The following is a 108,958-nucleotide window of genomic DNA, read 5'->3' as shown; positions in this document are numbered from 1 at the left end:
CCGTGGCCGGACTTTCACCGGCTAGAAGATACGTGCTTTCTGGGCACGCCGTACAGCAAGAAGGCCGGCGGTCCGAACCGCCGGCCTTCTCCGTTGTTCAACGCGTTTTCCGCAGCAGATCCGCAAGCTTAGCCAGCGCGCGGCCGCGATGGCTGATCGACTGCTTCTCTTCCGTCGTCAGCTGGGCCATCGTCCGGCCGAATGCCGGCACCCAGAACAGCGGGTCGTAGCCGAACCCGCCGCTGCCGAGCGGTCTGTCGATGATCCAGCCGTCCACCATGCCGTCCGCCTCCGCGAACGCGCCGGTCTCCGGATCGTAGAGCGCCAGCGCGCAGACGAAGCGCGCCCGGCTGAGCGCGCGCACACCCTCGGGCAGGCCGGACGGCTGTGGCACGTCCGCCGCCCGCTCCGCCAGCTCGCGCAGCAGCTTCGCGTTGTTGGCGGCATCGCCGGCGCCTTCGCCGGCATAGCGGGCGGAGAAGACGCCCGGCTCTCCGCCCAGCGCCTCCGTCTCGAGGCCGGAGTCGTCGGCGAGCACCGGCACGCCGAGCGCCTCGCCCGCGGTGCGCGCCTTCTTGCGCGCATTGTCGGCGAACGTCTCGCCGTCTTCGACGATCGCGGGCACCCGATCGTCGCCGGAGAGCGTCCGCACGGCGAGCCCCAGCGGCGCGAGGGCGTGCGCGAACTCGCGTGCCTTCCCTTCGTTCTTCGTGGCGATGACGATGACGCTTAAGTCCCGGCTCATGCCGATCCCGCTCCGATCCGCGCGCCCTTCTCGCCGAGCAGTTCGCGCTGCCGCTCGATCAGCTGCCGGATGCCGCCCTCGGCGAGTTCAAGCAGCCGGTACAGCTCTTCGCGGCTGAACGGCCGCTCTTCTCCCGTGCCCTGCAGCTCGACGAACTGGCCGGAGCCGGTCATGACCACGTTCATGTCGACCTTCGCGTTCGAATCTTCTTCGTAATTCAGATCGAGCAGCGGTTGTCCGTCCACGACGCCGACGCTGACCGAAGCGAGGAAGTCGGTGATCGGGTACTTCTCGAACGGCTGCTGCGCGTTCAGCTTGTCGACGGCGAGCGCCAGCGCGACGAACGCGCCGGTGATCGACGTCGTGCGCGTGCCGCCGTCGGCCAGGATGACGTCGCAATCGAGCGTAATCGTCCGCTCGCCGAGCGCTTCCAGATCGACGACCGACCGGAGCGCCCGGCCGATCAGCCGCTGGATTTCCATCGTCCGGCCGCTCAGCTTGCCCCGCGCCGCCTCGCGCTGGTTGCGCACCTGCGTCGCCCGCGGCAGCATGGAATATTCGGCCGTCACCCAGCCGCGCCCCTGCCCTTTCATGAAGGGCGGCACCTTGTCCTCGACGGTGGCGGTGCAGATCACCTTCGTGTTCCCCATCTCGATCCAGACCGATCCTTCGGCGTACGGATTCGGATTGAGTTGCATTACAAGAGGGCGGAGCTGGTCATCCGCCCGGTTGTCGTTGCGCATTCGGCTGCCTCCCGATGATATTCTTCCGCATAACGGGTATATTGTACCAAAGTTATCGGGGAAAAGCATCCGGAACGGGCTTTCGAGCCGTTTGTCTGCTGATTCCCGGATCGGAATCTCGCCTATACGATCAAAAAAATGCCGGCTTCCCCGGCGACGCTCCCAGCCCGGCCCGTGATATCAGGCAAGCGGGATGCGTCTTGCGGCAGCCGGCCTGTTGGCCATTTACGTTTTCAGCGCGTTGACGTGCTCGGGACGACTGACCGGCTCGGCGTAAGAACGATTGTCCGTATCGACGACGTTCGACGAACCGTTCACCCGGATCTGCACCTTCTCGGCACCCGTATTTTCACTGACGGACAATACGACCGCCTCCAACATTTCGGACGGAAGCGGCTGGCCCTCTTCGTAGGTGTCATCCTTCAGATCCACCACCGCCGTATCGCCGTCCACCGTGACCGACGCAGGCTCGACATCTTCCGTCATGACGCCGCTCAGCTCCGTGCCCCGCGCCGGGCCCGCGATCAATTCGCGAAGCGCGGCGACAGCCTGGTCTTCTTCGCGTTCCACCAGCCGGGTGACCGGAACGAAGTACGGATCGCCTACATCGGAGATCGACGAGAAAAAGACGGTCACCGGCATCGAATTGCCGTAGGAGGCTCCCGGTGCCACTTCGAGATTGATGCCCATTGCCCGCGTGAGCGGTCCGTCCAGCGGGTAGCCGTCGACCGGCATTTCGCCGAGTTCCTCCCCATCGTGGCGCAGCAGGACGCCTTCAACGTCCTCAAGTCCGGTCAGCGTCCACGTCACCGCTTCCAGGATGCGCCGCTCATCCTGCGGATTGTAATCGGTGAACGAACCGGCGAAGTCGACGATCGCCACCCGCTGCTCCCGATCGATCGTCAGCTTCTCGATCCGCGTGCCGGCCGGAAGCACCCCACGGAATCCTTCCGGCAACGCCCCGGCCTCGCTGCCCTCGATCATCCGCTCCAGCGCCCGGATGCCGGCTTCTTCGGCATTGCTTGCCGCCGCGTTCACCGTCACCGGCGCCAGATACCCGCTCCTGTCCTTCACATAGACGGTCAGCGGCGTCACCGTTTCCGCCGTTTCGTCCGCGGACGCCGAATCCGGGGACGGTTGTCCGTTCTGCGGCTGAACCGCGTCAAGGTCATCCGGTTCGACGTTCTGCGGCGGGTCAATCTGCCGGCTTGCCGGCTCGCCGAACAGGCTGCAGCCGGACAAGATGAGCGGTAAGGCCAGCAAGCCGGCGGCTGCGCTCCTGCGCAAGGAATGGAACCGATTCATCTGCTCTCGCGCCTCCCGTGCACCATTCAATAATTTGTGGGATTCAGAATTTTTGTAGTAGTATGTATACGAGTCTTGTCCAGCAATAGAACTGAATCCATCGAATGGGAGTGCAGACATATGCCGGAACCGAAACCCTACGTGCTGAACAGCAAAGAAGTTCAGCGCGCGACATTGGAGTGGCTGGAGAAACGCGGCGTGACGACGAAAGCCATCGCGGAACTCGTCCACTACCTGCAATCGCCCTATTATCCCGATCTGACGCTGGAAGAATGCGAACATCACGTTGTTGCGGTGCTGTCCAAGCGCGAGGTGCAGAACGCCGTGCTGACCGGCATCCAGCTGGACATGCTGGCGGAGGAAGGCAAGCTGCTGCCGCCGCTTCAGGATATGGTGAGACACGACGAAGCGCTGTACGGCATCGACGAGGTTTTGGCCTTGTCCATCGTGAATGTCTACGGAAGCATCGGATTTACGAACTTCGGCTACATCGACAAGCAGAAACCGGGCATCCTTAATAAACTGAACGACAAAACCGACGGAGAAATCCATACATTCCTCGATGACATCGTCGGCGCGATCGCCTCGTCCGCGGCGAGCCGGATGGCGCACCGCAAGCAGGAAGAGAAAGAAAACGGCCTGCCGTCTGACTGATGCCGGCAGGCCGGACCGGCACGCAGATGCCATCGATCCGTTGGCGGCCGCTCAGCAGAACCGCCAGCGGAGGATGCCGTCGGCGCCCCGCGCGGAGGCCGCACGCCCTTCCCCGGCGAGATGTTCGAGATGCGCCAGCGTCTCGGACATGGCAAAGCGCAGATTGTGCAGGCTGCCCTGCACCCGCTCGCCGAACAGGCGCATGCAGACTTCATAGCCGGTGAGCGGCTCAGCCAACATCTCCTCCATGGCCGCAAGCCGGCGGACGTGGTGCGCCCGTATCTCGCCGATCCGATCTCGCATGCAGCGGAACGGATCGCGGTGACCGGGGTACGCGAGAATGGTCTCGAACGTCTCCAGCTCCGCGAGACTGTGCAGGTACCTCGCCAGCACGCCGGGCTCCGCGCCCGGCACAAGACTGATGTTCGGCGTAATGCCGGGCAGCACCTGGTCGCCGCACAGCATGATCCGGCTCTCGCGCTGCCAGAAGCAGAGATGGCCGTCCGCATGGCCGGGCGTGTCGAGAATTTCCCATACCTGTCCGCCGATCCCGATGGTCCCGCCTCCCTGGATAAACACCGGCTCCGGCAAAGGAGACACCATGGCGACGAAGCTTTCCAGATGCTCCGCGAGGGCTTCTTCCATCCCGCGCGGCAATCCGTTCTCCCTGTACAGCGCCTGAAGCTCTGCCGTGAATGTCCTGCCGGGTCCCCACAGCCGCATCGCGTACGCATAGGCCCGTTCGGACATGTACACCGGCGCTCCCGACCGCTCCTGAAACCAGCCGGCCAGCCCGATATGGTCGGGATGTTGGTGCGTCAGCACGATCGCCCGGATATCGGCCGCATGAATCCCGCATCGCCTCAACACATCCAGCCACAGCCCTTCGGCATCCGGCGTCCGCAGCCCCGGATCGACCAGCGTCCAGCCGTCATCGTCCGGAATCAGATAGCTGTTAACATATCGAAGCGCAAACGGCAGCGGCACCTTGACCCGGAGCCAGCCGCCGTCCAGCCGTTCTTCTCCCTCACGCGTCATCCTGCCCATCTCCTTCGCGGCGCAAAAATGTCCCGCGGCCGCATCAAGCGCCGCGGGACGTGTGTTGCCGTCCTTTATCGTTCGATCCGCTTCCGATCTTCCATGAGCCGTTCCACCGTGTTCCAGTCCGGCGTGGCTTCCCAGTCGCCGCGTCCCTGCACGACGAGGGAGCCGCAGATGCTGGCGATCCGGACCGCCTCGACGATCGGGCGGCCTTTCAGCAGCCCTGCGAGCAGCCCCGCGCAGAATCCGTCGCCGGCCCCGACGGTATCGACGACTTTCTCCGCCTTGTAGAACGGCACGGCGGTGCGTTTCCCGCCTTCGACGATGACCGTCGTCTCTCCGACACCTTTCACGACCGAGACGGCGGACAGTTCCGAAAGCCGGGCGAAGATCGCTTCCTCGTCCGTCGTATCATAGAGCAGCTGCAGCTCGTCGTAGCCGGGAAGGAAATAGTCCGCCTGTTCCGCGATCGGAAGCAGCACTTCCCTCGCTTCTTCAATCGTCCACAGCTTGAGTCTGAGATTCGGGTCGAAGGATACTTTGACTCCGGCTTCCTTCGCGATCCGGACAGCTTCCCGTACCGTGTCGCGAGCGCTTTCACTGATCGCGCACGTAATGCCGGTCACATGCAGGATTTTGCTGCCGCGGATATAATCCGCATCCAGGTCGGACGGCTTCATCCGGCTGGCCGCGGAAAGTTTCCGGTAGTAGTAAACCGACAATTTGCCGCCGGGATTGTCCCGAAACATGACGCCGGTCTGTTCGCCCGGCACGAGCCGCGCGCGGGAGACGTCAACGCCTTCGCCGCGGATCGCCTTCAGAATCTTGAGTCCGAACGGATCGTCGCCGAGCGCGCCGAACCAGCCGCTGGAAACGCCGAGCCGCGCGGCTCCGATGGCCAGATTGCTCTCCGCGCCGCCGAACGTCAGCTCCAGCGAAGCGGCCTGGTCAAGCCCTTTGTAATCCGGCGCCATGCACAGCGCCATCGATTCCCCGAACGTGATCAGGTCCGGTGATTGTGCCGCCATAACGCAAACAATCCCTTCTCCATGAAGTCGTAGAATGAACCGCAATCAAATATTCGAATACTGCATGACGAAGATGATGGCCACATACAGCACGAGCAGCAAGATGCTGAACAAGCGGACGCGCGAAATGGCGCCTGCCGCGCTCTCGCCGGACTTCGCGGCAGCTACAATCGCTTTCAAAGGCTTCGTCATGATGCCGCCGAGCGCCCCGATGCCCAGGAACAGCACCAGCGTCAGCGTGGACCAAAGCACGGAGTAATCGGCCAGCGTCATCATGTATCCGCCGGTCAGCAACTGCAGAACGAGACAGAATTGCGCCACCCGGTTTGCGATCAGCACCCCGTCGGCAAAACCGGCCTGCCCTTCGCTGCTGAGCTGCGTAATGCGGCCGACCAGGAACGGAAGCACCAGATAGATGCCCATCCCGACAGCTCCGATCGCATGCAGGAAATAGAAAAACTGACCCATTCGGCACCTCCTATCTGAACTACTCCCAGTATAGCCGAACTTGTCCGCCGACACAAAGCCGCAGCCCGCTGAAACGCGCAAGACCCTGAACGCCTGTCAGGGTCTTGCAGCGGGCTCCGGAAATGGCCATTCAGCCGGCTGCGATGCGGATGACGCTGCGGACGGATTCGGCGGATTTGTCGAGCGCCGCCTTCTCCTCCGGCGTCAGTTCCAGCTCGAGCACCCGCTCGATGCCGCCGCCGCCCAGAATGACCGGAACTCCCATGAACAGATTGTCATAGCCGTACTCGCCTTCAAGCAGCGCGATGACCGGCAAAATGCGCTTCTTGTCTTTCAGAATCGCTTCCGCCATCTGCACGAGCGACGCGGCCGGCGCATAGTAGGCGCTGCCGCTGCCGAGCAGACCCACGATCTCTCCGCCGCCGACGCGGGTGCGCTGCACGATCGCCTCGATCCGTTCCTTCGGCAGCAGCTTCTCGATCGGAATGCCGCCGACGTTCGAGTACCGGACGAGCGGCACCATGTCGTCGCCGTGGCCGCCGAGCACGAATCCGCGCACGTCCTCGACCGAGACGTTCAGCTCCCGGGCGATGAACGTGCAGAAGCGCGCCGTGTCAAGCACGCCGGATTGGCCGATGACGCGGTTCTTCGGAAATCCGAGCGTCCGCCAGGCGACCCAGGTCATCGCGTCGACCGGATTGCTGAGGACGATGACGTACGCATCCGGGCAAGTCTGCCGCACCTGCTCGCACACCGAGTGGACGATGCCCGCGTTGGTCGTGACGAGATCGTCGCGGCTCATGCCCGGCTTGCGCGCCACGCCGGCCGTAATGATGACAATATCGGAGTCTGACGCGTCCTTGTAATCGGAAGTGCCCGTGATTCGGCTGTCGACACCCAGCACCGGCGTCGCCTCGAGCATGTCCAATGCCTTGCCCTTCGTCGGATTCTCCAGTTGCGGAATGTCGAGCAGCACGACGTCGCCCAGCTCCTTCTGCGCGAGCATGAGCGCCGTCGTCGAGCCTGTGAAACCTGCGCCGATTACCGTAATCTTCTTCCTCTTGATGGACACGTTCCCACGCCAACCTCCGTTTCAAACGGCATCAAGCCATATGTTTGATAACCTCGTCGGCGAACTCCGAACATTTGACTTCCTTCGCGCCTTCCATGAGGCGGGCGAAGTCGTACGTGACCGTCTTGTTGTTGATGGCCGTCTCCATCCCTTTGTAGATCAGGTCAGCCGCTTCCTGCCAGCCGAGATGCTCGAGCATCATGACGCCGGACAGGATGACGGAACCCGGGTTGACGACGTCCTTGTCGGCGTATTTCGGCGCCGTGCCGTGGGTCGCTTCGAAGATCGCGTGACCCGTAACGTAGTTGATGTTCGCGCCCGGCGCGATGCCGATGCCGCCGACCTGGGCAGCCAGCGCGTCGGACAGGTAGTCGCCGTTCAGGTTCAGCGTCGCGATGACGTCGAACTCCGCCGGACGCGTCAGCACTTGCTGCAGCGCGATGTCGGCGATGGCGTCCTTGATGATGATCTTGCCGGCGGCTTCCGCCTCGGCCTGCGCTTTGTTCGCCGCTTCGACGCCTTCGGCTTCCTTGATCCGGTCGTATTGGCCCCAGGTGAACGTCTTGTCCGGGAACTCCTGCTCCGCGACTTCGTAGCCCCAGTTCTTGAACGCGCCTTCCGTGAACTTCATGATGTTGCCCTTGTGCACGAGGGTCACCGATTTGCGGTTATGCCGGATCGCATATTCGATGGCCGCGCGCACGAGCCGCTTCGAACCTTCGGACGATACCGGCTTGATGCCGATGCCGCTCGTCTCGGGGAAGCGGATCTTTTTCACGCCCATTTCCTTCTGCAGGAACTCGATCACTTTCTTCACTTCGGGCGTGCCTTCCTGATATTCGATGCCGGCGTAGATGTCTTCCGTGTTCTCGCGGAAAATGACCATGTTGACGAGATCCGGACGCTTCACCGGCGACGGAACGCCTTGGAAATAGCGGACCGGACGGAGGCAGACGTACAGGTCCAGCTCCTGCCGCAGCGCGACGTTCAGGGAGCGGATGCCGCCGCCTACCGGTGTCGTCAGCGGACCCTTGATGGCCACGATATATTCGCGGATTGCGGTCAGCGTATCGTTCGGCAGCCATTCGCCGTATGTATTATACGCTTTCTCGCCGGCAAATACTTCGTACCACGCAATTTTCTTCTCGCCCTTGTAGGCTTTCTCTACTGCCGCGTCCAGCACGCGCTTCGATGCGCGCCAGATGTCGCGGCCCGTGCCGTCGCCTTCGATGAACGGCACGATCGGGTTGTTCGGCACCTGCAGCTTGCCGTCTTTAATCGTGATTTTCTCGCCTTCCGTCGGCGGTGCAAATTTCTCAAGTTGCAGCATGATGATGGTTCCTCCTTTACCTGAATCAAACAGTCAAGTTTGCTGCATGACAACTTCATTTCCCGAACGGACCTAGCTCGTCCCGTCCGGACGATCGCCTCAGCGCTGGTCGATCGGCACGTAGCGGACATTCGCCGGGCCGGTATATTCCGCCCGCGGACGGATCAGCCGGTTGTCGCTGTACTGTTCGAGGATGTGCGCCGTCCAGCCCGACACGCGGCTGATGGCGAAGAGCGGCGTGAACAGATCTCGCGGAATGCCCAGCGTCGTATAGACCGATGCCGAATAGAAGTCGACGTTCGGCTTCAACCCTTTCTGTCCGGTCACGAGTTCTTCGATCTTGACGGACATTTCGTACAGCTTCAGGTTGCCCGAACGTTCGCCCAGCTCGCGGGACATCTTCTGCAGATGCTTCGCGCGGGGGTCGCCGTTCTTGTAGACGCGGTGGCCGAAGCCCATAATTTTCTCCTTGTTGGCCAGCTTGTTCATGATGTAGGACTCGACATTCTCGATCGAACCGATCTCGTCGAGCATGATCATGACCGCTTCGTTGGCTCCGCCGTGCAGCGGCCCCTTGAGCGCGCCGATCGCGCTCGTGACACCCGAATAGATGTCCGAAAGCGTCGCCACCGTGACACGCGCCGCAAACGTCGAAGCGTTCAACTCGTGATCCGCGTGCAGCACGAGCGCTTTGTCCAACGCCTTGACGGCGACTTCATCCGGATCCTTGCCCGTCAGCATGTACAGGAAGTTGTGCGCGATGGATACACCGGATTTCGGCTGGATCGGTTCCTTGCCTTCGCGGATCCGCGCGAATGCGGCCACAATCGTCGGCAGCTTCGCCTGCAGCTTCACCGCCTTGCGCAGGTTGGCTTCCGGCGACATATCGTTCGCCTCTTCATCGTACAATGCCAATGCGGAGACAGCCGAACGAAGCGCAGCCATCGAGTTCGCTCCGGGCGGGTAAGTCCTCAGCTGCGTGAGCAGTTCATCGGGCAGCGCCGCGTTGGCGGCGAGCTCATCCATCAGACTCTTCAGCTCGGCCCTGTTCGGAAGTTTGCCGTGCCAGAGCAGATAGATGGTCTCTTCGAAGGTGGCATGTTCCGCCAGCTCGTCGATGTTGATCCCGCGGTAGGTCAATACGCCGTCGATGATCGAACTGATCTCCGAAGTCGTCGCGACGATGCCTTCAAGACCTTTCGTTGCTGTCATGTCTCTCTCTCCTTTTCCGCAATTTCCGGGGAAATATTTTGCCCCATATTGCCGCCTGCGGGCATACGGAAGCACTTCAGCCGAGTAACGTACCAGAATATCATAACTTTTTTTGACGGGCATGTGAACATTCATGTAATGTTTGTTGGAAATAAAAATGCTTTATCGCCGTCATAAAAGAAGTTTTTGCCCTCGGACCAACCATCGGCATATGCCGGTATATTGTGCGACTTCTTCCCGCTTTTCATCCGCCGCCGGCCAGCCGCCTGAGCAGCGCGTACAGTTCCGGGGCGGCCCTGTCGAGCCGCGTCGGCTTCCAGTCCCGATTCAGCCAGACGTGGCCGGTTCCGCCTGCCGCGAGCAGCCTGCCGGGCAGCTGCCCGTCCGCATCCGCCGTCGCCGGCGGCTGTTCATCCTCCCCGATCAGCCGGACCTGCGAGTCGAAGTTCAGCCTGAGCGGCGACACTTCCCGCAGCCGGGTGCAGATGACGATGCGGTCGTCATACCGGGCCGGCTGCTCGTACCGGACGTTCAGATCGACGACCGGCAGCAGCAGTCCCGCGTCTTCCACCTTTCGATACGGCCATCCCGCGTGCCGGATGAATTCGGTCCGCCCGATCTCGAACCATGTCACGTAATTCGCGTAGAACACGACGTCCATCCGGTCCGTCTCCTGATAGCGGACACGCAGCGGGAACAGGTGCCAGTGCGAAGCCATGTCACGCCTCCCCCGTTGAAACTCGCCTGCGAACCGAATCGCCGGCGCACGCAGACACGGGAGCGGCCGGACCGCTCGGCGGTCCGCCGCTCCCGACTCGGTGAGCTTCCGGCGGACGGCGCGCTTACAGCACGCGCGCCTGTCCCGTATAGATGACGCCGATCTCGGCGTAGACCGTCACTTCCATCCCGTCCGACATCCGTTTCGTCGCATCGGACACGCCGAGCACGACCGGGATGCCGAGGTTCAGGCCGACGACGGCCGCGTGGCTCGTAATGCCGCCCTGCTCCGTGATCAGCGCCGCCGCTTTCTCGATGGCCGGCATGTATTCGCGGTTCGTCGAAGGCGTAACGAGAATCATGCCTTCCTTCGCCTTGGCGATCGCTTCTTCCGGCGTGTTCGCGACGACGACCTTGCCGGTCGCGGACTGGCTGCCGATCCCCTGGCCCTTGGCGACGAGATCGCCGACCGTATGAATCTTGATGAGGTTCGTCGATCCGGAACGTCCGACCGGTACGCCGGCCGTGATGACGACCGTGTCGCCGAGCTTGACGAGACCGGATTCGACGGCGCCGTTCACGGCGATGTCGAACATTTCGTCCGTCGTCTTCGCCGGCTTGCCGAGCACCGGAATGACGCCCCAGACAAGCTGCAGGCTGCGCATGACGTGCTCGACCGGCGTGACGGCGATAATCGGCGCCTTCGGACGATATTTCGACACCATCCGCGCCGTATAGCCGCTCTCCGTCGAAGTGATGATCGCATCCGCATCCAGATCGAGCGCGGAGTTCGCGACCGCCTGGCTGATCGCTTCCGTCACGGTCGTCTGCTGGGCGCTCGCCTGGCGGAGGAAAATCTCCCGATATTCAAGCGCAGCTTCCGCCCGTTCCGCGATGCGCGCCATCGTCATGACCGATTCAACCGGATATTTGCCGGCCGCCGTCTCGCCCGACAGCATGATCGCGTCGGTGCCGTCGAAGATGGCGTTCGCGACGTCGCTCGCTTCCGCGCGGGTCGGCCGCGGGTTGCGCTGCATCGAATCGAGCATCTGCGTCGCCGTGATGACCGGTTTGCCGGCGCGGTTGCATTTCTCGATCATCATTTTCTGCACGAGCGGCACTTCTTCGACCGGAATTTCGACGCCGAGGTCGCCGCGCGCCACCATCAGGCCGTCCGCCACTTCCAGGATTTCGTCCAGATTGTCGACGCCCTGGCGGTTTTCAATCTTGGCAATGATCTGAATATGCGACGCATTGTGCCGTTCCAGCAGTTCACGGATTTCCAGCACGTCGCTTGCTCTCCGCACGAACGATGCCGCAATGAAGTCAATGCCCTGCTCGATCCCGAAAAGAATGTCGTTGGCGTCTTTCTCCGTGATGCCAGGCAGCGAAATGGCAACGCCCGGAACGTTGACGCCCTTCTTGCTCTTGATCGGGCCGCTGTTCTGAATCTCGCACTTGATCTCGGTGCCCTGGATCTCAACGACCTTGAGGCCGATCAGGCCGTCATCGAGCAGAATGGTATCCCCGGCCTTCACGTCCCGGGGAAGGTCGCTGTACGTCACCGGGATGCGGTGCCGGTCGCCGAGGATATTCTCCGTCGTCAGCGTCACGAATTCGCCCGCCACGAGCTCGATCGGCTCTTCGGCCAGATTGCCGAGGCGGATCTCCGGACCCTTGGTGTCGAGCAGGATGGCGACGGTCTTGCCCAGTTCACGGCAAGCCTGGCGGATGTTCTTGATCCGGTTGCCGTGTTCCTCGAAATCGCCGTGGGAGAAGTTCAGCCTCGCGACGTTCATGCCCGCCTGGATCAGTTTCTTCGTGTTCTCGAGCGATTCGCTTGCGGGACCGATGGTGCATACGATCTTCGTTTTGCGCATGTGCGGTTTCCTCCGTTAATTCAGGTCAAACCTTGGAATGTTCACGCAAGCAAAACGGTTCGCTCCGACCTTCGGGGCGGGCGAATCCGTCTTGCAGTGAAGGACAGTCTCCTTGCAAGCGGAAAAACTTGCAAAGTCGCATCCTTATATAAAAATACACGATACTTGCTCAACTGTACATGGGCCTGTCCGGATTCAGCGGGCGTTCGACTCGATCGCCGCGCTTGCGTCCGCGCTCTCGTCCGCCGCATTCCCGGCAGCGGACTCCGGCTCCGCGCGTTCTTCCTCCGCCTCCGGTTCCTTCGGTTTCCGCGGCGGATCCGGCGGCGCGTCCGAACCTCCCGATCCGATCACGCCGATGCTCCGGAACTTCCGGTACCGGTCTTCGACCAGCTCGTCCGGCGTCATTGCCATCAGTTCCTGCAGGTGGCGCCAGACGGCCTCTCTCACCAGCGCGGCCTGCCCTTCCGGATCGCGGTGGGCGCCGCCCTTCGGCTCCGGAATCACTTCCTCGACGATGCCGAACGCATGCAGATCCTGCGCCGTAATCTTCATCGCTTCCGCCGCTTCATCCGCCCGGGACGCGTCCTTCCACAGGATCGACGCGGCCCCGTTCGGCGAAATGACGGAGTAGATCGCGTTCTCGAGCATGAGCACGCGGTTCCCGACGCCGAGCGCCAGCGCGCCGCCGCTGCCGCCCTCGCCGATGACGACGCAGACGATCGGCACGCGCAGCGTCGACATGACGAGCAGATTGCGCGCGATCGCCTCCGACTGGCCCCGCTCTTCGGCGGTGTCGCCGGGATAGGCGCCCTTCGTGTCGATGAACGTGATGATCGGCCGCCTGAACTTGTCCGCCTGCCGCATCAGACGCAGCGCCTTGCGAAATCCTTCCGGATGCGGGCTGCCGAAGAATCGGGCGATGTTGTCCTTCGTGTCTTTGCCCCGCTGATGGCCGATGACCGTCACCGGAACGCCGTTCAGCTTGGCCAACCCGCCGACAATGGCCAGATCGTCCGCGAACAGCCGGTCGCCGTGCAGCTCGATGAAATCGGTGAAGATCGCCTGGATGAAGTCGAGCGTCGTCGGCCGCTGGTGGTGGCGCGCGATGTGCATTTTCTGCGCGGCGGTGAGGGCGCTGTACATCTCGGTTTCCAGCTGCCGGTACTGCGCTTCAAGCCTCGCGATTTCATCGGAGAAGTCGAACCCGCGCTCCTCCGCGAATTTGCGCAGTTCGTCGATCTTGTTTCGGAGCTCGAGCAGCGGTTTCTCGAATTCCAGTCCTCCGGCCATCATTCCGCCCTCCTCATGCTGTGCATGTCCAGCAGTTTCGCGAGCACCGTCCGCATATCCTTGCGGTGCACCACTTTGTCAAGCTGGCCGTGCTGCAGATTGAATTCCGCGGTCTGGAAGTTGTCCGGCAGCTTCTGCCGGATCGTCTGTTCGATGACGATCCGTCCGGCGAATCCGATGAGCGCTCCGGGCTCGGCCAGGTTGTAGTCGCCGAGGCTCGCGAAGCTGGCCGTCACGCCGCCGGTTGTCGGGTCCGTCATGACGGAGATGTAGAGCCCGCCTTCATCCGAGAACCGCGCGAGCGCCGCGCTCGTCTTCGCCATCTGCATCAGGCTGAAGATGCTCTCCTGCATCCGGGCGCCGCCGGATGTCGAGAAGAGAATGAGCGGCAGCCGTTTGTCACGCGCATACTCGATGGCGCGCGTGATCTTCTCCCCCACGACCGATCCCATGCTGCCCGTAAAAAAATGAAAGTCCATCACCCCGACGACGACCGGATGCCCGTCGATCGAACCGGTGCCGGTGACGACCGCCTCGTTCATGCCCGTCTTCGCTTTCTGCTGCTCGAGCTTGGCGGCGTAACCGGGAAAGCCGAGCGGGTCGCCGGACTGCATGTCCGCGTCGAATTCATGCAGGAGCCCGTCGTCCATCGTCATCGCGATCCGTTCCCGGGCGGTCAGCCTGAAATGGTATCCGCAGGACGTGCAAACTTTCAGATTCTTCTCCAATTCCTTGCTGTATTGGATGTTGCCGCACTTCGGACATTTATTCATCAAGCCTTCGGGTATGTCCCGCTTTACGGGCCGTTCGGCTGGAATGGTCGCGTATCGTTTTTTGTGAAAGAGATCCTTGAACATGAAGCCACCTCTCAGGGCACAAAATTATTGTGACGTGGCCGGCCGGCGCCCGCGTGTGGCGTCATCTGCTCCGTCAAAGGATGGCCGTACCCGTCACAACCGGAGGGTGCTGATCAAGCATTCAGTATTTCGTTCAAAACTTCCTGCACTTCGTCCAATTCTGCGGAAGGAACCAATATCTCGTACTGCTGTCTCGAGAGATTGACCGGCCTGACTTGCACGAGGAAACCTTCTTCGGTCAGACGCTGGCGGATTGTCTCGGAGATTTTGGCAGTCGGCGCGATATAGATTACCGTCCACATCGAAAGGTACCTCCCGAACCATTCGCAAGAAATAAGGCCGCATGTTGCCATAATGATAGCATATCCGCCCGATATGCCGCAACAAACGCAGCCGCAGCGGGCTTGTCCGCTCCGTGCGCTCGCGCGGTTGCGGGCGAGCCCGCGGCGGCCGATCCGGCCCCGGAAGGCCGTCCTTCATCCCTCTCCCGGCAGCCCGTATTTGCGCGCGTCCGGGTTCTGGTGCGCAATCCGCGCCGATGCCGCGGCCGCAAGCGCCGACACGAGATCGTCCAGAAAGACGTGGACGCCGCGTCCGTGACGATCGGTGCTGCCGCCGTTGGCTGCGCCGTTCAGCCTTCCGATCACGCCCGGTTTCATTTTGTCGAGATACCCGAAACTCGTCAGGCCGATCATGCCGTAAACGGAGACGATGCCGAGCGCCAGCGTCTCGTCAACCCCGTACAGCGATTCGTCTGCCTCCATGATCTGCTGCAGCGGTTCCGGCAGGAGGCCCCGGTCGGCCAGTTCATCCAGCGCGATGCCGGTCAGCAGCGTATATTGCACTTCCCGCTTCGCGAGCACCGCGCGCACGCTTTCCTCGCAATCGGCAATCGTCAACCGATCGTTGTATGGACGCTGCAGGGACAGGACGATGTCCGCCACATCCCTGACCGAAACGCCTCTGCGTTCGAGCCATCGTTCAATCGCCGCGGTCATCCGCATACCCCCAATCGGGGCCTTGCGCGCTGCCGGACTGCGCAGGCCCTTGTCTAACGATATGCATCCGATGCGGCGAACGTTCCTTGGGATTTTCCGATCGACTGTTGCAGGCCCTGTTATGGCACGGCGTGCCGTTATTCAGGCTTGCCGCTGCGAGCAGGCCAGCATTAACGGCACGGAATGCCGTTAATGGCTGCCATTGTTCATTCCCTGGGGCTCACGCTGCCTTTTAACGGCACGGCGTGCCGTTATTCAGGCTTGCCGCTGCGAGCAGGCCAGCATTAACGGCACGGAATGCCGTTAAGAGCCCTGTGCTGCAAGCTGGTGCCGCAGACAAAACAGCGGCAATCCCGTGAGCCGCTACTTCACGACGGCCGTGCCTTCACCGAGCAGCCGGCCGATCGCGGCGAACAGCTCGCGGGAAGGTTTGACGCGCACGCTGTCGCCCAGTTCGATCGTCCGCTGTTCCCGCTCGTAGTAAAGCACCGTGCGCAGCGGGCCCGGATGGCCGTCCAGCAGACGGCGGAGCTCCCGGAGCACGCCGGGCTGTTCCCGGTCCGCCGGTATGCGGACGAAAACCCGCTGCTCGCGGGAAGCGGTCCGCCGCGACGCCGAAGCCTGGGGCGGCACGGAGGCCGGCAAAGGCGCCTCCGCGCGCAGGGCAGCCGCATCGTCAGGCCGTTTCGGCCCGCCGCCCGGCAATGGCGCGGCAGCCGTCCCCGGCGCATGTGCAGATGCGGCCGCGGAAGCGTCGGGTCCGCCGTGTGCGCTCCGGCCCGCGCTGAAGCCCGCGCCGCTCATGCCGCTTGCGCCGGGCTCGCCGGCCGCCGGGCGCCGGGCGCGCGCGTTCGCGCGGCCGCGCATCCGCCGGACATGGGGAGCCGGATTCGGCCCGTCCAGCGGCACGATGTCGTCCACGATCAGCTTGAAATCTTCATCCTGCTGCTGCACGACCGCCTGCACCAGGGCGAGCTTGCCCTTCTCCAGCCAGAAGCTGCTTCGCTTCCATACGCTCTGGAAGACGACCGCTTCCACGCGCGCGATCCGGTCTTCCAGCTCCAGGAAGCCCATCTGCTGCCCCTTGCGGGTCGTGAACGGCTTCACCGAGACGATCAGCGCGGCCGTCACGACCGCGGCGCCGTCCGGCGCGTCGGCCAGCTCGTACAGCCGGTCGACGCCGAGCCGCTCCAGCTCCGCTTCCCGCTCGTCCAGCGGATGGCCCGACAGGTACAGGCCGAGCAGCTCGCGTTCGAATTCGAGCTGCTGCCCCCGGGTGTAGGGCCGCACGTCCGGCAGCTCGACGTCCCAGTTGTTCACTTCCTCGAAGCCGAACAGCTCGATCTGCAGCTCTTCCCGTTCCTTCCGCCACTTCGAGACCGATTCGATCGTCTCGTCGAGCGCCGCGAGCAGCTGGGCGCGGTGGCCGGGCAGCCCGTCGCACGCTCCCGACAAAATGAGCGATTCCAGCACCCGCTTGTTCACGACCCGGAGGTCGACGCGCCGGCACAGGTCGAGCAGGCTGTCGAACGGCCGCTCCTCCCGGGCCGCCTTGATCGCCTCGATCGCCTGCGTGCCGACGTTCTTCACGGCGCCGAGCCCGAAACGGATCGCGCCTTCCGTCGGCGTGAACGATTCCTCGCTCTCGCTGACGTCCGGCGGCAGCACCGGGATGCCCATCCGGCGGCATTCGTCGACGTATTCCGCCGTCTTCCGCTGGTTCCCGGTGACGGAGGCGAGCATCGACGCCATGAACGGGATCGGATAGTGCGCCTTCAGATAGGCGGTCTGGAACGCGAGCACCGCATAAGCGGCGGCATGCGCCCGGGGGAAGCCGTAGTCCGCGAACCGGACGATCATGTCGTACACCGCGTTCGCCTCCGCTTCGGTGTACCCCTGCTTCACGCTGCCCGCGACAAAATGCTCCCGCTCCTTGTCCAGCGTCTCGCGCTTCTTCTTCGACACCGCGCGCCGCAGCAGATCCGCTTCGCCGAGGGAGAAGCCGGCCATCTTCGAGGCGATCTGCATGATCTGCTCCTGATAGACGATGATGCCGTACGTGTCGGCGAGAATCGGCTCGAGCGACGGATGCGGATAGGTCACCTTCGCGCGTCCGTGCTTGCCGGCGATATATTGCGGAATGAACTCCATCGGCCCCGGACGGTACAGCGCGAGCACCGACACGAGATCCTCGAAGACCGTCGGTTTCAGATCGCGCAGCACGCGCCGCATGCCGGCCGATTCGAGCTGGAAAATGCCCGTCGTCTCGCCCCGGCTGAGCATCGCGTACGTCTTCGGGTCGTCGTCCGGCACCCGCCGGAAATCGACCGTCTTCCCGTACAGCTTGCGGATCCAGGCCAGCGTCCGCTCGAGGATGGAGAGCGTGCGGAGGCCCAGGAAGTCCATCTTGAGCAGTCCGACGGCTTCGAGCGCGTCCATCGGATATTGCGTGAGCGCGGTCCCTTCGCCGCCGGACTGCAGCGGCACATGGTCCGTCAGCGGATCCTTCGAGATGACGACGCCGGCCGCGTGGGTCGACGCGTGCCGCGGCATGCCCTCGACCTTGGCCGCCGTCTTGACCAGATGGTCGACACGCGGATTCTTCTCGCACAGGGCGCGCAGTTCCGGACTCGCTTCAAGCGCCTTCTCCAGCGTCATGCCGGGCTGGTTCGGAATGAGCTTCGCCGCCCGGTCGACTTCCGCGTACGGCACGGCGAGCGCCCGACCGACGTCGCGCACGGCCGCCCGCGCGGCCAGCGTCCCGAACGTGATGATCTGCGCCACGTGCTCTTCGCCGTATTTCGCGGTCACATAGGCGATCACTTCGTCGCGCCGCTCGTCGTCGAAGTCGATGTCGATATCCGGCATCGACACCCGCTCCGGATTGAGAAAACGCTCGAACAGCAGTTTGTACTTCAGCGGGTCGACGTCGGTAATGAACAGCACGTAAGCGGCGAGACTGCCGGCGGAAGAACCGCGGCCCGGTCCCGTCCGGATGCCCCGCTCGCGGGCGAACCGGATGAAATCCCAGACGATGAGAAAATAGTCGCTGTACCCCATCCGCTCGATGACGTCCAGCTCATACGCCAGCCTGCGCTCCGCTTCCGCGCGGAAGGCGGGATCGCTGCGCCACGCCGCCGTTCCGCCGTAGCGCGCGGCCAGCCCGTCCCGGCACAGCGCCCGCAAATATTCCGCGGAGGTCATCCCTTCCGGAACCGGTCGGAACACGGGAAGATGCGCCCGGCCGAACGTCAGCTCCAGATTGCAGGATTCGGCGATCCGCACCGTATTGCCCAGCGCCTCCGGCACATGCCGGAACCGCTCCGCCATCTCCTCCGCCGATTTCAGGTAGTTCTGGTCGGTCGTGATCTTCAGCCTGTCCTCGTCCTCGATCGTTTTGCCCGTCCCGATGCAGAGCAGCACTTCCTGCAGCGCCGCGTCCTCCGGCCGCAGGTAGTGGACATCGTTCGTCGCGGCGAGCGGGATGCCGGTCTCCTCCGACAGGCGGATAAGGCCGGCCGCCACTTTCTTCTGCTCCGGCATGCCGTGATCCTGAATCTCCAGGTAGAAATCGTCGCCGAACATGTCCCTGAGGCGCAGCGCAACCCGCTTCGCTTCCTCGTCCCGTCCGTGCAGCAGATGCTGCGGAATCTCGCCGTTCAGGCAGCCGCTCAGCACGATCAGCCCGTCCGCGTGGGCGGCGAGCGCTTCGTAGTCGATGCGCGGCTTGTAGTGGAAGCCTTCCAGATGGGCGATCGAGGTGAGCCGCATCAGATTGCGGTAGCCGTCGGCATTTTTCGCAAGCAGCGTCAGGTGGTGGATCGGATGGTCACGGCGCGAACCCTTTTCCAGCCGGGAGCCCGGCGTCAGGTAAACCTCGCAGCCGATGATCGGCTTGATTCCGCGGGCGACGCAGGCGTTGTAGAACGGAATCGCGCCGTACATGACCCCGTGGTCGGTGAGCGCGAGCGCCTTCATGCCGAGCTCGGCCGCCCGGTCCGCCAGGCCGCGGATGCGCGCCGCGCCGTCGAGCAGACTGTATTCGCTGTGCACATGAAGATGAACGAACGAATCCGGTCGCGTCATAAGCGTTTGTCCCTTCCGTACGCGTAATTACGCCATCATTTTATCATAAAAAAGCTTGGTCATCTCATAGACTGGTAGCGGGAAAGGCCTGTCCAATGCGGAACATGCGGGAGGTGCCGGCATGATCGTTTTTCTGTCGACGGCTGTTATCGATTTCTTCATCGCCTTCGGGGTCATCATCGGCGGATCGCTGCTCGCCGCAATCGGCGCGGTATTCGTCTCGTATCCGCCGGCTTCGACGATGCTCGACACGGCCATGCGGCTCAAGATATGGGCGATCGTCGTCGCGATCGGCGGCACGATCGACCCGGTGCGCGTCATCGAGGCGAACGTCACCGAAGGCCATCTGTCGCCGGCCGTTCAACAGATTCTGCTTATCGCCTGCGCGTTCCTCGGGGCGCATCTCGGGACCGAACTGATCCGCTGGATCGTCCGGGGGGGACTGTGACGATGCGGGTGCCGTCGTTCGACCGGTTCCGCAGGATGAGCACCGCGCTCGGCATTTTCGTGCTCGGCATGGTCGCGGGCGCCGCGGTGTACAACGGGCTGTTCGCCGCCAAGTTCGACGCGCTGGTCGAGCGGCTGCACGAGACGGAAGAGAAGCTCGGGGAATATGAGCTGGAGATCCGGAAGCTGACGAATTACCGGAACCAGCACGGCATCATCAAATCGGTCGTGCTCCACATCGAGACCGGCCGCGGTCCGGACGGCAGTCCGAAGCCGCTTGACACGGTGACCGAAACAAGGCTCAAGCAGCAGCTCCGGCGCGATCTCTCCGCTTTCCTCGGGCGCAGCGTCTACGACATCGACTCGGAAGCCCGCCTGGCGCGGCTTCTGCTGGACGGCAAAGTGTACAAGGGATTGAAGAACACCGATTACGTGGTCGAGATCCGCACCGTGCTGGTCGCCGACGGCACGATGACCGTCTGGGTAACGGCGCGGCCAAGGCTGCCGGGCTGAATGAAATATGACAAATCCCGGCCCGATTTGATACAATGGCGAAAGATTGGACGTTTGATCACCCGGACGATATCGGGGTGCTGATCAACCGTCTTTTTCAGCTTCGTGCGTGCTGAAGTCTCGCCGGACGGGCGCCTTGAAGCACTGTAACGTGGTATCCGCGTTACAAATTCGTCTGGTAGGCACCTTGAAGCGCCGTAGCGTGATATCCGCGTTACAGACCCGCCGGACAGGCGCCTTGAGGCGCCGTAGCGTGGTATCCGCGTTACAGACCCGCCGGACAGGCGCCTTGAGGCGCCGTAACGTGGTATCCGCGTTACAGACCCGCCGGACAGGCGCCTTGAGGCGCCGTAGCGTGGTATCCGCGTTACAGACCCGCAGAACAAGCTCCTTGAGGCACTTTAGCGTGGAATCCGCGTTACAGACTCTTGCGAGACTTCGAACGCCTCATTTACGCACTATACACGTTGCAACCGCACCATAAAAATGGGACCGCCCGCAATCACCATCTCAAATCCGTCTTGCGGACAGGCCCGTGAAATGCAAAGGAGCCGACCATACATCATGCCGATCGAAAATGCCGTTCTGCAATGGGTGCTCTCCATAGGCGTGATCGCCTCGCTTGCGGCGACCGTCTATTACAGCCTCCGGTACCGGCGAAGCGCCGATCCGAAGACGCGCGGCCTGCTGTCCGCGCGGATGAACATCGTCATGGGCATCATGCTGATCCTGCTTTCGCTGATCCAGATGCTGCTGTTCACCGGCTCGACCATCCGCGTCATCGTCGGCGCCGTTTTCCTGCTGCTCGGCCTGTTCAATCTGTTCGCCGGGCTGCGCAACCACAGCGTCTACCGTTCGCTGAAGTAATCCTTTACAGCGGATCGATCATCTGCGCCGCGGCGAGCGCCTTGACGGCCAGGCCGTGCTCGTCGTGCAGCTCCATCTCCACCTTGGCCGATTTGCGGCTCAGTTCGAGCAGACGCGGCATGAGCCGAACCTCCGCCTCAATCTGCACCGGGCGGACGAAATACGTCGTGATGCTCTCCACGACATGGCCGCGCCGGGAAACCTCGCGAATCGTCTGCTTCGCTGCCAATGTCAGAAGCGAGAGCAGCGTGCCCTCGGATACGGTGCCGGCCGGTCCGGACATCTGCGGCGTCATCTTGCCGACATAGACCGGCAGCGCGTCTTCCGTCCGCTTCTCCTCCGTGAACCCGCTCCAGATCAGATCATCGATCGTCTCGCCCGGCTGCTGCTTGCCGGCGAACTGCATCGCCCGCGTAATGTCCGACCGGCTGACGACCGCCAGCAGCCGCCGGTGCCGGTCGACGATCGGCAGGAGGTCGATGCCCTCGCTCGTCATCCGGTGGGCAGCCGCCGCGACAGGCATCGACGGATGTGCCGTAACCGGCGGGCGGGTCATCCGCTTCTCTATCGCCTCATCCGGTTCCGCGCCGTCGGCGTCGCGCGCCGTCATCATGCCGACGATCCGGCCCCGGTCGTCGACGACGGGAAAACGTGCGAATCCCGTCCGCTCCCGCAGCCGCAGGTAGTCGGCGACCGTCTCGCTCATCCGCAGCGTAAGCGGCGCGCTGTCCGTCGTGACGATGTCTTCGAGCAGCATGATCTTCCGCGTAATGAGCCGGTCGTACATCGCCCGGTTGATCATCGAGGCGACCGTGAACGTGTCGTGCTTCGACGAAATGACCGGCAGCCCGGTCTCGTCGGCCAGCCGGATGACGTCTTCGCCGGTGCCGAATCCGCCGGTGATCAGCACGCCAGCGTGCCGCTCAAGCGCCCGCCGGTGCGCGTTCTCCCGGTTGCCGACGATCAGCAGGCTGCCGGCGTCGATATAGCGGACCATCGCATCGAGCTCCATCGCGCCGATGACGAATTTGTGCAGCGGCTTGTCCAGTCCCGCCGCGCCGCCGAGCACCTGGCCCTCGACGATGCCCGCCACGTCGCCGAATGTCAGCCGTCCGTCCCGCTGTCCCTGCTTCTTCTCGATCCGCACCGTGCCGATGCGCTCCCGCGTGCTGACATAGCCGGCGCTCTCCGCTTCTTTCAAAGCCCGGTATGCCGTTCCTTCGCTGACATGCAGCTTGCGGGCGAGCGAGCGGACCGAGAGACGGGCGCCCACCTTGAGATCCTTGATATATTCCAAAATGCGTTCGTGCTTCGTCGCCGCCTCGTCGCGCGGAACTTCCGGCATAATCATCTTCCCTCCGCTCATGCGAAATGTTATTCTCATTTTACCAGAAAGCCGTTAAAGTAAGGATATGCCCCGGCTCCGTTTCACCAACATTCGACACCGGGGCCTAGCGCGAGGTGTGTATGGAGTTTCCGTTGCTGCTCAAGGTAGGAAGTCTTGTCACGTTTCCCGAGGCGCTGACCGCGTCCTGGTTCTGCTTTCGTTTCTTCGGGCTGCGCCCGCCCCGATTCTTCCCCAGGCTGATCTTGCTGGCGATTGCGGCGTCCGTGCTCATCGTCATCAGCCTGGCGCTGGCCGATCCGCTCATCCAGCCGTTCGCCGGCATGGTGTTGTATTTTGCCGTCTTGTCGCTCGTCTGTCCCGATCTGCCGTGGAAGGTCCGCGCCTTCCTCACGCTCGTCACGGGCTTGCTCTTCTTCCTGGTCGAGCTGTCATCCGTTGTCTATCTGGCATCCATCGGCGGCAGCCTGCCGACGGATCCCGGCGACTGGCCGCTGTATCGCTTCTTCCAGAAGTTTTGGCCCGCGCATGCGCTGCTCGGCTCCTCCGCCTTGTGGATGGAGATCACCGGACGCTCTCCCGGCCGGCGCGTGCTGCATTTTCTCATGAACGAGCGCAACCGGTACATTCAGCATTATGTCGTCCTCGCCTTCGTCCAGTGTTTTCTCCTGATCCTGCTGTTCATGACGCGGTATGTGCACGTGCGCGAATCCGGCATGCGCCTGCTGTTCTATGTCGGCATTTTCGCGGTCATCGTCATATCCTTCCTGACCGTGCGGCTGATCGCGAGAGCGCGCGACGAAGCGATCCGCGTGACGCAGGAGGCGTTCGTCGGCGACCTGATGCAGATGCTGACGACGATCCGCGGCCAGCGGCACGACTTCGTCAATCATGTGCAGACGATGTACGCGATGCTCACCATGAAGAAGCACGAACAGCTGAAACAATACATGGAAGAAGTGGTCGGGGAGATCCGGTCGGTAACCCGGCTGGCCGAAAAAATTCCGGCCACGGCGCTCGAATCGCTGCTGATGGCCAAGCAGGCGATTGCCCAGGTCAAGCAGATCCGGTTCGAGTACCGGCTGACGGAACTGCCGGAAGGCCTGTCCGCGGTGCGCAGCATCGATCTGGTGCGAATCGTGGGCAACCTGGTCGACAACGCCTTCGATGAAGTGATGAAGCAGAAGGAGAGTTCGCGGATCGTGACGCTGGACATCGACCAGGCGGAAGGCGAGCTGTGCATCAGCGTCGGCAACGCCGGCGATCCGCTGACGGAGGCGGAGCGGAAGCGCATCTTCACCCCCGGCTACAGCACGAAAAAGAAAGGCCACGAAGGGCTCGGACTGCCGATCGTCGTCGAACGCGTCCGGCATTACGGCGGCGATGTCGAAGTCGGCTTCCAGCCGGAGCGCGGCATCGTCTTCACCGCCCGCATTCCGATCAATCCGGAAGTGCGGCATGTCTGATACCTTGAGGCGCGGGGCGGCCTGATCACCGGACAAGCTGCAGGAACACGGACTGGATCAGTCCGATGATGCCGCCGAGCAGCGCGCCCAGCCAGGTGATCGCGCGGAATTCCCGTCCCGACAGGCTCAGAATGATCCGCTCGACCTGTTCGACCGGGAATTTCTCGACTTGCTTCTGCACAAGCTGCGGCAGTTCGAACGCGGCGACGACCGTCTCCAGCCGGCGGTCCAGCAGGTCGAACGCGGCGCCGACGATCGTCCGCAGCGCCTCTCCCCATACAGATTCATGGCGGATAAGCAGTTCGCCGACATTCGCCTTCTCGAGTTCGCCGATCCGCTCTTCCAGGCGAAGCAGCCGCAAGGCCTGCTCTTTCAGCCAGGGGAGCGGATTTTCTTCGCCCGACAGGCGCGCCGCCGCCTGCTCGAGCGTCCAGTCTCCCGCTTCCGCCAGCTTCTTCGCGATGAACGTCCGCATCATCTCGCGCAGCGCGCCGCTTTCAAGTTGCTCGACCAGCACCTCGGTCAATTTCGCCGCCGCCTTGTCCTCATCCACGAAAATGCCCGCGAGCACGCCGATCCATCCGCCCGTCCGGTCCAGCAGCCCGTCGATCATGTTGCGCAGCGTCCGCTGGCCGCGAATGGAAAGCAGCTCCTCCCGGAGCGAAGCGGTCAGCCAGTCCGACAGATCTTCCGCCCATCCGGCGGCCTTCTCTTCGGACCAGCCGGGCACCAGCTCCGCAAGCCGTTTGGACTTCCAGCCGCCTTCTTCCCACAGCCGCTCGACCCACCGCTCCGTCAGAACGTTTCCCCGGGCCGCCCATTTCATCCGCATCGCTTCCCATGATTCACGATCCGTGAACTTCAGGATCAGCCGTTCCGCCGTGAGGCCTTCTTCGGCGCGGGCCAGAAGCCAGCTTCGGATCTTCGCGGCCGCGGCTTCCTGCATCGCGCCGCCGCGCAGCCACTCCCGAATCCCGTCGGCCGTCACGAGATAGTCCGCGACGACATGGCCCAGCGCCGCGGCGATCTCGTCCTTGCGCTTCGGGATGAGGCCCGGCGTGAACGGAACCCGTCTGCCCAGGATGTACAGCGCGCGCCGCGGATGGAACAGCATTTTGATCGCGAAATGATTGGTCAACGCGCCGACGAAAGCGGCGACGCACACATTCACCGTGATGAATAGCCACAGCTGCATCTTTGGTCCGTCCTTTTGCGCGATCGGCCGGAGGGGCCAATCACCAGTGTATAGATGTCCTCATATAGTGGAGTAATCGTGATCATTGACCAGCTTGTGCCGTCGAGCGGCCCAGGGCGCCTGCGTGAGGGACGAAAGGAGATCGAGATGCAAAGTTCGAAGATCAGCGTTCAGATCGTCAGCCCCGGCATCCTGTCCGAAGATACGCTCATGCTTGGCGAATCGCACCTCAAAAAGTGGCAAATTCCGCAAGGTCAGACCGTTCAGCTCAAATTCGGCGCTTACCGCGACAACGTGAAAGTGATTCCCGTCCAGCGCTACGACGGCATGCGCATCAGTCAGGCCCTGGCCGGCCGGCTCGGTCTGCACGCGCCGTGCACCCTCCGCATGCGCTATCGCCGCGCATCGCGCCAGCTCGTGCTCGGACCGCTCATCGGCGTGCTGGTCAGCCGGGATTATCCGAATTCGCCTGATCGTCCGTTCGGATCCATCACCAGTTTCTGCAAGGAATTGGTGGATGCAGCGCGCATCCAGGGCGCTTCGGTCTATTTTCTGACGCCGGCGATGCTCGGCGGCAGCGTCTCCAGGCTGGACGTCTGGGTCTATGCCGACGGATGGCGCCGCGCGAAGGCGCCCGCGCCGGATGTCGTCAACAATCGGCTGACGACGCGCAAGCTGGAGAATAAAACCAGCGTACAACATTTCTTCAAGGAAGTAAAATCGCGCTTCGGCACGCAGGTGTTCAACGAAAAATTTCTCGACAAGTCGGAAGTGTTCAGCGCGCTCCGCAAACAGCCGTCGCTCGGCCGGTATTTGCCCGAATCCCACCTGCTGGGCGGCTTTCCGATGCTGAAATCGATGTGCTCCCGCTACAGTACGGTGTTCCTGAAGCCGGTCCGCGGCAGCCTCGGCAAGGGGATCATCAAGATTGTCCGCCTGCCGTCGGGAGGATACGCCGCGCATCATGCGACATCGCTCGGCACGCGCCGCCAGCAGTTTCCGACGCTGCTCAAGCTGTACGCCGCCATCTCGGGCAAGCTGCGCGCGGCCCGCTACCAGGTCCAGCAGGGACTGAACCTGATCGAGACCGGGGGCCGGCCGATCGATTTCCGCGCGCTGGTGCAGAAGAACGGTTCCGGCGAGTGGATCGTGACTTCGATCGTGGCGCGGATCGCGGGCGGCCAGCATTTCGTGTCGAATATCGCCAGAGGCGGCACGCTCAGCACGGTGAGGGAAGCGATCGCGAAATCGAACCTGGCGGCCGGCCGCCAGGATGCCTCCGCACGGCTCCGGACGGCCGCCCTGCAGATCGCGGCCGGCGTCGATGCGCAAATTCCGGCGCATTTCGGCGAACTCGGCATCGACCTCGCGCTCGACACGTCCGGGCGCGTCTGGCTGCTGGAAGTGAACAGCAAGCCGTCCAAGAACGACAATACCCCGCTCTCCGCCACGGGCATCCGGCCGTCCGTGCGGGTCATGCTGCTCTATGCGCGCCATCTGGCCGGACTGTGAGCGGCCCGCCCGCCGCGGCGGGCGGGGACGGTTCGGCGTGCTGATCAGCCGGGAGCCGACCGGCGGCCGGATGCCGGAAGACCGCCTGTGCCGGATGCTGGCGGCGGCCGGAAGCGACATGGGGCTTGACGTGATCGTGTTTGCGCCGGAAGGCGTCCGGGAGGAGCGCGGCCGCGGACTGGTGCGCGGCTGGACGCTCGCGGAGGGCGGCTGGATGCCGCTGCTTGCGCCCGTGCCGCCGGTCTGGTTCGACCGGCGGTTCCCGCGCTCTCCGGCAGAGCAGGCGGCAGGCGCGCGCGCCGTCCGCATCCTGCGGCGGCACGGCGCGGCGCCGCTCGGCTGCGCTCTGCCGGGCAAGGCGCAGGTGTATGCGGCGCTCAGGCGGTGCCGCGCGCTGGCCCCGCTGCTGCCGCCGACGGCGGCCTTCAGGCCGCGGCGGCTCGCCGGGCTGCTCAAGGCGCATCCGGCCGGCTTGTTCCTGAAGCCGGCCGCCGGCATGCAAGGCCGCGGCACGGCCGCCTTGCGCCCCGAGCCCGGCGGCGGCATCGTCCGCATTGCCGGGCGGACGATGCGGAACGAGGCGTTCGAGCTGCGCGTGCCCGAGGAGCGGCTCGCGCAGGCGGCCGAGGCGCTGACCCGCGGCCGCCCCTACCTCGTGCAGCCGCTGCTCGATTTGCGGACGGCGAAGGACGAACCGTTCGACCTCCGCCTGTTCGTGCAGAAGGACGGCTCCGGACGGTGGGGCGTGACCGGCGCCGCCGTCCGGATCGGCCGGCGGGGCACGGTGGCGAGCAATCTGCACGGCGGCGGCACGGCGCGCCCCGCATTGCCTTTCCTCGCGGCAATGCTGGGCGATCAAGCGGCCGCCCGGCTGCTGGGTGAGGCGAAGCGCGCCGCGCTGCTGGCCGCCCGCGAGGCCGAGCGCGCGTTCGGCCGGCTGGCGGAGATCGGCGCCGATTTCGGCATTGAACCGGATGGCCGGCTGTGGCTGCTCGAACTCAACGCGAAGCCCGGGCGCGCCATCTTCGCGGAGATCGGCGATGACGCGGGCGAACGGCTGGCCGCGGAACGGACGATTTCTTACGGCCTCCGTCTGATGGCGGCGGGCGCGCCGGCCCGGGGGGCCCCGGGCCCCGCGCTTCTTACGGACCGGCGCCGGAAGCGCTGCATGAACGGGACGACTGCTCACTCTACGGCTACCATGCAGGAGGTTCAATCATGAGTCTGACGAATTGCAACGTCCGCTTCTCGCAACAGGCCGACCGGGTCGTGTACGTTACCGGGGCGCTGCTGAAGCAGCTCAAGCTGACCGGCAAAAAGCGGATCCAGCTCAAGCTCGGCAGAGAGAAAGCGACGGCCGTCCTGCGCCCGCTGCGCAGGAACGGGAAGTACATCTACCTGTCGGCCGGCATCCGCAATCTGATGGGCGTGCCGAAGGCGGGAAGCGTCTATATCCAGAACGCGAACAACGAAGTGCAGATCGGCCCGCTCATCGGCGTGCTCACGGACTCCTCCGTCCGGACCGCCTCGATGCCGTTCGGCTCCCGCACGCCGTTCATCCGGCAGCTGCTGGCGATCGGCGGCAAGAAGGCGTACTTCTTCGCGTTCACGCCGCGCGACATCGACTGGCAGTCCGAGCAGGTGAACGGCTGGTTCCTGAACCCGAAGGGCGGGTGGATCCGCAAGAAGGTGCCGCTGCCCGACGTCGTCTACAACCGGCTGCCGAGCCGCCGGGCGGAGCTGACGTCGTCGATCACCGGACTCCGGGAAAGGTTCGTCCGCAAAAACATCCCCTTCTTCAACTGGAGCTTCTTCAACAAATCGGATGTCTACGACCTCCTGCAAGGTGATCCGGACGGCGAGAAACATTTGCCGGAATCGGTGTCCGGGCCGACGCCGGAGAAAATCAAAGAAATGATCGAGAAGCACCAGTTCGTCTATTTCAAACCGACGGCCGGCAGCCTCGGCGCCGGCATCTATCGGCTGACGTATCACCCGAAACGCGGTTACTTCGCCAGGTACCGGCGGAACGGCCGCAACGTGCTGCTCCGGTTCCCTTCATTCCGCTCCCTCATGCGCATGCTGCAGGCGCGGCACGGAAGCTCGCTGTCCCGCTACGTCATCCAGCAGGGGATCCGGCTCGTCGAAATCGACGGATGTCCGATCGACTTCCGCTTCCATATGCACAAGAACGGCAACAACGAGTGGGTCCCTGTCGGCATCGGCGCCAAGAAAGCCGGGCGCGGCAGCGTGACGACGCACATCAAGAACGGCGGCTCGCTCATGACGCCCGAGCAGGCGCTCAGCCGGACGTTCGGCGAACGCGCCGGCGAAGTGCTGGAGAACGCGAAGAAAGTCGCCGTCAAGCTGTCCGAGGCGATTGAGCGGAACTATCCGCATACGCTCGGCGAACTCGGGCTGGACATCGGCATTGACAAGAACGGCGGCGTCTGGATGTTCGAAGCGAACGCGAAGCCCGGCCGCTCGATCTTCAAGCATCCGGCGCTCAAATCCCAAGGCCGGGCGTCCATGGAATATATTCTGGAACATTGCCTGTATCTGGCCCGCTTCAGGAGGAGGGAGGCATAATGCAGCATCCTGCTGCGGAACAGCAGCCCGCCGTAGACGCCAAAGCGAAGCGCCCGGCGTTCGCGATTCTGACGATCGAGGACGACGTGCAGCTTTTCCGGGGCAACCGGAACAACTTCGCCGACCTGATCAAGACCGGCCGGGAGCTCGGCTTCACCACCTACGTCGTGACGGTGAGCCAGCTCAAGCTGTCGAAGCCGCGCGTGGCCGGCTACACGTTCTCGGAAGAGACGCAGACGTGGAAGAAAGGCTGGTTTCCTCTTCCGGACATCGTCTACAACCGGGTGCCGATGCGCGAAGACGAAATGCTCCCCGCGGTGCGGCGCAAAATCGCGGCCTGCCTGAAACATCCGAACATCCGGCTGTTCAACCCCGCGTTCTTCAACAAATGGAGCCTGTTCGAGTGGCTGAGCATGTCGAAGACGACCCGGCCGTACATTCCGGTAACGCGCCGGCTCATCAGCCGGGAAAGCCTCCGGAACATGCTCAAGCAGCATCCGTTCCTGTACCTCAAGCCGGTCAGCGGCAAGGCGGGCGTCGGCATCATGTCCGTGCGGCTGTTCAAGGAGAAACAGCTTCCCTACCGGCTGAAGCTGCAGCAGAAGAAGCGGAGCAAGACGTTCCGCTGCGGCACGTTCAGCGCGCTGTGGAACCGGATCAAGAAGCAGAGCCAGGGCGAGCGGTACATCGCGCAGCAGGGCATTGAACTCGCCGCTTACGGCGACCGGCAGTTCGATCTTCGGGTGCTCATCCAGAAAAATCAGCGCGGCCAGTGGGACATTACCGGCATCGGCGCGCGGCTCGCCGGGTCGGCGAGCATTACGACCCACGTGCCGCGCGGCGGCAGCATCGAGGAGCCGGAGAAGCTGCTGGTCGGCGCGTTCGGTCCCGAGCACGCGCGCAAGATTCTGACCAAGGTGAAGAGCGCCGCCCTGCTCATCGCCCGTCAGATCGAGCGGGCTTCCGGCCATGAGCTCGGCGAGATGTCGATGGATCTCGGCGTCGACAAGCAGGGCGGCATCTGGTTCTTCGAGGCGAACTCGAAGCCGATGAAGTTCGATGAGCCGCACATCCGGCAAAAGTCCCTCGAACGCATTTTCCAATACAGCCACTTCCTGCTCAAACAGAAGAAAAAGAAGAAAGCGAGCGGAGCCTGATGGAGACGAAAATCCGCTTCGTGACACCGGTCAAATGGATTCTGCACCGCCGGAGGCTGCTCGCGTTCGCGGCGGCGTTCGGCGACGGCGCGATCGGCGAAGACGCGCTGCGCCGGCTGGCCGAACTCGATCCGGTGCTGCTCGGCCGTCCGGATAGGACCGGCACGGCCTGCGTCGTCGCGAAAGCGGGCGGCTGGACGGCCGGCGTCGCGCTGGCGATAGGCCGGGGCCGGGAAGCGTTTGTTGTCGTCGTGCATCCCGCCGTGCGCGGCCGCGGCATCGGGACGACCCTGACCCGGGCGCTGCTGGCGCGGACCGGGTCGCTGGACTGCCGCGTGCCGGCCTCCGACAGCCGGGCCGTCGCCATGTGCAGGCGCGCCGGACTGGCGGAGGTCGACGCACCGGAAGATGCGGACGGCGGCTTCGTGCGGTTTGCGGGCGCGCTGACGGCGGGACCGGACCGCTGCGCCGAACGGGAGTGTGAACCCTGACATGGGAAAACCGGTGCTCGGCATCATGACGCTCTACCTGAATGACCGCGGCCTGCTGGAAGAACGGTCCGTATACAAGAAAATGACGCTGGCCGCCCGGAAACTCGGCCTCGATCTGATCGTATTCACGCCGGATGACGTCAACTACAAGACGAACCGGATCCACGCCCAGCGGTATTTGCCGGAGTCCGGCACATGGACGCGGGAGTGGACCGGATTCCCGCACATGATCTTCGACCGGTGCCGGATCCAGCGAAGCAAGCGCTTCGAACGGCTGAAATATTTTCGTTCCAGGTATGCGCATCATCTGTTTCTGAACAAACCGATCGGCAACAAGTGGTCGGTCTACCGGACACTCGCCCGCGACACCCGGTTCCGCGACCATCTGCCGCAAACGCGGATGTACGAGAGCAGCAGAGATTTGACCGAAATGCTCAAGCGGCATTCGCTGCTCTATCTGAAGCCGGCGGGCGGCACGGGCGGACGGGGCATTCTGCGCATTCAGCGCTCGGGCGCAAGCCTGCTCGTCCAGGGACGCGACCATTCCCGGCGGATCATCCGCCCGATGCGCATCCGGCCGTCCCTGCTTCCGGCGAAGCTCGCCGGCTGGGATCTGCGCGGACGAAAATATCTGGTGCAGCAAGGCATCCAGATCCGGCTTTCGAACGGCCGGGTGCACGATTACCGGCTGCTCGTGCAGAAGAACGGCCGCGGCGAATGGAGCGTGACGGGCTGCGCCGTGCGGATCGGTCCGCCGGGCAGCGTGACGAGCAACCTGCACGGCGGCGGCCAGGCGGCGCCGCTGTCCTCGGTGCTGCCCGGCTGGCTCGGCAGCGAGGCGAAGGCGAAGCAGGTGCAGGAAGAGATCGGGCAATTCGGCGTCGACGTCGCCCGGTATCTGGAAAACTGTTTCGGCCCGTTGTGCGAGCTGGCCTTGGATCTTGCGATCGACAAGGACGGCCGGTTCTGGCTGCTGGAAGTAAATCCGAAGCCGGCGCGCGACGTGTTCCGCCGGGCCGGCGAAAAGGAGGCGTACCGGCTGGCGCTCGTGCGGCCGCTGCAATACGCGCTGTGGCTGTACCGGAATCGTCTGCGCCGGCGGCGGACGGCCGGGAAAACGGCGGGACGGTCGTCGCAACGGACGACGGGCAAGACGGCGGGCGGGACGGCCGGCAGAACGACCGGCCGCACGACGGGCCGGACGGCGGGCGGCGCGGCGGCGCAGACATGGGGACGGCCTGCGAGCCGGACCGGCAAGCAGCCGGAAGCCGCCGTATCTTCGGTCGATGCGGCCGGCGAGCCGATGGCGTCCGAAACATGGCAGGCATGAACGATCACCCCGACACCGCTGCCGAGACGGCGGGTCGGGGTGTGATGCTGTTGCCGGCGCCAGCGGTCAGCCCGGACGGTGCGGCCTAACCGGCACGGCCAGCACGACATGCAACCGCTCGCCCATCTGATCCAGCTTCGTGATGTAGCCGTTCGTCTCCAACGCGTCCAGGAGCGCCGGAAGCGGCAGGCCGGTCTCGCTGCTGCCGCATGCGCCGCTCTCACCGATGGTCATCAGATCCGCGATGCAGATCCGGCCGTGGGGTTTCAGCACTCTCCGCATTTCCTGAACGGCGAGCAGAATCTGGCTGCCCGTCAGATGGCGCAGGGCAAAGCTGGAGACGACGAAGTCGAACCTCCCGTCCAGGTAAGGCAGCGCGAGGAAATTGCCCAGCCTCGTCTCCACCTCGGGAAACTTGCGACGGCACGCCTTCAGCATTTCCTTCGACTGGTCGACGGCCGCCATCGCCGCTCCCGCTTCAAGGCACAGGCCGGCCAGGTTCCCCGTGCCCGTCCCGATGTCCAGTCCCCGCTCGCCACGGACCGGGGCCGCGCGTTTCACGATCAGACGCAGCGCTTCATCGTAATCCGGATACTTCGTCTTGTCTTCCCGGACGAGCCGGTCGTGATCGCCGGCAAGCTCGTCGAACCCCCATCGGTCCTCCCAGGCCCGCTGCTCCCGGAGTATCCGCGAACTTTCCGCCAACTGATAAATGTCGTCGATCGGCAGCGTCCGGTTCTGCCGGAGCGTCTCGATCATGCGGTCGGCCGTCTCGATCATCTGCTTCATTTCGACCCATTTGGCGAACATGACGGACCGCTGCAGCTCAAGCAGCTCCATGAGCCTGCCCTCGTCTTTCGCGTCGATCTCGGCGAGCGCCGTCCGGATGTCGGCGATCGGCATGCCCGCTTCCCGCAGGGCGACGATCGTCTGCAGCCGCCAGATGTCCTCTTCGCCGAACTCCCGATACCCGTTGTGCTGCTGTCTGGACGGCGAGAGGAGGCCCTGTTTTTCATAGAACCGGATCGCCCGCTGCGAAATGCCGAGCCGTTCCGCGGCTTCTTTGATTTTCATGAGACGTCCTCGCCTCCCGCGCTTGACCTTCCACTTGCGTCAAGGTTTAGTATAGCGCTCGAAGGAGGAGGTTGTCACAATGAAATTGCTGATCAAAGGCGCCACGATTCTGACGATGCGGCACGATGCGCCGTTCACCGGGGACATCCTGATCGACGGCAGCCGGATCGCGGACATTCAGCCGGCCATCCGGGACGCCGGGGCCGATGAGGTCATTCATGCCGAAGGAATGGCGGCGATGCCGGGGCTGATCAACGCCCATCAGCACACCCCCATGAGCTTGCTGCGGGGCTTCTCCGACGATCTGAAGCTGATGGACTGGCTGGAGAAGAAGATGTTTCCCGCCGAAGCCCGGATGACACCCGAAGACATTTACTGGGGCGCGAAACTCGCGATGGCCGAAATGATCCGCTCGGGCACGACGGCATTCGCCGACATGTACATCCACATGAACGAAATCGCGGCGGCGGTGGAGGAAACCGGGATGCGCGCCTCGCTGACCCGCGGGCTTGTTTTCACGGAGGATGACGGCGGGCGGCGCATGGCGGAAGCGCTCGATCTCATCAAGCGGTGGAGCGGCAAGGCCGAAGGCCGGATCACGACGATGCTGGGTCCGCATTCGCCGTACACCGTTCCGCCGGAGCTCTGGCGCGAGGTGATCCGGCTGGCGGAGCAGGAGGACATCCCGATCCATACCCATCTCGCGGAGACGGTGGAAGAAGTTGCGTTGATCCGGGAGCGGTACAATCAGACGCCGACCGAATATTTGTACCATCTCGGGCTGTTCGAGAAGGCGCATGTCCTGCTCGCCCACAGCGTCCATCTGAACCGGCGGGACATCGGATATTTGAGGGGCATGCGGGGCGGCGCGGCGCACAATCCGATCAGCAATCTGAAACTGGGCTGCGGCATTGCGCCGGTGTCGGAGATGACGGAACAAGGCATCGCGGTCGGGATCGGCACGGACGGCGCGGGCAGCGCGGCTACGCTCGACATGTTCGAGGAGATCCGGGCCGCCGCCTGGCTGCAGAAGCTGGATTACGGCGACCCCGCGAAACTGCCGGCCATGGAGGCGCTGCGCATGGCGACGGCAGGGAGCGCTTCGGTGCTCGGAATTGCGGATGAGGTCGGCACGCTGGAAGCCGGCAAGAAAGCGGACCTCATTTTGATCGATCTGCGAAAACCGCACCTGCAGCCCGTCCACAATCTCCCTTCCCTGCTCGCGTACTGCGCGGTCGGCGCGGACGTGGACACGACGATCGTGAACGGCCGGGTGCTGATGCGGGGCCGGCGGCTGCTCACGATCGACGAGGACGAGCTGCTAGCTCAGGTGTCGAAGCGGGCGCGGCGGATCGTGGAAGGGATTTGAGACGCGTAACTTCCAATTGCTGTTTGAAGCTTCAAATGTGAAGATCGATGAAGTTTTCCATATGTCGTGATCTTCTTCGTTGAAGAAGACACCTTGTCCGTGACGACGCTGGTATTTCTTCTCCGACACACCCGTCCATTATGATCCGGATGTGACGCGGATTTATCAAGACGGCACGGCGGTCGACGGCTGGTATTGAACCGAACGCGCAGACCCCCCGCCCCTGAACGGAGGCGAGGGGTTATTTTTGTGCCTTTTCTTTGTAGTATCGTTCGACCGCTTCCCGGACGGGATCTTTGCCGGGCAGTTTGCTGTTGATGCGGATGAGCAGAATCAGGTTGAGGATGAGCAGGATCAGGATCAGATAGGTCATCACGGCACCCTCCATTGCGGTTTCTTGTTCGTTTGACACTCACCTTTACGTAAGTACCTGGCCCAAAAGTGCGTACTTCCTTCATTGCAGCAGACCCTTTATACTCGGGGACACATCCAGTTCTTGAAGGAGGCCTTCACTTTGAAAACTCTTGTCATCGTTGCGCACCCGAACATCGAAGCATCCGTCATCAACAAGCGATGGGTGGAAGAACTCCGAAAATACCCGGAGAAATATACGGTTCACGAATTGTACAAGGCTTATCCCGACGGAAAGATTGACGTCGGACAAGAACAAGCACGGGTGGAAGCGCATGGCAATCTGGTGCTCCAGTTCCCCGTTTATTGGTTCAACTGCCCGCCGCTCCTCAAAAAATGGCTGGACGACGTGCTCGAATACGGATGGGCTTACGGCTCAAAAGGGGATAAAATGAAAAATCGCAAAGTTGCTTTGGCGGTATCTGCGGGTATCCGGAGAGAGGATTACAGCGAAACAGGCAGATACCGGTACACGCTGGAACAAATTCTCGTTCCGTTCGAAACAACGTTCCGGTATTGCAGCGCAAATTATCGCTCGATCTTTGCGCATTACGGCACAGAAAAGGAGCCCGGCGGCAATGTGCCCGGCGCCGAGCATGAATCGTCCGCGGACGCGTTGGACCAAAGCGCGAAGGATTATTTGAGATTTATCGACAAGATGTAACCGGCGGCTTTACCGTACGCTCCCCCGTTCGGGCAAACGGTTGTTTTCTCCCCACTCGCACATCATGTTCAACAAAGGAACGAGGGAGCGTCCGCGCTCCGATAACGAGTATTCGACTTTTGGCGGGACCTGGGGGAATTCCTTTCGGATGATCAGGCCGTCGGCCTCCAGTTCCTTCAGCATGACGCTCAGCGTTTTGAAGGAAATCGTGCCGATGCTTCGTTTCAGCTCGTTGTGCCGCATGACCCCCTGTTCGGCCAGCTTGTACAAGATGATCATTTTGTATTTGCCGCCGATTAACGATAACGTGTAGCCAAAGCCGGTATTTTTCAGGTCTACGCCCGTCGGTACACAGGTTTCGCGTCGCACGGGTTGCTCTCTCCTTTGATGGCAGTACAAATGCAGGGCTTTCATTTTTCCTTGAAAGCAAACAGGATGGACAATACCGTTCCGAAAACCGTTGCTGCAGCAGCCAGGTACATAAAGAAAATTTCGCCTTGAAAATGCGACAGCATGAGCAGAAAAATGCCGGGCAGGGTGAGTTGAATGCCCAAAAGCAGAAACTTGTTGCTAAAGGATTTGGGATAACCGCGATAAATCCCCCAACAAACGATAAGGCAGAGGATGAGATCACCGATAAAGCCAAGCCAGGTTCCTCCTGCTGTGATCTCAATCCGATTTTACCAAAAACGGGATGTCCCAGCCACGGCAGGCTGATGACATCCCGCAAGCGAACGTTCGGCATCACACATCCGTCAAAACACCTTCTTCGTCTCCTGCTCCGCCTTCAGCAGCTCGACCGCCTCGCGGAACCGCAGCGAGTGGACGATCTCGCGCTCGCGGAGGAACTTCAGGCTGTCCTGGAGATCGACGTCGTCCGTCTGGTCGATGAGCCACTGGTAGGTCGCCCGCGCTTTTTCCTCCGCCGCAATGTCCTCATAGAGATCCGCGATCGGATCGCCCTTCGCCTGAATGTACGTCGCCGTCCACGGCACGCCGGCCGCGTTGTTGTAGAACAGCGCCCGGTCGTGGTTCGAGTAGTGGGGACCGAGTCCCGCCGCTTCCAGTTGCTCGACGGTCGCGTCTTTTGTCAGTTTATAGACCATCGTCGCGATCATCTCGAGATGGGCAAATTCTTCCGTGCCGATGTCCGTAAGTAATCCGATTACCTTGTCCGGGATCGTGTACCGCTGATTCAGGTAGCGGAGCGCCGCCGACAATTCGCCGTCCGCGCCGCCGTACTGCTCGATCAGATATTTGGCCATCCGCGGGTCGCATTTGCTGACGCGGACCGGGTATTGCAATTTTTTCTCATAAATCCACATCGCCTGAAGTCCCTCCTTGACCGGTTGTCGGCTCGCCGGCTGGCGCTACACTTGCCACGGCCACGGCGTGTTCGCCCAGTCCCACGGATAGCGGGAAAAGCTGTGGCCGAACTGCAGGAGCGGCCCGTACCGGCTCTCGTAAACTTGCGCGACTTGCTGCCGTCGCTGCGCGAACTGGTTGAACTGCTGCACCGCCTGCATGTCGTAAGGATGCGTGTCCAGATAAAGCGTCAGCTCCACGAGCACGAAATCGAGCTGCTGCAGCTCTGTCAGGAGCTGATAGTACGCTTCGTCCGGCTTATTCCCGGCGCTCATTGCGCTTCCGCCCTCCCTTCCAGCATGCGGGATTCATACGGACTGTAAAGCGCCGGCCACAGCGTGCCCCGTTTCAGCGCTTCCGCGGGCGAGAACTGCGGCCAGTTCGGCGGCTGGTACGGGATGAACAAGTTCGGCGGCACAAGATACGCCTTGACGGTGATCGGCGGACAAGGGTCGAACGGGCCGACGAACGGATGCCATTTCCGAACCTGATTCAGCTGGTCCAGGACGGTTCCCTCCTCACATCACAAGACTGCTCCAATTAATAGGTATGCAGCACGAAGCGGCGGCAGACGCAAAAAAACAAGGCCCTTGTCCGCGGGAATCATCCCGAATCGGACAAGGGCCTGTGCAATGGCAACGATCAGAGCCGGATTTTCAATTGGAACAGTCCCGCCTTGCGAGCCGCCATGAAAATGATGACGACGAGCGGACCGAGAAACACGCCGATGACGCCGACGAGCTTCAGCCCGACATACAGGCTGATCAGCGCGGCCAAGGCGCTGATGCCGATGGAATCGCCCAGCACCTTCGGCTCGATGATGCGGCGGAAGACCGTGATGAAAAGGAACAGCACGATCAGGCCGATTCCCGTGTAGTAATCGCCGGTCAGGATCAGGTACGACCCCCACGGAACGAGCACCGAGCCGGTGCCGAGAATCGGCATGATGTCGACGATGACGACGAGCAGGGCGATCGCCATCGGATATTTGACCCCGAGCAGAAGAAACCCGCTCAGCGTAATGATGTACGTCAGCGCGCTCAGGATCAGCTGCGAGCGCAGAAAACCGAAGATCGACCTGCGCAGATTGTCCAGCACTTCTTCCACTTGCTTGCGCGATTCCTCGGCGAAGATCGAGAGGAACGACGCTTTCATCGTCGGCAAGCTGTAGCTGAACATGTACACGGCCACCAGGAAGACGATGAAGAAAATGAACAGGTTCGGAATCTCGCCGGCCAGGCTGAGGAAGAGGCGGGACAGACTGGTCGCCGCCTGCGTCAGGGTGCCGGTCAGACCCGCCAGCCAATTCTCGATCTGGGCTGCCGTATCCGGCGGCAAATGCTCGTATAGCGATCTTGCATCGTTCAATGCGTCCTGGAAGTACACGTTCAGGTTGCTGACGTAGCCGGGCACCCGGTTCCAGAACGCGACAAGTTCGCTCACGATGCGCGCGCCGAGCAGCGCGATCAGGCCGAGCAGTACGATGGTGAACACCGTGCTTGATATCGTCCCCGCCGCCACCCGGTTGAGCTTGCCGCGTGACACCCGAATGAGCAGCGCGGTGAGCGGTTCAATGAAAATCGCCACGACCAAGGCAAGCAGAAACGGCGCGCCGACCGTGAAGAGCAGATACAGCAGTCCGAGTCCCACCGCGATCATGATCAAGGTGCGTACCGGCATGTCCGTTCATCGACCTCGCTTTCCACAGGTTGTTTCCGTTGCCGTCTGTCGGATACGCACCTGGTCAAGCATCCGCCAGCGCCCGGCGGGTGGTGAAATCGACATCGGCATAATACATCGATTTGACGAGCAGATTCGGTCCGCAGCAGCCCGCTTCCGGGCAGTGGCAGTTCACGCTGCGGGCGAGCGGTCCGTTCAGCCATTTCGCGAAAATGTCGTCCAGCCGTTCCTCGCGGATATTGCCGAATGCCGGAACATCCGCGAAGTCCGTCACGAAGACATCGCCCGTAAATACATTCACATTGAGCCGGTTGCGGCCGTCCGGATCGTTGCGCACCGTGACGCCTTCAGTCTCGGCAAGCCGGCGCGCAAGCCGGCGCTCCTCCGGATCCGGGCTGCACGCATAGAACGGCAGCGTGCCGAACAGCATCCAGACGTTCGGATCGCGATGTTCGATCAACTGCTCGATGGCGGCCGCCATCTCGGCGCGCGACAGCATCGGCAGCGAAGCGGCGAAGGCGCTCGGATACATCGGATGGACTTCATGCCGGCGGCAGCCCATCTCGACGATATCGCGGTGAATGCGCACGATGTCCCGGTGCGTCCGATAGTTGATCATCGACTCGGCGGACACGAACAGGCCGCCCTTCGCCAGCCTCTGCGCGTTGTCCACCATCCGCTCGTACAGACGGGCGGCCGTCTCCCGCGACGGCGGATGGGGCGAAGCGCCGAAGGTGATGCGGTGAAACTCTTCCACCGACGTGTAGTTGTAGGAAATGTGCATGACGTCGAGCCAGGGCGCGATCATCTCGTATCGGCCGTAGTCGAGCGTCAGGTTGGAGTTGAGCTGCGAGCGGAGATTGCGGCTGCGCGCGTACTTGAGCAGCGGCACGATATATTCGCGCACCGTCTTCTCCGAGAAGGACGGTTCCCCGCCCGTGATGCTGATCGTCTCGAGATGTTCGACTTCATCCAGTCGTTTCAGGATGAGATCGATCGGCAGCTTCTCCGGTTCGCTCATCGCAAGCGTGTATCCGACGGCGCAATGCTCGCAGCGCATGTTGCACAGGTTGGATACGGTAAATTCCACGCTGGTCAGCACATGCCGTCCGTAACGGCGGAGCGACCGGATCGGATCCCACGGATCGTATTCCGGCGACAGCTCCGGCAGTCCGGCGGATGGTGCCGCCAAGCGGTCTGCATTGATGTTCATGGTTAGCCCCTATTGAATGTTCTGCTTGAATCTATTTTCATTGTACTGCCCGGGAGGCATCCCATGCAAATGGGCCCCGCCGGACCGTGCAAACCATCGGATGCGATGCGCTTCCTCTACGGATGCGGCATCCGCAAGCTCGGCCGCGAGCACGTCGCGGATGAATTCGGGAAGATAGAGCCGGATGTCCGTGCCGAGTTTCAACGATTCGTACCCGATGCCGAACGTGAACATGTCGATTGTGCCGACCGTGTAGAGGCGGTCATCCCGGAGCGGCTCGGTTCCCGCCGTCACTTCGCGCAGCTTGCCGAACGGCGGACCGTCCGGATCGTACACGATCCGGAGGCCGTCCACGGCAAGCGTGCCGAGCCGCTCACCGCGGAAGCCGAAGCCGCGGATCGGGCGCTCGATCCATTCGGCCAGCAGCGCCTCTTCCAGCGCCTGCCGGATGTGCCGGCCGGTGAGCGTCATCCGGCACGGGTTGATCGGCGAAGGGCAGATCGCGTGCAGCCGGCCGGTCGTCACGCCGCCGGCGGGAAGTCCCCCGAGGATCTGCCCCGCGTTCACGAGGCCGATCTCCGCGCCGGTATGGCGGCGAATGGCCGCGGCCAGCAGGTTCGGAAGCGGCGATTCCCGATCGTCGAACGCCTCGAGCGGCGCGGCGAGCACCGCTTCAACGCGGCTCAGCGCGGCCTCGGCTTCGGCGAGCCCGCGGGCGATCACGCCGGCCGCTTCCGGCCGTTCAGCCGCCTCGGCCATGGGCACGACCGACGCGCGGAAGGCGAAACCGCGGCCGTCCGCCCGGCGGTCGATCTCGACCCGCCCCAGATAATCTCCGAACTTCCCGGTCGCAAGAATGACCGTCTCCCCGATGACGAGCGGTTCCTCCAGCAGATGATGCGTGTGGCCGCCGAGTATGAGATCGATGCCCTCGATCTCCTCCGCCAGCCGACGGTCCATCGGCAGGCCGAGATGGGACAGGACGATGACGATGTCCGCTTGCGGCCGGAGCCGTCTGACCTGTTCGGCCGCCGCTTCGACCGGATCGAGCATCCGCCAGCCGAGCTCGATGTAGAAATCGCGGAACGCGGCCGTCACGCCCGTAATGCCGAAGGTGATGCCGCCTTTCTCCACGAAGACGGCCGGCTTCATCCACGAAGGCCGGCCACCGTCCGATTCCCGGATCATGTTCGCGCATACGACCGGAAAATGCGCATGCCCGCCGTACAGTTCGTCCAGCGCGTCCATCGTCCATGAGAGGCCTTCGTTGTTCCCCAGCGTCACCGCATCGAACGCCGCCTCGTTCAGCAGCTCGATGTTGACCCGGCCGCCGGTGCCTTCCGTCTCCTTCCGCATCCGGTCCATATGGTCGCCCGCATCGAGCACGAGCAGCCGGTCCGCGCCGTACCGGTTCCGGGCCTCCGCAATATACGCCGAAAATTTCGCAGCTTGTTCCAGCCGGCTGTGCAAATCGTTGCTGTGCAGCAAGAGCACCGTGCCGGGTTGTTGTGGGCCGTCAGCACGCATGGATCATGAATCCTTCCCCTCATGGTCAACGTGTTACCGGGATCATCCCCCGATCTGGGACATCCGCCGCTCGGTCGGCACATGGCTCTGCGCTTCGTCCGCCAGTTTCGCCGCCATTTCGTGGTTTTCCGGCTTGATCGCCATGGCACGCAGGAACAGGCGGCGCATTGCTTCGGGGTCGCCGACCGCGGGCCTGACGTACAGTTCATCCACCCAATACAGGCACGGTTTCAAATGGCCGTCGGCCGTCAGCCGCAGCCGGTTGCAGTTCTTGCAGAAATGGTCGCTGACCGGATGGATCAGGCCGATCGAGCCTTTGCCGCCCTTGATGCGATAGTTGTCCGACGGGCCATTGCCTGCCGTGCGGCCGCCGGGCTCGAGTTCGAATCCGGCTTCGCGCGCCAGCTCGAGTACCCGCGTAAGCGGCAAATAATAGTTCTTCCATTGTTCATCGGCATGCCCGATCGGCATGTACTCGATGAACCGGACATGCAGCGGTTCATCGCGCGCGAGTCTCAGGAACGAGACGATCTCGTCCTCGTTCACGCCGCGGAGCAGGACGCAGTTCAGCTTGATCGGATCAAAGCCCGCGCGCGCCGCCGCCTCGATGCCTTCGAAGACGCGGCGCAAATCGCCGCGCCGCGCGATCATCCGGAACCGCGCGGGATCCAGCGTATCGAGGCTGATGTTGACGCGGGAGACGCCCGCCCGCCGCAGCGCTTCGGCCTGATCTTTCAGCAGCAGGCCGTTCGTCGTCAGCGAGATTTCTTCGATGCCCGGAATTGCGGCAAGCCGGGCGACCAGCTCGTCCAGCCCTTTGCGGACAAGCGGTTCGCCGCCTGTGATGCGCAGCCGCGCAATCCCGAGCGAAGCCGCCGTCCGCACGACATCCTCGATCTCGTCGAACGTCAGCAGCGAGGACGGGTCGGCGAATTCCACGCCTTCCTCCGGCATGCAGTAGAGGCAGCGCAAATTGCAGCGATCCGTCACCGATATCCGCAAATAATTGTGTACGCGCCCGAAGCGGTCCGTCAGAACGCCCGTCATCGCCGCACTCTCCTTGTCCTCACGCAGGCCGGTTCCCGTCTGCAAGACCGGTCACGTGCGCCGCGAATCTTTACAAGTTCTAGTTTATCACTTCTCCTATAAATATGATATGCTATTCAGTAACCAACACACACCATTGGACGGGGTTGACGATATGGAAGTGCAATGGACGGTCCGCCTGTTCGCGGGGCTGGCGGAACGGCTGGGAGGAAACGAGGTCCGCGTATCGTCAGCCGAAGGCGGCATGACGGCCGGCAAGCTGAAGGCGCTGCTCGCCGAGCGGTTCCCTTCGCATGCCGGGCTGATCCATGCGTCGTTCGTGGCGCGCAACGAAGTGTACGCGGCTGACGATGAGCCGCTCGAATCCGGCGATGAGCTGGCGCTGCTGCCGCCCGTTTCCGGCGGCGCGCCGGAGAACGCCGGCGAGGACGAGCTGGCGTCGGAGGACGGACGTTTCATCCTGACGTACAAGCCGCTTGACGCGGACCGCATGCTGTCGCAGGTGATCGTGCCGGAACACGGCGCCTCGCTTGTCTTCGTCGGCACGACGCGAGAATGGACGAACGGGCGGCGCACGGTCCATCTCGAGTACGAAGCCTATGCGCCGATGGCGCTGAAGACAATGCGGCAAATTGATGATGAGATTGCCGCGAAATGGCCGGGCACGCGGTGCGCGATCGCCCATCGCCTCGGAACGGTTCCGATCGGCGAAGCGAGCGTCGTCATCGCCGTGTCGGCGCCGCATCGCGCCGGCTGCTACGAGGCGAGCCGGTATGCGATCGAACGGTTGAAACAGATCGTGCCGATCTGGAAGAAGGAGATCCGGGAAGACGGGTCGGAATGGATCGGAGAGCAGCAGGAGTCCTGGAATCCGACGGCTCCCGCCGCCGAGTAGGAGAGAATGCGCATGTCCCCCTCGTCAGAACGATATGCCCGCCAGGTTCGCTTTTCCCCTTTTGGCATGGAAGGTCAAAAGCGGCTCGCTCAAGGGTTTGCGGTTGTGGTCGGAATGGGCGCGCTCGGCTGCGTCATCGCCAATCACCTGGTCCGCGCCGGAATCGGCCGCATTCGCCTGATCGACCGCGACATCGTGAGCTGGAGCAACCTGCATCGGCAGCTGCTCTATACGGAAGCGGACGCGGAAAGCGGCGTGCCGAAGGCCGAAGCCGCGGCCGCGAAATTGCGCACGTTCAACCGTCAGGTCGCCATTGAAGCGGCGGCGGTCGATCTGAATTCCGGAAATGCGGAATCGCTGCTGGCCGATGCCGATCTGATCGTGGACGGGACGGATCATTTCGGCGTCCGGTACCTGATTAATGATGTCGCGGTCAAATTCGGCATTCCGTGGATCTACGGCGGCGCGGTGGGCGCTTCCGGCATGACGATGACGATCGTGCCGGGCGAAACGCCGTGCTACCGCTGCCTGTTCCCGTCGCCGCCGCCGCCCGGCTCGACGGATACGTGCGAAACGGCCGGCGTCCTGCCGCCGATCGTCGATCTGATCGGTTCGCTGCAGGCGATGGAAGCGATCAAGCTGCTCGGCGGGTATAAGGAACAGCTCCATGGCGCATTGCTTCACGCGGATCTGTGGAAAACGGACTTCTCGAAAATGAAGACGGCGGGCGCGCGGCGAGCCGATTGTCCCTGCTGCGGAATTCGCCGGTTCGACTATCTGGAAGCGGTCGTTCGCGGAAAATCGGAAGCTGTCCTGTGCGGACGCGAAACGGTGCAGATTGCGCCGGCCGAGCCGCTGCAGCTTCATCTGGACGAAATGGCGGAACGGCTCAAGTCCGCGGGCCGCGTCGAGCGGAACCCCTGGCTGCTGCGGCTGACGCTGGAAGATGGCATCACGCTCGTCCTGTTCCCGGACGGGCGCGTTCTGGTGCAAGGCACCGGTGATCCGGATCTTGCAAGGCGCATTTACGACCGCATCCTGGCTCCCTGACTCGGTTATTGTCAATTGGTGGATTAGCTGATACGATGAAAACATCGGATTTTTTCAACTTCCAGGGATGCACGAAAGGTGATGATATGCAGGTCCACGTTGCTGATCTGAGAAGCGGTGATGTCGTCAGCCGGGATATTTTCAACGCATACGGTCTGTTCGTACTGCCTGCCGGCACGCAATTGACAGAATCGGAGATCGCGAAACTGTTCCAACACCAGATCGACTATGTCGATATTGAACCCCGAAACAGCGGCACCGGGAACGCGCCGACGGCCATGCGTCTGAAACCGATGTTCGAGTCGGCGGTAGCGGGCAGCGAATTGCTGTACCGGGAAGCATTGGATTCGGGCGTCGTCTGTGAGGAACAAATGGATGAGGTGTTCCGGCCGCTCACCGACCGGCTTCCGGAAGAACGGGACGTCGTCTCGATGCTGCTGCTCAACTCGGAAGCGGAATATACCTTCAATCACTCGGTCCAGGTCGGCATGCTGGCCTACTACATCGCCAAATGGCTTGGCTGGAGTGAAGAGGAAGCGCTTACAGTCAGCAAGGCGGGATTTCTGTGCGACATCGGCAAATGCCGGATTGACCCGGCGCTGCTCAACAAGACCGATCCGCTGACGGAAGAAGAATACCGCATGATCCGGAAATATCCGATCTTCGGATACGAAATCGTCAAACGTTCGTTCAAAAATGAACTGATGGCCAAGGCGGTGCTTCAGCATCTGGAGCGGATGGACGGTTCCGGTCATCCTTACGGCATCAAGGGCGAGGACATTCATGAAGCGGCGCGCGTCCTTGCCGTCGCCGACGTCTGCAGCGCAATGATCTCGACGCGGACGTACCGGGAACGCCGCGACCTTCTGCACGTGCTGCGGGAATTGCACCGGCTCAGCTTCAATGAGCTCGACCCGACGGTCGTCCATACGTTCATCCGCCGGCTGCTGCCGTTCTTCGTCGGCAAGACGGCCGTCCTGTCCAACGGCGAGTCCGGCGTCATCGTCATGACGAATCCGACCGATTTCTTCCGCCCGCTCATCCGGTGCGGCGAGACGTTCATCGACGTGTCCCGCCAGCAGGGCGTCGAAGTCGTCGACATCGCCATGTAAGCCTGCGAAAGCAAGCCCTGCGTCTGATGCGCAGGGCTTCTTGCTTCTGGTTTCGTGTTATGGGATGCGTTTCGCAAACAGGAACGTCTCTTTCCAATACGGCTTGTTGATGTTCGTGATCTGTACGCCGTCCTGCGGCAGCGGGCTGGAGTGGATCATTTGCTGGTTGCCGATGTAGATGCCGACGTGGCCGACCGTCGTGTCGTTCTTGAACCGTCCGGGGACATAGAAGTAGAGCAGATCCCCCTGGCGCAGCTTGTCCCGGGCCACCTCTTTCCCCAATCGTGCCTGCGCCCGGGCCGTCCGGGGCATGTCGACCCCCTGTTTCGCGAAAAGGTACTGGACGAACGACGAGCAGTCGAACCGCTTCGACGTGGAATAATGCGCCGCGCCGAACTGGTACTTCACGCCAAGATAACGTTTCGCTTCCTTGATCAGCTCGGCACCGGCTGGCGAGGAGGCGTCGCCATCGCCATGCGCTGTCCAGGGGGCATGCGCCTTTCGGCCCTCCGCGCGGACAGCCGGGTCGTCGGCGAAATCTTGCGATGCAGCCGTGTCTTCCCGCTGCGGCTTCGGGAAAATCGCCGCCTGCACCGCGTCCACCGTGAAAACCGCTTCATCCCCGAACAGCTTCTTCAATTCGTTCGAAGGCACCAGCATGCGGCCGTCCATGAGTCTGGCCGGTTTGCTCATCGTCAGGGTGCGCTCTTCTTTCACCACTTCACGGGATTGATCCGTGATCGTCATGACCACATCGTGGTCGCCGATGAGCAGCGATTTGCCGTCTTCCGAATACTCCGTATGAAAACCGATCAAGCCGGCCATCTTCTCGGCGTCGGCGTAGGTTTGGCCGTCCAACTTCTCGAACGGAACAATCGCCCGGCCGAGTTCCAGAAGATGTTCGGCGTTGTTTTCCTCCAGGGCGGATTGACGGCCTGTCCCCTTTTGGCCCGGGGTGTTCGCTTGCTGGCGCCCGTCATGATTCGCGTTTTGCCGTTCGCCGCATCCGGCCACTGAGGCCGATATGAGCAAAAGAATAAGCAACAGCGCCAGCGCGCCTCTTCCTTGCCCTCTTCTCCAGGTACCTGCCATCTGCCTTCCTGCCCCTTCCTGACATGGTGTTGGCATTCCATAGGATGGTGTCGGAGAGGAGCGATTATGCGCCTGGCGTTCGGGCTTTCGGGTTTATTTCAGGAAGGCAACGAGGATTAACGGGAGAGAAGAAAGGGGGATGAGCAGGTTGTGACAGGAAAGATCAGGCCGGCCTCGCCGCCGGCTGCACGGCCAAAATGTTGTCGATCCGAAATGTCCGCGGCGCACCGGTGGTCATGCAGAACGCCCGCACGATGCCGCCCTGCACGCTGAGCACATGGATGGTGCGCTGCGACAGCTTGCCGTCGGCGGCGATGTATATGATCTCGATGCGCCGGCCCACATATTTGTGCATGCGGATCACCAACCGAACAGGTGTTTGGTTTTATTATACACGAACAATAGTTCGTTTATCAATGTCAGTTATTTCCGATATGTCCTGTGCGGTGCATAACCGTCAGCATTCGGTAAAAGTCGAGGCTTCCGCCTTCCGGCGTATCGACAATGCCGGCTTTCACGGCTGCATCCACCGCCTCTCTCGCCCACGCCGGCACATCCACGCGCGCCCGGCTTTCGAGTGTCTCAAGACGCTGCCGCAGTTGCGCCTGTTCGGCTGTCAGTTGCTCGATCTGCTTTTTCAGCTCCCCGATCATTTGCTTCTGCACCTCCGCTTCGGTGTCATAGCGCTTCAGATTATGCGCGGCGATGATATTTCTGAGTTTCTGCGCGTACTGCGGGTCCGTTGCATATCCGCACGCCTGCAGCATGTCCGCCTGCTCCTCCGGAGATTGTGCCGTTCGGACACCGGTGTATCTTTTGTTTTCGAACAGCAGATCTTGATCGCGGAAAAAATCCTCCACGCTGTCATACGCCCGGAACGCAGCCGTCGCGTCCACGCGCTTGCCGTCGTACACTTCCCATGTGCCTTTGGTGACGATCTTGCCGCGCCAGTACGGCGTGAGCTTGCCGCTGCCGACCTTGTAGCCGCCGAGGTTGTTCCAGGGCGGGATCTTCCAGCCGGTCTCCAGCCCCGACTGCGCGATCCGGACCGACGGGAAGATCGGCGAGCCTTCGATGCGGAGCTGGACGGCAATTGGCGCGATCTGTGCGATGAATGCGGCCGCGCTCATGCGCCATCACTACCCTTGCCTGCCGGCTGCTCCGGTTGACCAGGCGGTTCGACCGCTTTCCGCTGCATCTGGCCGGCGGTTGCCGCGACAAGGAAGCCGTTCGCGATGGCGAGCATGTACACGCGCCAGTCGGCTGGGTTGGCGCCGAGCGCGAGCTGCGCGGTGATGAGGATCGCGCTGGCGACGAAGACGGCATACAGATCCGTCGGCAGCCAACGAGCCGAGAAACGGTCGATGTAGCTCTTCGTATATTGCACAACGAAGTAGGTCAAAAGCGAAGCGCCCCCCATTGCGGAGAGCGCTTCCCAGGTGAACAGTTGATCGTTCATTATTCGGCCTCCAATCGATCCAAACGTTTATGCGCCTGCTTCGCGCTCTCTTCGACCCTTGTCACGCGCTCGGTGAGATCGTCAAACCGCTTGCCCTGCGCCCGCTGTTCAATCCGCAGGTCGTCCACCCCGCGTTTGATAAACTCGATATCGGCCTGCAAGCGGGCGTCTTTCGAAGCTTCGGTGGCCGTATCCTGTCTTACGGACCGCGACCTTCCGAGCCAACCGAGCACGATCCCGGAAATGGCAGCGGCGGCCGAGATGGCCGCCGTGATGGTGAGTCCGTCCATGTGGATCGCCTCCTGACTGAAGCGGGCTCTGCTTAGTCGGCAGAGCCCGGATATTCCGACTCCGGAATGGTTTGTTATAGTTTGTAAGTATTCTTGACTGCGGAATAGGTAGAAGCATTTTGATTCATCAGCTCCTGCCATGATGCCCGTAAATCTTGTTGATCAATAAAAGGGAGAGAAGAATGGTCAGCGCCAGAATTTACTTCTCTGATAACGCAGTTTCGCATCTCCTTAATCATATCGAAAATTTCCGATTGTCGTTCCGCAATATCCAACATCAAAGAGAGAATGTCTTGGTTTGTCGGACTACTACATTTTCCATCTCTCAGGATTTTAATTCTTTTTTCTCGTTCCATACGACGAGTATAATCCTCAGATGGTAGGATACGAAAACCTTTTTTCGTCGTCAGCAATCTCGCCTTTTTCATAAGATTAGACATTGATTATCACCGACCCGTTAACAAATTTTCGGGCATTATTCTTTGTCACAATTAGATATGTTCCTGATACCTGAGCATCGAACTCAATAGTAGCAATTCCTGATAAAGCTTTGACTTCAATCGTATCGTTACCACATGAAAAAATAACAATATTATTATATTCCTCATCTTGCACGTTCCCCAGATCTCGGCGATAAACCTTGGCAGTAATAATCCCGGAATCTGAATTGTACGATAGCTTGATCTCCCTATGCGGAAACGGCTTTTCTACAATATAACCATTGTCGTAAATCTCACGAATAAAATCCGTTCCCGTATCACTCTCAAAATATTCAGAACAAACAATCTCCACGCTAATCTTTCCTCCTTATTAAGGTTCGAGTGTATAGATAACAGTGTGACTAGACCCGCTCCATGTACCTTCATCTACTTCAATCTTTAAAGAGTTGTTAAATCGAATGTTTGCAAATACGTTTGGGCTACTATTCCCTGTACCAATAACGAACCAGCCTCCGGAATCTGTAGAGCTTGTAGCGTTTGCCCAGAAGGCTAGATTACCTGATACAACTACCCCATCAACAGTAATTCGTAAAACAATAGATTTAGAGGCCGGCCCAAGCACTACAGCAAGATTACGCATCACACCTTTTCCTGTAATGTTTAACAAAGTTTCCAGTGTATTAGAGCCATTAGTGCTCAAATACGCGACATTATAAGGCTTAATACTAGACGACCATTTAAGTTCGAGGGAATTAGAACCGTTGTTAATCAAATCAGTTTTCGCCTTAATCGCCGCTAACCGTCCAAACACAGTTGCTGTAGATGAACTGTCTCCTGTTGCACCGATGAGGTCAGTTTTTGTCTTTACTGCTGCCAAACGGCCAAAAACAGTTGAGGCAGATGAACTATCCCCGGTAGCTCCAATCAAGTCAGTCTTCGCCTTCACATCCGCCAGACGCCCAAAAACTGTTGTTGTACCGGCTGCATCGCTCGTCGAGCCGATCAAGTCCGTCTTGGCCTTGATTGTCGCAAACTTGCCAAACACCGTCCCAGCAGACGTGCCATCGCTTGTCGAGCCAATGAGATCCGTCTTCGCTTTGATGTCCGCAAATTTTCCAAATACTGACGCAGTACCTGATGCATCACTCACTGTACCGATCAGATCCGTTTTTCCTTTTACTGCTGCCAGCCTACCAAACAACGACGCCGTTGATGTACCGTCACCTGTCGTCCCAATAAGATCAGTTTTTGTCTTCACACTTTGCAAGGTCGGTAACAGAGTGTTCTCAATCGAACTTTCTGCTGCCATCACCTCAGCCAGACGTGCCACATCGTCTGCCGCAGCCGGTGCCGCTGCTTTAAACCTACCAACTGGATCGCGCTGGACAATTGTGTTCGGTGTAGCCGCAGACGTAGCACCATGTGCACCGCTGGTTGTGTTGGCATGAGCAGCAAGATCGGCTGTCTTCGCCACATCCGCCGCCACTTTCGATGCCGTAACCGCGCCATCAGCCAGCTTCTCCGTCGTGACTGACCCATCCGGGTGATCAAGTACAGCAGCAGATTTGTGGTCCAACAGATCTGCTGCATTGTCATTAATCTCCTGCCCAATCTGGTTCAAATCCTCCGGCTGCACTGTATCCCCCATCTGCCAATCCGTCTTCGCCATCAGATACCCTCCTTCACTTCAATTGACTGAATCATCAAATGATCCGCCGCAATCGGGATATAGACTATATTTGAGCTGATCACATTGTCCACCTCATCCTTGAGCTCGATCGACGTGACCAGCGACACATCCGCGGCAGGGATGAGATATTTCATCGCCAGCACATTGTCCGCAACCTGCTTGACTTCGAAATCCGTGATAACATATGTCCCATTCAGCACCACTTTCGCGACGCGGCTGTCAACGTATTCAGCCACGTCCTGCAAAAACGCAGTATCAATCATTTCACGGGCACCTCCGGTCCCAAAGTTGCGAATGGCGCGGCGCCGAGCTGCCACGAGCCGTCCAACTTGTAATTCCAGGTGACGTCCTGCACAGCGATTGACTCGACCAGCTCAATGTCATCTTGCAGCGCCGTATTCTGCTGATACACGATGTTGGCCGGAATGATCACCTTGACGGTATGCTCGACTTCCCGGAAAATCTCGGCATCGTCGATCGCTGTTGTAATGGTGAGCAGGAAATTTTGCACGTCAATATCCGCAACCGTCCGCCCGGGCCCGACCAACCGATCCAACTGCTCCTGCAAATAACGCAGCGTAAAAGGCGGCTTCGTGGAGTAACGGTTGATGATGCGGTTTCGCCGGAAGGCGACGGTCTCGACGGACGAGTCTGCCTGAATGCCCAGCATGCGCTCCCGGCGTTTCAATGCCCCCAGACTCGACGTCGTCACGAACTGGTCGTCCAACAGCCGCTGAACCGCAGCCGTTAGATCGACCAACTCGGCGCTTTCCGTCTTGTCCAGCTCCACAAAATCCTTGATCCGGTGATAAAACTCCGGCAAATACCCCAAAATCCGCCCAACCTCACGCATTGACAACCACCGTCCCGAGCACCGGAATCTCTTCCGCATCCAGCGTCACATTCGCCGCCGAGCCGTTCAATGTCGTCCCGGTCACGTCGATGACGCCCGGCACGGTGAGGATAGCCGCCTCGATCTGCGCTATGCGGACAATTAACTGCGACTCTCCCGCCCAAGCTTTGCGAAGCCCGAGCAGATAGGCCCGGGCGGCCTCCTCGATCGGCTCCTGCACCTGCCCGACACTCACACCGCCCGCCAGCGTCACGGTTGTCGCCACATGGACGGTCACCGGCTGCACCCCGGCAATGGTCACCCGGTGGCCGATCGGGGCCAGCCCGCTTCCCTGCCCGCTGCGTCCGGGCGGGTCAATCTCCTCCTGCACCGCAGCCACCAATGCGCCGGCCGGGGCACTGTAGTCGGAGGCGATAATCGTGCATTTCACCGTCCCGCCGCCCTGCCAGGCCGGAAACACCTTCACGCCGCCGACCCCTTCGATCGCGCCGATCTTCTGCTTGTAATCCGCGACATTCCCGCCGAACGGCGGTTCATTGACGGCCGCGTAATATCGCTGCCGGAGCGACTCGTCGTCCTCTTCTTCCTCTCCCGGCACAATGACCGTCGCCAGTTCAGCCCGCACCAGACCGGCAACATAATCGACCGGCAGCAGCGCGCCGTAGGGCTGGTTCCCGGCCGCTCCGGCTGTCTCGCACTCCAGCGCGTAAATTCCCGCACCGAGCTTGCTGACCACCGTATAAAACAGACCGCTGATGCCGAACCGGCTGCCAAGCGGCACATCGATCGGCGCGTCGCCTTCGCCGTAGAAACGGCCTACCCGCCTTGCCTTCACCGCCGGCTTGCGCTGAACGCCAAACTCGGCTGCGCGCCGGGTCAAATAATCGCCGCTCGCCGTATCGGCGAACGACAAATTGTAGTTGATGTCCAGCTCCGCATACAGCTGCGCAAGTTCGGCTGCCGCCGGCGCCAGAGCATCATAGATCACGCTGCCGGGACGCTTGTCCACATTGTCCGTCACCCGGCTCAACATCCGCTGCAAGATCGCCTCAAACGTCTGGGCTTCATACACGGAGCGTCACCCCCTCGCGAAATGTTCCGAACGTCGATACGACCGTGAATTGCACGTCCGCCGTCTCCCCGGAAAATACAATCTGAAAATCTGCCACGTCGTCGATCCGATCATCCTGGGTGAGCGCTTCGGTAATCCGACGCCGCAGTTCGGACCGGACGAGCGCGGGATCACGGCCGACCAGTCCCGCCAGCTCCACACCGTAGTCCGCGTCATAAATGATGTGCCGGAACCGTTCGGTCTGAAAAATTTTGAACACCGCCTGCCGGACCGCCTCCAACCCGTCGATCATCCCCGCCACGCGCCCGTGCTCCACATCCAGCCCCCAGGTGCGGGATGGCTGCTCGACCACTTCCATGCGCTGTGTGCCGAGGCTTCCGCCTGCCGGAATCATCCGCTCACCACCTTGTCCAAAATGATATATTTCTGACCGCCCTGAACCCGGAGCAACGCCACCCGGTCTCCGGATTTGAGGCCCGGCCGGATGACCGCCGGTTCCGTGAGTGCCGCGTCGGTTGTACCTCCGGATGCGGAATGGCTGTGGCTCAAGTCCAGCTCCAACTTCGTTAGCGACTCCGGCACCAGCAAAAAATCCGCATCGATGGTGAACCGTTGATCGACGTTCACCTCGAGCGGATCAGTCTTCGTCACGGTGCCCATCAGGACGGCAACCGGAGCCGCAGTCTCCATGGCGGTCAGGGCTGCCTGCCGGATTGCGTTCAGCATGATTCACACCACTTTCAAAGTCAGACTCATCGTATGGTTGGTACCGTCGAACCGGTGCTTCACTTCATCGACCATCATCTGCTGGTTGATACCGAGCGACTCGATGACAATCGGCAAATACATGCCGGACCGCACCCGGATATCCCCGATGGCGTCCAGCTTGAGCGTCCGTTGCTCGCGGTTTTTCAATTTCATCATTCGATCCAGCATCTCACCGATTTGGGCAGCGTTCATATTTTCGTCCACACTCTCGTACAACTGAAGCACGCCCCACTTGGCGATGTTTACGCTGTCCTGGGCCATGTAGATTTCCCGCCGTCCGGTTTGCTGGTTGTCGCGGTACAATTTGATCCGGTTGTAGGTGTCGGAATCAATGTCCCGGGTATGTTCGAACCCGGTCATCAGACTGCCGTCGCCGACGTAGATGCCGGCATCAAACGATCGTACATCCCGGAGCGACAGTTCACCGAAATCGTCGAAGAACACGTAAAACTGCCCGGTCGCCGACATGGTAAGGGTGATCGCTTTCTCGATGATATCGAGCAGCGTCTGCCCGTCCTCGATCATGGACGGAATTTTGTAACCGGTGTCGTCAATGCGGCCGGTTTTCAGTTCGAATTTCTTGGCGATCTCGCGGATGATGTCTCCGATGGTTTGGTTTTTGAACACGAACGTGTCCTTGTTCAGCAAATATCGAACCTGATCGTACGCCTTGATGCCGATCTCGGCATCCTGGTTCAGGTCGATGCTGAACACGTAGCCGTAGAACACGTTGACATCATCTTTCGTTACCCGTATGATGTCGCCGTTATTGACCGCAAACGTCCGATCCTGAAAAATGGCGCTGCCGATCAGGGTGAACTCGAAGCTCGCCGGCCGCCCGACGCGCGAAGTCGTCCAGCTGATATCCGAAACAATCTCGGAGATATCCCAGATCCGGCCTTGCTTGTTGTCAAGGAGAATCCTAAGCAACGTTACCGCCCCCCGAGGGCAGCTTCAGCACCATCCCGACCGGCAGCGATTTGAGCTGCGCGTCGCTGATGCCGTTCAGCTTCTGAATCTCGCGCCAGCGCGATCCGTCGCCAAGCATTTTCTGCGCCACTTTCCACAGGCTGTCCCCCGCAACCAGCGTGTAAGTGGACGGCGGCACGCGTTCATCCGGCCGGCCCATTTTCGCCTTCTGCAGCGCAACCTCGCCGTTCGCCTGCTCGATCACCGTCGTCTTCCGTGCGGCGTAGAAACGGTATTCTTTCAGACGAAGCGAATACGAAATATCGCCGGGTGATCCGGCGACTTCCTTCCATTCGAAACTTTCAATGCTGGCGGCCGTGTTGATCTCCGAAATGGTCTCTCCCGAAGTGCCGGCATACCGGTTGCTGCCGACAAACACGAACCGGATGGGCCGCTTCGTCTCCCACCATTTCATGATTTTGCGCACATAGACCATTGGCGGCAGAACTTCGACCGCCGTGATGTACGGATGCACGCTCGTATCCGGATCCAAACCCGATTTCGGATCCGGCTTCGGATTCGGATGCGGCGGGTATGCGGGAAAGAAACTTTCGATCGTGTACTCTGCCAGTTCGCGGTCTTTGATCACGCTGATCTTGCCGAGGCCGGCTACTTCATGCCCCGCGCTGTCGCCACCGATGCTCGTGTTGAGCTCAGCGGGAAGCACGGGCAGTTCAAAGCCGTCCTCCTGGTTGTTCCAACTCAGCCATATGCCGCAACGGTCAACCAAGGCCATACACCCCCTGCGCCGAAGACGCGATTTGCTCGGTGAGCGACTGTTCAATACGCGAGATAATCGTATCTACATCGTAGCCATTGCGAATATCCCCTGTCTGCACGTTCACCGTCGGCGTGAGCGATACGAAATTCTGGATCGCGTTCATCTCCGCCAGCTCGCGCATCATCTTCAGATCTTCGCTGGAGATGTCGACGGTGTCGTTGATGCGGCCGACTTCATTCACTTTGTTGATGTTAGGCTGATTTGTCGGCCATTCAGACGGTTCCTTCTGCCACTTGGAATAGTCAGTCTCCTGTTCTTCCTTTGCTTGCCATTCGGCATCTTCGAGGGCACGTTTGGCCGCGCGATCAGCAAAGAAATCTTTAATTTTCTGTTCGCGCTCCGCCTCGTTTCGCGCCGCCCGATCTATGGCGTCAATCTTATTTTGAGTAACCCTATCCTGGAAATCTTGAAGGTCTTGAGCAATATCCTGAAAGTCAAAGTTGACACTCAGTTGATATGAAGTCCCGAAGATGTTGTTGATATATCCGAGCACATGATTGATTCCGCCTATGATACCATTGATGGCATTCTCGACAAGATTCCCAATCTGTATTGCCCATTGCACGAACGGTTGAACCAACCATTCGGCAACCTGCCAGAAGAAGGCGACTGCCCGGTCGAAAAAGTTGAGGATACCGTACCAAGCCCTGAGCATGTTTTCCGCAAACGCATCGTTCGTCCTCCACAGGTGGGCAATCCACATTACCAGAGCTGTGATGATACCGATCATCGCTGCGACGGCCATGACGATCAAGCCTATCGGGTTGGCTGAGAGAGCAGCATTCAGCACCCACTGGGCGATTGTCCAGGCTCCGACGGCTGCGACAACGCCCCAGAGAATGGGTTCAAAAACAGACCAGTTATTGATAATGAAAGATGCAACCATTGCGATTCCTTCAATAAGTTGTCCGACAAAGGTTGCCGCCACTTGGAACGCCTGACCGATCTCTGAAACCAACCGCTGTCCTTTCTCGCTGTTCAATAATTGGCTCACACGTTCAATGACCGGACCAAAGGCTTCAACCGCAGAATTGGAGATATCGTTCCAAAGATCTCCAAATGTATTGGGCAATCCTTCAAACTTTCTGTTGATTTCATCCGCCGCGTAGAACAGGGCGCCCTTGAGAATGTCCGAGGTAATCAATCCTTCGGCTGACAATGCGATCAATTCTTCTTTCGATTTACCGGTGAACGATGCGATCGCATCGGCCAGCATAGGTGCTTTGTCCATAATCATCTGGAAGTCGTTTCCTTGAAGTCCGCCCATCGACATCGCTTGAACCAGCATATCCATTCCGGCTTGCTGCTCCATGGCGCCGGCACCGCCCAAGCGGAACGCTTTCTGTGAAAGCTCCGTAAATGCGATGATTTCATCGTTGCCCGAAAATGCTTGGGGCGCCGACAGTCCCAATTTCGTGATATGTTCCGCCATGTCCAAATAGCGCCCACGTGAACGATCGGCTGCCGCCAAAATTTTGGATTGCAGTTCTTTGTCCGACTGTGAGCCATCGTTAATTGCGCTTACGCGAGTAAGAGAGTTCATGTAATTATCGCTGAATGCCATAGCCGACTTGAAGTTTTGAGCCGAAAACAAGTTGGATAACCCGCGTTTCATCATCGAAGACAGGCTATTGAAGACTTTCTGTCCGAAATCGACCCATCGATTGGCTTTTGCATTCTGATTCAAAAACTGACCCTGTTGACCCGAAGCTCTTTGAACGGATTGTGTATATCTGTTGACTTGCTGCATATTCGATCTGAGCGTGTTTGACAAGGTCACCAGATGTCTCATCGGAGGAGCGAGACGATTGAGCGCTGGCCTTCCGGACATTGCTTGCCTGCTGAATTGTCTCATATGGGAAGACGCTCGCATTGTCAAATCTCTTATCCGGCTCAAGACATCCCTGATTTGTCTTACTGCGGTGATAACCCTCTGCAAGCTGTTCAAAAATGTCCTGGTTGCACGATTGAGGTCACCGAAGCTCCTGATCAACCGCCTTAAGACTCCCATAATCTGGTTCAATGGTCTTGTCATCTGATTGATCGCTCGCGTGAGCCTTTGCACCTGATTGTTGACTCGTTGCAAGAAACTCGCAGATCTACTGGCATCTCTCAAGTTCGACCTGATTGAGCTTGATAGCGATACCAGGCGATTGAGCGGTGCAGCCTGACCTCTGAGTAATGTTTGACCGGTCGATACCAGCTGATTTAGCTTTTTCTGCTCCGCTGAAACCTTCTGAATGGTCTTGATGATCTTCTCAAAATTCTTGATCATCCGTTGCTGACTGTTCAGTGCTTTACTCGACAATACGTTGATTTTTGAGGCCTTGGTCATTGCTTTGGTCAACTTTTCCGTTGCCTTTGTCATCTTTTCGATTTGCTTGGTCGCTTCTTCGGCGGATTTGCCGGCTGCTTCCAACAGTTTGACCGTCGAATCAACAGTTGCCACATCCCAGCCCTCCTTTCACACTACTTCCGCTTCTTCCTCATCGCCCGCTTCTCCGCCGCGATTCGCTCGTCGATGCAGGCGATGATGAACGCCTTCTCCTCCCGGGGCAGATTCACGAACTGGCTCGGGAGGATGTGAAGCTTGTGGAGGGCGTAGTAAGCGTAGTTCGCTTCACTATCGCCCTCCCGGATCAGTTTTTTGCCTCTTCCACGAGCTCGTCCATCTCGACGTCGAAGCCGCTCAGCTCCTGGATCTTCTGTGCGAGCGTCGCGACTTCGCCGGCGAGCAGCACCTTCTGGACGTACTCTTCCGGCGTATGGCAGCCGAGCTTGCGGATGCTTGCCGCATCCTTGAAGTCCGGAACCAGCGTGTGGTGGACGACGACCTGGAGATTAAATTTCTGCGCGTCGAACTCGACCTTGCGGCCCTTCTTGATCTGCATCGCGCTGCGCCGGATGTCGTCGAACTCCCGGCTTGTCATCGCCTTGATTTTGAATTTCAGCAAGTTGCCCTTCTCATCCTTGAAGCGCGGCGAGACCACCACTTCTTCGGTCAGGTTGTCGATCGGGTTGTTGTTCAGAAATTCCTGCAGGTTCATGGCGAGAATCCTCCCTCAAATTTTGGATGAAAGAGGGCGCCCATCAGGCGCCCGTAATCGTGCGGAACTCGTCGAGCAGTTCGACGTCGCTGAACGTGAACGGCATCTCTTCTTCGAGCATGTCGTCGCTGGACGCGTCGAACTTCGCGATAATGACGCTGTCCAGGTTGCAGTTTTTCAGCATGACCGACTGCTTGCCGGCGCTGGACTGCGGATCTTCGTTCACGACGTACAGGTCGAACCAGAAGTCGCGGCCGGTCTTGATGTAGTCGAGCATGAGGCGCCGGAACACCGACGTCACATAGTAGATCGTCAGCGTGCCGCTGCCCGACCAGCCCGCCGCCCGCTGCGGCGTGTTCGTGCGGCCGAGGACCGGCACATCGACCTTGTTCTTCTCGATCGTGGCCTCCAGCGACTTCGCATAGAAGAGCTCTTCCTGGCGGCCGTTGATTTTGATGTAGGCATAAGCCTGCTTGCCGGAAATCGCGTCACCTTCACGGAAAATCATTTCGCGTCACCTCTTACCGGACCGTCACGGTCATGTAGATTTTTTCGATTGAATCGACCGGCTGCACCCATTGATTCACGACGACGGAATCCGAATCCGCGCCCGGCAGCACTTCGATGTCCGTCTGCGGGTCGAAGTTCTGCACCGCGCCGATGTTCTGATACTGGCTTGTGATGTTGATGCACTCGGATTTGAAAAGATTCCGGCCGTCCGCGTTGTTCGGCACCTTGCCGATGTAGCTTGCGCTGAACACCCGCATGTAGTCGTTGCCGATGCCGTCGAGCGCCCGCAGGACGCGGTTCTTGCTGAACGCCTTGCCCTTGTCCGGCGTGAACGTCTTCAGCGTGTTGATGTCCTGCTCCACGACCGCACGGCCGTCGATGCCCGTGAACACGAACTCGCCGTTCTGCAGCGCGGCGATGATCTGGCTGTTCGTGTACCGCGGCGAAGCGTCCACGGCGCCGTCGTAGGCCGTGTAGGTCAGCGATTCGTTCGGCGCGGCGCCAGCCGTTGCCCCGGCCACCCATGCGACGGCCTGCGCGGCCGTGAGCGTCGTGCCGTCCGCCAGCACCACGCCGTTCTTCACGCTGATGACGCCTTCGTAGTCGGCCGTCGGGTAGTTCTCCATCACGACCTGGATCTTCTTGCCTTCTTCATCGCGCAGCCGTTTCGCGAACGCGGCGAATACGCCCTTCACCGACGGGTCGGTCGCCGTCAGGCCGATCGTGTGGAAATCTTGCACCTCGATCGCTTCGAGATAGTCGAGGTAATCCTGCGCCGTCGCGGCGCCGTCCGCGCCGCCGGTCAGCGGAATGCCGGCCGAAGGCGTCAGCAGGCCGCTGCCCGACCAGGTCACCCAGTCGTTGTCTTCGAGGTCTTCGACCTCCTGCACGGCCTCCTGGTAATCGACTTCCGCGCCGTCCACCAGCGTCTGCACGTCGAATTTGTCCGGATCATCCACATTCGTCGAAATGACGACGGTGATGTCGTTCCCCCTGACGCCGCCGTATTTGGCCGTAATCGTCAGGTTCACGCCGTCCGTGCCCGTTGCCTGCGTGCCGGCGTTGAGCCGGTACAGCAGCACCGTGCGGGCGCGCTTCAGCGCCTCGCGCACCGGCAGCAGCTGCGGCGCCGTGATCGGGTACCCGAGCGTCGCGAACGTGTCGTCGCCGGCTTCCATCGCGATCACCTGTTTCGCCGGTCCCCAGGACAGCGGAAGCGGCAGACTGACGATGCCGCGCTCTCCCATTGCGCCGGCGGCCTTCGCCTCCGATTTGAAGTTGATATAGACGCCGGGGCGCGTCTTGTTCTGCGAAATCCAGTTTCCACCTGCCATGTTTACTTCACCTTCCTGCTTGCAAATTTGTCGATCAGCTTGCGCGCTTGATCGAGGGTGTACGTTTCGTCGTCACGAAGCAGCGTGCGGAGCACGTCTTTCTGTACCGGAGCGATTTTCAGCGAACGCAAGATTTGCGTTTTGCTGAATTTCGGCGCCGTCTCGTTCTTCACTTGACTCCCTCCTTCAGATCGAGCGTCTGCATGGCCGGATCAGGCTGGACCGGTTTCCAGACGCGGATGCGATACTCGACGGAGAAGTGAAGGATCTGATTCTCAATCCTGAACTTCATTCCCGTCCCGCGCACCGGGCGCCCGGCCGCCTCGATCCATTGCAGCACGTCGGACAGATGGTCCGCCATATCGTACCGGTCCTCGTTTCCCGCATCCGGATCAACATATTGGATGCTGAACGGATACTGCCGCTGGTACCGTCGGCCGAGTTCCTGCACATGGCCGGACTCGAGCAATTGCACGACGAAATACGGCGGGCTCGTCTCTTCCGGCGGTTCCCCGTCCAGAACGGGTACATCCGGGAAACACTCGGCCAGCGCGGCGTGAACCGCCTGGCGGACATCGTTGATCGAAACGTTCTGCGGCTCGCTCATGTCTCCGATTGGATTCACCCCTTTCGCGATGGGCCTCCCGATTCAGTGGGTCACTTCACCGCCGTCACCTCCCGGCCGCGTTCGGCAAGATTTCGGGCCCCACGCTGCGCTGCGAAGGGCCCGCCATTCACGCTTGTCCACTCCCGGAAAAAAACAGCCCCGCCGTCAGCAGGACTTTCCGGTTACGTGATCCTCTTTTTCCGCAAATGGGCATACGTCGGGCACTGCAAGTTGTACGTCATCCGCACGTCATCTGCACGTCATCGGCCCGTCCAAGCGCGTCCTCGACCTTCTTCCGGGCCCGCTCGACGTACTGCTGCACCGTGCGCCGCGACAGTTCCAGCCGCGCGCCGATCTCGGCATACGTGAAACCCTGCGCCATATGCAGCAGCCAGCACGTCAGTTCGCGCTCGGTCATGACGGCCATGCAGTCGAGCAGCTTCTGCCGCTCTTCATCCGTCAGCGGCTCCGTATTCGCCAGCAGTTCCCGGCGGCGATAAATGTCATGCCGCTCGGCCCCCTTCCGGCTCCCCGGCCGCCGGCCCCGGCGCATCCAGTCCAGCGCGTACCGCATATCCGACAGCATGCCGGAAATGGTGCGGGCTTCCTCGGCCTCCACCGGATTGTTGCGGTCCAGCGATTTCTTGTAACGGCTCAGCGCCTTGATGCCGGACGTGTATTCCGCGATCAGTGCCGCGATGCTCATTCGTGATTGTCCCTCCTTTTGGGTGAACGCATTTGCGTTCGCGGTGATTGTCATGATAAACGCTATTGCGTTTAGTGTCAAGACGTGCAATTGCATTTTGAACGCAGTTTCGCATATAATGGCAGTACAACCGAATGTCAGTTCGTTTTTGCTGCCGGGTTGTGTACGAATTCGCGTGCGTGAGGTGTCCAGGTTGGATGCGAAGGCCAAGGTACTCGCAGAGTTGATCGATCGCAGGGGAAGCCGGAGATCGTTCGCCGAATCGATCGGCTTGCCGCCGACGACGCTCCAGTCGATGCTGACCCGTGGAGTCGGCAGGGCGTCCATCGACAACGTCATGAAAGTATGCCGCGCGCTCGGCATTACGGTCGAGCAACTGGAATCCATGGCGCAATCGTGGGAAGAGAATCGCGAGATCGGCACCATCGCCGCGCATCATGACGGGGAAGACTGGACGGAAGAGGAACTGGAGGAGATCGAGCGGTTCAAAGCGTTCGTCCGGATGAAGCGTAAGCAGAGACAGGAGTGAAACCATGCTCTACGACAACCTCATCCGAGAGGCGGAGCAGCATGGCATTGACATCTATGAGAAACCGCTGATGAAAAGAATCAAAGGGCTGTACGCAGACGGCATCGTCTGGATCAATCGCCGCATCCCGACCACGAAGGAGAAAGCGTGCATCCTCGCCGAAGAGCTCGGCCATTATCATACGAGCGCCGGGGATATCCTGGATCAGTCCGACATCCGCAATCGCAAACAGGAGAAGGCCGCCCGGGAGTGGGCGTATGAGCGGCTTGTTCCGTTGGAGAAGATCATCGAGGCGCACCACGCCCGCGTCAGCAGCCGGCATGATTTTGCGGAGTTTCTTGGGGTGACGGAGCCTTTCCTGCAAGCCGCCATCGAGCGGTATCGGGAGAAATATGGCCGTCATACGATTGTGGGGCAGTATGTGATTTGCTTCGATCCGCTCGGTGTGGCGGAAATGTTCGGGTGAATAAAATAAACGAAGCTGCTTCCGCTATTTTGTCGAAAAGCGCCGTTCTCCGGAAAATTAGAGGAAACTTCTTCTTCTATCCTCCCGATTTTCCGGAAAACCGCCAATTTGACCAAAATAGGCGAAGCAGCTTCTTCTATTTTCCCGCCAACGTCCAATTTCCCGAAAATAAGCGCAAAACTTCCGCTATCAGCGGCCGGTTCAACCATCTGCGTCTTGCAGCGCGAAAATTTTCTTCAGCCATTGATGCGCCAGCTCCGGCCACATGGCGATTCCGTCATCCGGCTGCCTCAAGTGCGCGAACCGGGACTGGAACTGATTCACCACTTGCCTTGCATCGGCGCCTTCGGGGACCGGCCCGATCTGATCATACGGGGGCGGCAGCTCCATCCGGTGATCGATCAGATACTGCAAAGCCTCGTAAACCTGCTGCATCGTATAATCCCGGCCATATTCTCCGGACGCCCATTGCCGATTGGCCAAGGACAACCCATGCCTGCCATTGCCGAATACATGAAGCTCAAACGGAACACCGTTTTCCTTGCATGCTTTGGCGAAAAGGAGCGAATTCTCGACAGGCACCGCTTCGTCGGTCGCCGTATGCCACAGAAAGACCGGGGGCGTGCGGCGGGAGACCTGCTTTTCCAGGGACATGTATGCCAGCTCTTCCGCAGTCGCTTCCGGACCCAGCAGCGCCTTGAAAGACCCCTGATGCGCGTATTCTCCGGAACTGATGACCGGATAGCACAGGATGACCGCATCCGGCCGATTGCTGACGCCTTCGTATTCGGGGCTGACCGGCTGAAGCGCTTCTGCGTCATGGTGCACGGCCAGACTTCCGCACAAATGTCCGCCGGCCGAAAATCCGCAGATGGCGACCTTCTCCGGATCAATCCGAAACTCACGGGCTTGCTTCCTCACGAACCTGACCGCTTGGGACAGATCCTTCAGCGGCTGCATTTTCAGAGGCGTTCTCTGCAACAGATTCGTCGTGTAGGTGAGTACGAATACATTGCAGCCTTTGTCGTAAAAGGCCTTGGCCACAATCTCCCCTTCCGTGGGAGAAACGAGGATATACCCGCCGCCCGGTACGACAATAAGCGCGGGCCTGATTTCATCATCTTCGTGGACATAGGTGACGAGATTCGGTACAAAATCGCCTGTTACGGGGTACGTGTATTCTTCTTTGCGCCATAGGGCATGGGTTTTCGTGATCATCGGCAGATCTCCTTTGAATGCGGTTTCCTGAAGAAAAGGATACCATCCCGCCGACTCCGGGAACAGAGAAAATCAACATTTTTATCGGTGCATTTTTCACAAAAAATGACGCGGCCCCCTTCCAAAGGGTGACCGCGCCGGATGTCACGCGCAATGCAGCTGTTTAACCGATCGAGCCTTCCATCTCGAACTTGATCAATCGATTCATCTCGACCGCGTACTCCATCGGCAGCTCCTTCGTGAACGGCTCGATGAAGCCCATGACGATCATCTGCGTCGCTTCCGCTTCGGACAGGCCGCGGCTCATCAGGTAGAAGAGCTGGTCTTCCGATACCTTCGAGACCGTCGCCTCGTGCTCGAGCGTGATGTTGTCGTTCATGATCTCGTTGTACGGGATCGTGTCCGACGTCGACTGGTTGTCGAGAATGAGCGTGTCGCACTTGATGTTCGACTTCGCCCCGTCGGCGTTGCGGCTGAACGACGCGAGACCGCGGTACGTCACCTTGCCGCCGTGCTTCGAAATCGACTTCGAAATGATCGTCGACGTCGTATCCGGCGCGAGGTGGATCATCTTCGCCCCGGCGTCCTGATGCTGGCCTTTGCCTGCAACCGCGATGGACAGGACGCTGCCTTTCGCGCCGCGGCCTTTCAGGATGACGGCCGGATATTTCATCGTCAGCTTGGAGCCGATGTTGCCGTCGACCCATTCCATCGTCGCGTTCTCTTCCGCGACCGCGCGCTTCGTGACGAGGTTGTAAATGTTCGGCGCCCAGTTCTGGATCGTCGTGTAGCGGACGCGCGCATCCTTCTTCACGATGATCTCGACGACGGCGCTGTGCAGCGAGTTCGTGCTGTAGATCGGCGCCGTGCAGCCTTCGACGTAGTGGACGAAGCTGCCCTCGTCGGCGATGATGAGCGTCCGTTCGAACTGCCCCATGTTCTCCGAGTTGATCCGGAAGTACGCCTGCAGCGGAATTTCGCACTTCACGCCCGGCGGGACGTAGATGAAGCTGCCGCCGGACCAGACAGCGCTGTTCAGCGCGGCGAACTTGTTGTCCGTCGGCGGAACGACCGTGCCGAAGTACTCCTTGAAGATCTCCGGATGCTCCTTCAGCGCGGTGTCGGTGTCCATGAAGATGACGCCCTGCTTCGCCAGATCTTCACGCATGTTGTGGTAGACGACTTCCGACTCGTACTGGGCGGATACGCCCGCGAGGAACTTCTGTTCCGCCTCGGGAATGCCCAGCTTGTCGAACGTCTCCTTGATTTCGGCCGGCACTTCTTCCCAAGTGCGGCCCTGTTTCTCGGACGGCTTGACGTAGTATTGGATATCGTCGAAATCGAGTTCGTCCAGATCGCCGCCCCAGCGCGGGACCGGCATCTTGTTGAACTGCTCCAGCGCCTTCAGGCGGAACTCGAGCATCCATTCCGGCTCGCCCTTCATCTGCGAGATCGTGCGCACGACGTCCGCCGTAAGCCCTTTGCCCGTCTGGAAGACAGCCTTGTGCTCGTCGCGGAAGCCATATTTGTATTCTTCCAACTCCGGCGCCTTCTTCGCCATCGCCCTCAGCCTCCTTCATTCATTCCTTGCCAAAATCAGCCCGATTCTCAAAAACCGTGCCTTCCAGCCACCCGTCAGCCCTGCCGCCCGGCTTCGATGCCTTTGCGCAGCGCGTTCCAGGCGAGCGTCGCGCATTTGATCCGCGCGGGGAACTTGCTGACGCCCGAAAGCGCCTCGAGATCTTCGTACTCCTCGAATTCGACGGGCTGCCCCTGCATCAGGGCGCTGAACTTCTCCGCCAGACCGAGCGCTTCGTCCAGCGTCTTGCCGCGGATCGCATCCGTCATCATCGAGGCCGAAGACATGCTGATCGAACAGCCTTCTCCCGTATATTTCGCCTGCTTGACGACGCCGTCTTCCACCCGCAGCTGCAGCTGGATCCGGTCGCCGCAAGTCGGATTGTTCAGATTGACCGTCACGGAGTCTTCGTCCATCGTGCCGCGGTTGCGGGGATTTTTGTAGTGATCCATGATGACCCTTCGATACAGTTCATCCAATTGCATGTCCGAAGAACTCCTTTGCCTTGATTAGCGCCGCGGCCAGCCGTTCCACATCTTCCTCGGTGTTGTAGAGATAGAAGCTGGCGCGGGCGGTCGCCGTCACCTCGAGCTTGCGCATGAGCGGCTGGCAGCAATGGTGCCCCGCACGGATCGCGACGCCTTCCGTGTCGAGGACCGTGGCCACGTCATGCGGATGGACATCGTCCAGGTTGAACGTCACGAGGCAGACGCGGCCTTCGCGCGGGCCGTACAGCGTGACGCCTTCGATCTCGGACAGACGGTCGTAGGCGTAGCGGGCAAGCGCCTCGCTGTGGCGGTCGATGTTGTCCATCCCGATCTCCGTCAGGAAATCGATCGCCGCCGCCAGGCCGACCGCGCCCGCGATGATCGGCGTGCCGCCCTCGAACCGCCAAGGCGCTTCCTTCCACGTCGCGTCGTAATAATCGACGTGCTCGATCATCTCGCCGCCGTACTCGACCGGTTCCATCTGTTCGAGCAGTTCCCGTTTCCCATAGAGTACCCCGATTCCGGTCGGACCGCACATCTTGTGACCCGAGAATGCGTAAAAATCGCAATCAAGATCCCGTACGTCCACCTTCATGTGCGGCGCCGACTGCGCACCGTCGACGACCATGACCGCGCCGCGCTTGTGCGCCAGCGCCGCGATTTCCTTCACCGGGTTGACGACGCCGAGCACGTTCGAAACGTGGGTGACGGAGACGATCTTCGTCCGGTCCGTCAGCGTCGCCTCGACGTCCGACAGCCGGATCGTGCCGTCCGGCTGCATCGGAATGTAGCGCAGCACCGCGCCCGTCGCCTTCGCCGCCTGCTGCCACGGAATCAGGTTCGCGTGATGCTCCATCGGCGTGAGCACGATCTCGTCGCCTTCGCGCAGCGCGGCGCGTGCCCAGGAGCGGGCGACGATGTTCAGCGCCGTCGTCGTGCCGCGCGTGAACACGATTTCCCGCTCGCTGGCCGCGTTCAGGAACTTCGCGACCTTCGCCCGCGCCCCTTCATAGGCGTCGGTCGCGCGGGATGCAAGCGTATGGACGCCGCGGTGCACGTTCGCGTTGTCGTGCTCGTAATAGCGCACGATCGCGTCGATGACGCTGCGCGGCTTCTGCGAGGACGCCGCGTTGTCCAGGTAAACGAGCGGATGCCCGTTCACCTGCTGGTCCAGGATCGGAAACTGCTTGCGAAGCTCGAGCGGGTTCATGCGTTCAGCTTCCCTTCGATCATCCGCTCGAGTTCCTCGCGCACCGCTTCGATCGGCACTTCGGACACGATCGGCTCCAGGAAGCCGCGGATGATGAGCCGTTCCGCCACTTCACGGTCAATGCCGCGCGACATCAGATAGTAGAGCTGCTCCTCGTTCACCCGGCCGACGCTCGCGGCGTGGTCCGCCTTGACGTCGTCTTCGTCGATGAGCAGGATCGGGTTCGCGTCGCCGCGCGCCTTCGGGCTCAGCATGAGCACCCGTTCAGTCTGATGGCCGTTCGCCTTCGTGGCGCCCTTCTCGATCTTCGTGACGCCGTTGATGATCGCCGTCGCCGAATCGCGCATGACGGCCCGCGTCTCCATCTCGCTCTCCGAGCTGAGACCGTAGTGGACGGCGTGCGTCGTGATGCTCATGTTCTGTGACTGCGTGCCGATCGTGATCAATTTCGAATCGGACGTGGAGCCGTTGCCCTTCAGGTCCGATTTGGTGACCGACAGCGTGTTGCCGTTGTTCAGATCGCCGATGATCCATTCGATCCGCGCGTCGTTCGCCAGCGTCGCGCGGCGGATCGACAGATCCGTGACACTCTCCGGCAGATGGTGGATCGACGCGAACCGCACCAGCGCGCCGGGGCCGGCGACGACTTCGACCACGGCATGATGCACGGCGACGGCCGACCGGCCGGCGCCGCTCGCCAGCACGCGGTCGACATAGGACACGCGGCTGTTCGCGTCGGCCACGATCAGAACATGCGGCGCGAAAGCCGCTTCCGCATCGTCCAGGTAAAGAACAGCCTGCAGCGGCACTTCCACTTCGACATTTTTCGGCACATACACGAAGACGCCGCCGTTCCAGAGCGCCGCGTGCAGCGCGGTCAGCTTGTCTTCATCCGCCTTGACGACGCTGAACAGATGCTTCTTCACGAGATCGCCGTGTTCGCGGACGGCCGTCTCCAGATCGGTAAAAATAACGCCTTTCGCTTTCCACTCTTCCGCCAGGTTGCGGTACGCGGCGCCGGAATTGCGCTGTACGACAAGATTCGCGGCATCCTGCGGCAGCGAAGCGCGGATCTCTTCCGGCAGCTGCGACAAATCTCCCGCAAGTTCGGGATGCCTGTCGACGCCGAACGCCGTCAGTTTCCAGCGGTCGATGCGCATTTTCTCGGGTCTGGGCCATTCCAGCGTGCCGGCCAGCGCAGCCGCTTCTTTCCGGATGTCGGTCAGCCAGCCGGGCTCGCCTCTGCCCTGGGACAAAGCTTCGATATTTTCACGGCTTACCGGAGCATTCAGTTGCGTACTCATGTCGTGTCAACGCCCCTCTCCGCTCAGGCTTGACCGACGGTCTCGTCGACGATGCCCAGCTCTTCCTTGATCCAGTCGTAACCTTCGGCTTCGAGGCGCTCGGCCAGTTCCGGACCGCCCGACTTCACGATGCGTCCCTGCATCATGACGTGGACGAAATCCGGCTTGATGTAGTTCAGCAGCCGCTGATAGTGCGTGATGATCAGGAAGCCGCGGTCTTCCGAACGCATGCTGTTGACGCCGCTCGCGACGATCTTCAGCGCGTCGATGTCGAGACCCGAGTCGACTTCGTCGAGGATGACGATCTTCGGCTCGAGCATCATCATCTGCAGAATTTCGTTCCGCTTCTTCTCGCCGCCCGAGAACCCTTCGTTCAGATAGCGGTGGGCGAACTCCGGATTCATCTCGAGCTCTTTCATCTTCGCTTCGAGCTGGCGGATGAACTTGATGAGCGAAATTTCGTTGCCTTCGCCGCGGCGCGCGTTGATCGCGCTGCGCAGGAAGTCCGCGTTCGTCACGCCCGTGATTTCGCTCGGATATTGCATCGCGAGGAACAGGCCCGCGCGCGCCCGCTCGTCGACTTCCATCTCGAGCAGATTCTCGCCGTCGAGCAGCACTTCGCCTTCCGTCACCTCATATTTCGGATGCCCCATGAGCGCCGACGCGAGCGTGCTCTTGCCCGTGCCGTTCGGACCCATGATGGCATGGATCTCGCCGCCGCGGATGTCGATGTCGATGCCTTTCAGAATTTCCTTGCCTTCGATCGACGCCCGCAGTCCTTTTACCGTGAATCGAGTCGCCATGTATGGTGTCTCCTTCCGCATTGATCTGTATTGAAAGGTGATTATCAATGATAATCGCCATGTAATTTAAAATTATTCTAATATATTTCCCGGCGCAACGCAACAAACGCCGGCCCGGTCCCGTCAGCTTCCCTGACAGTCCGCCGCCCCGGCCGTGCGGCAACCCGCCGGATCAGGCCAGCGCGTTCAAAATTTCCGCTTCCCGCCACAGAAATTCCTCATCCGACAGCACGGGACGGAACCCGGCGTCCGCCGCGTCATCCTCGAGCTTCACCCAGGATTTGCATCCGGCATACGACTCCCGGTGCGGGATCGCGACAGGCTCTTCAGCCGCATGGACGCGAAGGATGAGCACATGGAGCGGTTTTGTCCGCTTCCATTTCAGCCGTTCGTCCGCAAACGCGCCGGTCCAGATGTGAAAACGGTCGAGTTTCGCCAGCGTTTCCGCATCGGTCACCTCGATGTCGCGCACCGCCTCCGCCCACGCCTTCAGGAGCAGCCGGCCTCCCGCCGCTTCGCGCTCGGCCAGCGTGCGGCCGATCAGCGGCCGGAATTCTTCCTTCAGCAGATGCTCCCGCTGATGCTCGTAGGTCGGCAGCAGCCAGAACCGCGGCGCGGCGAGCTGGAAATCCCGCGTCTCCTCGGCGATTCCGCCCTTGCGCATCAGGATCAGCTGCCGCCCGCAGACAAGCGCATCAATCGCCGATGCCCATTCTTTCAACGCGGTGCCGTCCCGCACGCCGGCAAGCCGCGTCACGTTACCGTCCATTGCCCGGCATCCCCCCGATCCATGCTGAGTCTTCATTATACCAGATACCGGCGCCCGATTGCGAACATCCGGGGCATGTTTACTCCAATCCCTTTTTCCCCTGGATCCAAAACGGCTTGACCTTGACCTGTTTGCCGCTCCATCCCAAACTCTTCAGATATTTATAAAGCAATTTGCACATTTCGCCGTCACCCGCGACATAAATGGCGGTTTTGCCGGCGTGGCGGGGCAGTGCGGCTTCTACCGCGGATATAACCGTTTGATCTTGATGCGGCCCGCCTGCAATGAACTGAAAGGGGGACTCACCGTCGAGATCCGGGAAAAAATCGGCTTGATCCCGGCCAAAAATCAAACCGGATACGCGTTCCGGATACCGGAAAAACCGGCGCAGACCGTACAGATGGCCCAGAGCGGAAATATCGCCGATCATCACGGCGTCGGCGTCATCCTGATGGATGACCAGATTGCTGGCATGCTTCATGAAATAAACGTCGTCGCCCGCCCGCACGTTTTGGATCCAATGCGCTCCGGGACCGTTGGAAAATGTGCACACCGCCAGATCGAGGGTTTGCGTCCGGGCATCGAAATTCCAGACGGAATAGGACCGCACACGATCCCGCAACGGTACTTTCGGATCATCCAGGACAAGAATTCGCAAAAAGTCCTGCGGACGATACGCAAACGATTGAGAACCCTGCAGCCGGATCGTCAATCGATACGTGTGCTCCGCCGCTTTGGTTTTATCGATGACCGTTGCGCGTGTAGCCATGCTTTTCGCCAGCTTGTCAATGATCCCCATCGTCATGCCTTCCTCCCCAACACAGTGTTGTTTATTAATCAGCGTGTTTAGTATAAAATCAAAGCGATAGCCGCAACAACAAGCAATGCCGCCGGTTTTGACGGTTAGACAACAAACCGTGCAAAATTGTCGGGCAAAGGGAGTCGGACGATGGAAAAGAAGCAAGATCTGCGCGTGACCAAGACCCTTGAAGCGATCAGAGACGCATTGATTCAACTGATGGAGGAGAAAGGTTTCGAAGCCATTACAATCAAGGATATTACCGCCAAAGCGCGCATCAACCGCAGCACGTTCTACGCGCATTACCAGGACAAGTACCATTGCTTGTCCAGCCATGAATCCGAATTTATGGAAGGAATCATGGACATTGCGAGAAGACATGCGGCCATCCGCAAGACCGTCGGTGATTCGCTGCCGATTGCCATTGACATTTTTCAATACTTTTACCGGAATCGGGACTTTCTGAAAGTGCTGCTCAGCCCCAAAGGCGATCCCGTTTTTCAATCCCGACTGAAACAGGCAATGTGGGACCAATTATATGAAAGAACGGCCGCATCGCGGACCCGCCCGAATCGGACGCCGATTTCGCCCGAGCATGTTGCCTCTTACATTTCCGGCGCTCATTTGAGCGTGATCCAATATTGGTTGAATAACGGCTGCAGGGAATCCCCGGAGGACATGGCCAAGGTGTTGTCCTTGCTTACGGCCAAAGGTCCCCTTCAAGCGGCCGGACTGATGGAGACCGACTGACGCCGTACCGGGAAGCGCGGCGCCGGCATGTACCGTCCGGCTGACCGGCCTGAACGTCGATTCATAACCGCGAATTCCCTGCAAACGAAGCAATAGAGGGTATTCCAATCAGATTAAAACTTCTTTATACTATCTAGGGATAATGTCACTATTGAAGGCAACGCCACGGAGGTGCCGCAATTGTCCGAATACCATCCGCTTACCGAATCGGAAGCGATCGAGCTCGCCCGCCGGATTGAAGGCGTCTTCCCGCAGGGAGCCGAGCTGACGTGCCGCGAGATCGGGGACGGCAACCTGAACCTCGTCTTCCATATCCGCGACGAGCAATCGGGCCGCAGCCTCATCGTCAAGCAGGCGCTCCCCTACGCGAAGGTTGTCGGGGAATCCTGGCCGCTGACGCTCGACCGTTCGCGCATCGAGAGCGAGGCGCTGATCCAGGAAGGCCGCCTTGCGCCGGGCCTCGTGCCGAAAGTGTACAAGTACGACCCGGATCTGGCGCTCACCGTCATGGAAGATCTGAGCGACCATATCATCATGCGCAGCGGGCTGATGCAGTGCCGCCGCTATCCGCTGTTCGCCGATCATATCTCGACGTTCCTCGCGAACACGCTGTTCTTCACATCCGATCTCGGCATGAACCAGCAGGAGAAGAAAGTGCAGGCCGGCCGGTTCATCAATCCGGAACTGTGCAAGATCACCGAAGATCTCATCTTCGACGACCCGTACACCGTCTCGTCGAACAACAATTACGACGCGGCGATCGAAGACGAAGCCGAAGCGCTGCGGACCGACGAGAAGCTGCATTTCGAAGTCGCGCTGCTGCGCGAGAAATTTCTGACGCAGGGCCAGGCGCTGCTGCATGGCGACCTGCATACGGGCAGCATCTTCGTCCGCGAAGATTCGACGAAAGTGATCGACCCCGAATTCGCATACTACGGTCCGATGGGCTTCGACATCGGCGCGGTTATCGGCAACCTGCTGCTGAACTACGCCGGCCAGCTCCACTGGAGCGCCGACGAAGCTTCCAGAACGTCGTACCGCGAATATCTGCTGGAGACGGTGAAGAGCATCTGGACGCAGTTCGACCGGAAGTTCCGGGCACATTGGAACGAGAAGAACGTCGACCGGCTCGCCGCGCGGGCGGCCGGCTACCAGGACGACTACATGCGCCGACTGCTGCAGGACTCGATCGGTTACGCCGGGTGCAAAATGGTCCGCCGCATCGTCGGTCTGGCGCACGTCGCCGACATCGACCGCATCCCCGACGCAGCCGTCCGGGAGAAAGCGCAGCGCATCGCGCTCCGCATCGGCAAGGCGTTGATCAAGGGCAATCGCGGCGCCGAATCCATTGACTTCGCAATCGACGCGGCCCGCGAAGCGGCAGCCGCTCTGAAAGGATAATTCATCATGACGACAACCCATCAACCGCTCTCGCCGCTGAACTGGACAGGCTCGCAGCTCGAACTGCTCGATCAGCGGCAGCTTCCCGAACGCATCGAGTATCTGCATCTTGACACGCCGGAAGAAGTATGGGAGGCGATCCGCAGCCTCGCCGTGCGCGGCGCGCCCGCGATCGGCATCGCCGCCGCTTACGGCGTCGTGCTCGGTTCCGCGAAGGCGGTCCAGGGCGGAACGGACGCCTGGCTGGACGCGGTGAAGCGCCACGCCGAATATCTGGCGACATCCCGGCCGACCGCCGTCAACCTGTTCTGGGCGCTCGACCGGATGACCGCGCGCGCCGAAGCGCTTGCGGCAAGCGGCGCCCCGGCGGATAGCTGCCAGGAAGCGCTTGTCCGCGAAGCGGAAGCGATCCACGCCGAAGACATCGAGACGAACCGGCTGATCGGCGAGCATGCGCTCACGCTGCTTGCGGACGGCATGGGCGTGCTCACCCACTGCAACGCCGGCGGCCTGGCAACGGCGAAATACGGCACGGCCCTGGCGCCGTTCTATCTCGCCGCCGAACGCGGCATCAAGCTGCGAGTGTTCGCGGACGAGACGCGCCCCGTGCTGCAGGGCGCGCGCCTGACGGCGTTCGAACTGCATCAGGCCGGCATTGATGTCACGCTCATCTGCGACAACATGGCCGCCGCGGTCATGCGTTCCGGCTGGGTGCAGGCGGTCATCGTCGGCACCGACCGGGTGGCGGCGAACGGCGACGTCGCGAACAAGATCGGCACCTACGGCGTCGCCGTGCTGGCGAAGGCGCACGGCATTCCGTTCTATGTCGCCTGCCCGCTGTCGACGATCGATCTGAACACGCCGACCGGCGCGGAGATTCCGATCGAAGAGCGCCCGGCGGAAGAAATCACCGAAGGGTTCGGCCGCAGGACCGCTCCGCACGGCGTCCGCGTCTACAATCCGGCCTTCGACGTGACGCCAGCCGAGTACGTCGACGCGATCATCACCGAGAAGGGCATCGTGCGTCCGCCTTACGACGTCAACCTGCGCAAACTGTTCGAGACCCGTTGAAGCGGATTACGGTCGTTTCAGGCGCCTCCTGAGCGGCCGTTTTTCATTGCCGGATGTGCAAGAGTCTGAATCCGACCGCAAACAAACAGAAACGGCCGTCCGGTTCAAGAAACGTTCAGGACGGCCGCTATACTGCCGAACGGGTCAGACCATCATCTTCAACGCGTCGGCCCCGCGCATGCCCGGCAGGATGCCGCGCGCTTCGGCCGCTGTCGTCACCGACTCCAGCGGTGCTTCCATCAGCTGCTCGAGCGTGCGCACGCCGACGGCCCTGCCCGCCACGATGCCGCGGTCGCGCAGCCTCTCGTTGAGCAGCGCCACATCCAGTGCGCCACACATGATATATCCGACATCGGTCGTGATAGCCAGGAGCGTCGTTTTCGGCAGAAGGACTTCCACGCCCAGGGCAACGCCTCCTTCAAACGGCATGGGTACCAGCCGGATCATTCCGATCACCCTTTGTCAGGAATTTCTGCAACTCTATTCCTAACCTATTCCCAACGCTCCCGGCCCGTAAGGGCAGGCGTCCTGTCCTTCTTTTCGTTGCTTTTTTTGGGTGAAAATCTATGCCCGCGGACCCATGCGTGATACAATATGATCAGGAAAGGTGAGGGGCGTTAGAGAGATGAAAGTCAAAACTTCGTGGAGAAACCTGTACATTTTCAACGTGGATCTGATGATCGAAAGCGACACGGACGCAACGGCGCTGGAACATCTCGTGTCGGCGCTGAACCGAAGCGGCTTCACGGACTATCGGATCAAATCGGGCATCGAGACCGGAAGTCCCATCCAACAGGCCGCCCAGGGACCGCATCAATCGAACCCGCTTCCGACTCCGGCGGAGCTCGCAAATGGGAAAACGGTCGCAGCAGAATCAGTCTTTCGTCTGGCAGAAGCAAGTGAGCCGTTGGCCCCGTCAACCGGGAACTCCCGGGAAACGGCCGGCGGCAATGCAAAAGGAGCCGCCGATGACGGCGACTCCACGGGCTGCATCGACAAAGCGATGGAACGCATTCGCGGATACATTGCGGGCAACCGGCTGGTCCGGCTCAATGTCAACCGCGGGCGCGGCATCAAGCTGAGCGTGCCTTGCCGCATTATCAATCTTGACGAATCCATGTACACCGTCACGGTGTACCATGTCGACGAGAAGAAAGTTTATACGTTCGGGCTGTTCGAGATCGACGATTTCATCGAGACCTGATCCCGCCGGCCCGCTTCAGTCCGCCCGCCCGCCGGCTTCGCGCAGCAGCGATTCCGCATCCTGCACCGGCACGGGCGGACTGCGATAATACCCCTGGAAACCGTCGCAGCGGTGCGTCTTCAGAAAGTGGAGCTGATCCTCGGACTCCACACCCTCCGCGATGACCGGCAGATTCAAATTGTGCGCCATCGCGATGATGGCCGCGACGATCGCCGCATCGTTCGGATCCTGCCGGATATCGCGGACGAACGAGCGGTCGATCTTCAGACGATGGATCGGGAAATTTTTCAGATGATGAAACGAACTGTACCCGGTGCCGAAGTCGTCGATGCTGATGCGCACGCCGAGTTCCGCCAACTCCAGCAGACAGGCCGTCGCGTATTTCACGTCCATCGTCATGGATTCGGTAATCTCCAGTTCCAGATACTGCGGCTCCAGTCCCGTTTCGGCCAGAATGCGCTCCACCCGCTCCTTCAGGTTGCGCTGCAGAAACTGCCGCATCGACAGATTGACGGACACCGGCACGGCCGGCAGTCCGAGGGACTGCCAGGTTTTGTTCTGCCTGCATGCCTCGGCCAGCACCCAATCGCCCAACTGGACGATCAGGCCGCTCTCCTCCGCGATCGGAATGAACTCTCCCGGCGGAATCATGCCCCGTTCGGGATGCTGCCAGCGAAGCAGCGCCTCCATCCCGATCAGGCGTCCCGTCTCGATCTCGTACTGCGGCTGATAGAACAGCCGGAAATCTCCGCGTGCAAGCGCCAGCTTCATCTCGTGCTGCATCGTCAGCCGCTCGAGCGAGGAATTGTCCGTCTCGCCGGTGTAGAGCATGCAGCCGTTGCGGCCGTTGTCCTTCACCAGGCCGAGCGCAATGTCGGCCTGCTTGATCACCCCGGCCGGATCGCAGCCGGCACTGGCCAGGGCAATGCCGATGCTGGCACTGAGGTGGAACGGATGACCCTGCAGCTCGAACGGCTCTTCCAGAAGCCGGAGCAACAGCTGCGCCCGTTCCAGCGCTTCCGATTCCGAAGCGACGCCGTCGTACAGGACGGCGAACTCGTCGCCCTCCATCCGTGCCGCCAGATCGCTCTCTCCCAGATTGCGCGACAGCCGTTCCGCCACTTGCAGCAGCAGCATGTCGCCGAAATCCCGCCCGAACGAATCGTTCACCAGTTTGAAACGGTCAAGATCCAGGTACAGAACCGCCGCTTTCCGGTCGGACGGACGCGGGCGGGAAAGTGTTTCCGTCAGCGTAGCCATGAACAATCGCCGATTCGGCAGCCCGGTCATGTCGTCGTAGTACGCAAGATAGCGAATCCGTTCCGAGCTGCGCTTCTGCTCCCCGATGTCCTGGATGAGCGCGACGATGCCGGGCTCGCCGCTTTGCAGGGGGCAGGGCGAAAGCAAAAGCCGGATATCCAATTCGTAACCGCTCTTGTGCAGCATGGCCAGTTCGACCTGCCGCCTCTCCCCGGCCGCCGCCGCTTTCAGGCCTTCCATCAGCGCGCTTCGCGAGGCGGGGGGCGCCAGTTCCGGCAGCGAAAACCGGCTCAATTCGACACGTTCATACCCGTATAATTGCAAGGTTTCTTCATTGGCTTCCCGGACATGTCCCTTCGCATCCGCGATGACGATGGGAAACGGAGCGTGTCGGAAAATCGTCTCGCCCGCTTCACGGACAGGCGCGGCTGCCGCGCTTCCCCGTTTCGGGCGTCTGAAGGCGAGGACCGTTGCTGCAGCAAATCCGGTCACTGCCGCCACGGCAGTCGTCCATACGGCCGCCTGTCCCGGCATCAACAGGGGAGCCGCCGCGGCCCATGCGGCAACCGCTCCGCTGATCCAGATCACCGGGGCGGCGGTCGAAGCGGAAGGACCCCGTCGCAGCTTGCCTTCGTGGGCCGGATCATGCAATGCCATTTGCGCGAACCATCCTTCCCGACACGACATGATGCAGATCTATTACACCGCTTGACGGCCGCGCCCGACCGAAAGAGCACGGCGCGAGCCGTATGGCTTGCGGGGCGATGGAAAATTCATCTTTTTCATTATACCGGATTTTGGCCGGATTCGGCATTATTTTTGTGACCGCGATTACAATTTCCGACCGCCGGGAGCTGGCGGCCGGAACGCAGAAGCGCGGCAGCCGCGAGCCCCCAGCCGGCGACCCAGGACACTCCGCCCAGCGGCGTAATCGCGCCGAGCCACCCCGTCCCGGTCAAAACAAGCGCATACAGGCTGCCCGAGAACAGCCAGATGCCGGCATGCAGCAGCCGCAAGGCCCAGGCGAACAGCCGTCCGGTCGCTCCCGCTTCCGCGCGTCCGGCCAGAATCGCCGTCAGCACGAGCCCGAGCGCATGGTACATATGATAGCGGGCGGCCGTCTCATACGTCGAGAGCGAATCCTGGGACAGCCGTGCCTCCAGCACGTGCGCGCCGAACGCGCCGAACGCGACGGCAAGTCCCGCATAAATCGCCCCGATGGCGGCATGTTTTTTCCAATTCAAGGTTTTCACATCCATTCCGTCAGGTTATAATGGTCACATTACGACAAATGGGAGGCAATGGGCAAGTGGAAGGGTCTCAGGAACAATCGCAATTCATGACCCCTGTGCAGCCGGAGGTGAATTCCGCGCCCCTGAAGCATTCCGGCCCCGGCATCGCGTCCTTCGTCATCGGGCTTGTCAGCATCTTGCTGGCGATTGTCGGATTTGGCGCCACGCTCGCCGGAATGGCCGAATACACGACCGAGGGCGGCGTGATCGCAATGCCGGGACCGGATGAAGTTGCCGGGAACATCCCGCTCGTGATCGGATCCTTGCTGATCCTCCTCGGCTTGCTGCTGTCCGTCGTCGGCGTCGTGCTGGGCATCGTCGGCTGCGTCATCCGGAACCGGCGGCGCGTATTCGCCATTCTCGGACTCGTCTTCAACGCCATTTTGCTTGCCGGCACGAGCACCCTGTTCGTGATCGGGCTCATCGTTCAGTAAACACCGCGAACATGCAGGCGGCCGAGTTGCCGGGCCGCCTGCCGCTTTTTCCCTCTGTCATCACTATACCGCGCGTCTAACCCCGCAATCAAATCGCCCGCGCCTCGTCCCGGCATTTCCGGATTGGGCAAGCCCTTCATCACATAACCGCCTTCGCCGTGAATATATTGAATAGAAAACGGCAAGTTGTCGATGCGGGAGGTGCAAGTCCATGATGGAAGCCGGCCAGCCGTCGTTCATCGTTTCGCGGGAAGATTGGTCGCTGCATCGCAAGGGCTACCAGGATCAGGCGAGGCACCAGCAGAAAGTGCGGGAAGCCGTCCGACAAAACTTGCCGGACCTGGTATCCGAAGAGAACATCATCCTTTCCGACGGCAAACAGATCATCAAAGTGCCGATCCGCAGTCTGGACGAATACCGTTTTATCTACAATTACAACAAGAGCCGGCATGTCGGCCAGGGAGACGGCAACAGCTCGGTCGGCGACGTGATCGGCATTGACCCGTCCGGAAACGGCGGAGCGGGCGAAGGAGCGGGCGATCAGCCCGGGGAAGACGTGATCGAGGCGGAAGTGACGCTCGAAGAAATCGAAACGATGCTGTTCGCCGAACTGGAACTGCCTTTTCTCAGCCCGAAGGACAAAAACCGACTGCAGACGAAGGACATCCGGTTCAACGACATCCGCAAGAAAGGCCTCTCGTCCAACATCGACAAGAAGCGGACCATTCTCGAGAACCTCCGCCGCAACGCGCTCAGCGGCAGACCGGGCATCCACGGCATTTCGCCGGACGACCTGCGCTACAAGACATGGGAAGAGATCGTGCAGCCGACATCGAACGCGGTCGTGCTGGCCATGATGGACACTTCGGGTTCCATGGGCAGCTTCGAAAAGTACGTCGCGCGCACGTTTTTCTTCTGGATGACCCGCTTCTTGAGGCACCGCTACGAGAACGTCGAAATCGTGTTCATCGCCCACCATACGGAAGCGAAGGAAGTGTCGGAGGACGAATTTTTCAACCGCGGCGAGAGCGGGGGCACCATCTGCTCCTCCGCGTATATGAAGGCGCTCGAGATCATCGACTCCCGGTACCCGCCGTCTTCGTACAACATCTATCCGTTCCATTTCTCCGACGGCGACAACCTGACGAGCGACAACGAGCGCTGTGTGAAGCTGATCGGGGAGCTGCTCAAGCGGTCGAACCTGTTCGGTTACGGCGAAGTGAACCAGTACAACCGGTCCAGCACGCTGATGTCGGCCTACAAACATATCACGTATCCGCGGTTTCTCTATTATGTCATCCGGGAAAAAAATGAAGTCTACGCCGCGCTCAAATCGTTCTTCCACAGACGCGAACAGCCCGCCGTATGACGTACGAAGCCGCCGGCAGCAAGCCGGCGGCTTCCGTTTATGCGTGTCGGGTCCGTCTGCCGAGGAGCAGGAAGAGCGCCACGCCCATCCAGCCGAACAGCGCGGCGGCGGCCAGCAGCGCGGTCATCGGCACGCCGATGCCGGACAACGCCGTTGACAGGATCGGGCCGATCGTACCCCGGATGCCGAACAGCATCATGTGCAGGCCGAAGGCTGCGGCCTCCCGTCCCGGCGCCAGGCGGAACACGTAGGTCATGAACCCGATGTCCCAGATCGCGTCGCCGATGGCGAGCACGGCGCTGCCCGCGAGGACGGCCGGGTAATTGCCGAACAGGGCGTACAGCACCGGCACGATCGCGAACGCGGCGAGGCCGTATACCACCGTGTGCCGCGCCGAATACCGGTCGATCACCCAGCCGGCCACGAAATAGGACGCGAGCAGAAAGACATAGTAGACGATCCGCGCATAGCCGATCTCCACGTTCGAGAGCGCCAGCCGGTCCACCTGGATGATCTGGTACAGCGGCCCGGCCGCGATGTTGCAGAAGCCGGTGAACGTCGTGGCCAGCAGGAACAGGCTCAGCTCCTTGCTCTCCCTCACGAGCTGCCATTGGCCCTTGAGTCCGTCGCGCCGCGGCGGGTCGGACGAGGTTTTCACCGGCTCGGATTCCCGAATCCGCGTGAACAGAAGAATCGACAGGACGCCGAGCACGGCCGCCGCCGCCAGCGGCCCGCCCGACCCCGCTTCGTCCATCCACCGGCCGACCGCGTAGGCCATCGGGATCATGAGCACGACCATTGCGACGCGGACATTGCCCATGAGCCGGCCGCGGTGGCGAGGCGGGTACATCCGCGGAATAAGCGCGGCGTATGCGGGCGCCTGCACCCCCATCAGCAGCTGGAAGACCAGCGCGGTCGCGACGAAGACGACCGGCACGCCGAAGAACGCCGGCAGCACGATCAACGCGCGGCCGATCAGATTCGGCCAGACCATGTACGGGCGCGGCTGCGACCGCTCGATGAACGAAGCCCATACCGGCGACAGCATCAGCCCGACGGCCGGCGCCGCGGCGAGCAATCCGGCCTGAAAGTCGGTCGCTCCCGCGCGCAAGGCCATCGCAATGTAGAACTGGTTGTAGACGACATTGAAGAAAGCGAACAGCAGCGACGCCGATGTATCGATCCGGAAATTGTGCCACGCGTCCGGCCCAAGTTCCAGCTTGATGTGCTGCAGCGCGCCGCGCAGTTTCCTCATGACGGATCCGTCTGCCTTTCCCCGAAGCAGTATTCGACTCCCCATCATTCTACTACACGCCTCGGAAAATAAACAGACGGAATTCGACGTTTCATGGATCAACCCAACCGGTCCGGCGCCGCCAACCCAAAACGGCCGTCAGGAGAATATCTCCTGATCGGCCGTTTTCGCATGTCCCGTATCATTCGCCCAGCAGCAGGCGGGCGTACGGCGAGTCGATCGGCATCATGATGACCGGTTCGCCTTCGAACGTCTTCACATAGCTTTCCAGCGTGCGGTACAGCTCGTAGAATTCCGGATCTTTCCCGTACGCTTCGTTGTAGATGCGGGCCGCTTCCTGCTCCCCTTCGGCGATGATCTTCTTCGCCTTCGCCTCGGCTTCGGCGAGCAGCTCCTTCGCCTGGCGGTCGGCGTTCGACGTAATCTTGCGCGACTCCTCGTCGCCCTCGGACAGATAGCCCGCGGCGATCGATTGCCGGTCCGAGATCATCCGGTTATAGACCGATTCCTTGTTCTCCGGCGGCAGGTCGGTCCGCTTGATGCGGACGTCGATCACTTCGATGCCGTAGCCCTGATTCGCGGCGACATCGGCGACGATCTTGGTAATTTCCTCGTTCAGGTCGCCGCGCGCCGTATTCTCGCTGATAATGTTGCCGTATTCGATCTCCGACAGTTTCCGTCGCACCGCGTTGTACACGGCGTCGGAAATCCGGCTTTCCGCGTTCGATACCGTATTCAGCGAACGCAGGAACTTCTGCGGATCGCTGATCCGCCAGACCGTGTAGTTGTCCACATAGATCGGCTTCTTGTCGTTCGTCAGAATCAGCGTCGGCTCGCTGTCGTAGACTTTCTGGTACTTCGGCAGCGTCCGGACGGATTCGATGAACGGCACCTTGAACTTGATGCCGGGTTCGGTATGAATGCGCGTCGCTTCGCCGAAGCGGAGCACGACCTTGTACTCCCCTTCCTTCGCGATGAACATCGATCCGGACAGCACGATGACGAGCAGCAGCACGCCGAGCCCGATCAGAAACATTCCGCGCTTCTTCATTGCTCCGTTCCCCCTCCCGTCGCGCCGGACGTTGTGCCGGATGCCGCGCCCGACGATGAACCGGACGACGATCCGGACGCCGAGCCGGAAGAACCGCCGGATTTCCCGGAACCGGAGCGGTTCAGCAGCTGGTCAAGCGGCAGATATTGCACCGTGTTGCCGCTGCCGTCCGTGATGATGATCTTCGCGTTCGGCAGAATCCGCTCGAGTGTCTCGAGCACGAGCCGCTCCTTCGTGACCGAAGGATTCTTCACATATTCCGCATAGATCGCGTTGAACTTCGCGACGTCGCCCTCCGCGTTCAGGATGCGGGAACGCTTCTCCGCTTCCGCCGACTCGATAAGCGCCTGCGCTTCGCCCCGCGCCTTCGGCAGCCGGTCGTTGACGTAGCGCTGCGCCTGGTTGATCTTCGTGTTCTTCTCTTCGCGGGCGTTCGTCACTTCCTTGAACGCCTGCTGCACTTCGCCTTCCGGCGGCTCGATGTCCTGGAACTTCACGTCGCTGATGAAGATGCCCGTGTCGTACTGGCGCATCAGCTCTTCGAGCTTCTGCTTCACTTCCGTCTGGATGACGGTCTTGCCGTCCGTGATCGCGTAATCGAGCTTCGTCGACCCGATGACCGAGCGGATCGCGCTGCTGGCCGCGTTGCGCAGGAAACGCTCCGGATCTTCGATGTTGTACAGATAGGCGCGCACGTCCGAAATTTTCCATTCCACGACGGCGTCCGCATGCACGATGTTCTCGTCGCCCGTGATCATGAGCGCCTCTTCCTCGACCGTGCGGATCTGTCCGCTTTCTTCACGGTAGCCGATCTGCAGCTTCTGCGTCAGGTTCGCCGGCACCTTCACCACCTGCTGGATCGGGTACGGCAGCTTGAAATGCAGCCCCGGTTCTTCCTGCGTCGCCGTGTACTTGCCGAAGGTCAGGATGGCCGCCTGCTCCTGCTCCTCGACCGTATAGAACGATGTATAACCGATGATCAGAACAAGCACGACGACGGCGCCGATCGCGACCTTCTTCCAGAACCCCGGCGGAAGCTCGACCGTCTTGCGCGTTCTGCCGTCCAAACCGCCTTGGTAAACTTCCATATGCCCCCTCCTTGCTGCATGTACTCACACCCGGATATACGATTCAGAACCGCTTCCGTTTCATTTCTATCGTATGGAGGGGGATTCCAAGGCAGCGGTCAGGGCTTGTCCGTTACGCTTTTCGGTATCGTTGACGCGCCTGTCGTACAGTCTGAAAACCGCGCTCCCGCAAGGTTTCGGCGCGATCCGCCGGCTGAACGTGCTTGCGATGATTCGTTTCAGTTCGTCACATCCGCCGCAACGCTTTCCCTGAGCGACTCCAGCTCCGCCACCACGCGTTCGATCATTTGCACATAGGCGTTCAGCTCTTCCGCGACCGCCGCCTGCCGGCCGGCGTATTCGGCGGACTGCTCCGAGATCTCGACCGCCGTCCGGATCGACTGCCGGATCTGGTCCAGCTTCCGATGAACTTCATCCAGCGATTCCTTCGACGACGCGGCCAGTTTGCGCACTTCGCCCGCGACGACCTCGAAACCTCTGCCGTACTCTCCGGCGCGGGCCGCCTCAATCGCCGCGTTCAGCCCGAGCAGATGCGTGCGGTCCGACAGCTCCCGCATGACGGAGCCGATTTCCGAGATTTCGTGAATCTCGTGTTCCAGCTCCCGGATCGACGCGCCCGAGCGCTCCTGGGCGAGCACCGACTGCCGCGCGTTGTCGGCGGCCGAACGGCTGCTTGTGCTCAGCTGGGTCAACATTGCGGACAATTCCTGCACCGATGACGTGATGACGCTCAGCATGCCGCCGCGCTCCTCCGCCAGCCGTTCAACTTTCGCCTTCTCTTCCTCCTGGTAAACTTCGAGGACGATCTGCGAATCGAGGTTGAACATTTTCGAGAGCGCAAGCGTCACGTCCATCCAATCATCCGGGCAGACCTGGCGCAGATGCGCAACCGCCAGATCCAGATAGATCATATAGGTCCCCAGATACCAATGCGTCGTAAGACCTATCCGCGAATGAATCCGGCCGACCCGCATCCGGTGCTCAATGTAAGCGTCATCAATTTTTTGGGTGCACATGGACATGAAATAGGCGCGCTGCGTCTGCTTCAGCCGATCGATGGTACTGTGCCGTTCGATGATGGCTTTCAGTTCCGGACGGGCCGTCACGCGACGATACAGTTCGTCCGTAACGGCGTCCGCAATTTTGTCGAACTCGGCGGTCTTTCCGTGCAAGAGCGTCGTGTCTGCGTCAGTTAATCCGATGTAATCCATCATTTGCTGCCATTTGGCCGACAATTTCATGATGCTTCCCGCCTTTCTTACTGGTTCATTACGGATTCAGACGGGTCCATTATAGACCAGAATGGGACAATTTTCACCATTTTTCAAACGTTTCACCATTAGCGCGCACTTTGGCGTCTGTCCCGGCATACGTTTTGCGCGCGGACTCATAGAATGGGTACTACGGCGCCGCCTGACGGCAGCCGAACTGCCCGATCGGGAGGGGGAACGCCATGAATCAGGACGAGATCCGGCAGCTTGAGAGAGCCATCGACGAAATTACCGAGATCGCCCGCGGGTTCGGTCTCGATTTCTATCCGATGCGGTACGAGATCTGTCCGGCGGACATCATTTACACGTTCGGCGCCTACGGGATGCCGACACGCTTCAGCCACTGGAGCTTCGGCAAGATGTTCCGGAAGATGAAGATGCAATACGATTACGGCCTGAGCAAAATTTACGAGCTTGTCATCAACTCCAATCCGTGCTACGCGTTCCTGCTCGAAGGCAACTCGCTCATCCAGAACAAGCTGATCGTCGCGCACGTGCTGGCCCACTGCGACTTCTTCAAGAACAACGCCCGCTTCAGCCGGTCCAACCGCAACATGGTCGAGAGCATGTCGGCGACGGCCGAGCGCATCCGGCGTTATGAGATCGAACACGGCGCCGATGAGGTCGAGCAGTTCCTCGACGCCGTGCTGGCGATCCAGGAGCATATCGATCCGTCGCTGATCCGCCCGTACGGCCTCGACAAGAACCGGTACATCGAGATGCTGAAGAAGGAGATGGAGCGGGAGGCGGAGCGCGCCGCCGAGCGCAAGACGCCGTACGACGACCTGTGGGAGCTGGACGAAGAGGAGCGGGCCAAGGAGAAGCAGCAAGAACCGGAACCGCAGCGCCGTTTTCCGCCCCAGCCGGAGAAAGACGTCGTCTGGTTCATCGAGGAATATTCGACCGTGCTGGAGGATTGGCAGCGCGACATCATGTCGATGCTGCGCGACGAGATGCTCTATTTCTGGCCGCAGATCGAGACGAAGATCATGAACGAAGGCTGGGCTTCCTACTGGCACCAGCGGATCGTTCGGGAACTGGACCTGACGAGCGACGAGACGATCGAGTACGCGAAGCTGAACGCCGCCGTCGTCGCGCCGTCGCGGCGCAGCATCAACCCGTATTACCTCGGACTGAAAATTTTCGAGGACATCGAGAAGCGGTGGGACAATCCGACGAAGGAAGAGCAGGAGCGGTTCGGACGGAAGCCGGGGCAGGGACGGGCGAAAATTTTCGAAGTGCGCGAGAACGATTCGGACATTTCCTTCCTGCGCAACTATTTGACGAAGGATCTGGTGAAAGAGCTGGATCTGTACGTGTTCGAGAAGAAGGGGCAGGAATGGAAAATCACCGACAAATCGTGGGAAGCGATCCGCGACCAGCTCGTCACCTCGAAGGTGAACGGCGGCTTCCCGTACATCGTCGTCACCGACGGCGACTTCAACCGCGCGGGCGAGCTGTACCTCACCCACCGGTACGAGGGCGTCGAGCTCGACCTGAAATACGTCGAGAAGACGCTGCCTTACGTGCACAAGCTCTGGGGCCGGACGGTGCATCTCGAAACCGTCGTCGAAGACAAACCGATCGTGTTCAGCCACGACGGGAAGAAGGTGACGCGCAGGTTCCTGTGAGGGAGAGGGCTGCGGCATGGAGGCCGCGGCCCTCTTCGTATCAGCGGACACTCGCCAGACGGGCCAAAAGTTCGTCCGGAGCAAGCGGTTCGAGAGCGGGACCCGGCACCGGCATCCGGATCGCGTCCGCGTCCTTCAGCAGGTGGCCGGTCAGCACGACAAGGGCCGTCTCGTCCCGGCCGATCGTGCCGCCTTCGGCCAGCATCTTAAGGCCCGCCAGCCCCGCGGCCGCGGCGGGCTCGCAGCCGATGCCGCTCCGGTCGATGACGCGCTTCGCGGCCATGATTTCCCCGTCAGAGACGGCGCACGTCACGCCGTTGCATTCGCGCAGCACCCGCGCCGCCTTGCGCCAACTCGGCGGGTTGCCGATGCGGATGGCCGACGCGGCCGTCCGCGGCTCCGGTTCGGGGACCAGCTCCCCGCCGCCCGAGGCGATCATCCGGTGGAACGGGCTCGCCCCTTCCGCCTGCACGACGGCGATGCGCGGCACCCGATCGATCAGCCCGATCGCTTTCATCTCCAGCAGCCCCTTGCCGAGCGCGGACGCGTTGCTGAGCGCCCCGCCGGGCAGCACGATCCAGTCCGGCAGCGACCAGCCGAGCTGATGCGCCGCCTCGATGACGATGCTTTTCTGCCCTTCGATCCGGAACGGGTTGAATGAGTTGCACACGTAGAATCCGAGTTCTTCCCCGTACCGGTTCAACAGCCGGACGCCGATATCGTATCCTCCTTCGATCCCGTACACTTCCGCGCCGTAGGCGATCGTCTGCGCCAGCTTGCCGTCCGCGACGCCGCCGGGCGGCACGAGCACGAGGCAGCGCAGGCCGGCCCACGCCGCGTACATCGCGAGCGACGACGCCGTGTTGCCGGTCGACGCGCAGGCAAGCGTCCGGAAGCCCGCCGCGGCGCCCCGCGACACGGCGACGGTCATCCCGTTGTCCTTGAACGATCCGCTCGGGTTCTCGCCCTGCGCCTTCAGCCATACCTTCCGGACACCGGCATACCGGGCGGCCGGCGCGCAGTCGTACAAGCCCGTGTTGCCCTCGCCGCGCGTGACGATATGCGCCTCCTCCACCTCGGGATCGATCAGCTCCTTGTACCGCCAGACGCCGCTCGCATAGGGTCCCGTCCGAAGCGCGAGCCGGGAATCGAACAGCGCCCTCAGCTTCTCCGCGTCCGCCCGCCTGAAATCATGCCTGACTTCCAACAGCCCGCCGCACTCGCAGCTCATCGGAAAAAGGTTCTCCGGTCTCCGCGCTTTGCCGCATTCGATGCAGACCAGTTCCATTTGTTCCGTCGCCTCCCGCATGGTTCTTGCTTTAACCATAGCGGAGAACGAACAATAAGTATAATATATTGTTATAATGAATCCATAACTATTAGTTATGTGTTCAAGAAGGAGACCGCCGTCATGAATCTTCACGCCCTTCGCCTGTTCCATGCGGTCGCCGAAGCGGGCAGCGTGACGCGGGCCGCGGAACGGCTCCGCATCAGCCAGCCGGCCGTCACGTCGCAGATTCGCAAGCTCGAAGCCGAGCTGGATCTGCGTCTGCTCGAAGCGGACGGCCGCGGCGTCCGGCTGACCGAAGCCGGCCGCCTTCTCGCGGAACGCGCCATGCGGCTGTTCAGCCTGGAAGCCGACATCGAGCGCATGCTCGCCGAGTACCGGGAAGGCAAGTCCGGCAGCGTGCGCATCGCCGCCACGTATCTGCCGGCGAACCATCTGCTGCCCGGACCGCTCGCCTCCTTCAGGGCCGGACGCGGTGAAGTCGAACTGTCGCTGACGACGGTCAACTCGCGGGCGGCGTTCGACATGCTGCTCCGCTGCGAAGCCGACTTCGCCGTCGTCGGCGGCGGCCGGCCGGCGCCCGCCGGCCTCGATTGCACGCCGCTCATCGAGGACGAGATGCTCTTCGCCGCCACGTCCGGCCATCCGCTCGCGGGCCGGTCGGTCCCGCTGGCCGAGGTCGTGCGGCATCCGTTCGTCCTCCGTGAAGAAGGCAGCTCAACGCGCGAGAAGCTGCTGGCCTGCTGCCGGACGCTGAACGCCGGCCTCCCCCGTGTCGGCCTGACGGCCAGCGGCCCGTACGAGACGCTCCGTGCCGTGAAGGCCGGCTGCGGCATCGCCTTCGTCTCCGCCCTCGAAGTGCGGGACGAGCTGGCACGCGGCGAGCTTACCGTCATTCATGTGCCGGACGCGCACGCCGTCAATCCGATCGCCCTCTATACACGGCAAGGCGAGCCGCTGTCACCCGCGGCCCGCCTGTGTCTGGATCATATTCTCGCGGCGTTTCGTTAACCGGAGACAACCTTACGAAACGGAGCGCGCTTATTTGCCTCCTGCAGGTGTCTCCGTTTCGTTGCGATTCCACAGCGCCGCTGATGGTCACACATAAGACTTGTCCGATTCGTTAACAGTCTCAACGCAATCGGGCGTAAGGCATGAAAAATCCCCGCGGGCCGCAAGCCCGGCGGGGATACCGTCCCGCGCTTTACCGGTTCAGCAGGCTGCCGACATAGCGCAGCAGCTCGTTCGCGCAGACCGGGCAGTAGCCGTGTTCGTCGATCAGCCGCTTCGTCACCTCGTTGATCCGCTTGAGCTGATTTTCGTCCGGCGTCTTCGTCGAGGTCGTGATTTTCACGATGTCCTTCAGATCGGCGAACAGCTTCTTCTCGATCGCCTCCCGCAGCCGCTCGTGGCTGGAGTAGTCGAACTTCTTGCCGCGCCGCGAGTACGACGAGATGCGGATCAGAATCTCCTCGCGGAACGCCTTCTTCGCGTTCTCGGAGATGCCGATCTGCTCCTCGATCGACCGCATCAGCCGCTCGTCGGGGTCGAGCTCTTCGCCGGTGAGCGGGTCTTTCAGCTTCGTCCAGTTGCAATACGCCTCGATGTTGTCGAGATAGTTCTCGAACAGCGTCCGCGCCGACTCTTCGAACGAATAGACGAACGCCTTCTGCACTTCCTTTTTGGCGAGGTTGTCATACTCCTTGCGGGCAATGGAGATAAAATTCAGATATCTCTCGCGCTCCTCCTTCGTGATCGAAGGATGCTGATCCAATCCGTCCTTCAGCGCGCGCAGCACGTCGAGGGCGTTGATGCACTGGAGATCCTGCTTGATGAGCGCGCTCGAGATCCGGTTGATGACATGGCGCGGGTCGATGCCCGACATGCCTTCCTCCAGATACTCGTCCTGCATCTCCTTCAGATCGGCTTCCTTGAATCCTTCGACTTCTTCCCCGTCGTACATGCGCATTTTCTTGACCAGGTCCATGCCCTGCTTCTTCGATTCCTTCAGCCGCGTCAGAATCGTGAAGATGGCGGCGGCGCGCAGCGCGTGCGGGGCGATGTGGACATGCTTCATGTCGCTCTGGGCAATCAGCTTCGCGTAAATTTTCTCCTCTTCCGACACCTTCAGATTGTAGGGGATCGGCATGACGATCATCCGCGACTGGAGCGCCTCGTTCTTCTTGTTCGCGATGAACGCCTTGTACTCCGCTTCGTTCGTGTGCGCGATGATCAGTTCATCGGCCGAAATGAGCGCGAACCGTCCCGCCTTGAAGTTGCCCTCCTGCGTCAGCGACAGCAGATGCCACAGAAACTTCTCGTCGCACTTCAGCATCTCCTGGAACTCCATGATGCCCCGGTTCGCCTTGTTGAGCTCGCCGTCGAACCGGTACGCGCGCGGGTCGGACTCCGAACCGTATTCCGTGATGGTGGAGAAGTCGATGCTGCCGGTCAAATCCGCAATGTCCTGCGACTTCGGATCGGATGGACTGAACGTGCCGATGCCGACGCGGTTTTCTTCCGAGATGATCACCCGCTCGACCAGGACATTCTCGATGTCGCCGCCATATTCGGTTTTCAGCCGCATCGCGCACGACGGGCAGAGGTTGCCTTCGATCCGGACGCCCAGCTCCTGCTCCACTTCCGGACGCAGCTCGTGCGGAATAAGATGAAGCGGTTCTTCGTGCATCGGGCAGCCTTTGATCGCGTAGACGGCCCCTTTGTCCGTCTTCGAGAACTGCTCGAGCCCCCGCTTCAGCATCGTCACGATCGTCGATTTGCCGCCGCTCACCGGGCCCATCAGGAGCAGAATCCGCTTGCGCACGTCAAGCCTCTTGGCGGCGGAATGGAAATATTCCTCGACCAGCCGTTCGAGCGCCCGATCCAGCCCGAAGATCTCGCGTTCGAAAAATTTGTAGCGCTTGCGGCCGTCTATTTCCTCGACACCGTAGGATTTCAGCATCTCGTAGACCCGTGCATGCGCCGTCATGGCCGGCGATGGATCTTTGCGCAGCAGTTCGATATAATCGCGGAACGTCCCGGTCCAGTTCAATTTTTCGTTTTCGGCGTTATATTCTGCGATCCGTTTGAAAATATCCACAGCCGCACCTCCTCTCGACTATTCCGCCCGCCCCTGCGCGGCCCCCGGCCGACGCCGAAGCCTTCTGCAGACGCGCGGAATGGTTCCCGCATGCGGTGAACACTGCCCCGAGCCTGCCGCAGTAATACATAGATATGCATGGCCGGAACCGAAATTGCTCCATATTTCCTTCATCAATCTCCCATAAAACGACTGGTTTCCCTACATCCGGCGCGCATCGTGGTATAATGGGCTTGCCGCGCATGGAACGCGCATGGAGACGGATCTGACAGACCGGAAAGGAGCGACTGCGGTGGCCGTCCGACACGAGACCGAATTGTACGCGCCGGTGCGGGCATACTTCGAAGCGCGGGGCTATGAGGTGAAGAGCGAGGTGCTGCACTGCGACCTTGTCGCCGTGCGGCGGGGCGAAGGCGGAGAGGAGGAGACCGTCATCGTCGAGCTGAAACGCTCGTTCAACCTCGAGCTGCTGCTGCAGGGCATCGAGCGCCAGCGGCTGGCCGACAACGTCGTCCTGGCCGTCGAGCGGAACCGGAAGAAGTCCGGGGCGGTTGGCCAGCGGTTCGGCGACCTCGCGGAGCTGTGCCGCCGGCTCGGGCTGGGGCTGATGACCGTCACGTTCTTCAAGACGAAGGCGCCGCTGGTCGAATGGCTCGCCGAGCCGGGCGAACCGCCGCTCCGGGGTATCCGCCGCAAGCGGCGGGAGCGGCTCATGGCCGAGTTTGCCGCGCGGAGCGGCGACTACAACGTCGGCGGCAGCACGCAGCGCAAGCTGGTGACGGCGTACCGCGAACAAGCGCTGCGCTGCGCCTGGGCGCTGGCCGCCGAAGGCGGCGAGGCGCCGCCCCGGCGCGTGCGCGAACTGGCCGGCTGCGCCCGGGCGAATGACATCCTGCGGGACAACCACTACGGCTGGTTCGAGCATCCGGCGAAGGGCGTGTACCGTCTCGCCGCGGAAGGACGGAAGGCGCTCCGCGAGTACGCGGACGTCCTGAAGGCATGGGCGCCGGCCGCCGCGGAGAACGATCTCGCCGCAGAGACCGGGCTCGCCGCGGAAACCGCATCCGCCGCCGTCCCGGATCCGGCTGACGCGTAACAAGATGTTCACAGGCGAACTCGTTTTCATTTGTCCGGCAATCGGGTATAATAAGGGAAGCTATTGGAGGTGTCCGCGATGAGTACCGCTTTCTGGATTGTGATGATCGTCATGCTGCTGATGATCGTGCCGATCCTGACGGCCGGGTATAACGACGACAAGACGAAAGGCCTGTAAAAACAAGAAGCTTCCCGACATTCGGGAAGCTTCAACTATTGCTCGCGGAAATTTCCTGTCACTTGCGAAGCGAAGCCATTTCGCTCATGCATGCCGCGCAGAGATAGCGTTCCTTGAACTCCCGGACCTGGTCCATCGAACCGCAGAACACGCAGCGCGGCCGGTAGCGCTCCAGGATGATGTGGTCGCCTTGCACCAATATCTCCACGGGATCTCCTTCATTCATCTGATACCTCTTGCGCAGCGACTTGGGAAGCACGATGCGTCCCAGTTGGTCGACCTTGCGCACAACGCCTGCCGGTTTCACATATATCACCTCTCCTGTGTCCGTATCCGTCTGTCTTGTACGTATGTAGAAACCTTGCGTTACGATAAGCTTTCGATCAGGAAGCGGCTTTTCCTTCTCCAGCCAAAATTTTGCTTAATATCATGCAACTATTCTGTCTACCTCATGTTTGGAAATCCGAGCTGCCGGAGCGCTTCGTACAGGACGATCGCCGCCGAGTTCGACAGGTTGAGCGAGCGCACCTTGTCCGTGATCGGCAGGCGCATGCACGTCTCGGGATTCGCGTCGAGCAGCTCCTGCGGCAGCCCTTTCGTCTCCTTGCCGAACACGAAGAAGTCGCCGTCCCGGAATTCGAAATCGGTGTACCGTTTCACGGCCCTCGTGCTGGTGAAAAAAAATCTGCCGTCCGGGTACTTCTTCCGCACCTCTTCGAACGAGTCGTGATGCTCCACATGGACCGCGGGCCAATAATCCAGGCCGGCCCGCTTCAGCGACGCGTCATCCGTGCGGAATCCGAGCGGATGCACAAGATGCAGGTGCGTGCCGGTTGCGGCGCATGAACGGGCGATGTTGCCGGTGTTGGCCGGAATCTCCGGCTCGACGAGCACGATATGCAGCGGCATGCCGGTCCTCCTCTTTTCAACATTATGCCGGATCGCGTGATTTTTACATGGATTTAACGCAGCTTTGATTCATCCCTCAACCTCGGCCGCCATAATGGAAAACAGCGGACGACGAAGGGGGATGGAACGTGCGCAGACGCATTCTCGTCGTGGATGATGAACCGTCCATTGCCGCGCTGCTGGAATACAATCTGCAGCTTGCCGGTTACGACGTCAGATGCGTGTCCGACGGCGAAGCCGTTTTCGACGCGCTCGGACCTTTCCGGCCGGATCTGATCGTGCTCGACCGGATGCTTCCCCGGATGGACGGCTTGGAAGTATGCCGCCGGCTGCGGCGGGAGAAGAACGAAGTGCCCGTCATCATGCTGACCGCGCTGCACGACGTGTCCGACCGGATCGCCGGACTTGCGGGCGGAGCGGACGATTATATGACGAAGCCGTTCAGCCCGCAGGAGCTCATCGCGCGCATCGGCGCGATCTTCCGCAGAACCGGGGAGCCGGCCCGGACGGAAAGCGAAGGCGTGCACCGGATCGGCCGGCTGACCGTGCGCGCCGACGCGCGCGAAGTCGAACTGGACGGACGTCCGGTCGAGCTGACGCCGAAGGAATTCGACCTGCTGCTCTTCATGTGCCGCCGCCGCGGCAAAGTGCTGAGCCGCCGGCAGATCCTGCACGGTGTCTGGGACTGCCCGATCGTCGGCGACACCCGGATCGTCGACGTCCACATCAGCCATCTGCGCGACAAGATCGAGAAGAACGCCCGCTCGCCGGAGTATATCATGACCGTGCGCAGCGTAGGCTACAAGCTGACCGGTCCGCCGGATGAGCCGACGGCGTGAGCGCCTTCCGACAAGCAACCGCCCTCGCTCCGGCAGGGGATGAGGGCGGTTCTTCCTTGGGTTCGATTGTCGCCCGCCGCGGATCAACCGTGGCGGCGGCGGAAATCGGCCATGAACTCCGCGAGCGCCTTGCAGCTTTCATACGGCACCGCGTTGTAGGCGGAAGCCCGAAGCCCGCCGACGCTGCGGTGGCCTTTCAGGCCGACGAAACCTTCCTTCTCCGATTCCTTCACGAACAGCGGCTCCAGCGCTTCGTCCGCAATGCGGAACGTGATGTTCATCGGCGACCGGCTCTCCGGATGGGCGAAGCCGCGGTAGAAACCGCCGCTCCGGTCGATCTCGTCATAGATCAGGGCCGCTTTCTCGGCGTTCGCCTTCTCGATGGCGGCCACCCCGCCCTTCGCCTTGATCCATTTCAGCACCAGGTTGACCATATAGACGGAGAACGTCGGCGGCGTATTGTACAGCGACTCATTCTTCACGTGCGTATCATAGCGCAGCATCGTCGGCACATGCTCCGGCGCGCCGGACGCGAGATCGTCCCGGATGATGACGACGGTGACGCCGGACGGGCCGAGATTTTTCTGCGCTCCCGCGTAAATGAGGCCGAATTTCGAAATATCGAGCGGACGGCTCATGATGTCGCTCGACATGTCGGCGACGAGCGGCACGCTGCCCGTATCGGGGAACGACTTGAACTGCGTCCCCTGGATCGTCTCGTTCGACGTCATATGCACATAGGCTGCGCCCTCGGGCAGGACGAGATTGGTTAGATCGGGCATGCGGCGATACTCGTCGGGTTTCGAAGTGGCGACAATGGCGGTCTCGCCGATGAGCTTCGCTTCCTTGAGCGCCTTCGACGCCCAGCTGCCGGTCTCGACATAAGCCGCGACCCGTCCGCCGGTCAGCAGATTGAGCGGCACCATCGCGAACTGCGTGCTTGCGCCCCCCTGGAGGAACAATACATGATAATGGTCGGGAATGTTCAGCAATTCCCGCATCAGCGCCTGGGTCTCGTTGTTCAGCTGCTCGTAAATGCCGCTGCGGTGCGACATTTCCATGATGGACATGCCGGCGCCGCCGTAATTGACGAACTGCTCCTGCGCCTGCTGCAGCACTTCCAGCGGAAGCGCGGCCGGACCGGCGTTAAAGTTGTGTCTGCGATCGCTCACCGATTCCACTCCTGCTCTTGTCTATGATAGGTTATGATAACAAAGAAAGCGGAAAGGCATCAAGTGACGGAAGCGGGAAAAGATGCACCCGATACCATGCGAGGAGGAATGGTTTTGAGCGAGAAGCAGCGTCTCTTCATCGGCCTGGCCGTTCCGGATGACGTCCGCCGGCAGCTGCTCATGCGGCTGGACGGATGGCGGGAGCGATTCGCCTTCGCCCGTTGGGCGCATCCGGATGATTGGCATATCACATTGCATTTTATCGGCGAGACGGACGCGGACCGGATCCCCGCGATCGTCCGCGCGCTGGACGAGTCGGCGGCCGGCGCCCGCCCGTTCGACGTGGAGCTGCGCGGCCTCGGCACCTTCGGACCGCCGGCCCGTCCGGCCGTGCTGCATGTGCTGCCCGCCGGACGGCTCGAGCCGCTCCGCGCGCTGCACGCCGCGCTCGGCAGCGCGCTCGCGCAAGCGATCGGCTTCCAGCCGGATGCGCGCCCCTACCGGCCGCATCTGACGCTCGCGCGCAAGTACGCGGGCGCAGCGCCATGGAACCCGGCGTCAGCGGCGGCCGAGACGTTCGGCGCGTCCTGGACCGCGCGGGACGCCTGCCTGTTCCGCAGCCGGCTCGGCCATTCCCCGATGTACGAGATCCTCCATCGGGCGCCGTTCGGTGAATAGCACAAGAGCGCCCCGGTCCGTCTTGCGACGGCCGCCGGGGCGCTCTGCCGTTATGCGAAGCGGTGAGACGCGGCTTGAACCGATGCCTCCCGCCGGCAATCAGCAATCGAAGTACAGGCTGTATTCGTGCGGATGCGTGCGGATGGCCACGTCCTTCGCTTCTGCACGCTTGAACGCGATATAGTTTTCGATGAAGCCTTCGGTGAATACGCCGCCTGCCGTCAGGAACTCGTGGTCCGCTTCCAGCGCATTGAGCGCTTCGTCGAGCGAGCCCGGCACGCTGCGGATTTCGCGCTTCTCTTCATCGGACAGCTCGTAGATGTTCTTGTCGAGCGGACCGTAGCCCAGCGCCCGCGGATCGATCTTCCGCTTGATGCCGTCCAGGCCGGCCAGCAGCATGGCAGCGAACGCGAGATACGGGTTAGCCGTCGAGTCGGGCGTACGGAATTCGATCCGGCAGCCTTTCGGCGTAACCGCAGCGACCGGAATCCGGATGGCCGCGGAACGGTTGCCCTTCGAGAACACGAGGTTGACCGGCGCTTCATAACCCGGCACGAGGCGCTTGAACGAGTTCGTCGACGGGTTCGTCAGCGCGATCAGCGCCGGCGCGTGGAACAGGATGCCGCCGATGTAGTTCAGCGCGAGCTCGCTCAGGTTCGCGTAGGCGCCTTTCTCATAGAAGAGCGGCGTATCGCCGTTGAAGATCGACTGGTGCACGTGCATGCCGCTGCCGTTGTCGCCGAACAGCGGTTTCGGCATGAACGTTGCGACCTTGCCGTATTGGCGAGCCGTGTTGTGGATGATGTATTTGTACTTCATCAGGTTGTCGGCCGTTTTCGTCAGCGTGTCGAAACGGAAATTGATTTCGCCCTGACCGGCGGTTGCGACTTCATGGTGATGGCGCTCGACTTTCAGACCCGCTTCCTGCATCAGCCGCACCATTTCGGAACGGATGTCCTGCTGCGAATCCACCGGCTGCACCGGAACGTAGCCGCCCTTGACGCGGACCTTGAAGCCCAGGTTGCCGCCTTCTTCCGTCCGTCCCGTGTTCCAGAACCCTTCCTCGGAGTCGACTTCATAGAAAGATTTGTTCATGCCGCTCGTGAAACGGACATCGTCGAAGATGAAGAATTCCGATTCCGGCGCGAAGTAGGCCGCCGTGCCGATGCCGGTGCTCTTCAGATATTCTTCCGCCTTCTGTGCGATGCTCCGCGGGTCGCGGTCATACCGTTCGCCGTCCGGCGTGTAGATGTTGCACGTGACGATCAGCGTCGGATGCTCGGTGAACGGGTCGATGTAGGACGTCTCCGGGTCCGGCATCATGACCATGTCCGACTCTTCGATGCCGCGGAATCCCGGGATCGAGGAACCGTCGAACGCGACGCCGTTCACGAACGTATCTTCATCGACTTGGTCAGCCGGAAGCGTGATGTGATGCGAGCGGCCGGCCAGGTCCGTGAAGCGGAAATCGACGAACTGGACATTTTTCTCTTTAATCGTCTCCAAAACTTGTTGCGCACCCATGGGTTTTTCCTCCATTCCCGAACGATTGCGTAAAATTGAACGCCGAACGTTCAACTTTTCAAATAATCTGTCGTTATTATAGTGCTTGAATTCCTGCTGCGTCAATAGCTATGTCATGTATTTTTTCGCTAATATGTTATATTAACTTACACTTGTTTGAAGAATGTCCGACAAAGCCGCTGAAAAGCCTGTTTCAACAGCGAAGAAATCGTTCTGACCTGCATACAAACGGCATCTCCGGTTGACACGCACGGATTTTGGAAATACAATTTAAACTTATGTTTAAAACATTTGTTTAAATCTGTTTGTGGAGGGAGATCCGATTGAAAAATGCATTGCGGGCGCTGGCGAAACAGCCGACAACGATCATCGGCATCGCAGCGGCGCTGCTGTTCCAGCTTATTTTTACCGTCGTCTGGATGACGGGCTACGACGGTATGCAGGACCGGACAGAAAGGCTCGTGATCGGCATCGTCAATGAAGACTCCCGGTGGGGAGAGGCGATCGTTCGGCAATTGAAGGACGGGCTGCCCGTCCGGGTGCGCGAGTTGGACGATCCGGCCGAAGCGGCGCGGCAGCTCGAATATCGGGGCATCCAGATGCTCGTGCGCATCCCGCCGGATTTCTCGGCGAAGGCGGCGGCAGCGGACGGAACGGCCGCGCTGGAATTCACGATCAATGAATCGAACCCGATGATGATCAAGAACATGATGGCCCAGGTCGCCGCCCAAATCACGGCTTCCGTCAACCGGCAGGCGATCATGACGGGTGCGCGGCAAATGCTCTCTCAGCTGCAGATGACGGAAGAGCAGACCCGAACGATGGCCGAAACCCTGTCTGAACGCGTAACCGCGGACATCACGTACACGAACCCCGTGCAGGGCATCAACAACCAGATGGTGCCGATGATGATCGTGCTCGCCTCCTACGTGGGCGTCATGATCATGGGCATGAACCTGGAACAATCGAACATGGCGGCGGCAGCAATGGGAATCGGCCGTTGGCAGCGGTTCGGGGCGCGCATGGTCATCAACGCCGCGGCGGCCGTCATCGTTTCCCTCATCGGAGTGTCGCTCGTCCTTGGCCTGGGCGGCCAGTCCGCCGGCGGTTTCTTCGCGCTGTGGGGCTTCGAGGCGTTGTTCATTCTGGCGTTCATCCTCGTTTCCCAGTTGTTCCTCATGCTGTTCGGCATGGCCGGCATGCTGTTCAACATCCTGCTGCTCTCGATGCAGCTCGTCTCGTCAGGCGCGATGATGCCGCGCGAGCTGCTGCCGGATTTCTACCGTTCCATCAGCGAGGTATTCCCGGCAACCTATGCGGTGGAAGGCGCGATGAATCTGCTGTTTGGCGGACCGCCGGCCGACCGGGCAGCGCTCGGCTTGCTGGCCATCCTGGCCGCGGCGCTGCTTCTGGGCGCGGCTTCCACCGCAATCCGGAGACCTTCCGTGCAAGCCGCCGCTGTCAAATCTCCGGACCTGAACATGAACTGACCGCATCGGACCGGGCGATGCGCACCGTCCCGCTTCCGGTTGCGCCCTCCAAACGGGCACGGCATAATGAAGATAGATAACTTCAGGACGGAGGGTTGAAGATGAAGGCGGACGGTCCGGATGTGAAGACGCGCATTTTGACGGCGGCGAAGAAACTGTTCGCAAGACACGGCTATGAAGCGACGACCGTCCGGCAAATCTGCGAGGAAGCCGGCGCCAACATCGCCCTCATCTCCTACCACTTCGGCGGCAAGGAAAATGTGTTCGCCGCCCTGTTCGAGACGGCGCTGCCGCATCGGCGAATCGAGGAGGCGATCGCGCAGCCGATGGCCGACCCGGCGGAGGCGGTCCGCCAGATTGTGGCGGGGGTGGTCGCGTTTCAGCTGTCGGAGCCGGAGATGATCGCGATCATGCAGCAGGAGACGATGATCGACTCGCCGCGGCGCGACTTGATCCGCAAGCACGCTTTTCCGGTCTGGCGCCGTCTGCTGCAGGCAATTGAGGAAGGACGGAAGCAGGGCATATTCTCCTACGGGTCGAAGGATCATGTGCTCCTGTCCGTACTCGGCGCCATTTTGTTCCAAAACAAGATTGACCATTTCGGACCGCTGCTCGACATCGCCGATCCGGCGGAATACTATGAGCGGCTGACGGAGGAGCTGACCGCGTTCGTGTTGCGCGGGCTCGGCTACACCGGAGCATAACGGTCGACAAGATCAAAGCCCTGAATGCGGGATCTTCTCCCGATTCAGGGCTTTGCGTTTTATTTCTTCCACTCGCGGAACGCTTCCGCCGGCGCCTTCGGCGTGTCGAACCGTTTGCCGACGATCGGAGCGAGCTTCTCCAGATCTTTCAGCAGCGCGGCGAACTGGTCCGGGAAGAGCGATTGTACGCCGTCGCCCGTCATCGAATTGTCCGGGTCGGTGTGCATCTCGATGATCAGACCGTCCGCGCCCGCGGCGACCGACGCCTTCGCCATCGGCTCGACCAGTTCCCGGCGGCCGGTGCCGTGGCTCGGGTCGGAGATGATCGGCAGATGGCTGAGCGTCTTCAGCGACGGAATCGCGGCCAGATCGAGCGTATTGCGCGTGTAAGGCTCGAACGTCCGGATGCCGCGCTCGCACAGGATGACGTTCGGGTTGCCGCCGGCGAGAATGTATTCCGCCGCGTTCAAGAACTCGTCGTAGGTGGCGCTGAAGCCGCGCTTGAGCAGAACCGGCGTCTTGATCGTGCCGAGCTTGCGGAGCAGATCGAAGTTCTGCATGTTGCGCGTGCCGACTTGCAGAATGTCGGCGTATTCGGCGCAGATGTCGACGTACTCGGGCGTCATCACTTCCGTGATCGTGAGCAGGCCGTGCTTGCGGCCGGCTTCGGCCATCATGATCAGGCCTTCCACGCCGATGCCCTGGAAGCTGTACGGGCCGGTGCGCGGCTTGAACGCGCCGCCGCGCAGAATCTGGCCGCCCGCCGCCTTGACGAGCCGGGCAATCTCATCGATCTGTTCGGGCGATTCGACGGCGCACGGCCCCCCCATGACGACGAGCTCGTCGCCGCCGATTTTCACGCCCTTGATCTCGATGACCGTATCGTCCGGATGAAAATCGCGGCTCGCGAGCTTGTAGGACTTCGAAATCTTGATCACATCCTCTACCCCGCGCATGGAACGCAGATGTTCGGCAAGCGACGGGTCGGCCTTGCCGATGATGCCGATGACCGTCCGGTCGGTGCCTCTCGACACATGGGGCTGCACGCCCGCCCGTTCGATGTACTGTACGATCTCCTCAATGCGTTCGTCGCTGATATCCGGCTTGGTTACCACAATCATGACGCTGGCTCCTTTCACGCTTCAACGCTTATACGCTTTTAAGCTTTTATGCTTTTATCCGTTAAAGTAAATATAGAGCATGACACCCGTTTCGTCAAGGCGAAATTGCATCGGAACGCACAGTCTTTATTTATTACGGTTGAAGCGGTTTTGGCACGATAACGGAACCAGAAGACCTTATCGGCGCTCGAATAGGGCGAAATCCGTCCGCGTCGGGCAAATAAGCTTACCCTGTTCCGTTAGCATTTCCAAACTGGGAAAATCCGCAAAATAACGGCTCTGAATTCCGTTGGGCGTTCGTGCCGGCGTAGTCGAGACCGTCCGCGAGGTCTGATGTTTCTCCAAGCCTCCGCCGCTCCTCCGTCTCAGAGCATGGGCTCACGAAACCGTACACCGCTGTTTTGCCTGTTTAGCATCGAATAAAGTGTGTCAGTTTCGTTGCGGCTATCCTCCCCATGCAAATAACGGCGCCGCATCCACGCGACGCCGCCTGCAGGGCAACATCCTAACCTCTATTCCTCCGACCGGCTGCGCACGGTCGGCAGCAGCTTGGCCGGGTTCACCGTGCGCTTGATCTCCCATGTCTCGGGCTTCTCCGGATCGTACTGCTCCAGGTACGCGATCACTTCCTTCGTGATCGGCGTCGGCGTCGACGCCCCCGAGGTGACGGCCACCCGTCGGACGCCTTCCAGCCATTCGCGCTTGATCTCGGTCACGTCCGCGACGCGGTACGCCTTGACGCCGGCGATCTCCTCCGCAACCTGCGCAAGCCGGTTCGAATTGTTGCTGCGCGGATCCCCGACGACGATGCACAGATCGGCCTGCTTCGCCTGCTCGGCGACGGCTTCCTGGCGAAGCTGCGTGGCAAGGCAGATCTCGTTGTGCACTTCGGCGGCGGGATAGCGCTCCAGCAGCTTGGCGACGAGACCGCGGACATCCCACTGCGACATCGTCGTCTGGTTCGTGATGACGACTTTGTCCGTGCGGATATCGAGCCGGTCGATGTCCGCCTCCGTCTCGATCAGGTGCACGCGATCCGGCGCGATGCCGATCGCGCCTTCCGGCTCGGGATGCCCCTTCTTGCCGATATAGACGATCTCGTAGCCTTCCGCCGTCTTCTCGCGGATCAGGTCGTGCGTCTTCGTCACGTCCGGGCAGGTCGCGTCGACGACCGTCAACCCTTTCTCCCTGGCTTTCCGCCGCACTTCCGGCGCCACCCCGTGCGCCGTGAAGATGACGGTGCCCCGGTCGATCCGGTCCAGAATCTCGAGCCGGTTCTCGCCGTCCAGCGTAATGATGCCTTCCCGCTCGAACGCCTCCGTCACATGCCGGTTGTGCACGATCATGCCGAGAATATGGATCGGCCGCGGCAGATCCAGGTTCCGCGCCGTCTGCAGCGCCAGCACCATCGCGTCGACGACGCCGTAGCAATAGCCGCGGGGCGATATTTTGACGACTTCCATGAGTACTCACCGCTTTCCGACCGGCTCATCCGTTCGTCCGGTCCGCTTCATTCATTATAACGGAATCGGACGCCATCCGGCAAAAGCGACTGGCGCCTGCCCCATGGACAGGCGCTTCCGTTTTGACTCGGCACAACTTATTCGGGAAGCAAAACGGGCAGCCAGATCACAAACGTCGTGCCTTCCCCTTGCCGCGTGCGGACTTCGACCGATCCGCGGTGCTCGTCGATGATCCACTTCGCGATCGCCAGCCCGAGTCCGGTGCCGGCGGTTTTGCCGCGCGACAGATCCGCCCGGTAGAACCGCTCGAAAATATGCGGCACCTCGTCGCTGTTCATGCCGATCCCGGTATCGGCGATGACCAGGCCGACCTGATCGGCCTCCCGCGCCGCTTCGAGCAGGACGTGGCCGGACGGCGTATATTTGAAGGCGTTCTCGATGAAAATGAACAGCAGCTGACGGAGATAATCGGCGTTGCCGAGAACCTTCACGCCTTCAAGCGGCGACAGGTCGCCGACGCGAAAATCCGCCTTGCGCGGCAGATGCACCGCGCCCTTCGCCGCTTCCTCCACGATCGGCAGCAGTTCGATCTCGGTCTTCTCCATCACATAGCCGGCGTCGGCGCGCGCCAGGGACAACAGGTCCGAGACGAGCCGGCTCATCCGCTCGGCCTCTTCGGCGATGTCCCGCATCGCCTCCAGCGAGAGCGCCGCGCGCTCGGCATCAAGCACGATCGCTGCGCCCTGACCCGGCCCGCCCGTTCGGCCGGCAGGAGCGCCGGAACCGCCGGCCGCTGCTGCGCCGCCCCCGGCGGAGGCAACCGTTCCGCCGGCCTCGCCGGCTGCTTCGCCGCCAACCGCGCCGCGCGCTCCGCCTTCCGCTTCGCCCGGCGCCTCAAGGCGGTCCGCACTGGCCCGCCACATCCGTTCGAGCAGGTCAATGTTGCCGCGGATCGTCGTCAGCGGCGTGCGCAGCTCATGCGAAGCGTCCGAGACGAACCGGCGCTGCGCCTTGTATGCCTCTTCCAGATCGTTGTATGCCCGCTCGAGCCGGGCCAGCATGCCGTTCAGCGTATCCGTCAGCCGCCCCATCTCGTCGTTCGGCCCGCTCCGCGCGATGCGCACGCTGAGGTTCGCCCCGTTCTCGATCCGGTTCGTCGCCTGGATGACCTCCTCGATCGGGCGGAGCGCCTTATCCGCGATGAACAGGCCGATCGTGAACGCGATCAGAATGACGGCCAGCGACGTGATGATCAGTATGGTTCTGAGTCCGTCCAGAAAAGCGTCTTCCGCCTGCGTATTGGCAATGACCTGCAGCAAGCCGACCACTTCGCCGTTCGGCAACGGGATCGGATACTGGTAAGCCATGAACGGGTAGCCGAACGCCGTGAAGCGCGTGTACCCTTCCTTCGGCGAATCCTTCAGTTCGGGATACGGAAAATGAACCTCCGTGCCGTCCACCGACAGCGCCGAAGACCGGATCTCGCCGTTCGCATAATTGACCAGCTGCACATAGGTGCCTTCATAACCGAGCCGGCCGCTCAGGTCCAGCCGGAGATCGCGGAACAGATTGTAGGAGACGCGCACGTTCAATTGATTGAATTGGCTGCGCAGTTGTTCCCGCGTATTGTCATAGGTGTTGTAATATACGAACAAATAGATGGCGACGCCGAGCACCAGCATCGTGAACGCCAGCAGACCCGAATACCACAGCGTCAGCCGCAGCCGGATGGACATTAACCGCTCTCTCCCTTAAGCACGTAGCCGGTGCCGCGCACCGTCTGGATCAGCCGCTTCTCGCCGCCCTCCTCCATCTTCTGGCGCAGCATGGCGATGTACACTTCGAGCACGTTCGATTCGCCGCTGTAATCGTAGCCCCAGATCTTCTCCATGATCGTCTCGCGGGTGAGTACGCGCCGCGGGTTGGACATGAACAGATGGAGCAGATCGAACTCCTTGCTCGTCAGCTCGAACGTCCGCCCGCCGCGGATCGCCTCGCGCGAATCCAGGTCGAGCACGAGATCCTCGAAGACGAGCCGGCCTGCGGACGCCTCCGCACCGCCGCTGCCGCGGCGCAGCAAGGCCCTCACGCGGGCCAGCAGCTCCTCCAGGGCGAACGGCTTCACCAGATAATCGTCGGCGCCAAGGTCGAGTCCTTTGACGCGGTCTTTCACTTCATCCTTCGCCGTCAGCATCAGGATCGGCACCTTGCTTCCGCTCTTCCGGATGCGCTCGCAGACTTCCCAGCCGTCAAGGTTCGGCATCATGACGTCCAGCACGACGAGATCGGGCTCGGTCTCCAGCATCGTCTGCAGGCCCGCCCGCCCGTCCTGCGCCGTCAAGACGTCGTAGCCTTCGAACGTCAGGCTTCTCCTGAGCAGGGACGTGATCTTCTCGTCGTCGTCCACCACCAGTATTTTCGCTCTCATCCGCACTCCCCCTGCAGCTTTCGGACATGCGAGAAGCGCAGACCGGCCGTAAGCCTGCTGCGCTTGTCATGCCGAGCGTATCCTTGCTACAAGCCTCACTGCACGTTACTGCACATTGAAATCGTTCTTGTCTCCGATTTCCACCGTAATCTGTACCTGGTTGCCGCCGCGGATGACATCCAGCACCGCCTTTTCGCCCACTTTCTTATTCTGGATCGCCCGGATCAAATCCTGCGTCGTATCATACTTTTGGCCGTCCATGCCGACAATGACGTCATATTGGCGCAGGTCCGCCTTGTAGGCCGGCGAGTTGTAGAGGATGTTGACGACGACCGAGCCCTTCGTGTCTTTCAGGCCGAGCTGACGCGCCGCGGTCTCGGTGAGGTCCTGCAGCGTCGCGCCGATGAACGGCTGCGGCACCGGCTTGTTCTCCTTCAAATTATCAAGCACGCCGACAATCGTGCTGGTCGGAATCGCGAAGCCGATGCCTTGGGCCGTCGTGGACACCGCCGTGTTGATCCCGATCACTTCACCCGCCAGGTTGATGAGCGGACCGCCGGAGTTGCCGGGGTTGATCGACGCGTCCGTCTGCAGCAGATGCTGGTACTGCCGCGTGCCTTCCGTGTCCTGGATCGTGATCGGCCGCTCCTTCGCGCTCAGCACGCCGACCGTCACCGTATGGTCGAAGCCGTTCGGGTTGCCGATCGCGACGACCCACTCGCCGACGTTGATCGTGTCCGAATCGCCGAGCGGCAGCGTCGGAAAATCCTTGTCGCCCTTGATTTTCAGCACCGCGAGGTCGAGATCGTAGCTGGAACCGAGCATCTCCGCCTCGAACGGTTCCTTGTAGCCGAGCACCGTCACCATGATTTTGTCCGCGCCGCCGACCACGTGCTGGTTGGTCAGGATGTAGCCTTCCTTGTCGAAGAAAAATCCGGAACCGAGACCGCTCGGCCGCAATTGCTGGCTGTCCTCATTCTCCGTCGGAATGCGGTACGAATCGCCGAAGAATTGCCGGAAGAACGGATCGTCAAACAGGCTGTTGCCGCCGGCGCGGGAACGCGTCTTGGCATAAGTCTCGATCTTCACGACGGCGGGACTCGATTGCTCGACGATCTTCGCAATGTTGTTCGGCCGCACCACATCCACCGCGTTCGACACCGTACCGCCGGACGAAGCCGCGGCCGTGCTGCCTTCCGGCGCCGCACCGGGATTCGCCGCTCCGCCGGCCGACGGGCTCTGCGCCAGCGCCTGGTCGGAGCCGGTGAACAGGTTCAGCCGGTCGGATGCGATCATAAGGCTGCCGGTGAGCAGGATGCCCGCCAGAAAAGCGGCCACGGGCCCCCACCACGAGCCGCGCCGGCGCTCCCTGACCGTCCACGTCCGCACTGCCGGAGCGGGACGGGCAACCATGCCGGCGTCATTTCTTTCCGCCGCCGCGGCCTCGCGCCGGATCACCGGTTCGGCGTCCGAAGCATCCCGATCCGTGCCGCCGGAGCGGAACGGGCCGTAGGAGTAGTAATAGACCGGCTTCGCAGCCGTGCCGCCCGCGGCGTCCGCCGTGCCGCCCGATGCGGCCGAAAGACCCTTGCCGGCTTCTGCCGCACCGCCAAAGGCATCCGCGCCGCCGTCCGCGGCCCCGCTGCCTTCCTCACCGGCCCGGCCGTTCAGGCCGCTTCGCTCTTCGGGCCGACGGAAGAAATCGTCGTAAGGCCGATTCACATTGTTCTTGTCGTCCATCGTTGCCTCTCCTCCTTGCCGTATCCCATTCGCTGCGCGAAATTGTCGCCTCTGTGATATCCAGCATGCCATTTCAACATTAATTCAATCTTAAACCAGGTTAAAAGACAAATAAAAACACGCCGGCGCGAAAACAGACGACATCCGCCAAATAAAAAGGAGAATCCCGCCTGCTGCCGGGACTCTCCGACGGTCCAGCTTTCTACCCACGCAGTCTGCAAACCCCAAGCATCCTTGAAGCCGGCGCGTCAGTTCCGGAGCAGCGCCGATTCCGCGACCCGCAGCATCTCCGCCGCCCGCTCCGCCCATTCCGGGCCGATCCGGGCGTCCGGGTCCTCCGGGGCCGCGAATTGATCGATCAGGCCGGCGGTCAGCCGCATGCCCGCGCCTTCGTCTATGCCGTCCTGGTAGACATGGCGCAGCGCGTACGGCTTGCCGAAACGGATGACCGCGTCGCTGTCTTCCTGTTCGGCGTCAATGTGGCCGAACGTTGCGGTGAACGGCAGCCTGAGCCACATCTCCCGCTTCTCCCCGTCCAGCACCCGGTCGAAACATCCGCCGTCGTACTCCCAGCCGCCGCCGAGCGTGAAGCCGAGTTCGCCCAGGACGCTGCGGACGTCGACGAATTTGAACTCCTGATTCTCAAGCTTCGAATCGAGTGGTATCATCGCCTGCGACCGACCCTTTCAGGCATGAATTGGCATACCATCAGCATGCCCGCACTTCCGCATGAATATGCAGGCGACACGCAATCGGCCGGGCCGTGAACCGCGCATCGGCCGGCGCTTACCGCCCCGCGGGCTTCACCAGCCCTTTGCGATGGGCGTAGACGGCAAGCTGCGTACGGTCTTCCAGCTCGCACTTCATGAGCAGATTGCTGACGTGCGTCTTGACCGTCTTGATGCTGATGTGCAGCTCGTCGGCGATCTCCTTGTTGGAGCGGCCTTCCGCAATGAGCAGCAGCACTTCCTTCTCCCGCTCGGTCAGCCCTTCATCCGCCTCCTGGGCGTTGCGCTGCCGCAGTCCGCGCGTGAGCGCCTGCGAGACATCGCTCGTCATGACCGGCATGCCGCGGACGGCGCCGTTCAGCGCGTAGATCAGCTCTTCCGCGGAGACGGTCTTCAGCACGTAGCTGGTGGCGCCGGCCTCGACGGCCGCGACCACCTTGTCGTCCTCGAGGAAACTCGTCAGCATGACGATCCGGATGCCGGGCCAGCGCGCCAGCACCGCGCGCGTCGTCTCGACGCCGTCCATCCCCGGCATCATCAGGTCCATCAGAATGATGTGCGGCAGCCTGTCCGGCTCCAGCGTCTCCAGCGCCTTCAGCGCTTCCTCGCCGCTGCCCGCCTCGGCGCACACTTCAAATTTCGGTTCCAGCATCAGATACGTCTTGAGGCCCGTCCGGACCATGTCGTGGTCGTCCACAATCATGATGCGGTATTCAGCCGTTTCACCCATGCGTCTCCCTCTCTTCGTTTCCGTACTTCGGTATCGTGACGCGGATGCGCGTGCCGGAGCCGGTCTTGCTGATGATTTCCGTATCGCCCCCGAGCTTCTGCGCCCGCTCGCGCATCGTCGTCAGTCCGTAAGATCCCGCTTTCACCTGATCGGTCCGGAATCCCGCGCCGTCATCCTGCAGGGTGACCGCATACTGCCTTTCCGTCTCCGTCGCGTGCAGCTGCACCCGCTGCGCTTCGGCATGCTTCACGATATTCGCCATCGCTTCCTGGATGATCAGGAAGAGCTGATGCTCCTTCGCTTCCGAGAGCGGGCTGTCGATGTCCCAGCGCAGCTCGCCCTGCAGCCCGTTCTGCCGGCAGTAATCCGGGAACCATTTCTCGAGCGCTTCGCGGAGCGAACGGCCTTCAAGCTCGAGCGGACGGAGCTGCGCAATCAGCCCGCGCATCTGCCGCTGCGCCGAGTTCGACATCTCGATGAGCTGCCGCATCACTTCTTCCGCTCGCTCGCGATTGATCTCCAGCAGCTTCGGCAGCGACGACGCCGACACATGGATGGCGAACAGCTGCTGGCTGACCGTGTCGTGCAGATCCCGGGCCAGCCGCTTGCGCTCCTCCAGCACGGCCGCTTCATTGGATGCCGCCTCCCGCATCACCTGCTCTTCGCCCATGCGCTGCAGAAGCTGCAGCCGCTCCTCGAGCTTGGCCGCCATCTCGTTGAAATCCCGATAGACCGGCGCGAACGAACGCGCGCTGTCTTCCGGGATGCGGACGGCAAGATTGCCGTTTACCGCCTGCTTGATCGCGAAGTGAAGGGCGTCGATGCGCCGCTGAATCCGCTGCGCCGCCCAGTAGCCGATCGCGATGTTCACCAGCACGAAAGCGGCCGCCGCCGCCGAGCGCCAGTCGCCCGGCGGAAGCACCGCCTCCGCATAGAACGTGCCGACGGCCGCGATGGCCGTCGAGATCAGCGAGGACCCGAGCACGATGAGAATAAGCTCCCACTTGCTGCTGCGCCATATCCGCGTCAACATCGGCGATTATCCCACCTTCACGATGCGGACGTCGCCGATGAACGAGCTGACGATCAGCCGGATCCGTTTGTCCGCTTCATGATAATAAGGCGTCTCGAACTTCACGTTTTTGAAAAATCCGCCCTCATGCCGATCCAGCACCCGCGTATCCCCGATGAACGAGTTGGAGGTGACGCTGATGCCCAGATCGCGGTCGTTCGGCACGAACACCTTGACGTCGCCGATGAACGAAGAAACGTTGATGCGCGTCTCGCCGAGCGGAATCTGGGCTTTCGTCAGGTCGAGCACCGTGTCCCCGATGAACAGCGAAATGTTCATCGGCCGCAGCTCCCAGTAGTCGCCGCCGAGATGAATGTCGCCGATGAACCCGCTGCGATTCTCGGCGTTCAGGTTGGGCATCCAGTCCGGCCGATCGTCATCCGCCGCATGTTTCGGTCTTCCGCCCGGACCGTTCCAGCCGCCCGCGCCGTTCCAGCCGCTTGGACCGTGATGCCCGCCCGCTCCATGATGCCCGCTTGTCCCGGCGTGTCCGTCCGCGCCGGTGTCACCGGTTTTCGGCGGCTCGTAATCGAGGTCGAGCGGATTCGGATGGAGCGGAGGCGGAGGCGGAACCGGGCGTTCGCCGCCATGGTAGGGACCTCCCGTTTTCGGCGGATACGATTGCCAGCCGCCTTCGCTTCTCTTCTTCCTTCCCGGCCGGAAAATCATGTTGAGCCCCCAGATGATCAGCAGCACCGGCCAGCCGTACCGGATCACTTCGCCGAGCGACAAATGGATGAAATTCAGATTCTGAAGCTGGAAGAACGCGCCGAGCCCGACCAGGATCATGCCCCACCAGCCGCCGCCGCTGACCAGGCTCTGCAAGCCGATGGCGATCAGAATGATCGGCCAGAACGTCGAGAACAGAAATCCGATATCGAAATCGAAAGGGAGCAGATTCAGTTGCCGTAGCAGGAACAGGCCGCCGATGGCGAGCAGCACCAGCCCCCAGAAGACCCGCCCGAATATTTTCATGTTCATGTCCATCTCTCCTGCTGCTTATGTGGTACGTCCAGTATACATGGAATCTTGACATGCCGGGAAGGACCCCGCGAATGAACGGCGGCTCGGTCTGGAGACCGAGCCGCCTG

At 61.2% G+C, this 108,958-nt stretch carries 112 protein-coding genes; 31 read left to right on the top strand and 81 right to left on the bottom strand.

Annotated elements, in window-relative coordinates:
• Nucleotides 1-97: 97 nt before the first annotated feature.
• The 3 genes from KJQ12_RS16595 to KJQ12_RS16585 all read right to left on the bottom strand — a co-directional run bounded on the left by KJQ12_RS16595 (nucleotide 98) and on the right by KJQ12_RS16585 (nucleotide 2,751).
• Nucleotides 98-745 (bottom strand): non-canonical purine NTP pyrophosphatase, encoded by a 648-nt coding sequence (locus tag KJQ12_RS16595; protein WP_213486153.1) that lies wholly within the window; start codon nucleotides 743-745, stop codon nucleotides 98-100.
• Nucleotides 742-1,488, bottom strand: coding sequence for a ribonuclease PH (gene rph, locus KJQ12_RS16590; RefSeq protein WP_213486151.1), 747 nt, complete (start codon nucleotides 1,486-1,488; stop codon nucleotides 742-744). Before rph ends, KJQ12_RS16595 begins: the two co-directional genes overlap by 4 nt.
• A 225-nt stretch (nucleotides 1,489-1,713) precedes the next feature.
• Nucleotides 1,714-2,751, bottom strand: a complete 1,038-nt coding sequence (locus KJQ12_RS16585) for a GerMN domain-containing protein (protein WP_244860658.1) — start codon at nucleotides 2,749-2,751, stop codon at nucleotides 1,714-1,716.
• Between the two features lie 162 nt (nucleotides 2,752-2,913).
• Here KJQ12_RS16585 and KJQ12_RS16580 point away from each other — a divergent pair, with 162 nt between their 5' ends.
• Nucleotides 2,914-3,447 (top strand): phosphatidylglycerophosphatase A family protein, encoded by a 534-nt coding sequence (locus KJQ12_RS16580; protein ID WP_213486148.1) that lies wholly within the window; start codon nucleotides 2,914-2,916, stop codon nucleotides 3,445-3,447.
• A 51-nt stretch (nucleotides 3,448-3,498) separates the two neighbouring features.
• Here the strand turns inward: KJQ12_RS16580 and KJQ12_RS16575 are convergent, their stop codons facing one another.
• The 13 genes from KJQ12_RS16575 to KJQ12_RS16515 all read right to left on the bottom strand — a co-directional run bounded on the left by KJQ12_RS16575 (nucleotide 3,499) and on the right by KJQ12_RS16515 (nucleotide 19,429).
• Nucleotides 3,499-4,485 carry an MBL fold metallo-hydrolase gene (locus tag KJQ12_RS16575; RefSeq protein ID WP_213486140.1) on the bottom strand — a complete coding sequence of 329 codons (987 nt, stop codon included), beginning with the start codon at nucleotides 4,483-4,485 and terminating at the stop codon, nucleotides 3,499-3,501.
• A gap of 74 nt (nucleotides 4,486-4,559) precedes the next feature.
• Nucleotides 4,560-5,516, bottom strand: a complete 957-nt coding sequence (locus KJQ12_RS16570) for a sugar kinase (protein ID WP_213486138.1) — start codon at nucleotides 5,514-5,516, stop codon at nucleotides 4,560-4,562.
• 45 nt (nucleotides 5,517-5,561) lie between these two features.
• Nucleotides 5,562-5,984, bottom strand: a complete 423-nt coding sequence (locus KJQ12_RS16565) for a hypothetical protein (RefSeq protein ID WP_015255448.1) — start codon at nucleotides 5,982-5,984, stop codon at nucleotides 5,562-5,564.
• A gap of 130 nt (nucleotides 5,985-6,114) precedes the next feature.
• A complete protein-coding gene (mdh, locus tag KJQ12_RS16560; protein WP_213486136.1) occupies nucleotides 6,115-7,056 on the bottom strand; it encodes a malate dehydrogenase in 942 nt (313 codons plus the stop codon).
• 31 nt (nucleotides 7,057-7,087) lie between these two features.
• Nucleotides 7,088-8,386, bottom strand: coding sequence for an NADP-dependent isocitrate dehydrogenase (icd, locus tag KJQ12_RS16555; RefSeq protein WP_213486129.1), 1,299 nt, complete (start codon nucleotides 8,384-8,386; stop codon nucleotides 7,088-7,090).
• Nucleotides 8,387-8,485: 99 nt separating this feature from the next.
• Complete coding sequence (gene citZ / locus KJQ12_RS16550; protein WP_213486127.1) at nucleotides 8,486-9,598, bottom strand: citrate synthase; 1,113 nt, start codon at nucleotides 9,596-9,598, stop codon at nucleotides 8,486-8,488.
• A 244-nt stretch (nucleotides 9,599-9,842) separates the two neighbouring features.
• A complete protein-coding gene (locus tag KJQ12_RS16545) occupies nucleotides 9,843-10,316 on the bottom strand; it encodes an acyl-CoA thioesterase (RefSeq protein ID WP_213486125.1) in 474 nt (157 codons plus the stop codon).
• Nucleotides 10,317-10,440: 124 nt separating this feature from the next.
• Entirely contained in the window at nucleotides 10,441-12,195 is a 1,755-nt protein-coding gene (gene pyk, locus KJQ12_RS16540; protein ID WP_213486123.1) for a pyruvate kinase, read from the bottom strand.
• A 195-nt stretch (nucleotides 12,196-12,390) separates the two neighbouring features.
• Nucleotides 12,391-13,488: an acetyl-CoA carboxylase carboxyltransferase subunit alpha gene (locus KJQ12_RS16535; RefSeq protein ID WP_244860657.1), complete on the bottom strand. Its 1,098-nt coding sequence runs from the start codon at nucleotides 13,486-13,488 to the stop codon at nucleotides 12,391-12,393.
• Nucleotides 13,488-14,345 (bottom strand): acetyl-CoA carboxylase, carboxyltransferase subunit beta, encoded by an 858-nt coding sequence (gene accD, locus KJQ12_RS16530; protein WP_213486119.1) that lies wholly within the window; start codon nucleotides 14,343-14,345, stop codon nucleotides 13,488-13,490. The genes KJQ12_RS16535 and accD overlap by 1 nt, the downstream gene beginning before the upstream one ends.
• Nucleotides 14,346-14,458: 113 nt before the next feature.
• Nucleotides 14,459-14,647 (bottom strand): hypothetical protein, encoded by a 189-nt coding sequence (locus KJQ12_RS16525; RefSeq protein WP_015255456.1) that lies wholly within the window; start codon nucleotides 14,645-14,647, stop codon nucleotides 14,459-14,461.
• Nucleotides 14,648-14,821: 174 nt separating this feature from the next.
• Nucleotides 14,822-15,343: a phosphatidylglycerophosphatase A family protein gene (locus KJQ12_RS16520; protein ID WP_213486118.1), complete on the bottom strand. Its 522-nt coding sequence runs from the start codon at nucleotides 15,341-15,343 to the stop codon at nucleotides 14,822-14,824.
• Nucleotides 15,344-15,706: 363 nt separating this feature from the next.
• Entirely contained in the window at nucleotides 15,707-19,429 is a 3,723-nt protein-coding gene (locus KJQ12_RS16515; protein ID WP_213486117.1) for a DNA polymerase III subunit alpha, read from the bottom strand.
• A gap of 121 nt (nucleotides 19,430-19,550) precedes the next feature.
• Here KJQ12_RS16515 and KJQ12_RS16510 point away from each other — a divergent pair, with 121 nt between their 5' ends.
• From KJQ12_RS16510 to KJQ12_RS16500, 3 genes are all read left to right on the top strand, one after another.
• Nucleotides 19,551-19,877 carry a YtrH family sporulation protein gene (locus tag KJQ12_RS16510; RefSeq protein ID WP_015255459.1) on the top strand — a complete coding sequence of 109 codons (327 nt, stop codon included), beginning with the start codon at nucleotides 19,551-19,553 and terminating at the stop codon, nucleotides 19,875-19,877.
• A gap of 2 nt (nucleotides 19,878-19,879) precedes the next feature.
• Nucleotides 19,880-20,389: a sporulation membrane protein YtrI gene (locus tag KJQ12_RS16505; RefSeq protein WP_213486115.1), complete on the top strand. Its 510-nt coding sequence runs from the start codon at nucleotides 19,880-19,882 to the stop codon at nucleotides 20,387-20,389.
• 564 nt (nucleotides 20,390-20,953) lie between these two features.
• Nucleotides 20,954-21,256, top strand: a complete 303-nt coding sequence (locus KJQ12_RS16500; RefSeq protein WP_213486113.1) for a YtpI family protein — start codon at nucleotides 20,954-20,956, stop codon at nucleotides 21,254-21,256.
• Between the two features lie 4 nt (nucleotides 21,257-21,260).
• Here the strand turns inward: KJQ12_RS16500 and KJQ12_RS16495 are convergent, their stop codons facing one another.
• Nucleotides 21,261-22,601, bottom strand: a complete 1,341-nt coding sequence (locus tag KJQ12_RS16495; RefSeq protein WP_213486111.1) for a DRTGG domain-containing protein — start codon at nucleotides 22,599-22,601, stop codon at nucleotides 21,261-21,263.
• 122 nt (nucleotides 22,602-22,723) lie between these two features.
• Here KJQ12_RS16495 and KJQ12_RS16490 point away from each other — a divergent pair, with 122 nt between their 5' ends.
• Entirely contained in the window at nucleotides 22,724-24,067 is a 1,344-nt protein-coding gene (locus KJQ12_RS16490) for a sensor histidine kinase (RefSeq protein WP_213486108.1), read from the top strand.
• A 25-nt stretch (nucleotides 24,068-24,092) separates the two neighbouring features.
• Here the strand turns inward: KJQ12_RS16490 and KJQ12_RS16485 are convergent, their stop codons facing one another.
• A complete protein-coding gene (locus tag KJQ12_RS16485; protein WP_213486107.1) occupies nucleotides 24,093-25,262 on the bottom strand; it encodes a DUF445 domain-containing protein in 1,170 nt (389 codons plus the stop codon).
• A gap of 147 nt (nucleotides 25,263-25,409) precedes the next feature.
• On the opposite strand from KJQ12_RS16485, the gene KJQ12_RS16480 reads away from it, so the two are divergent.
• From KJQ12_RS16480 to KJQ12_RS16455, 6 genes are read left to right on the top strand one after another with little or no spacing between them, the layout of a single operon-like run.
• Nucleotides 25,410-26,774, top strand: coding sequence for a YheC/YheD family endospore coat-associated protein (locus KJQ12_RS16480; RefSeq protein ID WP_213486106.1), 1,365 nt, complete (start codon nucleotides 25,410-25,412; stop codon nucleotides 26,772-26,774).
• Nucleotides 26,749-27,996 carry a YheC/YheD family endospore coat-associated protein gene (locus tag KJQ12_RS16475; protein WP_213486105.1) on the top strand — a complete coding sequence of 416 codons (1,248 nt, stop codon included), beginning with the start codon at nucleotides 26,749-26,751 and terminating at the stop codon, nucleotides 27,994-27,996. Before KJQ12_RS16480 ends, KJQ12_RS16475 begins: the two co-directional genes overlap by 26 nt.
• Nucleotides 27,993-29,363 carry a YheC/YheD family endospore coat-associated protein gene (locus KJQ12_RS16470; RefSeq protein ID WP_213486103.1) on the top strand — a complete coding sequence of 457 codons (1,371 nt, stop codon included), beginning with the start codon at nucleotides 27,993-27,995 and terminating at the stop codon, nucleotides 29,361-29,363. Before KJQ12_RS16475 ends, KJQ12_RS16470 begins: the two co-directional genes overlap by 4 nt.
• Nucleotides 29,363-30,520, top strand: a complete 1,158-nt coding sequence (locus KJQ12_RS16465) for a YheC/YheD family endospore coat-associated protein (RefSeq protein WP_015255468.1) — start codon at nucleotides 29,363-29,365, stop codon at nucleotides 30,518-30,520. The genes KJQ12_RS16470 and KJQ12_RS16465 overlap by 1 nt, the downstream gene beginning before the upstream one ends.
• Nucleotides 30,520-31,011: a GNAT family N-acetyltransferase gene (locus tag KJQ12_RS16460; protein WP_015255469.1), complete on the top strand. Its 492-nt coding sequence runs from the start codon at nucleotides 30,520-30,522 to the stop codon at nucleotides 31,009-31,011. The genes KJQ12_RS16465 and KJQ12_RS16460 overlap by 1 nt, the downstream gene beginning before the upstream one ends.
• Nucleotide 31,012: 1 nt before the next feature.
• Entirely contained in the window at nucleotides 31,013-32,341 is a 1,329-nt protein-coding gene (locus KJQ12_RS16455) for a YheC/YheD family endospore coat-associated protein (protein ID WP_015255470.1), read from the top strand.
• Between the two features lie 66 nt (nucleotides 32,342-32,407).
• Here the strand turns inward: KJQ12_RS16455 and KJQ12_RS16450 are convergent, their stop codons facing one another.
• Nucleotides 32,408-33,415, bottom strand: coding sequence for a MerR family transcriptional regulator (locus KJQ12_RS16450; protein ID WP_213486100.1), 1,008 nt, complete (start codon nucleotides 33,413-33,415; stop codon nucleotides 32,408-32,410).
• Between the two features lie 79 nt (nucleotides 33,416-33,494).
• Between KJQ12_RS16450 and KJQ12_RS16445 the strand changes: the two genes are divergently transcribed.
• Complete coding sequence (locus KJQ12_RS16445) at nucleotides 33,495-34,784, top strand: amidohydrolase (protein ID WP_213486098.1); 1,290 nt, start codon at nucleotides 33,495-33,497, stop codon at nucleotides 34,782-34,784.
• Nucleotides 34,785-35,025: 241 nt separating this feature from the next.
• Here KJQ12_RS16445 and KJQ12_RS19790 read toward each other — a convergent pair whose 3' ends face one another.
• On the bottom strand, nucleotides 35,026-35,157 hold the full coding sequence (locus tag KJQ12_RS19790; RefSeq protein ID WP_015255473.1) for a hypothetical protein: 132 nt from the start codon (nucleotides 35,155-35,157) through the stop codon (nucleotides 35,026-35,028).
• Between the two features lie 141 nt (nucleotides 35,158-35,298).
• Between KJQ12_RS19790 and KJQ12_RS16440 the strand changes: the two genes are divergently transcribed.
• Nucleotides 35,299-35,859, top strand: a complete 561-nt coding sequence (locus tag KJQ12_RS16440; protein WP_213486096.1) for an NAD(P)H-dependent oxidoreductase — start codon at nucleotides 35,299-35,301, stop codon at nucleotides 35,857-35,859.
• Nucleotides 35,860-35,868: 9 nt separating this feature from the next.
• Here the strand turns inward: KJQ12_RS16440 and KJQ12_RS16435 are convergent, their stop codons facing one another.
• The 9 genes from KJQ12_RS16435 to moaA all read right to left on the bottom strand — a co-directional run bounded on the left by KJQ12_RS16435 (nucleotide 35,869) and on the right by moaA (nucleotide 42,691).
• Entirely contained in the window at nucleotides 35,869-36,273 is a 405-nt protein-coding gene (locus KJQ12_RS16435) for a winged helix-turn-helix transcriptional regulator (protein ID WP_244860656.1), read from the bottom strand.
• On the bottom strand, nucleotides 36,270-36,413 hold the full coding sequence (locus KJQ12_RS16430; RefSeq protein WP_157373574.1) for a hypothetical protein: 144 nt from the start codon (nucleotides 36,411-36,413) through the stop codon (nucleotides 36,270-36,272). Before KJQ12_RS16430 ends, KJQ12_RS16435 begins: the two co-directional genes overlap by 4 nt.
• Nucleotides 36,414-36,614: 201 nt before the next feature.
• Entirely contained in the window at nucleotides 36,615-37,184 is a 570-nt protein-coding gene (locus KJQ12_RS16425; RefSeq protein WP_015255476.1) for a manganese catalase family protein, read from the bottom strand.
• A 45-nt stretch (nucleotides 37,185-37,229) separates the two neighbouring features.
• The gene (locus KJQ12_RS16420; protein ID WP_213486092.1) at nucleotides 37,230-37,499 is read right to left on the bottom strand and encodes a spore coat protein CotJB; all 270 of its coding nucleotides are present in this window, start codon (nucleotides 37,497-37,499) and stop codon (nucleotides 37,230-37,232) included.
• On the bottom strand, nucleotides 37,496-37,720 hold the full coding sequence (locus KJQ12_RS16415; protein WP_213486157.1) for a spore coat associated protein CotJA: 225 nt from the start codon (nucleotides 37,718-37,720) through the stop codon (nucleotides 37,496-37,498). The genes KJQ12_RS16420 and KJQ12_RS16415 overlap by 4 nt, the downstream gene beginning before the upstream one ends.
• A 146-nt stretch (nucleotides 37,721-37,866) precedes the next feature.
• Complete coding sequence (ytvI, locus tag KJQ12_RS16410; RefSeq protein ID WP_213486091.1) at nucleotides 37,867-38,904, bottom strand: sporulation integral membrane protein YtvI; 1,038 nt, start codon at nucleotides 38,902-38,904, stop codon at nucleotides 37,867-37,869.
• A gap of 64 nt (nucleotides 38,905-38,968) precedes the next feature.
• On the bottom strand, nucleotides 38,969-40,117 hold the full coding sequence (gene yfkAB / locus KJQ12_RS16405; protein ID WP_213486090.1) for a radical SAM/CxCxxxxC motif protein YfkAB: 1,149 nt from the start codon (nucleotides 40,115-40,117) through the stop codon (nucleotides 38,969-38,971).
• A 9-nt stretch (nucleotides 40,118-40,126) separates the two neighbouring features.
• Entirely contained in the window at nucleotides 40,127-41,644 is a 1,518-nt protein-coding gene (locus KJQ12_RS16400; protein ID WP_213486087.1) for a bifunctional metallophosphatase/5'-nucleotidase, read from the bottom strand.
• 42 nt (nucleotides 41,645-41,686) lie between these two features.
• Nucleotides 41,687-42,691 carry a GTP 3',8-cyclase MoaA gene (moaA, locus tag KJQ12_RS16395; RefSeq protein ID WP_213486085.1) on the bottom strand — a complete coding sequence of 335 codons (1,005 nt, stop codon included), beginning with the start codon at nucleotides 42,689-42,691 and terminating at the stop codon, nucleotides 41,687-41,689.
• A 154-nt stretch (nucleotides 42,692-42,845) separates the two neighbouring features.
• On the opposite strand from moaA, the gene KJQ12_RS19785 reads away from it, so the two are divergent.
• From KJQ12_RS19785 to KJQ12_RS16380, 3 genes are all read left to right on the top strand, one after another.
• The gene (locus KJQ12_RS19785) at nucleotides 42,846-43,586 is read left to right on the top strand and encodes a molybdenum cofactor biosynthesis protein (RefSeq protein WP_213486083.1); all 741 of its coding nucleotides are present in this window, start codon (nucleotides 42,846-42,848) and stop codon (nucleotides 43,584-43,586) included.
• A 6-nt stretch (nucleotides 43,587-43,592) separates the two neighbouring features.
• Nucleotides 43,593-44,636 (top strand): ThiF family adenylyltransferase, encoded by a 1,044-nt coding sequence (locus tag KJQ12_RS16385; RefSeq protein ID WP_342344885.1) that lies wholly within the window; start codon nucleotides 43,593-43,595, stop codon nucleotides 44,634-44,636.
• Nucleotides 44,637-44,722: 86 nt separating this feature from the next.
• A complete protein-coding gene (locus KJQ12_RS16380; protein WP_213486061.1) occupies nucleotides 44,723-45,748 on the top strand; it encodes an HD-GYP domain-containing protein in 1,026 nt (341 codons plus the stop codon).
• Between the two features lie 57 nt (nucleotides 45,749-45,805).
• Here KJQ12_RS16380 and KJQ12_RS19685 read toward each other — a convergent pair whose 3' ends face one another.
• The 22 genes from KJQ12_RS19685 to KJQ12_RS16270 form a co-directional block, all read right to left on the bottom strand.
• A complete protein-coding gene (locus tag KJQ12_RS19685) occupies nucleotides 45,806-46,840 on the bottom strand; it encodes a C40 family peptidase (RefSeq protein ID WP_244860655.1) in 1,035 nt (344 codons plus the stop codon).
• 163 nt (nucleotides 46,841-47,003) lie between these two features.
• Nucleotides 47,004-47,195, bottom strand: coding sequence for a hypothetical protein (locus KJQ12_RS16370; protein ID WP_213486058.1), 192 nt, complete (start codon nucleotides 47,193-47,195; stop codon nucleotides 47,004-47,006).
• 64 nt (nucleotides 47,196-47,259) lie between these two features.
• Nucleotides 47,260-47,970, bottom strand: coding sequence for a glucosaminidase domain-containing protein (locus KJQ12_RS16365; RefSeq protein ID WP_213486055.1), 711 nt, complete (start codon nucleotides 47,968-47,970; stop codon nucleotides 47,260-47,262).
• Entirely contained in the window at nucleotides 47,967-48,299 is a 333-nt protein-coding gene (locus KJQ12_RS16360) for a hypothetical protein (protein WP_213486053.1), read from the bottom strand. The genes KJQ12_RS16365 and KJQ12_RS16360 overlap by 4 nt, the downstream gene beginning before the upstream one ends.
• Nucleotides 48,299-48,589 carry a hypothetical protein gene (locus KJQ12_RS16355; protein ID WP_213486051.1) on the bottom strand — a complete coding sequence of 97 codons (291 nt, stop codon included), beginning with the start codon at nucleotides 48,587-48,589 and terminating at the stop codon, nucleotides 48,299-48,301. The genes KJQ12_RS16360 and KJQ12_RS16355 overlap by 1 nt, the downstream gene beginning before the upstream one ends.
• A gap of 74 nt (nucleotides 48,590-48,663) precedes the next feature.
• The gene (locus tag KJQ12_RS16350) at nucleotides 48,664-49,029 is read right to left on the bottom strand and encodes a hypothetical protein (RefSeq protein WP_213486049.1); all 366 of its coding nucleotides are present in this window, start codon (nucleotides 49,027-49,029) and stop codon (nucleotides 48,664-48,666) included.
• Nucleotides 49,022-49,381 (bottom strand): hypothetical protein, encoded by a 360-nt coding sequence (locus tag KJQ12_RS16345; RefSeq protein WP_213486047.1) that lies wholly within the window; start codon nucleotides 49,379-49,381, stop codon nucleotides 49,022-49,024. Before KJQ12_RS16345 ends, KJQ12_RS16350 begins: the two co-directional genes overlap by 8 nt.
• Before the next feature lie 18 nt (nucleotides 49,382-49,399).
• Nucleotides 49,400-50,698, bottom strand: a complete 1,299-nt coding sequence (locus tag KJQ12_RS16340; protein WP_213486045.1) for a hypothetical protein — start codon at nucleotides 50,696-50,698, stop codon at nucleotides 49,400-49,402.
• Nucleotides 50,698-50,982: a ketopantoate hydroxymethyltransferase gene (locus KJQ12_RS16335; RefSeq protein WP_213486043.1), complete on the bottom strand. Its 285-nt coding sequence runs from the start codon at nucleotides 50,980-50,982 to the stop codon at nucleotides 50,698-50,700. The genes KJQ12_RS16340 and KJQ12_RS16335 overlap by 1 nt, the downstream gene beginning before the upstream one ends.
• Nucleotides 50,979-51,572, bottom strand: a complete 594-nt coding sequence (locus tag KJQ12_RS16330) for a putative phage tail protein (RefSeq protein WP_213486041.1) — start codon at nucleotides 51,570-51,572, stop codon at nucleotides 50,979-50,981. Before KJQ12_RS16330 ends, KJQ12_RS16335 begins: the two co-directional genes overlap by 4 nt.
• On the bottom strand, nucleotides 51,565-52,644 hold the full coding sequence (locus KJQ12_RS16325; RefSeq protein ID WP_213486038.1) for a baseplate J/gp47 family protein: 1,080 nt from the start codon (nucleotides 52,642-52,644) through the stop codon (nucleotides 51,565-51,567). Before KJQ12_RS16325 ends, KJQ12_RS16330 begins: the two co-directional genes overlap by 8 nt.
• Nucleotides 52,637-53,038 carry a DUF2634 domain-containing protein gene (locus KJQ12_RS16320; protein WP_213486035.1) on the bottom strand — a complete coding sequence of 134 codons (402 nt, stop codon included), beginning with the start codon at nucleotides 53,036-53,038 and terminating at the stop codon, nucleotides 52,637-52,639. Before KJQ12_RS16320 ends, KJQ12_RS16325 begins: the two co-directional genes overlap by 8 nt.
• The gene (locus tag KJQ12_RS16315; protein ID WP_213486032.1) at nucleotides 53,035-53,370 is read right to left on the bottom strand and encodes a DUF2577 domain-containing protein; all 336 of its coding nucleotides are present in this window, start codon (nucleotides 53,368-53,370) and stop codon (nucleotides 53,035-53,037) included. The genes KJQ12_RS16320 and KJQ12_RS16315 overlap by 4 nt, the downstream gene beginning before the upstream one ends.
• 3 nt (nucleotides 53,371-53,373) lie before the next feature.
• Nucleotides 53,374-54,342: an XkdQ/YqbQ family protein gene (locus KJQ12_RS16310; protein ID WP_213486029.1), complete on the bottom strand. Its 969-nt coding sequence runs from the start codon at nucleotides 54,340-54,342 to the stop codon at nucleotides 53,374-53,376.
• A complete protein-coding gene (locus tag KJQ12_RS16305) occupies nucleotides 54,335-55,111 on the bottom strand; it encodes a LysM peptidoglycan-binding domain-containing protein (protein ID WP_244860654.1) in 777 nt (258 codons plus the stop codon). The genes KJQ12_RS16310 and KJQ12_RS16305 overlap by 8 nt, the downstream gene beginning before the upstream one ends.
• The gene (locus tag KJQ12_RS16300; RefSeq protein ID WP_213486023.1) at nucleotides 55,104-57,611 is read right to left on the bottom strand and encodes a tape measure protein; all 2,508 of its coding nucleotides are present in this window, start codon (nucleotides 57,609-57,611) and stop codon (nucleotides 55,104-55,106) included. Before KJQ12_RS16300 ends, KJQ12_RS16305 begins: the two co-directional genes overlap by 8 nt.
• A gap of 190 nt (nucleotides 57,612-57,801) precedes the next feature.
• Nucleotides 57,802-58,209 carry a phage tail assembly chaperone gene (locus tag KJQ12_RS16295; RefSeq protein WP_213486020.1) on the bottom strand — a complete coding sequence of 136 codons (408 nt, stop codon included), beginning with the start codon at nucleotides 58,207-58,209 and terminating at the stop codon, nucleotides 57,802-57,804.
• Between the two features lie 43 nt (nucleotides 58,210-58,252).
• Nucleotides 58,253-58,717, bottom strand: a complete 465-nt coding sequence (locus KJQ12_RS16290) for a phage tail tube protein (protein WP_213486016.1) — start codon at nucleotides 58,715-58,717, stop codon at nucleotides 58,253-58,255.
• A gap of 13 nt (nucleotides 58,718-58,730) precedes the next feature.
• The gene (locus tag KJQ12_RS16285) at nucleotides 58,731-60,053 is read right to left on the bottom strand and encodes a phage tail sheath family protein (RefSeq protein WP_213486014.1); all 1,323 of its coding nucleotides are present in this window, start codon (nucleotides 60,051-60,053) and stop codon (nucleotides 58,731-58,733) included.
• 2 nt (nucleotides 60,054-60,055) lie between these two features.
• Entirely contained in the window at nucleotides 60,056-60,226 is a 171-nt protein-coding gene (locus tag KJQ12_RS16280; protein WP_213486012.1) for a hypothetical protein, read from the bottom strand.
• Complete coding sequence (locus tag KJQ12_RS16275) at nucleotides 60,223-60,660, bottom strand: phage tail terminator family protein (protein WP_213486010.1); 438 nt, start codon at nucleotides 60,658-60,660, stop codon at nucleotides 60,223-60,225. Before KJQ12_RS16275 ends, KJQ12_RS16280 begins: the two co-directional genes overlap by 4 nt.
• A 238-nt stretch (nucleotides 60,661-60,898) precedes the next feature.
• A complete protein-coding gene (locus KJQ12_RS16270) occupies nucleotides 60,899-61,366 on the bottom strand; it encodes a sigma-70 family RNA polymerase sigma factor (RefSeq protein ID WP_213486008.1) in 468 nt (155 codons plus the stop codon).
• Nucleotides 61,367-61,559: 193 nt separating this feature from the next.
• Between KJQ12_RS16270 and KJQ12_RS16265 the strand changes: the two genes are divergently transcribed.
• Together KJQ12_RS16265 and KJQ12_RS16260 are read left to right on the top strand one after the other, a co-directional pair.
• On the top strand, nucleotides 61,560-61,895 hold the full coding sequence (locus tag KJQ12_RS16265; protein ID WP_213486006.1) for a helix-turn-helix domain-containing protein: 336 nt from the start codon (nucleotides 61,560-61,562) through the stop codon (nucleotides 61,893-61,895).
• Nucleotides 61,896-61,899: 4 nt separating this feature from the next.
• On the top strand, nucleotides 61,900-62,361 hold the full coding sequence (locus KJQ12_RS16260; protein WP_015255491.1) for an ImmA/IrrE family metallo-endopeptidase: 462 nt from the start codon (nucleotides 61,900-61,902) through the stop codon (nucleotides 62,359-62,361).
• 201 nt (nucleotides 62,362-62,562) lie between these two features.
• Here the strand turns inward: KJQ12_RS16260 and KJQ12_RS16255 are convergent, their stop codons facing one another.
• The 8 genes from KJQ12_RS16255 to KJQ12_RS16220 all read right to left on the bottom strand — a co-directional run bounded on the left by KJQ12_RS16255 (nucleotide 62,563) and on the right by KJQ12_RS16220 (nucleotide 70,537).
• On the bottom strand, nucleotides 62,563-63,579 hold the full coding sequence (locus tag KJQ12_RS16255; protein ID WP_213486003.1) for an alpha/beta hydrolase: 1,017 nt from the start codon (nucleotides 63,577-63,579) through the stop codon (nucleotides 62,563-62,565).
• A gap of 163 nt (nucleotides 63,580-63,742) precedes the next feature.
• Complete coding sequence (sufB, locus tag KJQ12_RS16250) at nucleotides 63,743-65,140, bottom strand: Fe-S cluster assembly protein SufB (RefSeq protein WP_015255495.1); 1,398 nt, start codon at nucleotides 65,138-65,140, stop codon at nucleotides 63,743-63,745.
• Between the two features lie 74 nt (nucleotides 65,141-65,214).
• On the bottom strand, nucleotides 65,215-65,643 hold the full coding sequence (sufU, locus tag KJQ12_RS16245) for a Fe-S cluster assembly sulfur transfer protein SufU (protein ID WP_015255496.1): 429 nt from the start codon (nucleotides 65,641-65,643) through the stop codon (nucleotides 65,215-65,217).
• Nucleotides 65,630-66,856 (bottom strand): cysteine desulfurase, encoded by a 1,227-nt coding sequence (locus KJQ12_RS16240; RefSeq protein ID WP_213485999.1) that lies wholly within the window; start codon nucleotides 66,854-66,856, stop codon nucleotides 65,630-65,632. The genes sufU and KJQ12_RS16240 overlap by 14 nt, the downstream gene beginning before the upstream one ends.
• On the bottom strand, nucleotides 66,853-68,160 hold the full coding sequence (sufD, locus tag KJQ12_RS16235) for a Fe-S cluster assembly protein SufD (protein ID WP_213485996.1): 1,308 nt from the start codon (nucleotides 68,158-68,160) through the stop codon (nucleotides 66,853-66,855). The genes KJQ12_RS16240 and sufD overlap by 4 nt, the downstream gene beginning before the upstream one ends.
• Before the next feature lie 23 nt (nucleotides 68,161-68,183).
• Nucleotides 68,184-68,963, bottom strand: a complete 780-nt coding sequence (gene sufC / locus KJQ12_RS16230; RefSeq protein WP_015255499.1) for a Fe-S cluster assembly ATPase SufC — start codon at nucleotides 68,961-68,963, stop codon at nucleotides 68,184-68,186.
• A 172-nt stretch (nucleotides 68,964-69,135) separates the two neighbouring features.
• On the bottom strand, nucleotides 69,136-69,732 hold the full coding sequence (locus tag KJQ12_RS16225; protein ID WP_213485992.1) for a DUF1802 family protein: 597 nt from the start codon (nucleotides 69,730-69,732) through the stop codon (nucleotides 69,136-69,138).
• Between the two features lie 79 nt (nucleotides 69,733-69,811).
• Nucleotides 69,812-70,537: a siderophore-interacting protein gene (locus KJQ12_RS16220; RefSeq protein ID WP_213485978.1), complete on the bottom strand. Its 726-nt coding sequence runs from the start codon at nucleotides 70,535-70,537 to the stop codon at nucleotides 69,812-69,814.
• 144 nt (nucleotides 70,538-70,681) lie between these two features.
• Between KJQ12_RS16220 and KJQ12_RS16215 the strand changes: the two genes are divergently transcribed.
• The 3 genes from KJQ12_RS16215 to mtnA all read left to right on the top strand — a co-directional run bounded on the left by KJQ12_RS16215 (nucleotide 70,682) and on the right by mtnA (nucleotide 73,753).
• The gene (locus KJQ12_RS16215) at nucleotides 70,682-71,281 is read left to right on the top strand and encodes a TetR/AcrR family transcriptional regulator (protein ID WP_213485972.1); all 600 of its coding nucleotides are present in this window, start codon (nucleotides 70,682-70,684) and stop codon (nucleotides 71,279-71,281) included.
• Between the two features lie 180 nt (nucleotides 71,282-71,461).
• Nucleotides 71,462-72,682 carry an S-methyl-5-thioribose kinase gene (gene mtnK / locus KJQ12_RS16210; protein WP_213485965.1) on the top strand — a complete coding sequence of 407 codons (1,221 nt, stop codon included), beginning with the start codon at nucleotides 71,462-71,464 and terminating at the stop codon, nucleotides 72,680-72,682.
• Nucleotides 72,683-72,688: 6 nt separating this feature from the next.
• Complete coding sequence (gene mtnA / locus KJQ12_RS16205) at nucleotides 72,689-73,753, top strand: S-methyl-5-thioribose-1-phosphate isomerase (RefSeq protein WP_213485963.1); 1,065 nt, start codon at nucleotides 72,689-72,691, stop codon at nucleotides 73,751-73,753.
• A gap of 144 nt (nucleotides 73,754-73,897) precedes the next feature.
• Here the strand turns inward: mtnA and KJQ12_RS16200 are convergent, their stop codons facing one another.
• Nucleotides 73,898-74,200, bottom strand: coding sequence for a YunC family protein (locus KJQ12_RS16200; protein WP_213485961.1), 303 nt, complete (start codon nucleotides 74,198-74,200; stop codon nucleotides 73,898-73,900).
• Between the two features lie 178 nt (nucleotides 74,201-74,378).
• Here KJQ12_RS16200 and KJQ12_RS16195 point away from each other — a divergent pair, with 178 nt between their 5' ends.
• The gene (locus tag KJQ12_RS16195; RefSeq protein WP_213485959.1) at nucleotides 74,379-74,957 is read left to right on the top strand and encodes a hypothetical protein; all 579 of its coding nucleotides are present in this window, start codon (nucleotides 74,379-74,381) and stop codon (nucleotides 74,955-74,957) included.
• A gap of 15 nt (nucleotides 74,958-74,972) precedes the next feature.
• On the opposite strand, the gene KJQ12_RS16190 is transcribed toward KJQ12_RS16195, so the two are convergent.
• Both KJQ12_RS16190 and KJQ12_RS16185 read right to left on the bottom strand, forming a co-directional pair.
• Nucleotides 74,973-76,874, bottom strand: a complete 1,902-nt coding sequence (locus KJQ12_RS16190) for a putative bifunctional diguanylate cyclase/phosphodiesterase (protein WP_213485957.1) — start codon at nucleotides 76,872-76,874, stop codon at nucleotides 74,973-74,975.
• 128 nt (nucleotides 76,875-77,002) lie between these two features.
• Nucleotides 77,003-77,461, bottom strand: a complete 459-nt coding sequence (locus tag KJQ12_RS16185; RefSeq protein WP_342344883.1) for a DUF423 domain-containing protein — start codon at nucleotides 77,459-77,461, stop codon at nucleotides 77,003-77,005.
• A 65-nt stretch (nucleotides 77,462-77,526) separates the two neighbouring features.
• Between KJQ12_RS16185 and KJQ12_RS16180 the strand changes: the two genes are divergently transcribed.
• Together KJQ12_RS16180 and yhbH are read left to right on the top strand one after the other, a co-directional pair.
• Nucleotides 77,527-77,943: a hypothetical protein gene (locus KJQ12_RS16180; protein WP_213485954.1), complete on the top strand. Its 417-nt coding sequence runs from the start codon at nucleotides 77,527-77,529 to the stop codon at nucleotides 77,941-77,943.
• A gap of 211 nt (nucleotides 77,944-78,154) precedes the next feature.
• Nucleotides 78,155-79,312 (top strand): sporulation protein YhbH, encoded by a 1,158-nt coding sequence (yhbH, locus tag KJQ12_RS16175; protein ID WP_015255509.1) that lies wholly within the window; start codon nucleotides 78,155-78,157, stop codon nucleotides 79,310-79,312.
• Nucleotides 79,313-79,349: 37 nt separating this feature from the next.
• Here yhbH and KJQ12_RS16170 read toward each other — a convergent pair whose 3' ends face one another.
• The 4 genes from KJQ12_RS16170 to KJQ12_RS16155 form a co-directional block, all read right to left on the bottom strand.
• Entirely contained in the window at nucleotides 79,350-80,567 is a 1,218-nt protein-coding gene (locus KJQ12_RS16170; RefSeq protein ID WP_015255510.1) for an MFS transporter, read from the bottom strand.
• A 181-nt stretch (nucleotides 80,568-80,748) separates the two neighbouring features.
• On the bottom strand, nucleotides 80,749-81,618 hold the full coding sequence (hflC, locus tag KJQ12_RS16165) for a protease modulator HflC (protein ID WP_015255511.1): 870 nt from the start codon (nucleotides 81,616-81,618) through the stop codon (nucleotides 80,749-80,751).
• Nucleotides 81,615-82,706 carry an FtsH protease activity modulator HflK gene (gene hflK / locus KJQ12_RS16160; RefSeq protein ID WP_213485951.1) on the bottom strand — a complete coding sequence of 364 codons (1,092 nt, stop codon included), beginning with the start codon at nucleotides 82,704-82,706 and terminating at the stop codon, nucleotides 81,615-81,617. Before hflK ends, hflC begins: the two co-directional genes overlap by 4 nt.
• 218 nt (nucleotides 82,707-82,924) lie before the next feature.
• Entirely contained in the window at nucleotides 82,925-83,947 is a 1,023-nt protein-coding gene (locus KJQ12_RS16155) for a globin-coupled sensor protein (protein WP_213485948.1), read from the bottom strand.
• Between the two features lie 212 nt (nucleotides 83,948-84,159).
• Between KJQ12_RS16155 and KJQ12_RS16150 the strand changes: the two genes are divergently transcribed.
• Entirely contained in the window at nucleotides 84,160-85,608 is a 1,449-nt protein-coding gene (locus tag KJQ12_RS16150; RefSeq protein WP_213485946.1) for a SpoVR family protein, read from the top strand.
• A 40-nt stretch (nucleotides 85,609-85,648) separates the two neighbouring features.
• Here KJQ12_RS16150 and thrC read toward each other — a convergent pair whose 3' ends face one another.
• Nucleotides 85,649-86,896 carry a threonine synthase gene (gene thrC / locus KJQ12_RS16145; RefSeq protein ID WP_213485943.1) on the bottom strand — a complete coding sequence of 416 codons (1,248 nt, stop codon included), beginning with the start codon at nucleotides 86,894-86,896 and terminating at the stop codon, nucleotides 85,649-85,651.
• 123 nt (nucleotides 86,897-87,019) lie between these two features.
• Here thrC and KJQ12_RS16140 point away from each other — a divergent pair, with 123 nt between their 5' ends.
• A complete protein-coding gene (locus tag KJQ12_RS16140; RefSeq protein ID WP_213485940.1) occupies nucleotides 87,020-87,907 on the top strand; it encodes a LysR family transcriptional regulator in 888 nt (295 codons plus the stop codon).
• A gap of 193 nt (nucleotides 87,908-88,100) precedes the next feature.
• Here the strand turns inward: KJQ12_RS16140 and KJQ12_RS16135 are convergent, their stop codons facing one another.
• A complete protein-coding gene (locus KJQ12_RS16135) occupies nucleotides 88,101-89,996 on the bottom strand; it encodes a PrkA family serine protein kinase (RefSeq protein ID WP_015255516.1) in 1,896 nt (631 codons plus the stop codon).
• Between the two features lie 292 nt (nucleotides 89,997-90,288).
• Here KJQ12_RS16135 and KJQ12_RS16130 point away from each other — a divergent pair, with 292 nt between their 5' ends.
• Nucleotides 90,289-91,092 carry a DUF2161 domain-containing phosphodiesterase gene (locus tag KJQ12_RS16130; RefSeq protein ID WP_213485937.1) on the top strand — a complete coding sequence of 268 codons (804 nt, stop codon included), beginning with the start codon at nucleotides 90,289-90,291 and terminating at the stop codon, nucleotides 91,090-91,092.
• A 235-nt stretch (nucleotides 91,093-91,327) separates the two neighbouring features.
• On the opposite strand, the gene KJQ12_RS16125 is transcribed toward KJQ12_RS16130, so the two are convergent.
• Nucleotides 91,328-91,576: an AbrB/MazE/SpoVT family DNA-binding domain-containing protein gene (locus KJQ12_RS16125; RefSeq protein ID WP_015255519.1), complete on the bottom strand. Its 249-nt coding sequence runs from the start codon at nucleotides 91,574-91,576 to the stop codon at nucleotides 91,328-91,330.
• 137 nt (nucleotides 91,577-91,713) lie between these two features.
• Nucleotides 91,714-92,178, bottom strand: a complete 465-nt coding sequence (gene trmL, locus KJQ12_RS16120) for a tRNA (uridine(34)/cytosine(34)/5-carboxymethylaminomethyluridine(34)-2'-O)-methyltransferase TrmL (protein WP_015255520.1) — start codon at nucleotides 92,176-92,178, stop codon at nucleotides 91,714-91,716.
• A 128-nt stretch (nucleotides 92,179-92,306) separates the two neighbouring features.
• Here trmL and KJQ12_RS16115 point away from each other — a divergent pair, with 128 nt between their 5' ends.
• Entirely contained in the window at nucleotides 92,307-93,017 is a 711-nt protein-coding gene (locus tag KJQ12_RS16115; RefSeq protein ID WP_015255521.1) for a response regulator transcription factor, read from the top strand.
• Nucleotides 93,018-93,100: 83 nt separating this feature from the next.
• On the opposite strand, the gene serC is transcribed toward KJQ12_RS16115, so the two are convergent.
• Nucleotides 93,101-94,189, bottom strand: a complete 1,089-nt coding sequence (gene serC / locus KJQ12_RS16110; RefSeq protein WP_213485934.1) for a 3-phosphoserine/phosphohydroxythreonine transaminase — start codon at nucleotides 94,187-94,189, stop codon at nucleotides 93,101-93,103.
• A gap of 114 nt (nucleotides 94,190-94,303) precedes the next feature.
• Here serC and thpR point away from each other — a divergent pair, with 114 nt between their 5' ends.
• Nucleotides 94,304-94,867, top strand: coding sequence for an RNA 2',3'-cyclic phosphodiesterase (gene thpR, locus KJQ12_RS16105; RefSeq protein ID WP_213485924.1), 564 nt, complete (start codon nucleotides 94,304-94,306; stop codon nucleotides 94,865-94,867).
• Nucleotides 94,868-94,966: 99 nt separating this feature from the next.
• On the opposite strand, the gene glnA is transcribed toward thpR, so the two are convergent.
• Entirely contained in the window at nucleotides 94,967-96,391 is a 1,425-nt protein-coding gene (gene glnA / locus KJQ12_RS16100) for a type I glutamate--ammonia ligase (RefSeq protein WP_213485921.1), read from the bottom strand.
• Between the two features lie 323 nt (nucleotides 96,392-96,714).
• On the opposite strand from glnA, the gene KJQ12_RS16095 reads away from it, so the two are divergent.
• Nucleotides 96,715-97,881, top strand: a complete 1,167-nt coding sequence (locus KJQ12_RS16095) for a YhgE/Pip domain-containing protein (RefSeq protein WP_213485919.1) — start codon at nucleotides 96,715-96,717, stop codon at nucleotides 97,879-97,881.
• Nucleotides 97,882-97,982: 101 nt separating this feature from the next.
• Nucleotides 97,983-98,585, top strand: a complete 603-nt coding sequence (locus KJQ12_RS16090) for a TetR/AcrR family transcriptional regulator (protein WP_015255527.1) — start codon at nucleotides 97,983-97,985, stop codon at nucleotides 98,583-98,585.
• A 59-nt stretch (nucleotides 98,586-98,644) separates the two neighbouring features.
• On the opposite strand, the gene aroF is transcribed toward KJQ12_RS16090, so the two are convergent.
• The 9 genes from aroF to liaF all read right to left on the bottom strand — a co-directional run bounded on the left by aroF (nucleotide 98,645) and on the right by liaF (nucleotide 108,848).
• On the bottom strand, nucleotides 98,645-99,706 hold the full coding sequence (gene aroF / locus KJQ12_RS16085; RefSeq protein WP_015255528.1) for a 3-deoxy-7-phosphoheptulonate synthase: 1,062 nt from the start codon (nucleotides 99,704-99,706) through the stop codon (nucleotides 98,645-98,647).
• A gap of 512 nt (nucleotides 99,707-100,218) precedes the next feature.
• A complete protein-coding gene (locus KJQ12_RS16080) occupies nucleotides 100,219-101,169 on the bottom strand; it encodes a 4-hydroxy-3-methylbut-2-enyl diphosphate reductase (protein ID WP_213485917.1) in 951 nt (316 codons plus the stop codon).
• 137 nt (nucleotides 101,170-101,306) lie between these two features.
• Nucleotides 101,307-102,905, bottom strand: a complete 1,599-nt coding sequence (locus KJQ12_RS19780; protein ID WP_015255530.1) for a sensor histidine kinase — start codon at nucleotides 102,903-102,905, stop codon at nucleotides 101,307-101,309.
• The gene (locus KJQ12_RS16070; RefSeq protein WP_015255531.1) at nucleotides 102,905-103,597 is read right to left on the bottom strand and encodes a response regulator transcription factor; all 693 of its coding nucleotides are present in this window, start codon (nucleotides 103,595-103,597) and stop codon (nucleotides 102,905-102,907) included. Before KJQ12_RS16070 ends, KJQ12_RS19780 begins: the two co-directional genes overlap by 1 nt.
• Before the next feature lie 105 nt (nucleotides 103,598-103,702).
• Nucleotides 103,703-105,337, bottom strand: coding sequence for a S1C family serine protease (locus KJQ12_RS16065; RefSeq protein WP_213485915.1), 1,635 nt, complete (start codon nucleotides 105,335-105,337; stop codon nucleotides 103,703-103,705).
• Between the two features lie 248 nt (nucleotides 105,338-105,585).
• Entirely contained in the window at nucleotides 105,586-106,005 is a 420-nt protein-coding gene (locus KJQ12_RS16060; RefSeq protein ID WP_213485912.1) for a YugN-like family protein, read from the bottom strand.
• A 118-nt stretch (nucleotides 106,006-106,123) separates the two neighbouring features.
• Nucleotides 106,124-106,795: a response regulator gene (locus tag KJQ12_RS16055; RefSeq protein ID WP_015255534.1), complete on the bottom strand. Its 672-nt coding sequence runs from the start codon at nucleotides 106,793-106,795 to the stop codon at nucleotides 106,124-106,126.
• Nucleotides 106,788-107,828 (bottom strand): HAMP domain-containing sensor histidine kinase, encoded by a 1,041-nt coding sequence (locus KJQ12_RS16050; protein WP_213485909.1) that lies wholly within the window; start codon nucleotides 107,826-107,828, stop codon nucleotides 106,788-106,790. Before KJQ12_RS16050 ends, KJQ12_RS16055 begins: the two co-directional genes overlap by 8 nt.
• Nucleotides 107,829-107,834: 6 nt before the next feature.
• Nucleotides 107,835-108,848 carry a cell wall-active antibiotics response protein LiaF gene (liaF, locus tag KJQ12_RS16045; RefSeq protein ID WP_213485906.1) on the bottom strand — a complete coding sequence of 338 codons (1,014 nt, stop codon included), beginning with the start codon at nucleotides 108,846-108,848 and terminating at the stop codon, nucleotides 107,835-107,837.
• Between the last annotated feature and the right edge of the window lie 110 nt (nucleotides 108,849-108,958).

The organism is Thermobacillus xylanilyticus (assembly GCF_907165215.1).
Lineage (GTDB): Bacteria > Bacillota > Bacilli > Paenibacillales > Paenibacillaceae > Thermobacillus > Thermobacillus xylanilyticus.
This window is presented reverse-complemented; position numbering and strand designations above follow the sequence as displayed.

Bases quoted from the DNA above. Each gene is read 5' to 3' on its own strand.
- yhbH (WP_015255509.1), top strand. From the start codon at position 78,155: ATGATGGAAGCCGGCCAGCCGTCGTTCATCGTTTCGCGGGAAGATTGG.
- KJQ12_RS19685 (WP_244860655.1), bottom strand. From the start codon at position 46,840: ATGGCAGGTACCTGGAGAAGAGGGCAAGGAAGAGGCGCGCTGGCGCTG.
- KJQ12_RS16425 (WP_015255476.1), bottom strand. From the start codon at position 37,184: ATGTGGATTTATGAGAAAAAATTGCAATACCCGGTCCGCGTCAGCAAA.
- KJQ12_RS16475 (WP_213486105.1), top strand. From the start codon at position 26,749: ATGCGCGCCATCTGGCCGGACTGTGAGCGGCCCGCCCGCCGCGGCGGG.
- KJQ12_RS16055 (WP_015255534.1), bottom strand. From the start codon at position 106,795: ATGGGTGAAACGGCTGAATACCGCATCATGATTGTGGACGACCACGAC.
- hflK (WP_213485951.1), bottom strand. From the start codon at position 82,706: ATGGAAGTTTACCAAGGCGGTTTGGACGGCAGAACGCGCAAGACGGTC.
- KJQ12_RS16400 (WP_213486087.1), bottom strand. From the start codon at position 41,644: ATGCGTGCTGACGGCCCACAACAACCCGGCACGGTGCTCTTGCTGCAC.
- KJQ12_RS16050 (WP_213485909.1), bottom strand. From the start codon at position 107,828: ATGTTGACGCGGATATGGCGCAGCAGCAAGTGGGAGCTTATTCTCATC.
- KJQ12_RS16190 (WP_213485957.1), bottom strand. From the start codon at position 76,874: ATGGCATTGCATGATCCGGCCCACGAAGGCAAGCTGCGACGGGGTCCT.
- yfkAB (WP_213486090.1), bottom strand. From the start codon at position 40,117: ATGAACATCAATGCAGACCGCTTGGCGGCACCATCCGCCGGACTGCCG.
- aroF (WP_015255528.1), bottom strand. From the start codon at position 99,706: ATGATTGTGGTAACCAAGCCGGATATCAGCGACGAACGCATTGAGGAG.
- sufC (WP_015255499.1), bottom strand. From the start codon at position 68,963: ATGGCGACTCGATTCACGGTAAAAGGACTGCGGGCGTCGATCGAAGGC.
- KJQ12_RS16370 (WP_213486058.1), bottom strand. From the start codon at position 47,195: ATGCACAAATATGTGGGCCGGCGCATCGAGATCATATACATCGCCGCC.
- accD (WP_213486119.1), bottom strand. From the start codon at position 14,345: ATGTTCAAGGATCTCTTTCACAAAAAACGATACGCGACCATTCCAGCC.
- KJQ12_RS16220 (WP_213485978.1), bottom strand. From the start codon at position 70,537: ATGACGATGGGGATCATTGACAAGCTGGCGAAAAGCATGGCTACACGC.
- KJQ12_RS16420 (WP_213486092.1), bottom strand. From the start codon at position 37,499: ATGAGCGCCGGGAATAAGCCGGACGAAGCGTACTATCAGCTCCTGACA.
- citZ (WP_213486127.1), bottom strand. From the start codon at position 9,598: ATGACAGCAACGAAAGGTCTTGAAGGCATCGTCGCGACGACTTCGGAG.
- KJQ12_RS19785 (WP_213486083.1), top strand. From the start codon at position 42,846: ATGGAAGTGCAATGGACGGTCCGCCTGTTCGCGGGGCTGGCGGAACGG.
- KJQ12_RS16450 (WP_213486100.1), bottom strand. From the start codon at position 33,415: ATGAAAATCAAAGAAGCCGCGGAACGGCTCGGCATTTCGCAGCGGGCG.
- KJQ12_RS16455 (WP_015255470.1), top strand. From the start codon at position 31,013: ATGGGAAAACCGGTGCTCGGCATCATGACGCTCTACCTGAATGACCGC.
- KJQ12_RS16320 (WP_213486035.1), bottom strand. From the start codon at position 53,038: ATGATTCCGGCAGGCGGAAGCCTCGGCACACAGCGCATGGAAGTGGTC.
- KJQ12_RS16535 (WP_244860657.1), bottom strand. From the start codon at position 13,488: ATGGCCGGAGGACTGGAATTCGAGAAACCGCTGCTCGAGCTCCGAAAC.
- ytvI (WP_213486091.1), bottom strand. From the start codon at position 38,904: ATGCCGGTACGCACCTTGATCATGATCGCGGTGGGACTCGGACTGCTG.
- KJQ12_RS16595 (WP_213486153.1), bottom strand. From the start codon at position 745: ATGAGCCGGGACTTAAGCGTCATCGTCATCGCCACGAAGAACGAAGGG.
- KJQ12_RS16150 (WP_213485946.1), top strand. From the start codon at position 84,160: ATGAATCAGGACGAGATCCGGCAGCTTGAGAGAGCCATCGACGAAATT.
- KJQ12_RS16155 (WP_213485948.1), bottom strand. From the start codon at position 83,947: ATGAAATTGTCGGCCAAATGGCAGCAAATGATGGATTACATCGGATTA.
- KJQ12_RS19780 (WP_015255530.1), bottom strand. From the start codon at position 102,905: ATGTCCATCCGGCTGCGGCTGACGCTGTGGTATTCGGGTCTGCTGGCG.
- KJQ12_RS16140 (WP_213485940.1), top strand. From the start codon at position 87,020: ATGAATCTTCACGCCCTTCGCCTGTTCCATGCGGTCGCCGAAGCGGGC.
- KJQ12_RS16580 (WP_213486148.1), top strand. From the start codon at position 2,914: ATGCCGGAACCGAAACCCTACGTGCTGAACAGCAAAGAAGTTCAGCGC.
- KJQ12_RS16500 (WP_213486113.1), top strand. From the start codon at position 20,954: ATGCCGATCGAAAATGCCGTTCTGCAATGGGTGCTCTCCATAGGCGTG.
- KJQ12_RS16295 (WP_213486020.1), bottom strand. From the start codon at position 58,209: ATGAACCTGCAGGAATTTCTGAACAACAACCCGATCGACAACCTGACC.
- KJQ12_RS16490 (WP_213486108.1), top strand. From the start codon at position 22,724: ATGGAGTTTCCGTTGCTGCTCAAGGTAGGAAGTCTTGTCACGTTTCCC.
- KJQ12_RS16275 (WP_213486010.1), bottom strand. From the start codon at position 60,660: ATGAGCGAGCCGCAGAACGTTTCGATCAACGATGTCCGCCAGGCGGTT.
- KJQ12_RS16385 (WP_342344885.1), top strand. From the start codon at position 43,593: ATGCGCATGTCCCCCTCGTCAGAACGATATGCCCGCCAGGTTCGCTTT.
- KJQ12_RS16380 (WP_213486061.1), top strand. From the start codon at position 44,723: ATGCAGGTCCACGTTGCTGATCTGAGAAGCGGTGATGTCGTCAGCCGG.
- mtnA (WP_213485963.1), top strand. From the start codon at position 72,689: ATGACGACAACCCATCAACCGCTCTCGCCGCTGAACTGGACAGGCTCG.
- KJQ12_RS16195 (WP_213485959.1), top strand. From the start codon at position 74,379: ATGAAAGTCAAAACTTCGTGGAGAAACCTGTACATTTTCAACGTGGAT.
- KJQ12_RS16260 (WP_015255491.1), top strand. From the start codon at position 61,900: ATGCTCTACGACAACCTCATCCGAGAGGCGGAGCAGCATGGCATTGAC.
- glnA (WP_213485921.1), bottom strand. From the start codon at position 96,391: ATGGGTGCGCAACAAGTTTTGGAGACGATTAAAGAGAAAAATGTCCAG.
- sufD (WP_213485996.1), bottom strand. From the start codon at position 68,160: ATGAGTACGCAACTGAATGCTCCGGTAAGCCGTGAAAATATCGAAGCT.
- KJQ12_RS16270 (WP_213486008.1), bottom strand. From the start codon at position 61,366: ATGAGCATCGCGGCACTGATCGCGGAATACACGTCCGGCATCAAGGCG.
- KJQ12_RS16515 (WP_213486117.1), bottom strand. From the start codon at position 19,429: ATGACGCGACCGGATTCGTTCGTTCATCTTCATGTGCACAGCGAATAC.
- icd (WP_213486129.1), bottom strand. From the start codon at position 8,386: ATGCTGCAACTTGAGAAATTTGCACCGCCGACGGAAGGCGAGAAAATC.
- KJQ12_RS16360 (WP_213486053.1), bottom strand. From the start codon at position 48,299: ATGAACGATCAACTGTTCACCTGGGAAGCGCTCTCCGCAATGGGGGGC.
- KJQ12_RS16170 (WP_015255510.1), bottom strand. From the start codon at position 80,567: ATGAGGAAACTGCGCGGCGCGCTGCAGCACATCAAGCTGGAACTTGGG.
- KJQ12_RS16065 (WP_213485915.1), bottom strand. From the start codon at position 105,337: ATGGACGACAAGAACAATGTGAATCGGCCTTACGACGATTTCTTCCGT.
- KJQ12_RS16505 (WP_213486115.1), top strand. From the start codon at position 19,880: ATGCGGGTGCCGTCGTTCGACCGGTTCCGCAGGATGAGCACCGCGCTC.
- moaA (WP_213486085.1), bottom strand. From the start codon at position 42,691: ATGACGGGCGTTCTGACGGACCGCTTCGGGCGCGTACACAATTATTTG.
- KJQ12_RS16460 (WP_015255469.1), top strand. From the start codon at position 30,520: ATGGAGACGAAAATCCGCTTCGTGACACCGGTCAAATGGATTCTGCAC.
- KJQ12_RS16485 (WP_213486107.1), bottom strand. From the start codon at position 25,262: ATGCAGCTGTGGCTATTCATCACGGTGAATGTGTGCGTCGCCGCTTTC.
- KJQ12_RS16335 (WP_213486043.1), bottom strand. From the start codon at position 50,982: ATGATTGATACTGCGTTTTTGCAGGACGTGGCTGAATACGTTGACAGC.
- KJQ12_RS16575 (WP_213486140.1), bottom strand. From the start codon at position 4,485: ATGACGCGTGAGGGAGAAGAACGGCTGGACGGCGGCTGGCTCCGGGTC.
- KJQ12_RS16445 (WP_213486098.1), top strand. From the start codon at position 33,495: ATGAAATTGCTGATCAAAGGCGCCACGATTCTGACGATGCGGCACGAT.
- KJQ12_RS16365 (WP_213486055.1), bottom strand. From the start codon at position 47,970: ATGAGCGCGGCCGCATTCATCGCACAGATCGCGCCAATTGCCGTCCAG.
- KJQ12_RS16080 (WP_213485917.1), bottom strand. From the start codon at position 101,169: ATGGAAGTCGTCAAAATATCGCCCCGCGGCTATTGCTACGGCGTCGTC.
- KJQ12_RS16315 (WP_213486032.1), bottom strand. From the start codon at position 53,370: ATGCTGAACGCAATCCGGCAGGCAGCCCTGACCGCCATGGAGACTGCG.
- KJQ12_RS16070 (WP_015255531.1), bottom strand. From the start codon at position 103,597: ATGAGAGCGAAAATACTGGTGGTGGACGACGACGAGAAGATCACGTCC.
- rph (WP_213486151.1), bottom strand. From the start codon at position 1,488: ATGCGCAACGACAACCGGGCGGATGACCAGCTCCGCCCTCTTGTAATG.
- hflC (WP_015255511.1), bottom strand. From the start codon at position 81,618: ATGAAGAAGCGCGGAATGTTTCTGATCGGGCTCGGCGTGCTGCTGCTC.
- KJQ12_RS16060 (WP_213485912.1), bottom strand. From the start codon at position 106,005: ATGATACCACTCGATTCGAAGCTTGAGAATCAGGAGTTCAAATTCGTC.
- KJQ12_RS16470 (WP_213486103.1), top strand. From the start codon at position 27,993: ATGAGTCTGACGAATTGCAACGTCCGCTTCTCGCAACAGGCCGACCGG.
- KJQ12_RS16090 (WP_015255527.1), top strand. From the start codon at position 97,983: ATGAAGGCGGACGGTCCGGATGTGAAGACGCGCATTTTGACGGCGGCG.
- KJQ12_RS16290 (WP_213486016.1), bottom strand. From the start codon at position 58,717: ATGATTTTCCGTGAAGGTGACGCGATTTCCGGCAAGCAGGCTTATGCC.
- KJQ12_RS16435 (WP_244860656.1), bottom strand. From the start codon at position 36,273: ATGAAAGCCCTGCATTTGTACTGCCATCAAAGGAGAGAGCAACCCGTG.
- trmL (WP_015255520.1), bottom strand. From the start codon at position 92,178: ATGCCGCTGCATATCGTGCTCGTCGAGCCGGAGATTCCGGCCAACACC.
- KJQ12_RS16225 (WP_213485992.1), bottom strand. From the start codon at position 69,732: ATGGACGGTAACGTGACGCGGCTTGCCGGCGTGCGGGACGGCACCGCG.
- KJQ12_RS16570 (WP_213486138.1), bottom strand. From the start codon at position 5,516: ATGGCGGCACAATCACCGGACCTGATCACGTTCGGGGAATCGATGGCG.
- KJQ12_RS16510 (WP_015255459.1), top strand. From the start codon at position 19,551: ATGATCGTTTTTCTGTCGACGGCTGTTATCGATTTCTTCATCGCCTTC.
- sufU (WP_015255496.1), bottom strand. From the start codon at position 65,643: ATGCAATTGGATGAACTGTATCGAAGGGTCATCATGGATCACTACAAA.
- KJQ12_RS16565 (WP_015255448.1), bottom strand. From the start codon at position 5,984: ATGGGTCAGTTTTTCTATTTCCTGCATGCGATCGGAGCTGTCGGGATG.
- KJQ12_RS16200 (WP_213485961.1), bottom strand. From the start codon at position 74,200: ATGATCCGGCTGGTACCCATGCCGTTTGAAGGAGGCGTTGCCCTGGGC.
- KJQ12_RS16465 (WP_015255468.1), top strand. From the start codon at position 29,363: ATGCAGCATCCTGCTGCGGAACAGCAGCCCGCCGTAGACGCCAAAGCG.
- KJQ12_RS16285 (WP_213486014.1), bottom strand. From the start codon at position 60,053: ATGGCAGGTGGAAACTGGATTTCGCAGAACAAGACGCGCCCCGGCGTC.
- KJQ12_RS16480 (WP_213486106.1), top strand. From the start codon at position 25,410: ATGCAAAGTTCGAAGATCAGCGTTCAGATCGTCAGCCCCGGCATCCTG.
- KJQ12_RS16240 (WP_213485999.1), bottom strand. From the start codon at position 66,856: ATGAACCCGCTCGAGCTTCGCAAGCAGTTTCCGATCCTGGACCAGCAG.
- KJQ12_RS16495 (WP_213486111.1), bottom strand. From the start codon at position 22,601: ATGCCGGAAGTTCCGCGCGACGAGGCGGCGACGAAGCACGAACGCATT.
- pyk (WP_213486123.1), bottom strand. From the start codon at position 12,195: ATGCGCAAAACGAAGATCGTATGCACCATCGGTCCCGCAAGCGAATCG.
- thrC (WP_213485943.1), bottom strand. From the start codon at position 86,896: ATGGAACTGGTCTGCATCGAATGCGGCAAAGCGCGGAGACCGGAGAAC.
- KJQ12_RS16545 (WP_213486125.1), bottom strand. From the start codon at position 10,316: ATGGCTTCGCACTGGCACCTGTTCCCGCTGCGTGTCCGCTATCAGGAG.
- KJQ12_RS19790 (WP_015255473.1), bottom strand. From the start codon at position 35,157: ATGACCTATCTGATCCTGATCCTGCTCATCCTCAACCTGATTCTGCTC.
- KJQ12_RS16330 (WP_213486041.1), bottom strand. From the start codon at position 51,572: ATGCGTGAGGTTGGGCGGATTTTGGGGTATTTGCCGGAGTTTTATCAC.
- KJQ12_RS16525 (WP_015255456.1), bottom strand. From the start codon at position 14,647: ATGTGGACGGTAATCTATATCGCGCCGACTGCCAAAATCTCCGAGACA.
- sufB (WP_015255495.1), bottom strand. From the start codon at position 65,140: ATGGCGAAGAAGGCGCCGGAGTTGGAAGAATACAAATATGGCTTCCGC.
- KJQ12_RS16520 (WP_213486118.1), bottom strand. From the start codon at position 15,343: ATGACCGCGGCGATTGAACGATGGCTCGAACGCAGAGGCGTTTCGGTC.
- KJQ12_RS16340 (WP_213486045.1), bottom strand. From the start codon at position 50,698: ATGGCGAAGACGGATTGGCAGATGGGGGATACAGTGCAGCCGGAGGAT.
- KJQ12_RS16350 (WP_213486049.1), bottom strand. From the start codon at position 49,029: ATGTCTAATCTTATGAAAAAGGCGAGATTGCTGACGACGAAAAAAGGT.
- KJQ12_RS16215 (WP_213485972.1), top strand. From the start codon at position 70,682: ATGGAAAAGAAGCAAGATCTGCGCGTGACCAAGACCCTTGAAGCGATC.
- KJQ12_RS16255 (WP_213486003.1), bottom strand. From the start codon at position 63,579: ATGATCACGAAAACCCATGCCCTATGGCGCAAAGAAGAATACACGTAC.
- liaF (WP_213485906.1), bottom strand. From the start codon at position 108,848: ATGAACATGAAAATATTCGGGCGGGTCTTCTGGGGGCTGGTGCTGCTC.
- KJQ12_RS16355 (WP_213486051.1), bottom strand. From the start codon at position 48,589: ATGGACGGACTCACCATCACGGCGGCCATCTCGGCCGCCGCTGCCATT.